Below are 115,343 nucleotides of genomic sequence, written 5' to 3'. Positions count from 1 at the left end.
GTTGACATTTGTCTTTCTTGGAAATGCCTCATGCTTTTCAATCTTTGGACCTAAATTGTAAATGTCGACCTTTTCAACATCGTCAACAAATAAGATTGTGTGCGGAACACCCATCAAAAGTGATGTAATTTGATACTCTTTACCATCAACAAAAATAGAGGTATTTATTGCTGTATCATCAGGCTCACCAATCATCGGAATATCCTTTCTTTTAAAGCTTGGCTTCCCCATGTTGACCTTTACTTTTTCAACAAGTCCATACTCATTTAAAATGAGCTCTGGCTCTATTATCCCTGCTAATGTTTCAACCTTGAACTTGTCTTTTTTGACAATTCCTCTTTCAAATACATATTTTGAAAAACATCTGATACCATTTCCACACATCTCAGCCTCAGATCCATCAGAGTTGATAATCCTCATTCTGATGTCAGCAATATCAGAATCTAAAACAAGCAATATCCCGTCTGCACCAACTCCAATGTGTCTGTGGCACATCCTCTTTGCAAGAGAGTTGTAATCTATATCCTCTTTGCCTCTTGCATCTATCACAATAAAGTCATTTCCAAGCCCGTGCATCTTTGAAAAAAGCATTATTTTGCAACCTCCTGATTACTTAAATTTTAATTTCTCAGAGAAATGATCGGTGGTGGTACCCTTCCACCTCTGTGAATGAGCTTATGTGGTGAAAACTTATTTATCTTCATAACCTTAGCTCTTCCCAATAGCCCGCCAAAATTGACCTCATCGCCTTCTTTCTTGCCATACGCAGGAATAATTCTTACAGCTGTTGTCTTGTTGTTATATACACCAATTGCTATCTCATCAGCAATAAGACCTGAGATGACCTCCGGCTCTGTGTCGCCCGGCACAACAATCATGTCAAGCCCGACAGAACACACACTCGTCATCGCCTCAAGTTTTTCTAAAGAGAGTGCCCCTTCTTCAACTCCCTTTACCATTCCAGAGTCCTCAGAAACAGGGATGAAAGCACCTGAGAGCCCTCCTGTGAAACTTGCTGCCATGGCACCTCCTTTTTTGACCGCATCGTTCAAAATTGCCAAGGCAAATGTGGTACCATATCCGCCAACTTTTTCGACACCTATTTCTTCAAGTATCTCTGCAATGCTATCTCCAACCTTTGGAGTTGGGGCTAAAGACAAATCAACAATGCCCATTGGGATATTTAGCCTTTCTGACGCATATTTTAAAACAAGCTGGCCTGCCCTCGTAATCTTAAAAGCCATTCTTTTGATTGTTTCATAAATCTCCTCTATTGAAGCATCTTGTTTTTCTTCTACCGCTCTTTTTATAACGCCGGGACCTGAAATTCCAACATTTATTGCACTATCGCCCTCACCTACTCCATGAAAAGCTCCTGCCATAAAAGGGTTGTCATCTGTTGCGTTCGCAAACACAACAAACCTTGCACATCCAAAGCTATCTTTGTCTTTTGTCTTGTAAGCAATTTCTTTTATTACATAACCTAAATGACCTATAACATCAAGGTTGATACCAGATTTAGTTGTTCCTACATCAACCGAGGAACAAAGCCTCTCAGTTTCTGCTAATGCCTCAGGAATTGAAGAAATAAACCTTTTCGTCTTTTCGTCATATGACTTATGAACTAAAGCAGAATATCCACCAATCAGGTCAACGCCTATCTCCTTTGCAATATCATCTATTGCAATCGCTACTTTTATTAGGTCATTACACTCAAACCCGTATGTCAAAAGTGAAATTGGTGTGAGCGCAACTCTTCTGTTTACAATTGGAAGTCCAAACATGTCCTCAATCTCATTTGCAACTTCTTTTAAGCTACCAGCATACTCTACAATCTTCTTTTTCATCCTATCAATGAAAACTTGAGGATTTTCTGATACACAGTCAAAAAGGCTAATACCAACTGTGATTGTTCTTATGTCAAGGTTGTTTTGCTTTACCATATTTATTGTCTCAATTATCTCCTGCGATGTAAACACCTTTTTTCATCTCCTTGTTATATCCTATTTATGCTATTGAACAAATCTTCATGCTGCATGTTAATATCAACACCAATCTCCTGAGCTCTCTTTTTTAGAAGCTCTTTCAGCTCAGAAAATTTCACTTTTGCACCTTGCAAATCAACAAGCATTATCATTGTGAAAAACCCTTGCATAATTGTTTGGCTGATATCAAGGATGTTTACATTGTTTTCCGCCAAAAGGGAAGAAATTGCAGCAATTATCCCGACTTTGTCTTTCCCAACAACAGTTATTATAGCTCTCATTTTTGACTTCCTCCAGTACCTTTATTTTCAAACAAAATTAAAAAACCAGAAGCTAACTTATAGTCTTGCTAAAACCTCACTATATTCAGGAATTGCTGGTATCGCTCCTTTTTTAGTTGCGCAAAGTGCCCCTGCTATGTTTGCCTTTTTTACTATGTTGTATAAAAGAGATTTGTCTATGTTCTCAAACGGCAAGTACTTAGAAATCTCAAAAAGAGTCATACCAACAAAGCAGTCTCCACATCCTGTTGTATCAACAACATCAACTTCAATTGTCTCAACCACTGCAGACTCTCCTTTGTAGAAAAATATACTTCCCTTTTCTCCAAGAGTCACAAGAAAAAGTTTTATTTTGTCCTTTACCATCTGGTAAAACTCATCAATGCTCTTTGCAAACAACAAAACCTCTTCTTCTGACATCTTGAGAATATCTACATAACCTTTTTCAATTGGCAAAAAGATTGCAGAAATAGCTTCTTGCCTGCTTTTCCAAAGAGGTTCTCTGTAGTTTGGGTCATATGAGATTACTGCCCCGCTTTTTCTCGCAACTTCTAAAAGGTAAAAGGTTAGCTCTTTGTTTTCTGGATGTGTCATTGAAAGTGAACCAAAGTGAAATATCTTTGCACTCTTTACTCTATCCAAGTCAATATTTTCTTTTTTGAGGTAAACATCTGCACCGTGCTTTCTTGCAAATGAAAATGACCTTTCACCTTTTTGGTCAAGCTTTACAAATGCAAGTGTTGTAAAATATTCATCTGTGACATTCACACATGAGATATCAACATTGCAATTCGAAAGAGTCTGCAGAATCATCCTTCCGAACATATCATTTCCAACTTGGGATATTAAAAAAGATTTTCCTCCAAATTTAGAAATAGCTGCTGCAACATTTGCTGGGGCACCGCCAGGGTTTGCCTCAAAAAGGTTGTCTTTAACATTCAAAAAATCTATCAGTACCTCTCCAAAACAGACAATGCTCAAAAAGCAAACCCCCTTTTCAGAGAAGTTTTTAGTTACTCTGAGTAATAGTTACACCATAATTATAGAATATTTTTGAGACTAAAGGAAACACTCAGATAGAAAATCAGAGCTGTAAGTTTTGTGGAAAAAATAAAAAAGAGGTGCACAAGGCTATTTTTCCTTGTGCACCAAAAATATTTTTAAGTAAAGGGGGTCTTCTACTGAATATTTTTCCCACCAAGTAATCTTTTATACAAAAAGATTACTAAAAATTCCTCTTTGCTCTTTCCCAAAAGACCTTTCCACATCCCTTCAAAACTTTAAACCCTGTAAATCTATCCTCAACAAAAAGGAGGTATTATTACAGGTTTGCTACCTTGACAGGTTGCTCGAACAAACCTCTTTTTATCTCTGTAGTTGTCATGTGGCTCGCCTTTAACATCTCTGTGATATAATTGCAAGCCTGCCATGGATCTACTCTTTCTCCACATGTGAAAACATCCACAGCTGCATATCCAAGCTCTGGCCATGTATGAATTGTCAAATGTGACTCTGAAATTACCACAACGCCACTCACGCCTTGGGGCGAAAACTTGTGGAACGCTACTTCTCTTACCTCTGCTCCTGCTTTGAGCGCTGACTCTACCATTATCTTTTCAATGAGCTCGCGGTTGTTGAGCACTTCCTTGTCACAACCGTACAGCTCTGCAATAATGTGCCTGCCCAACGCGTGCATCTTCTCTACCTCCTTCTTGGAATTTACTTTCTTCAAATGACAGAATCTATTTTAGCAGATTTATCTTAAAAGTCAATATATTTTTTTAAAAAATATCATTTTTCTTTAAATTTTAAAATTAGCCCTCGCTTTCTTATTAACTTATAAGATTTTCTTTTCTTTATGCTATTGTATGTGTGAAATTTTTAAAACTTAACATTGAATACTTTTTCAATAGCATGTGCAAAGCCACCTTCATCACAGCTCAAAGTTACAAAGTCTGCAACCTGTTTTAGCTTTTCCGTAGCATTCTCAACCGCAACCCCAATACCTGCATATTCAATCATTGAAATGTCATTGTCACCGTCACCAATAGCCATAATCTCCTCTTTTTTTATGTTATAATACTCGGCTAAAAACTTCAAAGCATTTCCTTTAGAGACATTTATATCAGTAAACTCCAAGAAAAAAGGCTTTGAAAACATAATGTTAAATTTCTTTAAAAACTCTGATGGAAGGTTGTCTCTCAATTTCTTCAACCTCTCGTGTTCATCAAAGAATAAAACTTTTGTAACAGGCCTGTCTACAAACTCTAAAAAATTGTCTACCCTCACAGGTTCAAGTCCTGTTAGGTTCCTGTAATACTCCACCTTTTCATTGAACCCCTCAATATACCAAATATTGTCAATGTAGATATGGACATGGATATTTTCTTCCTTTGCGAGCCTTATAAGATCTTTTGCATCATCAGGTTGTATTTCACATCCATATAGTTTTTGGTCAGTTTTGGGGTCATATACCAAAGCACCTTGGTAAGTAATTATAGGATAAAAATTGTCAAGGTCATACGCAATCTTTTTCACAGAAGGATAAGGCCTGCCTGATGCCAATATCAAAATTACATTATTTTGCTTTAAAAACTCAATAGCTTTAAGGTTTTTCTCTGGAATTTTCAAGTCTTTTGAAAGAAGACTATCGTCAAGGTCTGTGGCAACAAGTTTAATCATCTTGCAAATATTTCCCCTTTCTTTTTTAATCATAAGAGTTAATAAAAAACGGTTTGGATATTCACACCTTACCAGGTATTAATATCCAAACCTTAAAACATATGTATTCCCTTTGAAATATTGTAATTATCACTTACTTACTTTTGATGTACAAATATTACATTTCCAGTCATAAGCTTTGGATAAAAGTAGGTAGATTTTTGAGGCATCTTTTCGCCACTTAACGACACTTCTTTTAACTCTTCAACAAGTGTAGGATTTAATATAAATCCGTATTTTCCTCCACTGTCAACTATATCAATTAACTCTTTATCTGACTTTGTGTACTTCAGATTTCTTTGGTGTAATATATCCTCATCAGTGATATTTAATACATCATTTAATACAAGTTTTTGCAAAACAACAACGTCAAGGTTTTTATACGCTTTGCTTCCCTCAACATTTTTCAAGGCTCTTTCAGGATCTTTTAGCTTTATTAAGTAGTAGTTTCTATTGTAAGTATACACTAAGAACGCATACTTTCTATATGCTGCAAGCTTTTTCTTTAAAGGCTCATACTTACCTTCCTCTATATCAAAGTTTTCCTTTAACCTTTCAATAAAAATATTCTCTTCAACATCTGTTGAAAGAACAATTCTGTGGGTTGGAAGGATTACTATACCTTCATCCTCTAACGCTGTCAATGTTATCATAATATAGTTATAATCCGCATCCTTGCTATAATCTTCTTTTTGCATCATCTCTTTTTTATACTCCAAAGCAGTCTCATACCTGTGATGACCATCTGCTATGAAGATTTTCTTGTCAGAAAATAGCTTCTTGAGCTTATCTATTATATCATCATCTGATACAATCCACATTCTTTCAAATGTACCAATTCCATTGTAATTTATATCTTCCTTTTTTGCCTTGATACTGTCAAGTACTTGTTTTACATTGAACTCCTTGTCTTCATAAAGTCCAAAAATGCTGCTTATATTTGCGCGTGTGTGTTTAAGAAGATTAAGTCTTTCTTGCTTTGGTTTGGAGAGTGTAAACTCATGAGGAATTACAATCCCTTCTTCAAAGTCAACAAGTTCAAGTAAAACTATTAAACCTGTCCTTTTGTATCGCCTGCCTTCTACTTCAAATTCCTGCTCAATTACATATACACTCTCTTTTTCATCAAATTTCAAAATTCCCTTTTGAATCCACTCATCTAAATACTTTTTTGCACGTGTGAACTTGTTGTTTTGTTCATTGTCACCTTCAAATTCTTTCCCAAATTCAACCCTTATAATGTTGTATTCACTCTTTTTATAAAGTTCCTCACGCTCGCTTTCTGAGATTATATCATAAGGCGGACAAATACAGTCATCTAACTTGACTTCAGGTGAATATCTCAAACCCCTAAAAGCTCTGATATTTGCCATCTTTTGCAAAACCCTTTCTTTCTCAGTTTTTTCTTTTCGATAGCAACTTTTTATAGTTTTGCCATTGTGACTCTCAAGATACCATCTGTATTTTTGAGCTTTTCAACCGCTTCATCTGGCAAAGCCCCATCAATCTCACATACCATAACAGCTTTTTCACCTTTTTTGTTGCGCGAAACCTGCATTGTAGCAATGTTAATTCCGTACTCCCCAACAATTGTACCAATTTTACCTATCATACCAGGCTTGTCAATATTTTGAATAAGGAGCATGTACTTTTCTGGCTTGAAGTCAACTTTGTATCCAAAGAAATCTATAATTCTCCCTTCATTGTTGTAAACTGTACCAGCAAGTTCTAAAACCTTTTCATCTGTTGTAAACCTTGCAGTTATCATATTCTTGAACTTTCCGCCTTCGTGTGTTTTGCTCTCAATTACCTCAATGCCTTGTTCTTGTGCTAAAACTTGAGAATTCACATAATTTACAGTGTCCTGAACAGAAAACTCAAGATAGCCTTTCAAAAGTGCACGTGTGAGCCATGTTGTCATCTTTTCATCTATCTGTCCGCTATAGATAATCTCTATTTTCTTCGCAAAGACTCTTTCTGCTTGGATGAAAATCTTGCCCATTGCTTCAGCAAGTTCTAAGTATGGCAAAATCTCATCAAGTTTTTCTTTCTCAAATGCAGGAAGATTGACAGCATTTTTTGCAATGCCGCCTTTTAGCACTGCTGCAACCTCTTTTGCAACAGATACAGCAACATTCACCTGCGCTTCTTGAGTTGACGCTCCTAAATGAGGTGTAATTACAACATTGTCAAGCTCCAAAAGTGGGTTGTAATATTCCTGTTTCTCAAGCTCAAAGTTTGGCTCTTTCTCCAAAACATCAAGCGCTGCTGCTGCAACAATACCTTCTTTTATCGCATTGTAAAGGTCTTTTTCATTGATAACTCCACCGCGTGCACAGTTTACTATCCTAACACCTTTTTTCATTTTTTTGAATTCTTTCTCGGAAATTAAATTATAAGTCTCCGGTGTCTTGGGTGTGTGAATTGTTATAAGATCAGATTCTTTCAAGAGAGTTTCAAAATCTACCTTTTCTACGCCATATTTTTTGAACTTCTCATCAGAGACATATGGGTCATACGCAATAACTCTCATTCCGCACGCTTTTAGTCTTTCAGCCACCAACGCTCCAATCTTGCCAAATCCGATAATTCCAGCTGTCTTTTCGTATAGTTCAACGCCCTTGAACTTACTTCTTCTAAAATCCCCCTGTTTGCAAGACATATATGCCTGTGGAATGTACCTGAATATGCTGAATATAAGTCCGATTGTGAGCTCTGCAGCCGCCATAATATTGCCATCTGGAGCATTGACCACAATTATACCTTGTTTTGTTGCAGCTTCTACATCCACATTATCAATTCCAACGCCTGCCCTTGCAATCACTTTTAAGTTCTTCCCACACTTAATCATCTCTTCATTTACTTTTGTAGCACTTCTGACAATTAAAGCATCGTAGCCGCCTATAATGTTGCAAATCTCTTCGTGCGAAAGCCCTATTTTTTCGTCAACTTCAATTCCTTCATTTTTTAAAATCTCTATACCTTCTTTTGCAATCCTTTCTGTAACCAATACTTTCATTTACTTATCTTACCTCCTTGGCAATTTCTTGAAGCACTGCTTTAGTTGCTTCTCCAACTTCAAAATTTTTATAACCGCACTCCAAAAGTGCAAGCTCAAAACACTCAATTGTCTTTAAAAGATCAAACTCGTCAACGTATCCCATGTGTCCAATTCTTATAATCTTCCCTTTAAGTGATGCTTGTCCTCCTGTTACCATTATGTCATATTTTTGATTCATTATCTTTCTTACCTTCTCTATATCAACACCTTCTGGAGACTTGATTGCAGTGATAACAGCAGAAGAGTATTCCTTTTTGGGTAGAAGTTCTAAATTCAGCTTTTCAGCAGCAAGTTGGGTAAGATGTGCAAGTCTTGCATGTCTTTTGAAGTTGTTTTCAAGTCCATAGTCAAGAATAAGCTTCAGTCCCACATCAACAGCTCTAATTAATGTCACTGCAGGAGTGAATGGTGTGTCTTGGGTTTCTTTTAAAAGGTTGTCCTGGTACTTCTTAAAGTCCCAGTAGAATTTTCTCAATTTTGAAGTCTTATAAAATTCCCATGCCTTATCTGATACAGAAACAAAAGCAAGTCCAGGCGGGGACATCAAAGCTTTTTGAGAACCTGTAACAACAACGTCAACTCCCCACTCATCAGTCTTTAAATCAATTGCACCAAGCGAACTTACAGCATCAACAATTAAAATCTTGTCTGTATTTTTTAGATACCTTGCAAGCTTTTCTATGGGGTTTGTAACACCTGTTGATGTTTCGTTGTGAGTTATAAACACACCTTTTATATCTCTGTTGCTTTCAATTATTTCAATTACTTCATCTATATTTGCAACATCCCCATAGTTATATTTCTTCTCAATAACATTCAAACCAAATGTTTTGCATATATTTATAAACCTATCACCAAAAACCCCCACTGATACAACTAAAACGGTATCGCCTTCAGAAAAGAAATTGACAGCACTTGCTTCCATTGCACCAGTACCCGATGCTGCAAAGGTGAGTACGTTGTTCTTTGTTTGAAAAACCTTTTTTAGGTTTTCGTTAACTCTTGAAAAAATTTCACCAAATTCTTTTGTTCGATGATGAATAATCTGCTGTGACATGGCAGCAATTACCTCTGGTGGAAGTGGAGTTGGACCAGGCGTCATTAAAAGCTTTGGTTTTCTCATGGTTATCATTCTACCCCTTTCAGCAAAACTAAATAATTATTTAAGTTTGATTATATCTAAACTACTTGGCAATGTCAATAATTTGACAATCTTATTATTATACATTTTATACACAATCAAATGAAAACTTTTTGTTAATCTACAACAATTACCTCATACCTATCAAAGGACATCAATAAACAAAAAGCCGGCACATTAAGTCACCGGCTTTTTTAAACTCTAAATTCTATCATTCTCTTGTCTTCCTTCTTTATCTTTTTCTTCATCTTCATCTTCATCTTCATAATCTTCGTCATATTCTTCCTCATCATAATCTTCAACCAGCTCGTCAAGGTAGATAACTTCGTTGCAGTTTGGACATTCAATTTCGTCCTCGTTTAAGTACTCATCTTCTTCTAAGTAGAATGTCACTTTGCAATTTGGGCACGTAACTTCAACTAAATCTTCGTCCTCATCTTCTTCGTCATAGTAATCATCATAGTCTTCATCATCATAATCATAAACTTCATCTTCTAACTTTTCTAAATCCTCATCGATATTCTCAACCACATCTTCAAGGTCAGCGTATTTCACATCTAATTCATTTATAGCATCTGCAAACTCGTCCAGCACATCAATGATGCTTCTTATTAATTTTCCTTCTTTTGACTCTTCGCTCACCCCAAGCCCGTCTGCTAAACCTCTTAAATATGCTACCTTTTCATATAAGTTTTCCATAAAATTAGCCTCCTAAAAATAAGATAACCTCTTTCTATACTTAATATTTACCCATCAAAAATTGTTTATACACACTTATATAAAACTTGTAAAATCCATTAAATTAAACTCTTGACAAATACTCTTCTGTCGAGGTGTCAATCTTTATTTTATCACCAACATTGATGAACAGTGGTACTTGAATAACAGCGCCTGTCTCTACCTTTGCAGGTTTTGTAGCACTTGTTTGAGTATCACCTTTGAAGCCCGGTTCTGTGTCAATGACCTCAAGCTCAACAAATCTTGGAGGTTCTACACCAAACACAACACCGTTGTGAGAAAGTATTGTAACTGTCATATTTTCTTTTACAAACTTTAATGCATCGCCAACCATCTCTTGGTTTAGTGCTATCTGCTCATAGGTTTGAGTGTCCATAAAATAATAAAGCTCTCCATCGTTGTAAAGATACTGCATCTCTCTTCTTTCAATATGTGCAAGTGGCATTCTCTCATCAGGTCTGAATGTCTTTTCAATTATTGCGCCAGTTTTTATATTTTTTAATTTTGTTCTCACAAAGGCAGCACCTTTACCAGGTTTTACATGCAAAAACTCAATTACTTGAAAGATTTGACCATCGTACTCTATTGTCAATCCTCTTCGAAAATCGCCCGCTTCAACCATTTGCTTCCCTCCACCATAAAATTTTGCTCTTCTATTTTATCAAAAAATTTATACTTTTTTCAACCAAATTAGAATTCCTTCACATCCTCTTTATTCTCTTCGCATACCTCTAAAATCTTGCCTTTTGACTGGGTACCATAAACTTTTTCGACTTTTGCATAGACGTATTTACCAACAAGGTCAGAAGCATTATCAAACTCTATTCTGTTCTGGTTGACATATCCAATAGCATTCTGGCAATTGAACTTGTCTTCTTCCTCAACGAATGCTAAAACCTCGTCACCCTCAGAAAGTGCACCACACAACGCCATGTAATGGTCAGCATCTTTTACAGGACATATTGTGAACTTATTGATATGGATGTTAGAAGAAGCCTTTAGGTATATCCTCTTCTTGTACTTTTCTTGAAGTTCTTTTATTCTATCAACTTCACCCTTTCTCAAAACCTCGCACACCTTTGTGTTTATCTCAACAAAAAACTTTTCCTCAACTCTGTTTTTAAAGTACCATTCAATCTCTTTTAATACCTGTGACGCAACCGTCTCAGGCGACAGGATTTTACCGGTTCCTTGACAGTACGGACAGCAAGTTTGCAAAACACAGCTGAGCCTCTGTCTTACTTTCTTTCTTGTCATCTCAACAAGCCCAAGTGGTGTTATTCCAACAACAACAGTTTTTGTCTTGTCACGCTTTAAAGCATCTTTCAAAGTCTCCAGCACAAGCTTTTGATGTTCTGGATTTTTCATATCTATAAAGTCAATAACTATAATTCCCCCAATATCACGAAGCCTCAGCTGCCTTGCAATTTCAACTGCTGCCTCAAGATTTGTTTTGAGGATTGTTTCTGAAACGTCATTTTTACCAACAAACTTTCCTGTGTTGACATCTATCACAGTCAATGCTTCTGTTTCGTCTATTACTATATACCCACCACTTTTTAACCATACACGTTTTGACAATGCTTTTTGCAGTTTTTGTTCTATCTGAAAATACTCAAATATGTTGGTGGCAAGATTAAAATATTCAACCTTACTTTTAAGACTTGGAGCATATGTTGACAAAAATTCTATTATCTTGTTATACTTTTTTCTGTCATTTATCACAAACCTATCAACCTGATTTGTGAACATATCCCTTACCGCTTTAAAGACAAGGTCATAGTCCTTATATAAAAGAACAGGTGCACTTTCTTTGCTCTTTTGTCTTATCTTCTGCCAAAGGTTTTTCAAAAATTCAAGTTCATTTTTTAATACCTCTTCGCTCTTTCCCTCTGCTGCTGTTCTGACAATAATTCCCATACCCTCTGGCTTCAGTCTGCAAGCAATCTCTTTTAACCTCGCTCTCTCTTCCTCAAGCTCTATCCTCTTTGAGATTCCAATATACTCTGTGTTCGGTAAAAGAACCAAATACCTACCTGGTAGTGTTATATTGGTTGTTACTCTTGGTCCTTTTTGGTCATATGCCTCTTTTATTACTTGCACAACTATTTCTTGACCACATCGCAAAGCGAGCGGATTTGTCTTTATCTCGTAGTACTCCTCTGTATCGCCAAACTCAAGTCTGTTTACATCACCTAAGTATAGAAAAGCATTCTTGTCCTGACCAATATTTACAAAGGCGGCGTCCATGCCGGGCAAAATATTCTCAACAACGCCCTTGTATATATTTCCAACTATACTCTGTTGATCTTGCCTTTCAACATAAATCTCAACAAGTTCTTTATCTTCTAAAACTGCAACTCGTGTCTCACCAAAACTGACATCAACTATAATTTCACATTGCATTATATCACCCTTTGATAATTTACTTTTTCCCTTTCTACTCTTATAATCTTATATTCAATATTATATTCTTCTGAAAATGCTTTAAGTATATCCTCTGGTTTGATATAACTTCCATTTACAACCTTGATATGAAATATAAGCTCTATATTATCCTCTTTTTTTTGGCACTCATAACCTATAAGATAGTCCCAAACACTTCGAAATGTTACTTTTCCATCTTTTTCACGCTTTATCTTTGGGCTTTTTTCCATAAACTCTTCAAAATGTTTACAAAAATCTTCCTCAGCTTCTATAAAACATTTATAATACATATCGCTTACTTGTATTTTATCAATTGCTTCTTCAATTTTCAATACTTTAAGTCCTTTTGGCAAAATTAAGTTAAGTCTCTCCACTACCTTCTCATCCAAATCTTCTTCAACATCAACTTCAAACATCTCTTCAGGTGAGCAAAGCCCAACTGCCATTGGCAAAATAAATGTGATTTTGGGATGGGGATTAAAGCCTTCTGTAAATTTGAGTTTGATATTTAGCCTTCTAAAACTTCTCTCAAAAAGCCTCACCATATCAAGATGTGAAATAAAGCAAGAAGGCAGATCCCGTGAAAAGTAAAATCTATACCTTTTTGCCAACACAGATTCCTCCTTTAAAAGTAGCTACCCCACACCCAATACAACTTTCAAAACACGAAGGTGTTGGTTTTGCTTCATATGCAAGCTTGCACTCTTTTATCAAAAACTCTTTTGACACACCAGTATCTATCATCTCCCACGGCAAAATCTCATCAAAATCCCTTCTTCTGTCTGAATAGAACTTGTAGTCAACGTTTGCTTTTTCAAAAGCTAACTGCCATTTTGAAAAGTCGAAAAACTCTCCCCACTCATCAAATTGGCAGCCAAGTTCAAGAGCATTTTTCAAAACGGCTGACAGTCTCCTATCACCTCGTGAGAGTACTGCCTCAAGTTTGCTCAAATAAAAATCATGCCAGTTGTACTCAACATCTTTTATTTTTGACAACTTTTCTTTTAACATTTTCATCTTTCTTTTCATCTCATCAATGCTGTCCTGTGGCTCCCACTGAAACGGTGTATGTGGTTTTGGTACAAAAAATGATGTTGAAACTGTAATTCTGACCCTCTTTTTCAATCCCAGGTCCGAATAAATCTGTCTTATATTTCTTGCAATCTCATATATCCCTATAATATCCTCGTTTGTCTCTGTTGGAAGACCTAACATGAAATAAAGTTTTACATTTTGGAATCCTCTTTCAAAAGCAAGTTTGACTGTAGAGTATATGTCTTCTTCTTGAATGTTCTTGTTTATAACATCTCTAAGTTTCTGCGTGCCTGCTTCTGGTGCAAATGTCAATGTAGGTTTTCTAACTTTTTCTATTTGTTTTAAAAGCTCTAAGGATGTTGAGTCAAGCCTGAGAGAAGGAAGAGAAATATTTACCTTTTTGTCCTCTGTAAATTGTAAGATATTCTTTGCTAAAGTTTCTATGTTGGGATAGTCACTTGTGCTCAGGGAAATAAGCGAAAGCTCGTTACACCCTGTACTTTCAATAAGCTCTTTTGAATACTCTATCACCTTTCCCATACTTCTGAACCTTACTGGCCTGTAAATTACACCAGCTTGGCAAAACCTACATCCACGTCCACATCCTCTGAAAACCTCAACAACTGCCCTGTCATGAACAACTTCAATCAAAGGTGTAATCATCTTTGTTGGAAAGTATACACTGTCCATGTCTTTTATAATTCTCTTTTTTACCTTTCCAGGCACTTGACTTGTTGTTGGAAAAATAGCCTTGATAGTACCATCTTGATTGTACTTTACTTCATAAAACGACGGGACATAACATCCTTCGATGTTTGCACACCTTAGCAAAAATTCCTCTTTTGACATTTCAGAAAATTTATACTCTTTAAAAAGGTCAACAAATTCTAAAATAACCTCTTCGCCCTCACCAATTACAAACACATCTATAAACTCCCATAGCGGTTCAGGATTATACGTACAAGGCCCTCCTGCAATGACAATTGGCATACCTTTGGGCCTGTTTTTACTCTCAAGAGGAATTCCAGATAACTTTATCATCTTTAAAACATTTGTGTAGCTCATTTCATATGAAAGCGAAAAACCTATTATGTCGAATTCATCTAAGGTAGTAAAAGTCTCGAGTGTAAACAGTTTTATACCTTCCTTTTGCATCTTTTCTTGCATATCAATCCATGGCATAAAAGCACGCTCACAATAGACATCTTCTCTTTTGTTCAAAAGATGGTATAAAATCTTTAGTCCCAAGTGTGACATACCAATCTCGTAAATATCCGGAAAGCAAAACGCAAACCTTATATCAACCTTGTTTGGGTCTTTTTCCACCATGTTTATTTCATTTCCAATATATCTTCCAGGCTTTTCAACGCTGTATAGAAGCTTAAATAACTTGTCTTTAACAACCACTTTCTTCCCACACCCTTTCTTTAAAAGTAGATAAATAATAAGCTACAGGCTACCCTGTAGCTAACAAATTCATTGAGTACTTTTACTTTTTATATTATTCCTCAAAGAATATAAAAGCAACCGTGCCCGGTCCAACATATGTGCCAATAACACTTCCTATCTGCGTCACAATAAGCTCTCCCGGAGAAAGTTCACTTTTTATTAGACCTTCATATTCTTTTGCCTCATCTAAGCTTCCCGCATATGAAAGACCACAAACTTGTTTTGTCAAATCAAGTCCTTTATTTTTTACCTCTTCAATTATTCTTGGAAGCGCTCTTTTCATTCCCCGTACCTTGTCAAACGGTTCAACAATACCATCTACAATTTGTAAGATCGGTTTTATATTTAAAATATTACCAATTGTTGCTTTTGCAGGGGAAATTCTTCCACCCTTTTTAAGATACTCCAAGGTTTCAACAGCAAAAAGATGTCGAATAGTCTTTATCTTTTGTTCAATAATCTCTGCAATCTCCTCTGCACTTTTGCCTTCATCTGCTAACCTTTTTGCAATTATTGCTAAAATTCCTGTACCAATGGATGCAGTCTTTCCATCTATGACAAAGATTTTGCTACTATCTAACATATCTCTTGCAATGCAGGCAGAGTTGTACGTGCCAGAAAGCTTTGCTGAAAGATGTATTGACACAACTTCATTTCCTTTTTCAAGCTCACCTTTAAAAACCTCTAAAAATTGATCAGGGCTTGGCTGTGATGTTCTGGGAAGATCAGTAGCATTCTTGAGTTTTTGGTAAAAGCTAACGGGGTCTATTTCCAACCAATCTTTATAAGCTTCTTCTCCAAAGTAGACAGTAAGTGGCACCATTTTGATTCCAAATTTCTCATACATCTGGGGACTTAAATCAGCTGTCGAGTCTGTCACAATTGTAACACCCATCAAAATCCCCCTTATCTACTTTTTATTCCCATTTCACTTTGTCACACCAAGTTAGGAAACCCCAGCTGTCTTAGGGCTTCATAAAGGACAATTGCCACCGCATTAGAAAGGTTTAACGACCTCACATCACTTATCATCGGTATTCTATAAGTCTTGTGTATGTTCTGTTCAATCAGCCACTGAGGAAGACCTGCTGTCTCTTTACCAAACATCAAATAGCAATTGTCTGTGTATGGCGCCTGAGTATAGTACTGTTTCCCTTTTGTCGAAAAGTAAAAGACATTTGCATCGCGATTTTTCTCAAAAAAGTCATTCAAATCTTTGTATATCTTTACATCCAAATACTGCCAATAGTCAAGACCTGCTCTTTTTAAATATTTGTCTTCTAAAGAGAATCCAAGCGGCTCTATTAAATGAAGCTTAGCACCTGTACAAGCACATGTCCTTGCAATATTTCCTGTATTATATGGAATCTCTGGCTCATGAAGCACAATATTGATCGGCATATTCTTAAAACTCAACAGCCTCCTTTCACAGGTTAGTATTCAACAAATGCAACGTCCATATCAATTTTATCACCATTGTCAAGAAGAAGCGGTACACATATATTTATCATCTTTGATGTACTCAAAATCATGTTCTCACCCATAAGTATTGAAGGCGGTGTTATCTCAACTTTGAGCCCTTTTTGTGAAAAAAGCATTGAAGTGTTGCCCATTATCATATTCGCCAACTCGCCAATTGCACTTTTTGCAAGGTCATCAAACTCAGTAACAGGATACCCACCCATCATCTTAGATGCAATATTCTTAGCAGCATCAAGCGACATACAGAAATTAACCTGTCCTTTTATATTTCCTGTCATTCCAATTATGACAACCACTTGTTCTACTTTGTAAGTAGGATCTTTGAGGTATACTTTCCCCAATTTAAAATCAATGTTTGCAACCTGTTTTAGAACTTGTTGACTTGCCTGAATAAATGGATTGATATACTCTACATTTATATTCATCGTATATTGTCTTGCCCCTGTCACAAAAGATTTTGAGACAGCAAGCAAGACTTACCTCCTTTCTCTCACTTTAGTATTTTTTCAAATAAAAATGAACGCTTTATTGTAATAGCTTTTGCAGGACAAAGCTCATGACAGCAATAACACCTAATACACTTTTTCAAATCAATATATGCTTTTCTGCTTCTCAGCTCAATTGCCTGAGCAGGGCAGGCATTAAAACACTCTGCACAACCTATACAAATATTTCTATCAAAAACCGGCCTTGGAGTAAGAATGTCACTTATTATTTTGGCTATAAAATTGGGAAATCTTCCTCTTACAAATGAAATCTCAGGTCTAAGTGGTACTTTAAAATTGTTCACTGCTACCTCTTCCAGTGTTTCGCCTACAATCTCAATCTCATCGGGATTTAAAAGGCCTTTACTTTTAGCTACATTCAAAAGAGGGACATCTTTTATTTCAAGCCCAATAATTTTGCATGCAACAAAATCCAATGCAATTGCATCTTGAGAAATCAAAAGAAGTCCTAAGCTGCGTGGTTTTCCTGCCGACGGTCCTTCTCCTTCCATCCCAACAATTGCATCCATGATATTTAAAATGGGCTTTGCAGTAGAATAAATGTCAAGCAACATCTCCATAAACTTGTCAACTTCTTGCAATCTAAAATGTAATTCTGCCTTTTGCCCACCTGGAACAAGACCAAATAGATTTTTTACAGCACCTGTATACACTGCCATTCTGTGAGTTTTAAGCTTTGGAAGATTAATTAGGCTATCGACTTCAAAATAGGGTGATATAAACGATATCTTTTTCAGAATACTTCTGTCTAACTGGATTTCCTTAGATGACGTATCATAGTTTAAAGTGACCTTTTTATACTTTTCAAGTTCTTTAAGTCCTGCTGCTTGATACACTGCCTCCAATCTTCGTTTTGTGTAAGGTCCACCTGGACTGTCTGCAATTATAATTTCATTCGTTTTTTCTTGGATGATCTTTACAACTGCCTCAACTACAGCTGGATGAGTTGTGACAGCCTCCTCAGGCCTTTTTTTCATAAGTAGATTTGGCTTCAATAACACTTTATTTAATCTTGTAAATTCAAACCCTAATAGGTCTATACCTTTTTCAAGTGCCTTTTTTATATCATCCACATTATATGTATTACATCTCACAATTGCAACCCTATGCATTTACAAATTCCTCCAAAACAAACTTTTCGATAGCCTTTGCAACCCCGTCATTTTCATACGAATCTGTTATGTAGTCGGCAATTTCTTTAAGACTGTCAATAGCATTTTCCATCGCAACCCCCAAACCTGCAAACTCAATCATCTGAAGGTCATTTTCATTGTCTCCTATTGCCATCACCTCTTTTTTGTCTATATTAAGATAAGAGCAGACAAACTCAAGCGCTTTTCTCTTGTTAACCCCTTTCTTCATTACTTCTAAAATATTGACATCCGATTTTGTGGTTTCAATATTTCCAACCTTTTCTTCTATTTGCCTTCTCACATGATCTACCTTTTCTATATCTTTATCAATAATCACAAATTTGGTTATAAGATTTCCACAATCTTTTATTGTCTCTAAGGAATCGTCAATAACAATCTCTATTTTTTCATCATCAGGAAGTTCTTTGTTTTTTTCATAATAAAACCTTGATGAATAGTCAAGCCTTTGTGCTATCATGGTATCTTTGTAGTAATAATGATAATAGATGTTATTAGCCTTGCATATTTTGGCAATCTCTAAACTACTGTCATTGTCAAGCCCTATATAATAGATATCCCTATTTGATTTCAAGTCTCTTATTATTGCACCATTGCAAGCTATGAGAATTTCATCTGAAAGCCCTAAAACTTTTGCAAAGTGCAAAACACCTTTTAGAATCCTTCCTGAGCAGAGTACAACGTGTATTCCTTTTCGTTTTGCAAGTGTAATTGCCGTTTTATTTCTTTGGGAGATTTTCTTTTCGCGGTCTAAAAGTGTCATATCAAGGTCAATTGCAAGTAGTCTGTACATTTTTGCTTTTCACCTTTTTTAAAAAAGACTTTTTGCATGATTGTTACAAATATTATATCAAAAAAAAATAAAGGCTGCTATGAGTAGCAGCCTTTATTTCAAAAATCACTTTAATTAATACATATCAGGCGATGGTGTTGGTGGGTTCTTCTCCTTTTCTGGCTTTTCAGCAACAACAGCTTCTGTTGTGAGCAGCATTGCAGCAGCTGATGCAGCATTCTGGATAGCTGTTCTTGTAACCTTTGTTGGGTCTACAATACCTGCCTCGAACATGTCAACAAATCTTTCATTGAGTGCGTCAAATCCAACACCAGCTGGGCTTTCTTTTACTTTGTTTACAATTACTGAACCATCCAAACCAGCGTTTTCTGCAATTTGTCTTAATGGCTCTTCTAAAGCTTTCTTAACAATCATAGCGCCTGTCTTTTCATCGCCAGAAAGTGTCTCAATTAGCTTATCAAGTGCTGGAATTGCATTGATTAGTGCTGTACCACCACCAGGAACAATACCTTCTTCAACAGCAGCTTTTGTTGCAGCCAAAGCATCTTCAATTCTTAATTTCTTCTCTTTCATCTCTGTCTCTGTTGCAGCACCAACATGGATTACTGCAACGCCACCAGCAAGTTTTGCAAGTCTTTCTTGTAATTTTTCTCTGTCAAAATCAGATGTTGTTTCTTCAATCTGTCTCTTAATTGACTGGATTCGTGCTTTGATTTCACTTGGGTCACCCGCACCGCCAACAATTATTGTATTTTCTTTCTGAACTTTAACTTGTCTTGCTCGACCAAGCTGGCTCAGTTTAACTTCTCTTATATCAAGACCAAGCTCTTCTGAGATTACCTGACCACCTGTGAGTATTGCAATGTCCTGCAGCATTGCTTTTCTTCTGTCACCAAAGCCAGGTGCTTTTACTGCAACGCACTGGAGTGTTCCTCTCAGTTTGTTTACAACAAGTGTTGCCAATGCTTCGCCTTCAACATCTTCTGCAATTATCAAGAGTTTCTTACCCTGCTGAACTATCTGCTCAAGAAGTGGCAAGATGTCTTGAATTGTTGAAATTTTCTTATCTGTAATCAAGATGTATGGGTCGTCAAGTACTGCTTCCATCTTTTCTGTGTCTGTTACCATGTAAGCAGAGATATAACCTCTGTCAAACTGCATACCTTCAACTATTTCAAGAGTTGTCTCTGTTGTCTTTGACTCTTCAACTGTGATAACACCATCATTTGTTACCTTTTCCATTGCATCTGCAACAAGCCTACCAATCTCTTCATCGCCTGCTGAGATTGATGCAACATACGCAATATCTTCTTTACCTCTTACCTTCTTGCTCATCTTTCTAATTTCTTCAACTACTACATCAACTGCTTTTTGGATACCCTTTCTCAAAATCATTGGGTTTGCGCCAGCTGCAACGTTCTTAAGACCTTCTCTAATCATTGCCTGTGCAAGTACTGTTGCAGTTGTTGTACCGTCACCAGCAATGTCGTTTGTCTTTGATGCAACCTCTCTTACAATCTGTGCACCCATGTTCTCAAATGGATCTTCAAGTTCAATCTCTTTAGCAATTGTAACACCATCGTTTACAATCTGAGGTGAACCAAACTTCTTCTCAAGAACAACGTTTCTTCCCTTTGGTCCTAATGTCACTTTAACAGTGTCTGCTAATTTATTTACACCACGCTCAAGCGCTCTTCTTGCTTCCTCATCGAACACTATCATTTTTGCTGCCATGATCAATCTACCTCCTTTTTTGTTTTGTTTAGTCTTCAATGATTGCTAAGACATCGTCCTGTCTGATTATTGTATACTCTTCACCATCAATCTTAATTTCTGTTCCCGCATACTTGCTAACAATTATCTTGTCACCTTTTTTAACAACCATTTCTACCTTTTCACCATCAACAATTCCACCAGGACCAACTTCGATAACTTCTGCAATTTGTGGCTTCTCTTTAACAGTATCTGGCAGGACTATTCCACTCTTTGTTACTTCTTCTCTTTCCTTATACTTGATTAAGATCCTGTCACCAATTGGTTTTATTCTCATCCCTTTTCTAACCTCCTTTTTCATTTTTGTTAGCACTCATTAATAGTGAGTGCTAATCACATTAATTACTATAGTATATTATTCCTTTCCTAATCAAGTTTGATTTTACCCAAAATATGCGCAAGATATTCAATTTTTAATGAAAATCTTGAAAAAAGAGAAGTTTTTCTTCAAAAAACTTCTTCTTACGCAAGATTGCCTATGGTGTTATTTCGCTCCTATTTAGAACTTTGCAATGTAAGTTTTCTAAAGTGGGTAGGAGAAAAACCTGTGTACTTTTTAAAAATGTCATTGAACCTCTGTAAAGAAGAGAAACCACACATAATAGCTATCTCACTTATTTTCAAATTGGACATAGAAAGGTATTCCTTTGCCTTTTCTATCCTTTTTGAAAGTAGATATTCTTTGGGTAAAATCCCGAATTGATTTTTGAAAAGACGTGAGATGCTACTTTCTGACATAAAAAGTTTTTTGGCAATATCCCCTATTTTGATGTCTTCCATGTAGTTTTGGTCTATATAGTCTTTGATAAACTTAGCAATCTTAGAATAATCAAAACTTCTTTTTATTTCCAAATTAACCATTTCACGAGTAATATATATAAAAAGTTCTAGCGACTTTATATAGAGGAGAAGACTTTCTCTATTCTCTTTTGTCTCTTGCAATATAGATTCTAAACAAAAAAAGATACTACTTCTCTTCCTGACGTGAAGATAATAAAACGGCGAAGAAAGTGCTTCCATATGTTTCAGAAAACCGTAGATTTCCTTTAATTCCTCTATCTTAGATTTACTCTGAGGCTTTAAATAAAAGCCCATCACAATAAATTCTGCTTTAAAACTCCCCACAACTTCAAACTTATGCCTTGTGTGCGGTTTTATTATAAGAAGGTCACCTGCTTTTAGTTCTATTTTTTCTTCTTCTATCCAAAAATCAATACTGCCTTTTTTAACAAATATTAGTTCATAACTGTCATGTATGTTATAATCCATCTTCCAGGAACTATCATGCACACGCTCCAGAGTCTTTACAATCACCGGCATTATGGTGTTAAGCGTCTCTATCATTTTTCAACCCCACAGCTTTGAAATTTTGTTTCAAAATAGGTAAAACATTTTTCATTCTCTTTTGTAAACAACATTAAAAATTTCTTCATAAGTCATAGCTTTTCTAAAAGAAACCTTTTTACCAGTTGTAAAATATCGCTTGTCTAATTTTTTTAGTTTTAAAAATTCTTCAAACGATTTCTTGTCTTGTATCACACCATTTTGATAAAGTACCTCACTTAGGTTCTCTACACTATCTATATAGATATCCACTTTATCATTCAAATCCGAAGCATTTCCGCCATAGTTTGCACTAAATAGAAAGTACATTGTCAAAACTCCCAAAATCCACCCAATACCAATACCCAAAAGCATAAACTTATACCATCTCAGACTTTTTCCCTCCTACAATCTTTATTGCAAGCTTTGCCTCACCCTTACCTATTCCCAGCCTTGATGCAACCTCTTCTATACTAAGACCTTGTCTATACAGCTCAACAGCCTTGTGATAGATTTCTTCTTTTGATTTTTTGGGAGAAAGATTAGCACTTTGTTCATTGTTGGTGATTTTTCTTTCAATTTCTCCTGAATTTTTATTTTCATCCATTTCTTTTGTAGTTGCTTTATCTTTTATTTTATCCATTTCCTCTTTTGCCCATTTTACCCTGTTTTCAATCCTTTCAATTATATACTCCCCAAAACTATCTAATTCTTCAATTGTCTCAGTTGCTTCACTCAAAAGTTGTGAAAGTTTCAAAGATACTTTCTCAGAGTCAATTAAAATTTTTTCTCCTTTTTCTATGTCTTTTTTTATTGACCTAAGTGAAGCAAAAATCATTATAAGTCCTAAAAATACAAATAGAGCAACGTATGCATCCATCTCTTTTCTCCCTCTTGTCAAACTCTTATATCAAAACCTTTATTAGTTTTTTTCTGTTTTTTCGCCTGTTGCTTCTCACTTTCTTGTTTTTGCGTAAGTCTGATTTCCGAAACATTGTCCTTACTTTTTACTTGTCTTAAATCTTCCTCTACCTTTGCCTGATTCTTCTGTGCATTTATATGCTTTAGCATATTTTCTTTTTGCTGCTCACCAAATACAATCTGGGAAACCTCTGTAGATTTAGGATACAAAATTTTTACATCGATTGGCCGAATGTTCATAAAGAACCAACTCCTTTTATACCTTGTTTTAACTATAAGGAGCTATTTTTATATCGGCATCTTCTCTGTAAATCTTGCAGTATTTTATAGGTTCTTTTATGATCTTACACACATTCCCTATTGTAATCTTAACACCCGGATAAATAACGTCCTGTACCTTCACAACCCCTTCGTTTCTCTCTTCTAATCTTTTCTCTATCTCTTCCAGCTCAAGCTGAAGAGATTTTAATCTCTCAGAAGACACAATTTTGGAACGTGTAAACTTCTGAAGCATCTCTCTTTTGTCGTCGATGAGTTTGCCTGCTGCTTCAATTTTTCTAAGTACCTCAATCCCTTGGTCGCATTTTTTGATGTTTTCTTTTAATTCATTGATCTCCTTTTTAATTTCTCTGTACCTCTCTATCATAAGTGGGTCCACACCAACTTCAATCTCAGTAGTTGTTGAAAGATAAGACCCTATAACCTTTGCCTCAACTTCTTTTCCCACTTTGCAACTTCCACCTACAATAGATGCCTTTTTACCAATCAAAACAAGCTTTCCACCACACTTGATATCACTGTGGACAATAGCTTCTGCTTGAATATCTTCAGCTGCCACCACAGTTGCGTTTTCAATAAATTTTGCAATAACATTTTTTTGAGAAATTATTTTGCCCTTACCCATTCCTGTTATACCCTTGTGCAAGATTACAGAACCTTTTGCTTCAATCTCAGCAGCCTCAACAATTCCATCAACCTCGACATTCCCCTCAGCAACAACCTTAAACCCCGATAAAACACTTCCCTTTATATGCACATTTCCAACAAAGTCTATATTTCCTGTTGAATTATCAACATCTGAGTTAATCTCAAGTGTATTTAAAACCACAACCTTTCCTTCTATAACAGAGACTTGCCCATCACAAGCAGCTCTCAGTGTATGTCCATCAGCATCAATGTATGTATTTTTCCCCCTCGGTAGATTTACTCTTTTTCCTTTTTGTCCTTTTATCACTCCTCCAAAAACATCAACACCATTTTCACCATCGACAGGGTCAACCATTGTTACAAGAATATCGTCTTTCCTGACGTTTTGTACAATCCCCAAATCCTTGTAATCAACTCTGCCATCAGGAAGTTCTTTTGGTTTTATCTCACGTTTTATATCAAAATGGTATATGAGTTTGCCATCAATGGGCTTGCCGGGAGATTTACCTTGAGCAACTACAACTGGTGACCCAAATACAGGATTTTCAACAAGTTTCCTTATCGCCTCTTCATCTATACCATAAGTCACTTTGTTTGCCCTCAAAGCATTCATAACATTTTCAAAAGTTAAATTTACTCCACTTTGGTTTTGTATTAAAATCACACTTGCCTTCAATCTATCAGTTGTTACCAAGACCTTAATGTCTACTTTAATGGTTTCTTCAGACATAAAAATACTCCCCTTTCCCCGCTAAAAAAATAAATTTCCTATTATTTACTTTATATACTTTTCTAACCGTGATCTCAACTTTAAAAGCGCACGTGTGTGAAGCTGACTCACCCTTGATTCAGAAACACCTAAAATCTGAGCTATTTCTTTTATGCTCAGATCTTCAAAATAATAAAGTATTATCACCATCCTCTCATTTTCTGAAAGATTGTCTATCTCTTGCCTAAGCACCTCCTTTAGCTCCTCATTCTCAACAAATACCTCAGGGCGCGAAACAAAGTCCTCAAGCCCACCTATTCTTGTCTCATAGTTCTGATCAAGAAATCCTTCTAATGAAAGAATCATTCCGCTACTTATCTTCTCTTGCAATTTCTGAAGTTCCAATAGTGATAGCCCCACTCTTTTTGCAACTTCCTCATCTGTAGGGATTTTCCCTTCTTTTTCTATGTCGATATAAGCTTTTTCTATTTCTTTTGCTTTTTGCCTAATACTTCGTGGTACCCAGTCTTGGCTCCTGACACAGTCAATGATAGCACCTTTTATTCGTGTATATGCATACGTCTCAAACTTGACACCTTTTCGACTGTCATATTTCTCGATTGCATCTAAAAGACCAATAGAACCATAACTTACCAAGTCCTCATACTCAACATTTCCGCCAAAATACATTGCCATTCTGCCTGCTATTAGTTTTACAAGAGGCATATATCTTAAGATAAGCTGTTCTTTTATTTTCGGGTCTTTTGTTTTTGAGTACTTTTCCCACAAAACTGCCTCATCCATTTTACAAAATCCCCTCGAATGCCAAATTAACTGTCTTTTTCAATGAATCCTTTTATAAAATGTCCACAAATATATCCTATCAATGATACAACAAACGTAGAAAAAAAAGTATATTCTCCTGACTTTTTCATAATAAGGCAAGATAAAAATACAATTCCTCCTCCTATTAATGCCAAAACTTCAGGTAAAATCTGTTCCCATTTCAAAGCTCAGTCTTCTCCTTTAGATAGTTTTTGTTCCCTTCCCGATTGTCTTTATTTCAAGCCTTCCATCCTCAGAGTAGAATATTATTGTTCTACCATAATTCCCACCTGTATCTTCAGCAATAATTGGAATATTTAAATCAGCTAAAATCTTTTTGGCAGCTTCTACATTGCGTTTTCCTATGTTCATGAACTCGCTTCTTGTTACTTCAAACATCTGAGCACCGCCTGCAAGCTTTGCTATCATGTCTTTCTTATTAGAGCCAATACTTTCCATCTTCTCTACCAAAAGTGGGATTCCTGTGTCAGCAAACTTTGCAGGGTTACTGTTGTTCTTCACACCCCAGCTGTAAGGAAGCATTATATGTATCATGCCAATAATCTTATTCTTGGTATCATAAATACAAACTCCAACACACGAGCCAAGACCAAGTGTAGTAAGTGCATTTGGATATTTGGTCACGTTTAAATCTGCCATTCCTACCTTAATTGTTTCAATCATCTTTCACGCTACTCCCAGTGCTTTCAACATTTTTTTATATGATTCTATGGTCGGTATTAAAAAGAAATCAGCAATAATCCTGCTGCTTTGTTCAAAAATCTCTGTTTCAATATAAAGAGCAGTATCGCTCGTTTCCCCAAACTGAATTGCAGGGAAGCTCAATATCGCTCCTGCCATATCTTGTGCAAGCTGTGGTACAGACTGAATCATCTTAAAACCTGTAAGTGTGGAAAGTGCTGTTAAATATGCCCCTGCCAAAATATTTCCTATCTCCATTAGTGCAGACTTTTCTATGTCAGTAAATTCACTGTACCCATTTAGCGATGTGCCAAGGAGCATATTTACCAAAATGTGCGCCGATGCTTGTGACATCACAAGCATGATAAATCCATCTATGTCACCCTCGACATTTAAAAGTATCCCTACAACCGGTATCTCTGCACCACCTAAAATCTCAGGCACTTCCTTCAAATCTACAATTTTTACAACAGGCACCTTCATGTCAATGCGCCTTCCAATCATCATGGCAAGGGCAGAGATTGCATTTCCGGTCCCAATGTTCCCAAGCTCTCTCAGGACATCTAAATACATCTCATTTATTTCGCTATTTGAAAAGTTCATAAAAATTAGCCCTCCTCAGCTTTTTTAAACAAAACATCTTCCAAGTTTATTATGTTTATTAACATATTGTTGTACTTTGCGATTGTAAAACTAAATTCATTCCTATCTTTCGTTGCAGAATCAACGTCCTCTTTGCTAAGATATACAACATCTAAAACCTCATCAATTATCAACCCTACTTTAAACTCGTTTTTCCAGTTGACAATTAAAATCCTTGTCTCATCGCCAAACTCTTCTTTGGGAACTCCTATCTTCTCTCGCAGGTCAATTACAGGTACAATCTCACCGCGCAGGTTTATAACACCTTTTATATACTCTTTAGTATTTGGCACTCGCGTGATCGGCATCATTTTCTCAATATTCTCTATAAAGCTTACCAAAAGTCCATAGTATTCATCCGCTAACCTGAAAATAAGATACTGTTCCATATTTCATCTCACCTCTATCTTCCTTTTATACTGCCGCCAACACGTTGGGGTCAAGTATCATAGCAACAGACCCATCTCCCAATATTGTTGCACCAGACACAAGCTTAATTCCTTCTAAATATTTCCCAAGTGATTTTATAACAATATCTTGCTGACCTAAAAGCTTGTCTACTATAATTCCCGTCAGTTTTTCACCACGCTTTACTATCACAACTGTGTATTTTTTCTTGTCAAGGTCAATATCCCGCCCAACAATCTTATGTAGGTATTTTATAGGAATGACCTGATTTCTGAGCATAATTATCTCTCTGCCTTTTTGCACAGTCTTGATATCCTCTTTTGCAATATCTATTATCTCCTTTATTGAAGCAATAGGAATTGCATAAATCTCATCAGCTACAGTTACCAGCAATGCTTGAATTATAGCCAGTGTTAAAGGAAGTCTTATTACAAACCTTGTACCCTTGCCTTTTTCTGTGTTTACCTCGATCATCCCACCAAGCTGCTCAATCTTGGTCTTGACAACATCAAGCCCCACACCTCTTCCTGAGAGGTTTGTAACTTTGTCCTTTGTTGAAAAACTTGGTAAAAACAGAAAATCTATAACCTCTTGGTCAGACAAGTCCAACTGGTCTTCTTTCAAAAGTCCTTTTTCAATAGCCTTTTTCTTTACCTTTTCTATATCAATGCCCTTGCCGTCATCTTCAACCTCGATCACAACATTGTTACCATCATGGTAAGCAGAAAGTTTTATAAGCCCACTTCTTGGCTTGCCGTTTCTCACTCTCTCTTCTGGGTCTTCTATCCCATGATCTGCTGCATTTCTCAAAAGGTGAATTAGAGGGTCGCCAAGCTCATCAACAATAGTTCTGTCAATTTCTGTATCCTCACCAGACATAACAAGCTCAAATTCTTTTCCAAGTTCTCTTGCCAAATCTCTCATCATTCTTGGGAATCTTGAAAATACCCTTTCAACAGGCACCATTCTCACTTTCATTACAGCGTCGTGAAGGCTTGTTGTAATCCTCTCTAAGTACTCTATGGATTCTTCGAATTGTCTACCATTATACCTTTTGGCTAACCCCTCAATCCTGCTTTTTATAATTATAAGCTCGCTAACCAGGTTCATCAAAACATCTAATCTTTCTATGTCAACCCTCACTGTCTGACTTGTCTTTTTAGTTACTGCTTGCTTTTGTTCACGCACAACCTTAACAGTCTCTGTACTTTGAGCCTCCTGTCCCTTTGTTACTTCCTGCTGAGACTCCGTTGCTGTCACATCTTTAGTCTCTTTAATCTCCGTGCCTTTTACTTCTCTTATCTCTGAAATAGACAGTATTCTCTCTCTTATTTTTTCAAGGGGCTCCTTGCTAACAATTGTAATACTAAATTCAAAGTCAAACTTCTCGTCTTCAATATCCTGAACAGGTGGTTTTGAATGGATTATCTCGCCTAATTCTTCAACCGCCTTGAAGACAAGATAAGCCCTTGCAGACTTTAAAAGACAGTTTGGATCCAATTCAACATCTAATTTATAAACATTAAATCCCTGAGAATGAGCTCTTTCAATCGCTCTCATAACAAACTCATCGTATTCTAATGAAATACTTACTTTTTTACCCTCCACACCTGTTTGTTCTTGAGGTTTGCCTAAAATACTATTTAAACTGTTCACAAGCCCAATATTTTGTTCTGTTCCTTCACTTCCTGTCGCGACAATTACATCTAAATATTCTTCTAATGCATCAACAGTTTTAAAAAGTACATCCATTATATTACTGTTAATCTTAAGTTTTCCGTCTCGTGCTGCAGCCAAAACATTTTCCATTGCATGGGTAAGTTTTTGCATATTTACAAATCCCATTGTACCAGCCATACCTTTTAAAGTATGAGCAGACCTGAAAATCTCATTGATAAGTTGCAAATTATCTGGGTTTTCCTCTAATTTCAACATATTGTCGTTTAAACTCTGAATGTGATCTCTTGCCTCTTCGATAAACATTCCTAAATACTGAGACATATCCATAACCTTCATCACTCCTTCTTTTGGCTATAAAATTCTTTATAAAAGTCCTTTTCGCCTCATCCTTTGTTGCTCTTTGAATATAAATCTTACAATCTTGTCTATCTCATTTTGTTTTGCCTCTATAAATTTGGAGCCATACATGAATCTATAAATGTGATGTTCTATTCTCTCTTTCCTTAAGATTTGAGCTTTTAATACAAGCTCTTCATTCTCAATAGGAATTTTTGTCAATATAATGTCATGTATATTAAATTCTTCTTGAGTTAAAAAACAAACCCCTCCACCACTGATATCCTTTGTCAGTGCCTTTACTATTTTTCCCTCTGAAAAGCCGTTTTGGAGACCTCCATTTACTTCACCTTCTTGAGAATCTAACAATTTTACAAATATATCTAAGTTTATAGGCAGTCTGAAAAACATTCGTCTTTGAATCTTCCAAATGTCAGATATTTGTCTGACTTTTATCATGTATTCTGGCTCTCTGAATCTATCTTCAATTACGCCATCAAACATCCATACACCATCTGGCATTACCTTGTATATCCTTACAATTTCGTCAATGTAAAATGTCGCGTATATGCCTTCTCTTATAGGTGTGAATATATAAAAATATTCATCTTTTATATCGGCAATTTTGGAGACATACTGCACATCCTTTTCTTCCCAGGTACGCCTGTCTATTTTGACAATTTGAATCTTATCTCCCTCTTTAAAAATTCTTTGCATAAAAAGCCCCCTCTTTTTATTATTGCTCCTTAAACTTTTTGATGATGTTTTCTATGAATCTTGCAAAACCCCTTTGAGAATCTTTCTCTAAGGTATCTGTGTCATAGACAAGCTTTTTTGCAATGCTTTCGACCTGCTTTGAGACACTACTCTTTTCATACGATATCATAAATGGTACCTGCTTGATAACAGATTTTGATACAATGACATTTTCCTCTATATATCCTATATATTGTACTTCCCTTTGCAAAAATCTTTTTATAACCCCACTTAACCTGTAAAAAATCTCTTCAGCTTCTTTAGAATTTTGTACTCTATTTACCAAAATATATATTTTGTGGTCAAAATCTCTCACAATTATAGCTTTTATTATGGCATATGCATCAGTTATTGAAGTTGGCTCAGGCGTTGTGATTACAATTACCTCATCAGACATCATCACAAATTCCATTACATTTTTAGAAATGCCAGCACCAGTATCAACCAGTACAATATCAAAGTACTTATTGATGGTTTCTGCACACTCAATTAGCCTCAAAAGCCTTTCCTCGTCCAAATTAGCAAGATCAACAATTCCTGAACCACCAGAGATAAATTTAATTCCATTTGGTCCTTCTTCAACTATTGACATTATCTCTCTTTTTCCTTCTAACACATCTTTAACAGTATATTTTGGCGATGTTCCAAGAAGTACTTCAACATTTGAAAGCCCTAAATCTGCATCTATTATCAATACATTAATACCTAGTTTTTTCAAAGCAATAGCTAAATTTACAGTCAGATTAGTCTTGCCAACTCCACCCTTCCCACTTGTAATTGTAACCACTCTTGAGCTATTATTTAAATCTTGGATCTGCTTTTCAAAAGTATTTGCTTTCTTGACAAGATTCCTCAAGCCTTGTGCCTGGTCTCTCATAAAACCTTACTCCCTATTATGAGTTTTGCAAAATGCTCTGGGTTGAATTGCTGTATATCATCTGGAACATTCTGTCCTGTTGTAACATAGGCAATAGGTTTTTTTGTGTAATGTCTGATATTTAGTATATTTCCATAATTTGATACCTCATCAACCTTTGTTATTATGACTTTATAATCTTCTATAAACGAATATGAGTTTACAATCTCTTTAAAAATGGTCGGCTGAGTTGTAGCACTCAAAAGCAAAAATACCTCGTCAGGGCTGGCTTTTTTTACAAAAGCTTTTAGCTCATCCATATGCTCTTGATTTTTATGACTTCTTCCTGCTGTGTCAACAAGTATAATATCAGAGTCGTCAAAACTCTTTATGATCTGGTCATATTCGTCTACCTCGTACCACACCTTTGTTTTTATGTTCATAATCTCAGCGTAAGTCTTTAGCTGCTCAACAGCAGCTATTCTATACGTGTCAGCTGTGATAAATCCTACCTTTTTGCCCTCTTCAAACATGAGCTTTGCTGCAATTTTGGCAATTGTTGTTGTTTTTCCAACACCGGTCGGTCCTACAAAAAACACAACCTGAGGTTGTTTTGAAGCAAGGTTTAAACTCCAAGGCATTCCTAACATGTTTTTTATTTCTTTGTACATATTGTTTACTATATTATTTATAGAATCGTCCCTGCTGACTTTCGACAAAAGCTCGTCTAAGATTTCATCTTCTACACCATTTCTTTTCAAATTCTCTCGCATCACATCCAAAAAATTCTTTTTAGAAGATTCTTTTGTCTCAGGTAGTACAGTTGTTTCTTTTATAGCCTCCTTTATAGTCTTTTCTAAAGACTCTATCTTCTTTTCAAGCTCTTTTATTTGACTGATCTGAAAACTAAGTGCTAAATTTTCTGTTTTTTTGTTTTCTTCCTCTTTTTTTATAAACTTTTCATCCTCGCAGGCTGCAGTCACTTCTATAAGCGGTTTTTTAAAAAAACCAAATAATCCCTTTTGTCTCACCTTCTTTGTAAAAAGAATCACCGCATCCTTGCCTAAATCTGCTTTTATTCTAATCAGAGCTTCCTGCATATCATGCGCCAAATACCTTTTTATCTTCATTTTCAGACTTCCACCATCCCAATAGTTTTTATCTGAACATTTGGTAAAATCTCATTATACGAGAGAACAACAACATCTGGAAAGATATTTTCAATAAGTCTCCTAAAATAAATTCTAACAATTGGTGAACAGATTACAATAGGCTGTGAAGATGTACTTAAAAGCTTTTCGAGAATATTGCTAAGATTGTTAATGAGTTTTTGGACGTAATCTGGAGGAAGATTTATGAAACTGCCTTGTTCAGTTTTTTGAATCGAATTCATAATGGTCTCTTCTACCTCAGGTGAAAGTGTTACAGCTTCCAATGTATTGCCCGAGACATATTTCTTTGTAATATACCTTGCCATTGCTTGTCTGACATACTCAGTCAGGATGTCTACATCCTTTGTGGTTGGAGCCCAGTCAGCAAGTGTCTCTAAGATTGTCACCATGTCTCTTATGCTAATTCGCTCTTTCAAAAGATTTGCTAAAACTTTCTGTATCTCACCTACAGTCATCAACTTTGGAATAAGCTCATCTACCAGGACAGGGTTTGTTTCTTTCACATTGTCAATTAACTTTTGCACATCCTGCCTTGTCAAAAGCTCATGCGCATGGCGCCTTATTATCTCGGTAAGATGGGTTGCTATAACAGAGGGAAGGTCGACAACTGTATAACCTGCCATCTCAGCTTTTTCTTTCATTGAAGAAGGTATCCAAATGGCATCTAAGCCAAAGGCAGGCTCTTTTGTAGGAATGCCCTGTATTTCCTCTGTCACAAACCCCGGATTTATAGCAAGAAGACTGTCGCTCATAAGCTCTGCCCTTGCAACTTCTACACCTTTTATATTTATTTTGTATTCATATGGTTTTAGAGAAATATTGTCTCGAAGTCTAATGGTTGGGACAATTATCCCAAGCTCAAGTGCAAGCTGTCTTCTTATCATGACAACACGCTCAAGAAGGTCTCCACCTTGGTCTTTGTCTGCAAGAGGAATTATACCGTATCCAAATTCAACCTCAATAGGGTCAACATATAAAAGATTCATTACATTTTCAGGTTTTCTTAGCTCTTCAATTTCCTTTTCCTCTGTTTTTTCAACCTCCATTGTTTCAAGCTTTTTCAAGCTTGAATTCATTCTTAATCCCATTGATATCATGGTACCAGATAAAATAAACAAAGATAATTTTGGCATAGTAGGAATTAGCGCTAATATCGCTAAAATTCCCCCTACAGTATAGAGCACTTTTGGATGATACTCAAAAAGCTGCCGGATTAAGTTATCAGAAAGCTTGCTCTCATCGGCTGCTTTCGTTACCACAATACCTGTTGCAGTTGATATCAAAAGAGCTGGAATTTGTGCAGCAATCCCATCACCAACAGAAAGCAAAAGATACTTCTGTATAGCCTCTGTGACATCTTCTCCTCTCATCGCAACACCAATTATAAGTCCACCGAGTGCATTTATAAATGTAATTAAAATAGCAGCAATTGCATCACCCTTGACAAACTTGCTCGCACCATCCATTGCACCGTAAAAGTCAGCCTCTTTTTGTATTTTATTTCTTCGAATTTTCGCCTCTTCTTCGGTTATAATCCCAGCATTCAAATCAGCATCGACTGCCATTTGCTTTCCTGGCATAGCATCAAGTGTAAACCTTGCTGCAACCTCTGAAACTCTTTCTGCACCTCTTGTTATTACAATGAACTGGATGATGATAATTATGAAAAATATTATAACACCAACTACAATGTTACCACCAATGACAAAGTTCCCAAATGTATATACAATTCTTACACTCTCTCCTTGTCCGGTCAATATCTGCCGTGTTGTTGAAATATTTAGAGAGAGCCTGAACAGTGTCGTAAACAAAAGAAGCGATGGAAATACAGAAAAGTCCAAAGCTTCTTTTATATTTATACTGTTTAGAAAAATAACAAGTGCAAGTGCAAGGTTTACAGCTATCAAAATGTCAAGCAAGCTTGGCGGAATAGGAAGTATCATAGCCAAGATTATCACTATTGCAAATATAGAAATTGTAGCACCTCCAAAATTCATCTTATATTCACCTTCTGATAGTTGTTCTTCAGACTGTAAACATATGCCAAAACTTCTGCCACTGCCTGATAAAGCTCAGGCGGAATAAAATCACCAACCTCGCACATATTGTAAAGGCTTCTGGCTAAGTCCTCGTTCTCCACAATCTCAATTCCATACTTTTTTGCTTCCTGTTTAATCTTTTGAGCTATGTAATCTTTCCCTTTTGCAATCACCCTTGGCGCATCAAACTTTTCTGGTTCATACAAAAGGGCAACAGCATAGTGTGTAGGGTTTGTTATCACAACATCTGCTTTCGGAAGCTGTTGAAACATCCTCTGAAGAGAAATTTTTCTCTGCCTTTCTCTTATCCTTGACTTTATCTGTGGATTTCCCTCTGTCTGCTTAAACTCTTCCTTGAGCTCTTCCTTGGTCATCATGAGATTCTTTTCATATTGAAATTTTTGGAAAACATAATCTATTGCTGCCAACCCAAAGAACATTACTGACATCCATAAAATGAGGTTTATTGCTGAGTCAAAGGAGAACTTGATTACCGAAATCAAACTCATATCATACATTTCAAGTAGTTTGTTTGCAAACGTCTTTGTGTATAGATAACCTGTATATCCAATTATTAGTATTTTTAGAATTGACTTTATAAGTTCAACTATAGAGTTAACAGAGAATATCCTTTTAAATCCTTCAATAGGATTTATCTTTTGAAAGCTTATTTTTAATGACTCACTTGTAACTAAAAAACCACTCTGCATCCATTCAACTAAAATCCCTATACTCATCACAGCAAGACAGAAAGGAAGAACCAGCTTCAATGTAATGGTTATTATGCTTGCAAAAAGTTTACTTGCATCAGCTACATCTTGGATATTATAATTCAAATTGCTAAAAAAGTACTTGCTATAGTCTCTTAGCGGATAGACAAAAAGAGAATAACCAAATTTCAAAATAAGAACGCTTATAAGTAAAACAAAAGCAGAGGTAACCTCTCTGCTTTTTGCTACCATTCCGCGTTTTCTTGCCTCTTGTCTTTTACGAGGGGTCGCTTTTTCTGTCTTGGTAGCAGTGTCCGCAAACAGTTGAATATCAAAAACTAATCTCACTTAAAGCCCCCTCTCAAGGCTTCATATGTATAGATGCTGAGCTTGTCAAGCAAGACAAAAATCATCTTGTTCATAATAGGAAGAACTATCACAAGCACCAAAAATCCGATTGCAATCTTGATTGGCAACCCTACCATAAACACATTCATTTGTGGCACTGCTCTTGACAATATTCCAAGTATTATGTCAACTACAAGCATACTCATCAAGATAGGTAAGCTAATCTCTATTCCAATTACAAAGAGCTCTATAAAAAATGTTATGAACTTTTGCGAAATTTGAGGTAAAATGCTGGAATAACCCAATGGTACTATTTTATAACTATATACAACTGCCCTTATCAAAATGTGGTGATTATCTGTTGCAAAGAATACAACAAGCATGTATAAATATAAAAAGTTCCCCAACAATGGCACTTGAATCTCACTTAAGGGATCAATCACGTTTGCCATTCCAAAACCAATTGCATTGTCAATAATTTGCCCTGCAAGAAGAATAGCAGAAAATATCATATATGATATGAACCCTATTACAAGTCCAACAACAAATTCCTTAGCAACCTCTAAGACAAATTCTATGAGATTTTGAGGAATGGTATAGCTAAAATTATAGGATAGCATAACAATAATGCTTAAGAAAAATGCAAAACCTATTTTGAAATATGCAGGGATGTTTCTCCTTCCAAATATGGGCGATGCAATAAAAATTCCACTCATGCGCGCCAATATGAGAAAAAATACATATGAACTATTCAAAAGATAGCCAAAAACCTCTTCCATTTTTTATTCCTTTACTTTACAAATTGATTTATATTTGTTAAAAGATACCTTGTAAACTCTACAGCCTTTGTGATCATCCACTGTCCAAATATCAAAAGAGAAAGTGCAATTGCAATAAGTTTTGGCACAAACGTAAGAGTTTGTTCATTAATCTGTGTTGTTGCTTGCAAAATTGAGATAACTATTCCAACAATCATAGATACAATCAAAATTGGCCCTGCGATATAGAATGCTGTTAAAATAGCCTGCCTTGCAATCTCTAAAACAACCGATGTGTCCATTTTAAGTTTCCCACACCTTTTTTTTATTTGAAACTTCTAACAAGAGATTCAACAACAAGCCCCCAACCATCAACAAGTATAAAAAGCAAAATCTTAAATGGTAGAGAAATCATAACAGGTGGAATCATAAGCATTCCCATAGACATCAATATACTTGCAACAACCATATCAATTATCAAAAACGGCACATAAATTATAAATCCCATCTCAAACGCACTTTTAAGCTCGCTTATAATAAAGGCTGGAATTACAACTCTTAAAGGCAATTTCCTAACATCTGTGTTTGGATTTACATTGCTTAGTTTCACAAAAAGGTCTAAATCTTTTTTGCGAGTATTTTTAAGCATAAACTCTCTAAGTGGTACTTCAGCTCTTTTAAGTGCTTCTTGGGATGTAATCTCACCTTTTATGTACGGCTGATAACTCTGTGTATAAATCTTCTGGCCCACAGGTGCCATTATAAAGAATGTCAAAAACAGTGCAAGACCAATTAAAATCTGGTTTGGTGGCATTTGTTGTGTACCTAAGGCATTTCTCACAAACCCCAGCACAATCAATATTCTTGTAAAGGATGTCATCATAATAAGAATTGACGGTGCTAAAGTAAGGAGAGTGAAAAATATTATAAGCTGTATGGCTGACGATACATCCTTGGGATTGTTCATATCACCCAAATTCAGGCTAAAACTTGCTGTTGCAAATGCTGTTTCAATTTTGCAAAAAGCTATTATCAAAATAATCAAACCTGTCGATAAAATATAAAGAAACCTCTTTTTCATCTTTTATCTTCATCGTCCTTATCTTTTATCATATTGTAAAGGCTTAAAACCTTGTCTTTAAGACCAAATGAAGAACTTAGACTGTTATCAAAAATCTTCTTAAAACTTTTTTCATCAGAAATTTCATTTACTTCAGAAAATTCCGATAATTCAAATTCTTTCAAAAAAGTAATGCTTTTTTGTGTCTTACCCAGAAGTATATATTTTTGTCCTGCCTTTATCAATACCAACATACTGTCTGAAGAAAGGGGAAGTACATCAACTATTTTCATAAATTCCCCTTTCCTTAAAATTGCCTTTTTGCTGTAGACTTTTAAAACAAAGTAGGTAAGATATATCAATACACCTATCAGAAGCAGCGAACCCACTATTCTTAAAATGAGTTCCATCACTAATTTTTCTCCTTGACTTTAAAGTAAGAAAACCGCACATTCTTTAACCAAGTACTTTTTTGATAGCCTCAACAATTCTTTCTGCTTGGAAAGGTTTTACAATAAAATCTCGGGCACCTGCCTGAATTGACTCTATAACCATCGCTTGTTGACCCATAGCAGAACACATTATAATCTTTGCTTGAGGGTCAATCTTTTTTATCTCCCTTACCGCTTGTATACCGTCCATCTCTGGCATAGTAATATCCATCATCACAAGATCAGGCTTAAGTTCTTTGTACAATTCAACAGCCCTACGTCCGTTTTCAGCTTCACCTGCTACTTCATATCCATTTTTTGTTATAATGTCTTTCAACATCATTCTCATAAACGCTGCATCATCCACTATCAAAATCCTTTTTGACATAAATCTCTCTCCTTTTCTAAAGTTCTTTGATGTAAAATTTGTCTTTCAAAAAAAAATGCTTATTTATATTTTATAACCTATTTGACGGGTTGACAATATCAGTTATGCGAACACCAAAATTTTCATCAATAACTACAACTTCACCTTTGGCAATCACTTTGCCATTTACAAGAATATCAACAGGCTCACCCGCCAGTTTATCAAGTTCTATAATAGAACCTGTTGAAAATTCTAAAATTTCTCTAACAAGCTTTTGTGTCCTTCCAAGTTCAACAGTAATCTCAAGCGGCACATCCAAAATGAGCTCAATATTCTCTGGATACCTTCTCTCTTCTTCCTCGTCAAAGCTCTCAAATTGGACTGGTGAAACATTGTACACTCTCTCGCTTTTTTCCTCTTTCTTCTGCTGAAAACTGTGTGAAGAAGCAACTGTTTGCCTCTTTGAAGATTCCTCCATTGACGGCTTTTCAGAAGTTCTAATGGTTTCTTGTACAGACGATTTTGCTTCAGTTCTTTCTTCAGCCGGAAATGCTCCCAGCGTATTGCTTAACATTGCATTGACAAGCTGTTTTGCAAAATCAACAGGAATAAGCTGCATTATTTGACTGTCAATCAAATCTCCAACTGTCATCCTAAACGCAACTTTTACTATCTCATCTGCACTTTTTAGCTCAGGAATCATCTCCTCAGCGTTCTGGGCAAAGTCTATTACAAACGCCTCTGGCGGGCTGATGTCAATCCTTAGATTCAACATGGAGGAAAGCGATGTTGAAGCAGAACCTATCATCTGGTTCATTGCTTCTTGGATAGCAGAAATTTGAAGTTCAGAAAGTTCCTCTGAAAACTCAATATTTCCAGTTCCACCCATCATAAGGTCGGCTATTATCTCAACGTCTTCTTTCTTTAAAATAAGCAAGTTAACTCCTTCCAGCCCTTCTTTGTACACAACTTTAATAGCTACATAGGGTACTGGAAATTCTTTGGGAAGCTCATCCCACCTCAGAACGCTTACAACTGGGGTTGTAATATTCACTTTCTGATTTAAAAGAATACTTAAAGTAGTCGCCGCTGTGCCCATTGAGATATTTCCTATCTCGCCGAGCACGTCTTTGTCTTGGTCAGTAATTGTAGTCTCTTGTGAAGAAGATTCACTCATACCCCGCAAAAGAGCATCTATTTCATCTTGAGAAAGCAAATCGCTCATTTGATCTCATCCCCCTCTTCCAGCCTTGTTACTTTTATTGCCAATCTCTTTTCTTTTCGTCCAGGAACACCATAAAATTTTAATCTATCTCCAACAAATACTTCTATCTCTTCATTCTTCCTTCTATCAAGTTTAATAACATCACCTACCTGGAGCTCTAAAAACTCTTTTACTGTAATTTTGGTCCTACCTAAGATTGCTCTCACTGTGACTTTTGTCTTTTCTATTTTTCTTTGCAAATACTCTTTTGTTTCTTCAGATGTCTCCTTTGCAGAGATCGAAAACCAGTATTTAGTACTGAGCCTTGGCATGATAGGTTCTATAACCATATGTGGTAAACATATGTTTGCCATACCTTCTACCTCGCCGACATTCATATCAATTGTTACAAGTGCAATAGTTTCATTTGGCGATACTATTTGTGTAAACTGTGGATTTGTTTCTATTTTTTCAAGTCTTGGCCTTAAATCAATAATGTTTTCCCATGCTTCTCTGAAATAGTTTACAAACTGTTGTAAAAGTCTTTCAATTAAAACAAGCTCAATCTCTGTAAATGTTCTTATCTTGTCAACACCTTTTCCAAAACCACCAAGAACTCTGTCAATCATTGCAAATGCTATCTCTGGTGACATCTCAAACACAATACTACCTTTTAAAGGTGCAAAGTTGATAATTCCCATTACAACCGGGTTTGAAAGCGAATTGCTAAACTCGTAATAAGTTAGTTGTTCGACAGAAATCACATCCATCTGCACAACTGTTCTCAAATACCCAGACAAAAAGGTGGTGACTATTCGCGAATAATTTTCAAAAATTATCTGAAGTGTTCGAAGGTGATCTTTTGCAAACTTGCTCGGCCTTTTAAAATCGTAGACTCTAATACTCTTTTCTTGCTTTGGTTTTTGAATCTCTTCAAGTGAAAGCTCACCTGATGTCAGCAACCGCAAAAGTTCATCTATTTCACTCTGTGAAAGTATATCACCCATTTTAGGTAGTTTCACCACCTTTTTATTGAATAATAAACTCGCCAAAGTTAACATTGTACACCTTATTATCAAATATCTCATTTAACCTGTCCTTTATCTCTTTTCTGACCTTTTCTTTCCCTTCTGGCTTCAAAAGTTCGTCAGCTGTTTTGCTACGAAGCACACTATCGATTATATCAGCAATCACTATGTTCTTCTCTTTCATAGTTTCAGGTAACTTTTTATCTGTCACTTCAAGTTGTACTGTTACTCTGATAACTCTACCTACATTTGTCTGAGTGTCTTGAAGATTGCTCATGAGTGGTTTGCCATCATTGACATCGTATATATATAGCTTTTCTGGCTTTTCTATTTCAGTAGCAGACTTAGAACCTGAGGCAGAAGGTGATAGGTTTTTAATCACAGTCAAAAAACCTATTCCCATGCCCACCATCATCAAAAGCAACAAAACAAGCAAGATAAGAATGATTGAATTCAGCTTTTCACCTTTCATTGATCATACTCCTTTTTCATAGGTTGTATATTGAAGATAACTCCCTCAAAAATCTTCTTCTTATACTCAATAACTTTTTCAATGACTTCATCCACAGACTCCTTTACAACAAGTTTTACACCGTTTGTAAGTGTAATAACAGTATCAGGTGTTGCCTCAACAAACTCAATAAAATCAGCATTTACAACAAATTCTTTGTTGTTTATTCTTCTTAATTTTATCATGCAAAACCATCCTTTGAACGTAAAGTATTATCACAATTCCTTCAGCTTTTTCGAAGGGGAGGAGCTAAAATACTCCTCCCCTTTATTTAATACCCATTATTTTTACCTCTTAATATTTACCAAATCCTGCAAAAGCTCATCAGAAGCAGTGATCACCCTTGCATTTGCCTGATAACCTCTCTGGGTGACAATCATATCTGTAAACTCTTTGGCTAAATCAACATTTGACATCTCCAAGGTGCCCTGTGAGATTGTGCCGCGCGAGCCTGACCCAGGCGTTCCTATCTCAGGGTCACCTGAGTTTACAGTGTTTATATAAAGATTATCACCAATTCTCTGAAGCCCTGCAGGGTTTGCAAACGTTGCAATTGCAATCTGGCCAATTAGCTGATTTAAACCGTTTGAATAAATTCCTGTTATCTTGCCTGTTGCATCAATATTAAAACCTTGCAAGCTCCCTGCTGAATATCCTGTCATCTGAGCAACCCTGATTGAACTGTCCATATTACCAAACTGAGTTATCTTCTTAAGGAAAAAGGCAATATTTGTTGGGTCATTGATATCAAATTGAGAACCATTTACTTTAAAAGTGATAGGATTGACAACACTATTTTTGAAATTAATCGTAAATGTTCCGTTTTGTGTATTGACATACCGACCACCTGTAATTGTAATGCCTTCTACATCTGGTGTGTTCTCGTCATCAAGCACCTTTCCCGCTTGGCCAAAAGTTATAGTTCCTCTGGCAATGAAATTATCATAGTCATTGTTTGCTTCTATCATATCATCTACATATACATATGCTTCCTGTGGATTTTGAGCAGTACCAATATTTTTTTTGAGTCGTGGTGCATCAACAAACCATTCCCATTGATTGTTATCCTTTTTGACAAATATTAACTGAAGAGTGTGTTCTTTACCCTGGGAATCATAAACCTTAAAACTCATGGAATACTTGCTATCAGCAGGAACATTGAGCAAATCTTCATACTTAGTAATTTGCCCTGTATACGCAACCGCATCAGCACTGAGATTACCATCAAAACTAATCTTATCAGTTGCCTTAGGAGGCAAAGTTGGAAATGCAAGGATGTTTATCTTCGAAGGACTTTTTGTAGTATCAATCTGATTATTAACAGGGTCATACATCCACCCAAGCACATTAAGCCCATTTGCTGTAACTAAATTCCCCATTTTATCTAAACTAAAGTTTCCTGCTCTTGTAAAACGTGGTGCCTTGCCATCACCACCTACTACAAAAAATCCATCTCCTTCGATTGCCAAATCGGTTGGATTGTCAGTACGCTGGAGGCTTCCTCTTGTCATATTCATATCAACAGAGGCCACCGAAACACCAAGCCCTATCTGCATAGGGTTTGAACCGCCTCTACCAGATGTTGTATCGGGGGCAGAGGCTGCTTTTATGACAGATGCAAAAACAGATGCAAATGTCACTCTGCTTGATTTAAACCCCACTGTATTGACATTGGCAATATTATCACCTATCACATCCATTCTGGTCTGATGAGCCCGAAGTGCTGAAATTGACGAAAACATTGACCTCATCATCTTGACAAAAATCCCCCTCTTTCATGGTTATTTGACCTTTTTTTGACCTTCCCTCTGTCAGTCAGGAAGGTCTTTCTTGTAGGGGGGACCTCCCATCTTGCGGGTCCATCCCCCTTGCATCTTTGTTATATCATCAAAACCCCATCTATGTTTGTAAAGATATTGTCTTTTAGGCTATTTACATCTTTTACAGTTACAACTACCTTGTTTTTAACATTCACAATGTATGCAACATCACCATTTAGAACTAATACATCATTTTTGAGCCCTTTTTGCTCAGCCTTCTTAATAGCTTCCTCAAGCTTTGCTAAAGTACTTGAATCAATATTGATATTCTGCGTTTGAAGTCTCTCGTTTGCATGTTTGGAGATTTTAAGACTTTGAGAAAGCAAGCTACTGAAACCTTCAGCAGTTTCTTTTCTTTCAATTTTTGTACTGTTTAATCTATTAGAATTTACATTACCAATTCTATTTATTGTCATTTTGAGTCTTCTCCTTTTTGTAAGGAGCTTAAGATGCTCAGAAGATCATCTTTTGTTGGTACCTTCTCTTTTATATCTGACAAAACCTCTTCAACATAAGTGTGATAAATTTGCTTGATATTCTCTGGGGTTACCTCCACTCCATTTACTTTTAAATATATCTTACTTCCTCCTATTCTGATACTGTCAATCCTTCCTTCTATTGTTTTTGAAGAATCAGATGGGTTTGTTGCAACAACATACCTTCCAATCATACTCTGAGCTTTTATAAGTTCAAACGACTCATTTAGATTTTGCATCTGTTCAAGTGCAGAAAACTGGGCAAGCTGAGCAACAAACTCTTTATCTTCCATAGGCTTTAATGGGTCTTGGTATCTTAGCTGTGTCACCAAAAGATTTAAAAACTCTTGCTTGCCAAGTGTATTCTTTGATGAAGACTGTGAAGAAGATACATTTGAGCTTTGTGACAAAACCCCTGTTAAATTATTAATACTTGTACCTGCCATTCTTTTCACCTCAAGCTCTCAAGTTTAACACATTTTCACTAATCTCATATATCAAACCTTCTATCGTATCCATAGTGTCTTCTGTTTGGGCAAAGGAGTACTGCTTTTGTGAAAACCTCTGCTGACTTTGAAACTGCTGACTACTGTGGCTATTGCCAAGACTTACATTTAGTTGTGATATATTTATCCCTTGGTCTTTTAAGATTGTCAAGAGATTTGAAAGGGAGCTTTCAACAATTTCTTTCACCTGGGGATTGCTCACAATAATGTTACCTGTAATATTACCGTTCAGGTCTCTATTTAGCTCAATAACAACATTTCCAAGCCACTCAGGTTTTATGGATACCGTCAAGGTTGTAAGATTTTGCTTGTGGATAAGTGAAATCTTCTCAGCTATTTGTTCAATTACTGAAGCTCTTAATGCCTTAAATACATTCTCATCGGCTCTTATTTCCACCTTGGAAAGTGTATTAGCATCAAACTTTGAGGAAATCTTACCTAAAAACTCATTTCTATCATCACTTGGGTCTTTATTCTCAAGCTTCTCCACTGTGTGCAGCCAAGTCTCTTCATTAGTTTGGGCAGATATATCTTCCTTTAAATCACCCAAATATAGTTGAAGATTGTCGGTACTTTTAACATCTCTGGCTTCAAAATCATAAGTCACATTCTCATATAGATTATTTAACATATTTGAATGATGATTTACCATATGGTCAGAATTCTCAGAAAGAACTTGAACCAATTTTTTTAAAAATGCAACTTCTTTGTTAATTAGTCTCCACTCAGGGGGAAGAATATCATTTTTCTCATTCTTTAAGAGAATGTTTTCTAACATACTGAAAGAGTTATCTTTGAGGCCAATTTTATTGTCAATACTATTGCTTCTTTCAGTGGACAAACCCAGCACCTCAGCACTTTCGAACACAAGCTTCGCAAGATGCCAGTCTCCATTCCCAGCCTCTTCAGATACATTTTTTGACACTTGTCCTACAATATTAAAAATCTCAACTAAATTTTTTTCCTGCCCAGCTACATCTGCATCAAAAGTTTTTATAGCATTTAAAGTATTTATCATCTCTTTGACAATCGTATGTTCAAATGCATTTTCTTCTTTAATCAAAATCTGCTTAAAAAATTCACCTGCCTGACCCTTTGTATTCTGCAGCAAACTCAATATCAAATTCAGAACAAAATCAGAAATCTTTTCCTCTTCTTTTAAAGCTGGTTGGGTGGCTTCCTGTAAAACTTCAGTAGCAGTCTGTCCCTGACCTTTTTTCACACTTTTGTTATCCTGAGTTATTACCTGTCTTATCTTAGGATTTAATACCACTGCAAACCTTCCACTATCTTCGTTTTTATCAGTTTTAGGTGCAGTGATGTTTTCAGTAGTCCTTTTTGACGCCCTATCAAAAATTTTCTTAAAAGATGACTGAGTACCTTGCCGAGGCTTTTGCAAACTCTCTTCTACTTTATTGCTTGATGCTGCAAAAAGCAAATTATTTACCCTCACCAAACTTGCCTCCAATCTTACTTTTCACCCCTTTCGTTTTAAAGTACTCAAAAGTTTGAGGTTTTAATTTATCTCAATGCTGAAAGGTCAGAAGTGACCTTTGCAGCATTTTCTGGCTTCATATTGCTAATTATCTGTGAAGACGTTTTTGTGTCAAGGCGTTTTAGAATACTTAATGCAAGCTGATATTTTGTCTTATCATCCATCATACTTTCAAAAATTGAAGCTGCTACTTTTGAATCAATATTTTTATAAATATCAACAAGGCTTGAAATACTTTGAGCCTGTAAAATTCCCGATTGATTTGAAATTCCTAATAATTTTATCGTCTTATCAGAGGGAATATTTGATAGTATTTCAGATGCAATTTCGGTCGGGATATTTTGCAAAACAATTGATGCCATCTCAACATTTGTGTCTATGAGACTTTCCAATATCTTTGCAGCCTTTTTTGAATCCATATTTTGTAGATAACTTGAAAAATTCTTCGCCTTGTTTGAAGTATCTGTCTGTTCTGCCACAATATCGTTTAGCCTTGTTGTAAGGTCCTGTACTTGTTTTTGTAAATTTGAATTTTCTACTTGAAGCTGTTTTAGCTTGCTCTGTAAATCCTTGTTTTGCTTCTCAAGCTCAGCTATCTGCTGCTTGTAAACTTTTTCTAAGTCTACTTTTTGTGTTGACTGCACAGTTTTTTTAGCAAAGGGTGTTTTTTGAAGCAAATTGTCAATAGCCGTCTTTGCTCCAAAAAGATTAAAGTATACAGCTGCAAAAGAACCTCCACCCAAAAGTAGAAAAACTAATAAAACAACTAAAAAATTCTTACCTCTTTTCTTTTTTTTATTTTCTTGCTTTTTTTCAAGCTTTACTTGGTCAACATTTCTACTTTCTGCCACTATCATCACCCATGCTCTTGTAGATTTTGTAAGAAATAATTCTATCAAGCTCCTTATTTTCTATACGTTTTAGCTCATTCATAAAATTTACAAGATGCTTTTCTTTTAATTTCTCATACTTTTTCTTTTCTATCGTGCTTACTATAAGCTCTTTTCTTTTCTCCTCTACTTTCATCTGCTGATAGTATATAAGTTGATTTTGAATATCTATCCTTTTCTTCAAACTTCCCATAAACTGAGAGTAGTACTTTATCTCATTTGGGAAAAATACGCCACTGTAAAGGCTTTTCACCTGACTTTTTGTTTCATTTAACATCTTCTCAAGCTCAAGTTTTTTTTCCATATATCCGTTTAAAATTTCATTCTGCCTTGCAAGTTCACTTTTTTTAATCTCTTCCAGTTGTTGCTTAATCCGCAAAATTTGATCAAACCTAAACCTTTTCATTTTTTCTCTTCAATCCTTTTTAAAATTTCTTCAAGAGATTATACTTTTCAGCATCTCAAGCTCCTCTTCAAACTCAAACCTCTCATCAATATCTTGTCTTAAAAACTCATTTATCCGCGGCATCAATTCAATTGCCCTGTCTATCTCGCTATTTGTCCCTTTTGAGTATGCACCAATTGTAATCAAATCCTCAGCTTCTTTATAAGTTGCCAAAATTCGCTTTATTTCATTCGCCAACTCTTTGTGCTCAGGACTTACTATGTCATTCATTACCCTGCTGATACTTGCAAGTACATCTATGGCAGGATAGTGGTTTTTGTTGGCAATCGACCTTGACAAAACTATATGCCCGTCCAAAATACCCCTTGCTGTATCAGTAATTGGCTCATTAAAATCATCACCATCAACAAGTACTGTGTAAAGAGCTGTAATAGACCCTTTTTGGTTTTTGCCTGCCCGTTCTAAAAGTTTTGGCATTATGCTAAAAACAGAAGGAGTATATCCTCGTGAAACAGGTGGCTCACCAATTGCAAGACCAATCTCCCTTTGTGCCATCGCAAATCGTGTAAGTGAGTCCATCATGAAAAGAACATCCATTCCCTGGTCACGAAAGTATTCTGCAATTGCCATTGCAACATAAGCAGCTTTGACCCTTTTTAGCGCTGACTCATCAGAGGTTGCAACAACCACAACAGACCTCTTCAGACCCTCTTCTTTTAAATCCTTTTCCAAAAACTCTTTTAGCTCTCTTCCTCTCTCACCAATCAGCGCCAAAACATTCACATCAGCCTTTGCATTTCTTGCTATCATACCAAGAAGTGTGCTCTTCCCAACACCGCTTCCTGCAAATATTCCTACCCTTTGCCCTTTTCCAATTGTGAGCAGAGTGTCAATTGCTTTTATCCCCAGCGGCATTATTGAATCTATCCTTGGCCTTTCAAGAGGGTTCGGAGCCTTGTTTTCTACAGGATATTTTGTTTTAGATCTTATCTCACCTTTGCCGTCAATTGGCTGTCCAAGCCCATCTAAAACCCTGCCTAAAAGTTCTTCTCCCACTTTGACCTCAAAAATGCTATCTTGTGCAATCACCTTGCAGCCAGGGAAAATGCCTATAAGGTCTGAGTATGGCATCAAAAGCACCTTGTTCTCTTTAAACCCTACAACCTCTGCCAGTGTCTCTGACTTTGCTGTCTTTATTTTGCAAAGTGTCCCAATACTGACAGCAGGACCTATAGACTCGATTGTCAGCCCTATAACTTGGTTCACAAAACCAGTAAACTGGTAAAAATTTGTGCTCTCTATCTTTGTTTTCAACCTTTCAAACATCTCAATCACCAATTATTGAAAAGACTATCTCTTGAAGCTTTTCAAGCCTTGTTTTTATCCCTGTCTCTACAAATCCATAAGGTGTCTCAATCACAATGTCGCCAAACGATAATGCTTTGTCAACTTTTACTTCTACTTTGTCAATACCTTCAATTCCTCTTAAAATTTCATCTAAGTTTTGGTTCACATACTCAAAATCTTTTTCACTTGTTCTTATAACTAAACTATTTTTTATTGAAAGCTGAGAAATGGCGTTTTTAATAAAATTTTGCAAAAATTCCTTATTCTGTACTTCTTTTTCTACAACCTTTTCCACAATTTTGGGTACAAGAATCATTAATTCATTTTGAGCATCTTTGAGTATTCTTTCACGCTCGGCCAAAACCTGTATTTTTAGTATTTCTATCTCTTGCAGTCTTTTTTGATATTCTGCCTCAGCTGCTGCCAATCCCTGACTCAAACCTTCATTAAACCCTCTTTCAAAGGCCTCCTTTTTAATTTGTTCTGCCTGAGCTTCTGCTTCTTTTACAATCCTCTTTGCTTCTTCTTTTGCCTTTTCTAAGACTTCTTCTGCTTCTTTTCTAAACGCTTCATTCTGCTCCTGCTGCCGTTTGAATTCCTCTTCTTGTTCCTTTAATTTTCGCTCATAGTGTTCAATCTCTGCTTTCGCCTTTATTAGTTTTTCCAAAATGACCTTGTAGTTTGTTTCCACAGGACTTTGAATCAGTACTTGATTATTTCTGATTACATTAGACAATTATCTCATCTCCCCCACCACGAGATATTACGATCTCGCCAGCATCCTCAAGCTTTCGTATTATATTGACAATCTTTTGCTGTGCTTCTTCAACATCGCGGATTCTAACAGGTCCCATGTATTCCATATCCTCTTGAATCATCTCAGCCATACGTTTTGACATATTGCTAAAAATGACTCGTCTGACCTCTTCTGTGGTACCTTTGAGTGCAATTGCAAGTGTATTGTTCTCAACCTCACGCAGAATTCTTTGGATGGACCTGTTGTCAAGCTTGACAATGTCTTCAAATACAAACATACGCTTTCTAATCTCTTCAACAAGCTCAACATCTTCAAGCTCTAAAGCCTCTAATATCCTCTTTTCTGTACCCCTGTCAACTGCATTTAGAATATCAACAATTGCCTGAATACCACCAACAACTGTGTAGTCTTGCATCACAACAGATGACAGCTTTTTCTCAAGCACCTTTTCAACTTCGCGAATGATATCCGGTGAAGTTCTATCCATAAGGGCAATTCGCCTTGCAACTTCAGCTTGCTTTTCCTGGGGTAGTGATGCCAAAACTTGTGCTGCCTGCTGAGGTTTGAGATAAGCAAGAACCAAAGCGATTGTCTGTGGATGCTCATTTTGGATAAAGTTGAGTATCTGTGATGCATCAGCTTTGCGAATAAAGTCAAAAGGTCGAACCTGCAACGAAACTGTTAACCTTTCAATAACTTCTTTTGCCTTTTCAGGACCAAGTGCTTTTTCTAAAACCTCTTTCGCATAATCAATTCCACCCTCTGCAATGTACTCCTGAGCAAGGCAGAGGTTATAAAATTCTTCTAATATAGCCCGTTTTTGCTCAGGCGAAACAGTTCTTATATTTGCTATCTCTAAGGTAAGCTCTTCTATCTCATCCTCTTTTAAATGTTTAAAAATTTTAGCAGAACGCTCGGGTCCCAATGCTATCAAAAGCATGGCAGCTTTTTGCTTGCCAGAAATTTCACCTGTCCTTGGCATCTTCTATATCACTCCCAATCTTCATTGAGCCAGTTTCTAAGAAGCTGTGCAACAACCTCCGGTTTTTCACGAAGAAGCTTATCTATCTGCTTTTCATACTGGCTCACACCAAATTCTTCCACATTTATTTCCTCAACAGGCTGTTCTTCCTTCTTCTCTTGTGCCGGTTGTAAAATCTCTTCCACTACTTTCTCTTCAGAGGGGATGCTTACCTCCCCAACCCCTGCAAGTTCAAGTTGTTCTGCAGGCTTCATTCTGAGAGATTTTATCAGTAAACTTAGAGCAAACACCATCAAAAGTAAAAATGCAAACGCAACATAGATATAATCAAGCGGAATCTGTCTTTGTGGTTTGTCGACAAATGTAGGAATCTCATACCCTTCCACTGTGACATTTTGAATTCCTGTGGCGCTTTTTATAAGATTTACAATATTCTCAACCTCTTTTTGGTCTGTCAAAAACGACCTTTTGTTGTTCTGGTTTTGAAGCTTAAATTCATCCCAGCTCATTGTCTTTGCTTGATCAGACTTTTCATAGTCTTCCTGCCTGTATGTAACATACCTATAAAGCACAACTGCAATTGATGACTTATCATAGTTTATTGTACCAGGTGCTTTGATTGTCTCAATCTTTTTTTCATTGTTCTGATAATTTACTGTCTCATCAGTCTTTGAATAGGAAGACTGCCCACCCTGACTGGTAAGCGGGTATTGGGGATTATTCTGAGTGGGGTTTGTATCGGTACCAGGAACACCACTTGTAGAAGAATTGGTACTCTGGGCCTCTTCTTTCGTAGTCTTTTTAGAAACAATTATTCCACTGTCCTCTAAAACAGGTGAGTACCTTGTCTCACTTACCTTTTGCATATCAAAATTCATATCCAAATTTACAGAAACCTTTACATCCTCAGGTGAGCTAACATAATTCCCAAGAAGCTCTTTGACCTTTCTCTCTATCTCATTTTTTGTTGCAATCTTTATCTGGAGCTGTTTACTCGAAAGACCTTCAGTAACATCAGATGAATTGATAGACAGATAATTTCCTTTATTGTCTATTATTACCACATTTTCTGGCAAAAGTCCCTCTACTGATGCAGCCACAAACCTTTGGATACCTTCTATCTGATCGCTGGACAAACTCTTTTTGAGTGTGAGTTTTACACTTGCTGTTGGTTTTGTAGTTTCATCCTTTAAAGCAAACGTGTAGTCTTCAGGCACACTTAGGTTTACAACTGCATCCTCTATGTAATCGGTCATTTCTTTCAAGGCTTTTTGAATTTCGCTTTCTTTTAGCTTTATAAAAGTCCTTCTCTTATCAGCTTCTGTTGCTGTCATTGAGCTTGAAAGCTTGAGAGCATCTTCAAATGTAATTTCACTATTTTTTGGATAACCAGAAAGTGCTGCTGCCATTTTAGCTTTGTCGATGTCAGTATCTTTTACTAAAATAGTTGTTCCACCATTTGCCACTTTTGAATCAATCTTCTGTTCTTCCAATGTTTTCTGTATCTCTGCCACATCTTTTTGATCAAGATCTGAAAAAAGAACAACATAGTGAGGTCGGGTAGTAATATAAAGAGCAATAATTACCGATAATATAACTATAGAAGAAGAAAGTAATAACATTATTTTCTGGAATTTAGAGAGCTTGTCTAATCTTTCTTTTATATTCTTCAAAAAATTACTCAAAAATTGAGGCAACTATAATACCTCCCCGCAAAGATATAAAAACAGCTACACCTGCATACGCATAATCTCATTATATGCATCTAGAATCTTGTTCCTAATCTGGAGTGTAAGTTGCAAAGCTAAGGATGCCTTTTCTGATGCCACAATCGCATCTTGCGGATTTGAAGTAAGTCCAAGTGTAAAAAGTTTGTTTTGGTATTCAGCCTCTTTTTGAAGACTATCCACACCTTCTAACACCTTGTACAACAAGTCTACAAACGAAGTGGAAGAGCTTGATTCTCTACTTTTGCCTTCATCTGAAAATTGCTTTTCAAAGAGTTTTGACACACTATCAAAATTAATACTCCCCAGCATTTAAAAAAAAACCTCCTCGTTTTTCACCTGATAAAAACCTTTTATTTTCCTATCTCAAACGTCCTTGTTATCATAGACTTTGTGATATTTATAGCAGTAATGTTTGCCTCATATGCACGAGAGGCCTCAATCATATTAACCATCTCAGTTACAATGTCAACATTTGGGTAGTTTACATAACCATTCTGGTCGCTATCTGGATGAGCTGGGTCATAGACCTTTTTAAACGGACTTGGATCTTCAATTATAGCCTTCACTCTTACACCACCGTATGTATTACTACCCGCATTTAACTTCTCATTTAATATATCACCAAAACTCTGTTTTCTCTCTTCAAACACAACAATCTTTCTTCTGTAAGGTGTTCCATTTTCTGTACGGGTTGTGTTGGCATTTGCAATGTTTTGGGCAATTACATCCATTCTCACTCTCTGGGCATGTAAAGCTGAGGCTGAGATATTTATAGCATCAAACATACCCATTTTTTAATCTCACCTGCCCTCTTTTATAACTGTTTTCCATTTGTTTATCTCTCTGGAAAGCTGAAGGCTTACCCCATCAAAGTATAAGGAGTTCTGCAAAAGTTTCCCCATCTCTTGCTCAATGTCCACTGTATTTCCATCAAGTCTCATCTGAAAACTGCTGTCTAAAACCTCAAGCGTACTAACTTCGGCACCGCTATCAGAACTTTGGTCTGCTTTTATATGCCTTTTGTCTGTAGTTATAAGATCCAAGTCCTCTTGACCATTTAAATATGCTTGCAAAAATACTTTGAAATTTAAATCCTTAGCTTTGTAGCCGGGGGTGTCTGCATTTGCAATATTGTTTGAGATAAGTTCATTTCTCTTCCATGCGTAATCTAAAGCTTTTTTATAAAAGTCTATCTTCTCAAACATATTAATCATTTTTTTCTTTCTCCTTTTACTTTTCAACAATCTTTTATTCTATTTTACAAAATTTTTGATAAAAATACCATACAAAAATTTTTTAGGCAATGTTAAAACAAGGTTTAAAACAAGGTTAAATAAAAAGACAAGAGGACAGTAGGCTCCCCTCCCTACTATCCTCTTTAACCCCTCTCCTTATACTTCAACACTTTTTATCAATGCAAAATCACTTTACCTTTAGCTTTTCTTTATACTTTTCAATCTCACTTCTCACCATGTCATTTAATACCTTTATATACGTGCCTTTTAGCCCTAAAGACCTTGTTTCAATAAGTCCTGCACTTTCAAACTTTCTTAGCGCATTTACAATCACAGACCTTGTTATTCCTACCTTATCTGCAATTTTACTTGCAACTAATAATCCCTCATTTGTCTTCAGCTCTTCAAATATATGAATTAAAGCTTCAAGCTCTGAGATTGAAAGTGTATCAATCGCAGACTTTATCATCTCTCTTTTTTTCTTTTCTTCCTCATCCTCTTCTTTTGTAAGGTTCAAAAGGTCAAGTCCAATAATTGTTGCAACATACTCTAAAAGAATTACATCATCCTCTGTAAAATTAGTATAGCTCTTTAAAGAAAGTACTGTTCCAAACCGTCTTGTGCCACCTATAATGGGTATTATTGTACAAACTATATCTTTTATATCAACTTTTTCACTTTCAATTTCTGCAATCTTTGCTATCTCAGAAAGCTTTAAATTTATCCTTGTATCAACAAAAGACCAAAGGAGTTTCTGGACATCTTCTTTCAAAATTCCATCCTGGTCAATTTTTATCTCTGCATTGACAAACGGCATTATATATTTGCAAAATACTTTACCGTTCGCATCAATGAAAAACACAGTTGAGTCTGTAACATCACCTACAATGCAGCACAGCTTGTTAAAATCCAAAATATCCTTTTCTTTGCTTTGAACAATCCTGTTTATTTTCCTGACCTTTTCGAGAAGACTTTGCTGCATGCATATTTTGCTCCTTTCACAAAGTTGCTAAAACTAAAAAGTTATATGATAAACCTATTCAGGTCCTTATCTTTTATCATGTCTGATACTTTGGAATATACATAGTCTTTGTCAATCACAATATCAATTGGCTTTTCGACATTTGCATATTCAAAAGAAATGTCTTCCATTATTTTTTCAACAACAGTATGAAGTCTTCGCGCACCAATGTTTTCGCTCTGCTCATTAATTTTCACAGCAACCTTTGCAATAGCCTCAATTGCATCATCAGTAAACGTAATATTCACACCCTCTGTCTTCATAAGCTCAACATACTGTTTTGTAATAGCATTTTTTGGCTGTGTTAAAATCTTTTTGAAGTCCTCTTCTGTCAACGGATGTAGTTCTACAACAACAGGGAACCTTCCCTGAAGCTCTGGTATCAAATCAGAAACTTTTGCAACGTGAAAAGCTCCTGCTGCAATAAACAAAATATGGTCTGTCTTGACAGGTCCGTACTTTGTCATGACAGTACAGCCTTCAACAATAGGTAAGATATCTCTTTGCACACCTTCTCTTGACACATCCGGACCTACTCCTGAACCTCTGCCTGCTATTTTGTCTATCTCATCAATAAATATTATCCCATGCTGCTCAGCACGATGGATTGCTTCTTTTATAACCTCATCCATATCAATCAGCTTATTGTACTCTTCCTGCTCTAATACTTCGCGCGCTTCTCTTATTGTCATCTTCTTCTTTTTCTTCTTCTTAGGAAACAGCGAACCAAACACATCCTGAAACGATATTCCCATCTCATCCGAAATTGTGCCCATTATCATTTCAAACGGCGGCTTTACAGTGTCCTCTACCTCAACCTCAATTACTTTGTCCTCAAGCTCACCAGACCTTAATTTCTCTCTTAAAATCTCCCTTTGTGTCTTGATGTAGTCATCTGTTGTCTGGTAAGACTGTTCGGGTTCCTGTGTCTGCGCACCAAAAAGAACCTCAAAAGGATTTTTAAACCCCGCCTTCTTTGACTGAGGTCCAGGGACTAATATTTCCAAAATTCTGTCCTCAACGAGTGCCTTTGCCCTTTCTTTCATTCTCTCCATGTATTCGCTCTTAACAAGAGAAATTGCATTTTCCACAAGGTCTCGAACCATTGAATCAACATCTCTTCCAACATATCCAACTTCGGTGAATTTAGTTGCCTCAACCTTTACAAAGGGAGCATTTACAAGCTTTGCAAGCCGTCTTGCAATCTCTGTCTTGCCAACACCTGTTGGCCCGACCATTAAGATATTTTTAGGAGTAATCTCGTCCTGCAGTTCTTTTGGAAGTTTTGCACGCCTGTACCTATTCCTCAGGGCAATGGCAACACATTTTTTTGCCCTCTCTTGTCCAACTATATATTTGTCAAGCTCTTTTACTATTTCTTGAGGTGTCAATTCATTCATCCTATTATCACCTACAATTCTAAAACTGTAATGTTATTATTCGTGTACACACAAATAGACGCTGCAATTTCTAAAGCTTTCTTAGCAATCTCAGCAGGCTCAAGGTCAGTGTTTTGAACAAGCGCTCTTGCTGCAGCCAGTGCATACGGCCCGCCAGAGCCAATCGCTGCAATGTTGTCATCAGGCTCCACAACCTCACCACTTCCGGAGACTACAAACAAATGCTCAGAATTCGCAACAATCATAAGCGCCTCAAGCCTTCTTAGAATTTTATCCTGTCTCCACTCTTTTGCAAGCTCAACAACACTCTTTTGCAGATTACCACTATTTTGCTCAAGCTTTTCTTCAAACTTTTCACAAAGGGTTATTGCATCTGCAACAGAACCTGCAAAACCAACCAACACCTTGCCATTGTAAACTTTTCGCACCTTTTTGGCATTCTGTTTCATTATCACGTTTTGTGAAAATGTAACCTGCCCATCACCAGCTATGGCTACCTTTTCACCTTTTTTCACAGCCACAATTGTTGTTGCATGAAACATAGCAAACCTCCATAAATTTTAAATTATTCAAAAATCTGATTAGCTATCTCCCTACATATACTTAAAGACTTTTCAGCAATCAAAAGTTTTTTCTTTTCCTTGTCTTTCACTTTTGCAATCTCATTATCAATTGATATTATACCATAGTTTGCATTCATGGGCTGAAAATCTTTTTTGGGTGTTGTTATATACTCAATTAAAGCACCAATACAGGTACTCGGAGGAAAAGTAATTTGGGCTCTGCCAAGAACATATCTTGCAGCATTTATCCCTGCCACAATGCCGGTTGCAGCAGACTCTAAATACCCTTCAACACCTGTTATCTGGCCTGCAAAGAAGATATTTGGGTATTTTTTGAGTGAAAGAAACTTTGTTAGGACCTGCGGTGAGTTTATATAAGAGTTTTTGTGCATAACACCATACCTTACAAATTCTGCATTTTCCAAGCCTGGAATGAGCCTGAAAACCCTTTTTTGCTCACCCCATTTGAGCCTTGTCTGAAACCCGACCATGTTATAAAGCCTTCCATCTTGAGTGTCTTTTCTAAGCTGCACAACTGCATACGGCATCTTACCGGTTTTCGGATCAATTATCCCAACAGGTTTTAGTGGTCCAAATCTCATTGTGTCAATTCCTCTTCTTGCCATCTCCTCAATAGGTATGCATCCCTCAAACAGCAAATCTCTTTCAAAGTCCTTTACCTCAATAACTTCAGCATTTACAAGTTCATAGTAAAACCTTTCGTACTCTTCTTTTGTCATAGGACAGTTAATATAGTCATCTGTACCTTTATTATAGCGCGATGCAAAAAAAGCCTTTGAAAAATCAATAGAATCTTTTAATACAATTGGCGCTGCTGCATCAAAAAAATAGAGATTTTTGCTATTGCAAAGCTTTGATATATCCTCAAGAAGACTTTCTGTGGTCAAAGGACCCGTGCTAACAACCACAACCTCGTCTCTTGGAACCTCTGTCACTTCTTCGTGTATAACTTCAATTAGAGGATTTTGTTTTATCTTCTTTGTTATATACTCAGAAAACAAGTACCTGTCAACTGCTAAAGCCTGACCTGCCTCAACTTGAGTATTGTAAGCTGCTTCCATCACAATTGAACCAAAGAGTTTCATCTCTTCTTTCAAAAGCCCTGATGCGTTTGTCAAAAGCTTTGATTTTAAAGAATTGCTACATACAAGCTCTGCAAACCCCTCTTGCTTGTGTGCAGGTGAAAATTTCTTAGGTTTCATTTCATATAGTCTTACTTTGATGCCAAACTTAGTGATGGCATTTGCAGCTTCGACACCTGCAAGTCCAGCTCCGATTACTGTTATTCTCATTCTATCTTCACTCACCTTTTTTATTCATCTTCTCTTCATACCCACAAGAGTCATTTGAACACACAAGTTTTTTGCTTCCCTTTTTGCCTTTTTCAAACATCAGCTTATTGCATTTTGGACAGTTTTTAGCTGGCCTTTCCCATGCTATAAAGTCACATTCAGGATAGTTTTCGCAGGTATAATACTTTTTACCTTTCTTTGACTTCTTTTTGACAAGTTTTTTACCACATTTGGGACACAAAACATCTAAATATTCAAAATAGGGTTTTGTATTCTTGCATTCCGGATAGCCTGGACATGCTAAGAACTTTCCATATCGTCCTTTTTTTACGACCATTTTTCTTCCACAGTTGTCACAGACAACATCTGTCTCCTTGTCGTCAACCTTAATCTGCTGCACGTTATTTCGTGCAATCTCAAGTTCTTTTTCAAGTGGCTGATAAAATTTCTTTACAATCTCCACCCAATCAGCTTTACCCTCTTCTATTTTGTCAAGATTCTCTTCAAGCTCTGCTGTAAACTCAATGTCGACTATGTCTTTGAAGTATTCTTTTAAAATATTTGTTACAATCCTTCCAAGCTCTGTTGGTTTTAAGAATCTATCTTCTTTGACTACATAACCTCGCTCCAAAATTGTCTGGATGGTTGGAGCATAGGTGCTTGGCCTTCCTATTCCCTTCTCTTCCAATGCCTTTATAAGCGTTGCCTCTGTGTAGCGCGAAGGTGGTTGTGTAAAATGTTGTTTTGCATCAATTTTAATTGGCTTTAAAATCTCACCCTCAACAATCTCTGGAAGTTGGTTTTCTTCCTCTTCTTCATCATCTGTGTCTTTTCCTTCAATATATACTTCCATAAATCCTGGAAACTTTAACTTTGAGCCTGTGAGTTTAAAAACATAACCTTCAACTTCCAGCTCTGCAGACAAAGAATCATATATGCTACTTTCCATCTGTGATGCTAAAAATCTGTCATAGATTAGCTTGTAGAGCTTATACTGGTCAGGCGTCAAAGAGTCTTTTATACTCTCTGGATCTTTTTCGATATATGTCGGGCGGATGGCTTCATGTGCATCCTGAGCATTACCCTTTGTCTTGTATACTCTTGGCTTTTCAGGAACATACTCCTTGCCAAATTTTTTTAAAATTATTTCCCTTGCAGCTTCTTGTGCTTCTTCAGAAACTCTCGTTGAGTCTGTTCTCATATAGGTAATGAGTCCCACACTTCCCTCGCCTTTTATCTCAACACCTTCGTAGAGCATCTGGGCAATCATCATGGTTTTAGCGGGCGTAAACCTAAGCTTTCTTGATGCCTCCTGCTGCAAAGTGCTTGTTATAAAAGGTGGTGGCGGGTTTTTCTTCTTCTCGGTAATTTTCAACTTTGTTACTTTGAATTCTTTGTCCTTAATTTGATTTACAATTTCATCTACCTGGTTTTGATTTTTAAGTTCAATCTTGCCTTTTTTGCTACCATGAAACTTTGCTTTAAATACATGGTTATCTTTTCTAAATATTGCCTCTAAAGTCCAATACTCTTCTGGTTTGAAGTTTTCTATCTCCTCTTCGCGTTCAACAACAAGCCGTGTTGCAACAGACTGGACGCGCCCTGCAGAAAGTCCCCCTTTTACCTTTTCCCACAAAAAAGGGCTGAGCTTGTAGCCGACAAGCCTGTCAAGTACCCTTCTTGCCTGCTGGGCATTTACAAGGTTTTGGTTAATTGGCCTTGCATTTTTCAAGGACTCTTGCACAGCTTTTTTTGTTATCTCATTAAAAGTAATTCTCACATTGTCGTTCATATCAAGCCCTAAAATAGTTGCTAAATGCCATGATATTGCTTCGCCCTCTCTGTCAGGGTCGGTGGCTAAGTATACTTTTTCGGCCTCTTGTGCAGATTTTTTGAGCCTGTTTATCACATCTGCTTTTCCACGAATGTTTATATATTTTGGTGCAAAGTTGTTTTCTATATCAACACCCAAATCACTCTTTGGAAGGTCTCTTACGTGCCCCATTGACGCTTCTACTTTAAATTCTTTGCCAAGGTACTTCGCAATTGTCTTTGCTTTGGCTGGTGATTCAACTATGACAAGCTTTTTCAATGAGTATTTACCTCCTATGTTGTGAAATTTTATATCTTGACAATTATATTTCCTCTTTCTCGAACAACCTTGCCTTTTATCTCAAGCGACGTTATAACACTTGCAACTTTTGCTGCTGACCAGTTCGTCATCAAAATCAAATTCTCAATATGAGTTTCTTCCACACTATCTAAGAGTTTTAAAATGGTATCCTCTTCTTCAGAGAGTTCTTCTTCAAAATCAAACAAACTTATCTGTTTTGGGAAAAGATTATAAATTTCTTTTAAATCTTCCAAAAAATCTTGATACGAACACACGATTCTCGCGCCTTCTTTTATGAGCCGGTTTGTACCACTGCTCTTCTGCGAAAAGATATTACCCGGCACAGCAAAAACCTCTTTGCCCATCTCAAGAGCAAAGTCAACAGTTGAAAATGTACCACTCTTTTCTGCTGCTTCAATCACAACCAAGCAAGGTGAAAGCATCGCAACAATCCTGTTTCTCTGTGGAAAATTCATCCTATCTGGCAGCGTCTTTGGCAAGAATTCAGAAATCACACACCCTTTTTCTACAATCTGGTTGTACAGCTTGTAATTTTCCTTTGGATAGACAACATCAACACCACAGCCCAAAACAGCAATTGTGGTGCCATTTTCTAAAGCTCCCATGTGACAGAATGTATCAATTCCGCGTGCCATGCCACTTACAACAACTATATTCTGCTGTGCAACCAAGCTTGCAAGTTCTCTTGCAACTCTTTTCCCATAATATGTGGGCTCTCTTGTTCCAACCATTGATATCTTGTTTTGAGTTTTGAGAACATTCAAATTGCCTTTCGCAAAGAGTATTACAGGTGAGTGATCAAAGTCTTTAAACTCTGCTGGGTAAAATTCATCATCTTCAAGAATTATATTTATACTATTTTTTATACAAAATTCAAGGACCTTTTCTGCCTCATTCAAATCTGAACTTCTTATAGCCTCTTTTATATTTTGGGGAAAACCTTCTAAATTAAACTCCCTTCTGTTCGAATAAGCATTCTCTATAGTACCAAATTCTTGTTTTATTTGTCGGAACTTTTTAGGACCTATTCCTTTTATAGTATAAAGCCAAAGCCAGTAAAGCTTTCTCTCATCACTCATCTTTAAAAATCTCATCCCTTTTGTTTTTATTTAATCTTTCCCTTTGATAACACCAAGCGGTGTCATCCTAGCAACAGGCACAGCAAGCCTCGAGGTTATAACTGAGTTTATAACAGTATCTATGTCTTTATAACTTTGCGGACTTTCATCCAAAAAGTCTTTGAGATTCTTTGTATTTATAAGTATTTCATTTTCCTGGCCCTGTCTTAAAGCCTTTGAAAACTCTTCAACCGAAATTGTTTTTTTTGCCTTGTTTCGAGAAAGTACTCTTCCTGCTCCATGGTTGACCGTATGATAGCTAATGATATTGTCCTCAATTCCTCTCATAAGATATGAGCTTGAACCCATGCTTCCCGGCAAAATCACAGGATGCCCTGTTTTTAAAAACTTTGGATTTGGAATTAAATAGTGATTCTGTGGCAAAGCCCTTGTTGCACCTTTTCTTATCACAAGTTTTTCTCTGTTTGCAAATCTTTCCATATACGCTATATTATGTGCAACATCATAAAGTACCCAACCTTCTATCCCGTGTTTGTCCAAAACGGATATTATGAAATTGCTCATATAATGGCGATTGACTTTTGCATATATTGCTGCTGACTGCATAGCTTTAATATAGTCCTTTGCAACTTTGCTGTCAATTGGCAAAAAGGTAAGCTGTGGGTCTGGAGTTGTGATACCTTTTGATTTCATCACATCTTTAAATTTTCTTTGATAGTAATCGCCAATAACTGCGCCAAACCTTCTTGAGCCTGAGTGAATCATCACAACAAGCTGACCTTCAAAAAGCCCCCACTCTTTTGCAACCACCTCATCTATTACGTGAAGCTTTTGAAACTCAATAAAATGATTACCGCCACCAAGTGTTGCAAACTGCTCTTTGCCAATTTCATACGCTTCATCTGGAATTGTATCAATGTCAAACTCATGAATTAAAACCATCTTATCTGATATGTCTTTGTCAATCTCTGTGTTTTGCAAATACTCTTCGTACTTTGAGTAAGATAGAGAAATCTTTTTATTCTTTTTCCCAACACCTGTTGGAATCAAATCTTCTATCTCACTCATCATTTTCTTTAGAAGATTTTTGTCTATATCATCTGCATAGGACTTTGTCAGAATAAGTCTCATACCGCAGCCTATGTCAACACCCACAATTGTGGGTGATATCCAAGCCTTTGACATATCCCACACAATTATTGTCCCAATTGATGTGCCTTTGCCAATATGCGCATCAGGTGTATAGCCCAAAAACTCTACGTTTGGAATCTGGGATGCGTTTTTTGCCTGCTGCAGAACTCCTTCATCAAGGTCTTTTAGTATCTCTTCTGTCATGAAGAAAATTGCATAGTCATTTGTGTATACACCATCTCTTATCTTTTTCATAAGCCCAATCACCACTTTCTGAGAATTTTTCTTCTTTAAGTTTGAATTATTCAATAAAATGAGTTAAAATTTGTATAAACAATTCGTCAAGAGATTATAAATAATGATTATTGTGTTTTCTTTTATCTCATTTTTGATTGGAAGTATCCCCTTTTCGTATATTATCACAAAGAAGTTTTTCAATAAAGATATAACAAATGCTCCTGATAAAAATCCTGGCGCAACTAATGCATTTAGAATAGCTGGAGTGAAAGCAGGTGTACCTTTACTTATCTTTGACATTTCAAAAGGATATTTTGTAGCTTACATAGGAAAACATATACTTTTATTAAAATCACCTGACATTTACATTGTTGTTTTTATGGTAATATTAGGTCATGCATATTCTGTTTTCCTTCATCTCAAGGGTGGAAAGTCCATCGCTGCAACAACAGGTATATTGTTTGCCCTCTATGGCATATTTCCTGTTGTGTTTTTTGCACTTTTTACATTTTGGGGTCTTTTGATGTACAAGAAAGACAACCTTGGAACAGTCATTGGTATATGGTCAATTATGATTTGGGTAAGATGTGTGTATTTGCCAATTGATGATTTGATATTTTTGCTTCTGCTGGGCGCATTTCTAACTTATAGGCAGCTGAGAACCAAACCTATTGAGATGGACTTAATCAAAATAGCTAAAAGTATTTTTAAAGCATAATTTAAAAAAGGGCAAGCTTGAAGGAATATATTTAAGCTTGCCCCTTCTTGTTTATATCTTTAGTTCTGTATCTTTTAGCTCTTTACCTCTTCTAACACTGACAAGTCAACCTTGTTCTGAGGAATACCTTGTTTTCTCTGCTCCCACAGTTTATCCGCAACCTTGCCCCATTTTTCTGAGTATTCAAGTAGTTTGTTTGCAAGCTCTTCAGCAGTTTCTGTTTCACCGCCAATTTGGGTTGGACGTGCTCCAGATTCTTCAACTATTTGCTTTAGCTTTAGCGGATTGTCAATCATCGGGCAAGGTCTCAAATGATTTTCATTAAATGGAATATTCTTTCTGTATGCCATAAACAGTGGTGATTTTAGTGCATCGAGCAGTGAACATTCTTTTATATTCACATTTGAGAAATGTATAAATGCGCAAGGCTCTACATCACCATTTGCGTTTATATGAAGGTATCTTCTTCCACCTGCAATGCACCCACCAGCAGGTTCTCCATCGTTCCAGAAATCAAGAACAAATATCGGTTTTGACCACCTGATCTCTTCAATCCTCTTGTACATGTAAGCTCTCTGCTCTGGTGTTGCCATGTATGATACATCCGCATCCTTGCCAACTGGAACATATGTGAAGTACCAGCCAAATTTTGCACCTTTTTCTATCAAAAAGTCTATATACTCATCAGATGAAACTTCTTCTACATTGTACCTGTGATATGTTGTTGAGAATCCAAACACAACACCTGCCTCTTTTAGTTTTTCCATTGCTGTGACAACCTTTTTGAATACACCTGGGCCGCGTCTTTCGTCTGTGGACTTTTCAAATCCATCTATGCTGATTGCAAATGCCAAATTACCAACCTTTGCAACTTTTTCGATAAACTCATCATCAATTAAAGTAGCATTTGTAAATGATAGGAAAACCGTATCTTCGTACTTTTCACAAAGCTTAAGAATATCATCTTTCCTCAGAAGTGGCTCTCCACCTGAGAAGATTATAAAATAAATGCCAAGTTCTTGCGCTTCTTTAACAACTCTATCAAGTACTTCATACTCAAGCCTTGCAGCCTTGTGATACTCTCCTGCCCAGCAACCTTTGCAGTGCAAATTGCAAGCAGCTGTCGGGTCAATCAAAATTGCATATGGAATATTTATGTCATATTTCTTGATGAGTTCAAGTTGTTTTGGAACACCAATAAAGCCTGCATTTAGGAAGAAGTTGATGAGAATTCTCTCCCTTACCTTTGGATTTGTCTCCTTTATAATCCTCATCGCATAGTGATGCCAAGAGCTGTTGGGGTCAAGCAAATATTTTTTTGCGTTTTGAATATACCACTTGTCCCTCTCACGCCTTACTATCTTTTCTGTAAGGTCTAAAATCTTGCCCATATTCTCTTCAGGGTTATTTGCAAGATACCTAATCACCTGTTTTAAAACTGCTTCTCCTATCACTCTTTTTGGAAGTTCCATTTTTTCCCACTCCCTCTTTTTTATTTGCTCTTATTATAACTCTTTTTCGTAAGATGTGTCAATATTTATATATGCATATGTGTATATAAGTATGTTTATTTTTGTTCAAAAACGTGCTATAATTTAATTGTCATAGTCTTTTGTACGAAGGGGAGAGAAAATGACAAGGCTAAATGAAATACTTTACGCATTATCAGACACAACAAGGCTTAGGATATTAAACATATTAGCCCATAGTGAACAAAATGTGAGTAGTTTAGTAAAGCTAATTCAAGAAAGTCAGCCAAAAGTTTCGCGCCACCTTGCTTATCTTAAGAATGTAGGACTTGTTGAAGCAAGAAATCAGGCGCAGAGGAAGATTTATTCAATTAGAAATGATGTTTTTGATAAATATCCTTTTTTAAAGGCATTGATACAAGACATCTCAAAATTAGAACTTTTTGCTAATGACTTGAAATTGTTATCCTCACTTACTTAAAAGTTTGAAACTATCATAATCTGGAAAAGCTCAGAGTCAAATAAGACCTCCTTTGGAAATTGCCAAAACAAAAAAGGGGGTCTTATTTATTTTTTCTAAGTCTTGATTTTTTTATACTGCCAATCTATAATATCTTACATGAGTTGTTGCAAATTATTTGCAAGTAGGTGAGAGTAAGATGTCAGAAAACAACATTAAAACCTTATTAAATTCTCATAACTTAAAAGCAACATGGCAAAGAGTTGAAATATTCAAGGTTCTACAAAATTCAAATGAATGCCTAAGTGCTGACCAAATCTATCAAAAACTTTCTTCAAACAACATAAACATTGACCTTGCGACAGTGTACAGAGTGCTTGACCTCTTTGCTGAAAAAGGAATTGCTCAAAAGTCCATTATAAACAGGAAGTGTTTTTTTGAACTAAAAAAAATTGACCATTGCCACTATTTTGTTTGTATAAAATGCCATCAAAAGAGCAATATTGTTGACTGTAAGATAAATCTAATAGAAGAAGAATTAAGCAAGAAAAACTTTAAGGTTTTATCTCACAACTTAGAGGTCTACGGAATCTGTAATAAATGCTATGGAGGGGATAAAAGATGAGAAAATTAAAATACTTTTTAGTGTTGATTTTACTGTCCTTACTTGTTTTGTTGGGCGCTTGCAAGTTCCAAAATAAGGCTTCGAATACAATTTACACTACCATCTACCCTGTCTATTCACTTACAAAGCTCATTGCAGGAGACAAGCTTGTTGTTGAGAAGATAGTAAAAGACGGTGCTGAAATTCACTCATTTGAACCGTCATCGAAAGACATTGCAAAATTGACATCCTCAAAAGCTGTGATTTATTTGGGACTTGTGGATGAATGGGTAATAAAACCTCTTGATGGCACAAACGTTAAAGTATTTAAAGCTTCAGATGGTATAGAATTTGTGCACAGCGACCCACATATCTGGACATCACCAAGGCTTTTGAAAAAGATGGCCAAAAATATTGAGGAGGCATTAACTAAGATAGATCCAAAAAACAGACAATATTACAAAAAGAACTACTCTTCTGTTGTTTTAAAGTTAGATGAGCTTGACAGACAGTTTCAAACTGTTGTAAGTAAAGCAAAGAGAAAAGAATTTTTGATAAGCCACCCATCATTTGGGTATTTGGCAAAAAACTATGGACTTTTGCAATACTCAATCACAGGGGTAAATGAGGAAGAAGAACCTTCTGCTGCAAAGATGAAAGAGATTGTAGATTTAATCAAAAAGAAAAACATAAAATACATCCTTGTTGATCCAAACGAAAATTTGTCTGCTGTCAAATCATTAGCGAAAGATACGGGTATAAAAATAGTATATGCATATGGTATGGGAATTGTCAGCAAAGAGCAATCTCAGAAAGAGACAATCTTAACTTTCATGGAAAAAAATCTCAAGGCATTTGAAGTTGTTTTGAACAAATAAAAAAGTTTTTTTGGGAGAGCAATTTTAAAAATGATTGAGCTAATTGATGTCAACTTTTTTATAGACCAAAAGCATATATTAAAAGATATTAATCTTAAAATTCAAAAAGGCGAGTTTGCTACAATAGTTGGACCTAATGGTTCTGGAAAAACTACCCTTTTGAATATAATAGCAGGAATACTAAAGCCAACAAGTGGTAAGGTCTTGATATTTGGTAAAAGTGAACTTTCAGCTGAAGATAGAAGAAAGATTTCCTATGTTCCACAAAAAGTAACAAGCTTTAATCAAAGCTTTCCTATGAGTGTTTTGGAAGCAGTGCTTTTAGGGCTTTCTCCTAAAAAGAGATTTTTTGAGAGCTTTTCAGAGCAGGATTTAAAAAAGGCTGTGGAGATTTTGAAGAGGCTTGAGATAGAAAATCTAAAAGATAGGTTAATAGGCCATCTTTCAGGTGGGCAGCAGCAAAGAGTGTTTTTGGCACGTGCTCTAATTTCAAGCCCAGAAATCTTGATCTTAGATGAGCCAACAGTTGGAATAGATAGCAAATCTGAAGAACTTTTATTTGATATTTTAGGACAAAAAAAGAAAGAAGGCACAACCATTTTGATGGTAACGCATGATGTTTATGCTGTCACACACCATGCAGACACAATAATTTGCATGGGTGATGGTATGATTTACACAGCTTGCAGTGCCAAGGACTTTTCGCCTTCTAAGTTTGAAAGTGTGTACAAATACAGGATAAAGAAGATTGAACATAAACATTTTTATATACCTAAAAAAGATTTAACTTAGAGTAAAAATATTCAACGCTGGGATGTGAAAAGATGCTTCAGTATGAATTTATGCAAAGAGCTTTAATTGTCGGAATTTTAGTCTCTACTATGACATCTCTTATTGGAAATTTCTTAGTACTAAAGAGATTTTCACAGATTGGAGATTCTCTTTCTCACACTGCAATTGTTGGCGTTGCAGCAGCTCTCCTTTTGAATTTTAGCCCAACAATTGGTGCTGTTTTAGCAACAGTTGTATTTTCATTGCTTTTGGAATATTTTAAAACAAGATTTAAAAGATTTGAAGAAGTTTCTCTCGCGCTTGTTTCAATCACTGCACTTGGCATCGCTGCTGTTTTGTTTGGAGTTTTGAAAAGTAGTGCAAATCTTATGAGCTACCTTTTTGGAAGCATTGTGACAATTGGCAATGAAGATGTTTGGATAATATTAGCAATATCAATTGTAACAGTAGTATTCTTAACTGGGTTTAAAAATCAGCTTTTGTACACAACATTTGATGAGATGAGCGCAAAGGTCTCAGGAATAAACACAAGGCTTTTAGATTTTATATTGAACATACTCTCTGCTACAATAATTGCTGTCTCACTCAAGATTGTAGGTGGACTTTTGATATCAAGCTTGATTGTCTTCCCTACTGCAATAGCCATGAGGTTTTCAAAAAACTTCAAAATGCTTCAGATAAGCTCTTTGCTGATATCTTTGATTTCTATAACATCAGGCTTGAGCCTATCTTATTATGTAGATGTCCCACCCGGTGGTGCAACAGTTTTAGTTTTTGTTGTAATTTTCTTACTCTATGAAACTATTTCCAAGGTCTCAAGAAAACCCAAAGTGAATCCTAAATAAGCCTTCTTTCTAAAAGCCTGTAAGATATTGCCTCGTGAAGATGCTCAATTTTAATTTCTTCGCTTTCTTCTAAGTCTGCAATTGTCCTTGCAACCTTCAAAATCTTAGAATACCCTCGTAAAGACAAATTCAAAGTGTTATAAGCCTTCTCAAGCAAGGCTTTTTCTTTTTGAGAAAGTTTGCAAAACTTGTTTATATGGTTTCCTTTCATCTGGGAATTATAGTAAATCCCAAGTCCTTTAAACCTTTCAAGCTGAATTTGCCGTGCTTTTTCAATTGCCTTTCTCATACTACTTGAGTCTTTACAAGAAGAAGAATTTAAATTTTCAAGCTTTACAGCCTTCACCTCAACCTGGACATCAATTCTGTCTAAAATGGGTCCGGAAATTTTGCTAAGGTATTGTCTGATTTGAGTAGGGGTACATGTGCACTCCCGATCTTCAGAAAGAAAATATCCACATTTACATGGATTCATTGCACAGACAAGCATAAATTTGGCAGGATACTCAATTGATGCATTTACCCTTGAAATTGTTATGTACCCATCTTCAAGAGGCTGGCGAAGAACCTCAATTGTCTTTTTATCAAACTCTGGAAATTCGTCTAAAAACAATACTCCATTGTGTGCAAGAGAAACCTCACCCGGTTTTGGAATCTTACCTCCACCAATTATAGCAATTGAGGAAGCGGTGTGATGTGGGCTTCTAAAAGGTCTTCTTAGTATGAGTGCTTCGCCTTCTTTCAAAAGCCCTGCACAGCTGTAAATCTTTGTAACTTCTAAACTTTCCTCAAAGGTCATAGGTGGCAAAATTGTCGGTATTCTCTGTGCAATCATTGTCTTACCAGCCCCTGGTGGTCCAATTAATAAAAGATTGTGCATACCAGCAACAGCAATCTCAACTGCTCTTTTCACATACTCCTGCCCTTTTATGTCACTAAAATCAATGTCATATGTAAAATGATCTGCATTTAGATTATCTAAGTCAATTTTATACGGTTTAATATCTTCACTTCCATTTAAAACTTCTATTGCCTCTTTCAATGTCCTAACAGGGTAAACATCTATTCCTTTTACAACTGCGCACTCAGCCCTGTTTTCGTATGGCACAATTATTTTTTTTACGTTATTTTCAAGTGCAGCAATTGTCATCAAAAGTGCCCCATTCACTTTTTTTACGCTGCCATCTAAGGAAAGCTCACCAATAATGGCAATGTCGTCTGGATTTAGCTTTGGACTAATCTGCTCAGATGATTTTAGAATTGAAATAGCAATTGGAAGGTCAAATGATGAGCCTTCTTTTTTAGTGCTGGCAGGAGCAAGATTTACAATTATTCTTCTGTTTGGAAAATCAAATCCACTGTTTTTTATAGCAACCTTTATTCTCTCTTTTGACTCTTTTATAGTAACATCTGGAAGTCCCACAATATCAAAATTTGGAAGTCCATTTGTCATATCAGTCTCAACAGTAACAACAAAGCCTTTTATCCCTATATATGAAGATGTCAAAATTTTTGCAAGCACCTTTTTTCTTTTCCTTTCTTTTTTTAATAAAACTTTATCACACAAGCTTCTTCTTTTCAATATATAACAAAAAAAGCCCTCTTTTTTAAGGGCTTTTATATTTAACATGGTGAGCCATCCGCGACTCGAACGCGGGACACCCAGCTTAAAAGGCTGGTGCTCTGCCTACTGAGCTAATGGCCCATATATAAGGTGCACTGTTATTATAGCTGATGTCTGCTGACTCTACAATACCAAACTTTTGTTCGAAATATACGAACAATTAACTTAAAATGATTATACTGTAAAGTTTACAATAAATATTAATTATTTTGGATATACTTTTTTATACAACAAATATATTCTTCAAAATCTTGCATATTTTCTTTTATAAACCTATAAACCAAACTATCATCAATTTCCCAATAAAGATGTACCAGTTTGTTTCTAAACCTTGCCATTTGAGAAAGCCTTGTGCTAAATTCGTCATTAATAATACCTAATTGAGACAATGCCAAAAATATATCTGCATATGTTTCAGGCGTTTTTATATTTTTACCTTTTGTTTGTTCTATTGAAATTATCCTATTTCCAATGTTGATACATACATGTTTCAATTGCAATTTGCAAATACCTTTGCACTGCACCTTTTAAGATTTCATTTGCCATATATTCTTCAAAATCAACTTTTGATATGTCTTTCAACAACTCTGTATATTTTTTTAAGAGCTTTAAATGAAATAATATTTTTTCGTCCATATCTTAAAAACAAACTCCTTTCAATAAATCTTTACAAAGATTTCAAAAATTCCCTATAAAATTCTTCCCTATAAGGCTTTATATCAAGATACTTTGAAATGACCTCTGTTTGAAAGTCAATCGTTTTTTCAATATTGCTGCAGTACACCATCTTTGCAGTTTTTAATACACCGTATCTCACAGACAAAGGTGCACTGTTGAGTGTAATAAGGTCAATTTCGTCAGTCTTAAAGATTTTCATGAGTCCATCAAGAATCTCATTTTCAAGTTCTTCAACCGCTTCTTTAGAAAGTTCTTCTCTAAGCAGAACCGCTATGTCTATGTCAGAAAGGGGAGTATATGTTTCAGCTGCAAATGAGCCAAAAAGATAAGCAACAACAACCTTGTCACCAAACCTGCTGAAAAATGCACCCAAATCTTCAATAGCTTTTTTAGCATGATCAATATCAATTTTATTTATCCTTATCATTTTTTAGCCCCTTCTATTACAAATAGTCATTCAAAGTTCTTTTGAATTATTTTATCAAAAATTCCTAAATCGCGCAATAAAAGAGGATGTCTTTCATAAGAACATCCTCTTTTTGTTATTTCCAACTCACTTTCAAATAAATCATTAGCTCTCAAGTCTTGAAGATAACAGTTTGATTTAACTTTCTTTGACAGCGATATACTCATAGCAAAAACAGCGGCTACAATGAGTAAAAATATAGCTATATAGCTATTAAATGAATTGACCAAAAGAAAAAATTTTAAAATACGTCATTGGGATATAATAAAACCACCTCACGCATTCTTCCTGCGTTCGGTGGATATAGTATCACTATTGTAAGTCTTGTTTTCTTTTTAAAATCCTGTTATTTCAAAGTACTGCCGGATTTGATGTATTTTCTGTCGCTTAACATTTTTAAACAATCCTCTGTAACCCTTAAAACTCTCCATAAAACAAAAATGGCTGGGGTGGGTGGATTCGAACCACCGGAATGCAGGAGTCAAAGTCCTGTGCCTTACCGCTTGGCGACACCCCAACTTATTTTATATATGGGGTGGATAATGGGACTCGAACCCATGACCTCCAGGGCCACAACCTGGCGCTCTAACCAACTGAGCTATATCCACCGCCTCTTCCTTAATAAGCAGCTTATATTATAAAAGCAATCAGGTTGTCAGTCAATAGCGATTATGTGTTCGCAATGTATATTGTTAAACTTTTAAAAAGCATTGTGGCAAATGAGCCGGCTGGAAGATGAAATTTCAATTTTAGTTTAAAATATCCGCTATAAAAGTCATCTTCTTCAAAGTTTGAAACCTCAAGATTTTCTGGAAAGACTATTGCAGGTCTTAAAAATGATTTATAAAACGACTTTCTTATCTTTTTGAGGTCAAAGTCTGAAGGTTTAAGCCCTCGTTCATTTAAAATCTCCAAAATGGTATTGTTAACAAGACTATTTACGTAAGGTATTCTTGATGATACAGTCGGAATTTTAAGATTTTTTAATTCATTCAAAGCTTTGTCAGAAAGTGTTTTATAAATAAGATATTCCATAATCTTCCCCTTAACAGGTTTTAGCAAATCAGTATAATATGGTAAAACTGTGCTTAAAGTCCTGTTCCAGATATAGCTCTGGTAAGCAGAGAAAAACATTGACATCTCTTCTTTTGGTATGAGGTTTACAGCTTCGATTAAATAGTGTCTGCTTTTGCCTTTCATTAAAGTCTTTATTATCTCTTTCTCAACCTTTGTTTTGCAAAGAGGAAGTACTTTTTCGAAGTCCCCCCAAAGCTCAAATATCTTTTTCTTTCTTTCCTTTTCTTCTCTTTTATCCTCAGGATGAATGGTTGTAAAATAGAGTTTTAGTGCTCCGTTGTAATGTTTTTTTACTATCTTCTCACCGATAAATTCCTCTTCGTTTTCGACACTTCCGAAACGCTGGTCATCAAAATAATTTGGAAAACCAAATTTCTTTATCTCATCAAGTCTCTGAAAAATTCTTTCATCCTTATTCTTTATCTTCCTTATTACTACTTCAAAATAATTGCCTTTGAGTATCATAGGTGAAACAAAATCATCTGAATACCCTATAAATTCAAGCTTAACATTTTCTCTATTGAAACTTATGTCATATTCTCTTGGTACAGAAATATACTGAAAAGTAAGAGCATGTCTGTCTTTTCTTCCTGCGCAGCCTATTTTCTCAAATGGAATCTTGTTCTCTTTTGATATAAATCTTAACGCATCAATTGTGTTCCAGTGCTTCTTTTTCAAAAGATAAATCTTGTACTTTCCGCTTGGTTTTATCTCAATGTCAAGTTTTTCTTTGACTATAAAATCTTCTGGAAGAACCTTAATTTTCAAGCTTTTCTCACCCTTTGTACGTCTCTTTTTGCAGTGTCATTATTGACACCTTTTTTTATTATGATATTATTATATATTGTTGTCAACAAACTCTTAAAAACTGCATCTAAATCTTTGAGGAGGTGGTAGATGTGGATGAACTAAGGAGCGCAGTGGAATTTGTAAAGACCAAGACAAAGGTAAATGTAAACGAAAGAGATATCGAAAAGGTAATGGCAGCATTGAACTCCACAAATCACTTTTGGGAAGCAATATTTCTTTCACAAAAGCCGTTTGCTGTTGTGAGGGAAACAATTAACTATCTTATTTCAATAGATTTTGTAAAATCAAATGAAAATGGTAATTTAATGCTTACACAGAAAGGAAAAGAATTTATTGAGCAAAAAGGCATTCCCGTTGTGAAGAATTACACATGCCAATGCTGCGAAGGCCGCGGTATTGTATTTACTGAAATAAAAGACGCTTATGAAAAGTTTAAAGAGATAGTAAAAACAAGACCTGATGCAATAGTTGAGTACGACCAAGGTTATGTTACCGAAGAAACAGCTTTTTCAAGAATTGCTCTTATGATTAAAAAAGGCGACCTTGTAGGAAAGAGACTCATTGTATTTGGCGATGATGATCTGGTATCAATTGCAGCAGCTTTGACAAAACTTCCAACAGAAGTATTGGTATTAGAGATTGACAAAAGACTTGTAGATTTTATAAACAAAGCTGCAAAAGAATATAATCTCAATTTGAAAGCAATTGAGTATGACTTCAGAAACAAGCTTCCTGATGAACTTGTAAAAAGCTTTGACACATTTACAATCGACCCACCAGAGACAATTGAAGCTTTGGACTTGTGCTTTACAAGAACGACCTCAAGCTTAAAAGGTGCAGGTTGTGCAGGATACTTCGGTCTTACAAATATTGAAGCATCACTTTCAAAATGGCATGAATTTCAAAAACTTCTTTTGAATAAATTCAATGCAGTCATCACAGATATTATTGAAAACTTCAATCATTATGTTAACTGGAACTATTTGCTTCCTTCTTTAGAGAGTAATCTCAACTTTGTAAATGTACAGCCGAAACTCAACTGGTACACATCCAGTATGTATAGAATTGAACTTGTGAAGGATGTTGAAATTGTAAACGAAGATATTAATTGCGAACTTTATATAGACAATGAAGCAATCCTGTACAAAGGATAAAAAAACTTGCCTTTTCCCTTTTTTTTATGTTAAAATAGTTTGTGGCTTTTTGTTCGCTTTTATAAATTCAAGGAGGGAAAATAAAAATGGCTATGTGTGAAATTTGCAATAAAAAAGTATCGTTCGGGAATAAAGTAAGTCACTCAAATAAAAAGTCAAGAAGAACTTGGAAACCAAATGTAAAGAAGATTAGAGTAATAATAAATGGTACAAGAAAGAGAATTTATGTGTGCACAAGCTGTATTAAGGCTGGTAAAGTTGTCCGAGCTTAAAATAAAAAGTTCAAGATAAGCATACAAGGTTTATCTTGAACTTTTTCTTTATCCTTTTTCATTATTCATTGATTTTAAATAATCTTTTAATAAATTTGCTTAAAAACGTTGGCATCTTTAATACCATTATTTTCATTTTATTTCATCTCCCATCTTTAAAAAAGATATAGATTCCGCTACCAATCAAACCAAGAGCTATAATAAAGACCAAAAGCCATGGTGGCATTATGATTGAAATCAAAATTCCAATGCCAAGCAGTAAAAGAACAAGACCTATTTGTTTTTTATTTTTGTGATGTAACAAATGCTTGCTCATAACTTAATATATTCTCTCTGCAGATAGTTTTATTCTATTATATTCATTAAAAACTCAACATGTGAAAAAGGGCTGGGGGATAGTTTTTAAAGCTTTAAGCAACTTCCATCCCCAGCCCTTTTGGGCTTTTCTTCTTATTCCCTCAAAAACTCAACTGTCTTGTCTAACACAATCCTTTCCCACTCATATTTGTTAAATGTGTGATCAGCACCTTCTATCTCAACAAGCAGCGCTCTATCACCTAAAATCTCTTTGTATTTTCTCCCAACTTCAACCGGAACTGCTGTGTCGTTTGTGCCGTGCAAAATTAAAACTTTATTTGGATACTTCTTTATTGCTTCGAAGAAATCATACTTTTGCAAATCATAATAAAAATCCTGCGATAAAAGAAGACCACCCAAATCAATATATCCTTTCTCTTTAATAAGTGGGTTACTCTCAACTACATTTCTTGCAATTTCTTTCATATTTCCGGCAGGCGCCCACAGTACAACCTTGTGAAGTTTTTCTCTGTACTCACCAGCAAGATATGAAGCAATTGCACCACCGAGAGACAGCCCTACAATTGACACCTTTTGCTTGTCAACAAAGTCCAGTGAAAATAGATAGTCAAGTATACACCTTGCATCGTCAATCTCGCGAGTTACCGTCATGTCGTAAAATTCACCGTCTGATTCACCAGAGCCTGCAAAGTCAAACCTAACACTTGCAATACCATAGTTTTCAAGCAAACGAGACAACTTCACAAATATGAAATGCGGTTCCATTTTGTTGCCTGTAAAACCGTGAAAGATTGCAACTGCAGGCACTCTTCCTTCAAACTCATTTGGCACATGTAAATATCCGCGCAGAACCTGACCAATCTTATTTTTTATTTCAACATGCTTTTGCAAAAAATTTCCCCCCTGTTTTCTAATAACATCATTTTAAATAGCTCTACAAGTCTCTCCTTCTACAATTGAATGCTGCACTATAAGTCTTTTGTAAGTTTTATACGGTTCTTCTAACTCTTTCATAAGCATTTCAGCAGCATAATAGCCAAGGTAAAATATGTTAGTGTCAACTGTAGTAAGCCTTGGTGAAGACAGCTTAGAAAAGATGGACTCATTAAATCCAATTATAGACACATCATACCCTACTTTCAAATCAAGTTCTCTGCATGCTTTTACTGCTGCATATGCCACAACCTCGTCAATACAGACAATAGCAGTTGGCCTATTTTTTAAAGTCAACAACTGCTTTGCCTTTTCATATGAACTTTGCTCATCAAACTCTGTGAACATAATATATTGGTTTTCAACTGGAATTTTATATTTGCTCAAAGCACTCTTATAGCCAGAGAGTCTATCCTGAGTTAAAACAAGATTTTCCATACCACCTAAAAAACCTATTTGAGTGTGTCCAAGCTTGATTAAATACTCTGTTGCGTCAAACCCTGCTCTTTTGTTGTCATTGTCAACCCAGTTCACATAATCCTTGTCTTTATCAGGTGAACCTATTAAAACAAAAGGAAACTTGATAGAACGAAGATATCTGATAGCATAGTCATTTATACGGGAGGTGAGGAGGATAAATCCATCCACTTTCCTGCTTTTTATTAGTCTTTCTAAGCTTTCCTTTTCCTTTTCTGGCGGTACAATAGTCAGCACAATCTCATATTCTGTGTTGTTAATATAACTGCAAATCCCAGATACCACCTGGTCAAAAAAGGTGCTTGTAAGTGTCTGCTCAAGTCTTCGTGGCATGAAAATCCCTATAGAGTATGCCTTTTTCATCACAAGGCTTTTTGCACTCGCATTGGGAATATATCCAAGCCGCTTAATTGCGTCCATCACTCTTTTTGTTGTCTCAGGTGAAATCTTTGCTTTGCCAGAAAGTACTCGTGATACTGTTGAAGGTGACACCCCTGCTTCTCTTGCTATATCCTTTATGGTTACCATCCCATTATCATCCTATTCTTTTTTATCTTGATCTTAAGCTTAGTATCAATAATACTAAATTTTTTGAGATATTTCAAACCTTGTCTTATACAAAATCACCTCAAACTCACCTTATCGAAGACTCAACTATTGGAACTGAAATCTCAATTACAAGGTGATTTTCCCCTGATGAATAATTAACAGCATATGTACCCTCCGGATAGTAAAGATAAAAACGTTGTTTCAACCTATTTAGCAATTCCTCAATCTTATTTAAATCTTGAACAGTGTTGTTGTAATAAAGACGTAAACTTAAATGTCCTGATAAGTTTATTACTGAAAGCTGGAGGATATTCTTAATCGGAAACTGTCTCCCTCCACAGTAAATAAAAAGCTTTGCAAGTGATGTCAAAATCCCATGCACAACAAGTGATTGTTTTAAACCTTCTTCCTGAACATTCACTACTATCTCAAAGTTATTTTTTATTGAGTACACACATCCTGACAGAACTGTTTGAAAACATATAATTTCATACCACAGAGGAACAAATATGTGCTTAGAATATATACTGGCCTCAACAATGTTTAAAAGAGACCTTGCAAGTCCTTCTATCTCTTTTTCATTTTTGTTTTTAGCCATATCATAGATAAGCTTTACATTTCGGATTATTATCTCTTTATATTGTTCAAAAAATTCATCTGCTTTTTGACTCTCACCTTGTAAAAACTTCAACTGGCTTTTAATAATATTTAAAGAATTTTCAAATTCAACATCACTTTTTACCCCAAGATTAAAGTCTTCATTAATTTCCTTTAATATCTCTTGCATCTTTTCAACACGGCTACATATTTCTCTAATATAAGGCAGGATTCCAAAAACATATCCTGTTATAGTTATCAGAATTGAGCTCAAACAAATCAGAACCCAAGCTATAAAACTATATGTATTAGTCTGAAACTGTATATATACAACCAGCGCACAAAATAGTAAAAACTCTGTAAATAACACTATGCCAAATACCCTACTAAATCTTTCTTTCATTCATCTCACCAACTACTTAATTCCTTTCATGTTTTCTTCTAAATATATACCCATTTTCTTGATAAATATACACAATAAGTTTTTGTAAAGATACATGTAAAATTCTCTACTTCATGTTAATTCAATTTTAATATCTTTTTAATGTATTCATCAATACCCTCTTATCTATACAAAAATCACAAAAATTTAAACACAACTTTTATACTCTTCTCACTTCCCTTTGAAGACGCTACCTCTATTGCTCTTTGATATTCATTTATGTCAAAATAATGAGTGATCAACTTATCATACGGAATTCCAAATTGTTGTATAAGATTTAATGCAAGCTGGTAGGTAGAGATTCTACAGTCGTTTATGTTCTCTGTACTATAGCAATAAGCTCCCCTTACATTGAGCTCCTTGAACCAAATGGGAGTCAAATCCAAATCCTTCACAACTGAAGCAAGCCCAACCAAAATATAGCTTCCGCGTTGTTTTGTTAGCCACATACCATCTCGAATAGTTTTCTTTGAACCAACGCAGTCAAACACCTTGTCAAACCCGCCAAGCAAGACTTTCTCCCCAATCATTGGCTTGAAAATCTTTGCATCGCACACCTTCGCAAGCTCTTCTAAATAATCTTCTGACGACCTTACAACCCTGTTTGCGCCAAACTCCATTGCCAAGTCTGCCTGAAAGTCGTACTTTGCAACTGCTGTGATGTCCGCTTTGCATCCAAGTTTCCTCAGGCTCCAGATGACCAAAAGCCCTATTATTCCAGCACCATACACCAAAACCTTGTCAGAGTCTCCTGGAAAGTTTCTCATAACAGGATGAAGAGCAGATGCTAAAGGGTCTACTAAAATTGCCTCCTCATCTTTAACAGAATCAGGCACCTTTATAACCTGTGACTTGTGAGCAATAAAATACTCTCCCCATGAACCACCTGTTGAACTGCAGGTACCCATGATGGTACCGGGTTTGAGCTTTCCTTCAGTAATATTTAAACAGGTTGAAAACTCTTCTTCTTGGCACGAAGGACATCTTGGAAGTTCTCTTGCGTCACAGTCCAAAACTGGGTCTACAATCACCCTTTCACCTATCTCAAATTCTGATACGTTCTTACCCTTTTCAATTATTACTCCAAGGTTTTCATGGCCAATTACAAATGGGAATGAAGCAAATGGTGAGGTTGAAGGTGAGTCATGCAAAAAAATTAGGTTTAGGTCAGAACCGCAAATTCCTGCGTATGTTGTTTTTATCTTTACGTAGTTTTCAGATGGAAGCCCTGGTTCGGGAATATCTTTGAGCTGGATACATGATAGCCGATTGTAGAAAAATCTTTTTGAAATCTTGCCTAAGACCAAAGTTCTTATGTATTTTCCCACACTTGCATCAAAGACGATTGCTTTCATCTTTTTATTTTTTCCCCTTTCTCAATATAATCATAAATTTTAAGAGGCTGCAAGATTAAATTTTGCAGCCTCCCTATTTAAAGCCTGCTTTTATATTATACCGTATTTCTTACCCAAGTGTTCAAGAACATCCAATGTCCTGTCAAGATGCTCTTTTGTATGTCCTGCTGTAAGTGAAATTCTAATACGTGACAGTCTTCTTGGAACAGCCGGGTAGAATACAGGGTTCACATAGATACCTGCCTCGTGAAGTTCTCGGCACATTTCTTTCACTTTATAATCATCACCTATTATAATCGGGAATATTGCTGTTTGCTGATTGCCAATGTTAAAACCAAGCTTTAATAGGTTTTCTCTGAAGTATCTTATATTATCCCAAAGCCTCTGTCTTAGCTCTGGCTCTTCTTCAATGACATTCAAAGCCTCAATCAGTGAAGCAGTTGCTTGTGGAGTTGGTGCTGTTGAGAACATGTATGCTCTTGAGTAAAAGTGCAGATAATTTACAAGCTCTTTGTTTGTTGCAATAAATCCGCCAACTGCACCCAAAGCTTTTGAAAGTGTACCTGCAACAATGTCGACCTTTCCTTCAACATTGCAGTGCTCAGGTGTACCACGGCCGTTTTTGCCAATCACACCTGTTGCATGCGCCTCATCTACCATAACAAAAGCACCGTAAGCGTGAGCTATCTCAACAATCTGGTCAAGCGGTGCAATGTCACCATCCATTGAGTAAACACCATCAACTATTACAAGCTTTGTATTGTATTTGTCTTTTACCTTTTTGAGCACCCTCTCAAGAGAATCCATGTTGTTGTGTTTAAAAAACTCTACGTTTGTATTTCTGCAACCGTCAATTATACTTGCGTGAACATACATGTCTAATATTGCAACATCCTTTTCGTGCAAAATTGCAGAGATTGTTCCCAAATTTGACCCATATCCGCTTGTGTAAATAAGTGCATCCTCACATCCTTTGAACTTTGCTATTTTTTTCTCAAGCTCAACGTGTATATCAAGTGTTCCACCTAAAAGTGGCACAGACCCTGCCCCTGTTCCATATTTTTTGAGAGCTTCTATTCCTGCCTTAATTGTTCTGGGATGCTTTGTAAGATTTAAATAGTCATTTGACGCAAGATTAATCATCTCTCTGATTTCACCTGTATAATGGTCAATTATCTTCATAGTTGGACCAGAACCTGTAATAGAAACTCGTCTGTATTGATAATGTCTTCTTCTGACAAAGTCTACTTTGTACTCCCAAAACTCCTTTGCAAGCTCCATAATGTTCTTGTCTTCGCTTTTTACAAAATCAGCAAGTGAAAATTTTGTTGTGTCAATCATCTTAATTTCTACCTCCCCTGAACACAGTTTTGTGCACATACCTAGTTTAAAAAGATTGAGATTCACACCCACACCACATTTCCATCTTTATCAATGTCAAGATGAAGTGCAGCGTAGTCTTTTGAAAGTCCTGGCATTGTCATAATGTCACCACAGATTGCTACAATAAATTGCGCACCATTGTTAATTCTTATCTCATTAACATTCAAAACAAAATCTTTTGGCCTTCCCAAAAGCTTTGGATTGTCTGACAACGAATACTGGGTCTTCGCCACACAAATCGGAAAATGTTCAATATTGAGCTTTTTTATTAAATCCAACATTGAAAGTGCTGGCTTTGAAAACTGCACATCTGCAGCACCATAAATTGTCTTTGCAACCTTTTTTATCTTCTCTTCGATTGGGTCTGAATCCTCGTAGACAAACTGGATCTTTCTCTTTTTGCTTGCTATTTCAATTACCTTCTCTGCCAAATCCAAAGCACCTTCTGAACCAAGATCATAAACCTCTGAAACAGCAAATTCAACACCCCAATCTTTGCAAAACGACTCTATCTCTGAAATTTCTGCAGGAGTGTCATTTGGAAATTTATTTAGCGCCACAACTATTTCAAGCCCCATCAATTTCAAATTTTCTATGTGCTTTTCTAAGTTTGAAAAACCTTTTTTTAGCGCTTCTATATTTTCATTTGTCAAATCCTCTTTTGCCCCCATGCTGCCATGATATTTGAGAGCCTTTGTTGTTACAACTACAACAGCAGCTGAGGGGTATATACCAGTTTTTCTTGACACTATATTGACAAACTTTTCTGCACCTAAGTCTGATCCAAAACCTGCCTCAACAACAACATAATCTGAAAGCTTTTGTGCCATTTTGGTTGCAATTATACTGTTTGTGCCATGGGCAATGTTGGCAAATGGTCCACCATGGATTAGTGCAGCAGTACCTTCTGATGTTTGAACAAGATTGGGTTTTATAGCATCTTTTAACAAAAGCGCCATAGCACCATGAACTTTTAAATCTTTGGCGTATATAGGCTTTTTGTCATAGGAAAAACCTACCAGGATATTTCCAAGCCTTTCTTTTAGGTCATCTAAATCACGTGATAAGCAAAGTATTGCCATTACTTCTGTGGCAACAGAAATGACAAAACCATCCTCACGCACAACACCTCTCTGCCCATCTCCAAGCCCAATGATAATATTTCGCAAGGCTCGGTCATTCATATCCATTGATCTTTTTACCATTATTGCTTTGGGATTGATATTTAGCTCATTTCCATGGTAAATGTGATTGTCAACTGTTGCACAAAGTAGATTGTTTGCGGTAGTGACTGCATGGATATCTCCTGTAAAGTGAAGATTAATGTCTGTGCTCGGCAAAACTTGAGCAGCTCCACCTCCTGTTGCCCCACCTTTAATTCCCAAATATGGTCCTAAGGAAGGCTCTCGGAGGGTTACAATTGATTTAAATCCAAGCCTGTTTATAGCCATCGAAAGGCCAATTGCTGTTGTTGTCTTGCCCTCACCATATGGCGTTGGGTTTATTGATGTGACCAAAATTACTTTACCTTCTTTTTGTCGGGGTTTTTGCTGTAGAACATCTAAATTTATCTTTGCCTTGTACTTTCCGTAAAGCTCAATGTCATCTTCGCTCAGACCTATACTTTCTGCTATCTCGGTAATATTTTTTAACTTTACCTCTCGTAGTTTTGATGTACTTTTCAAACAAAATCACCTTGCCTTTTGATATGTCTTTTGCAAAAATCTCTCTTTATTTACAATAAACCTCTCGTGAACACCCTCTCCTATTTTCTCAAACTTGTCATAAGCCTCAACTTTAAAAATGAGTCTTCTGTCTTGGATATCAATCAGTTCAGCAACAGCCTTTACTACCATTCCTTTTGGACTTGGTGCTATGTGAGAAATTTCAACTCTGCTTCCCACTGTTGTATACCCATCTTCTAAATGCTCCTGAGCACACAAAAGTGCTGCCTTTTCCATCAGCGCTATCATTGAAGGTGTTGCAAACACATCCAAAAACCCACTTTGAAAATGCGAAGCAAGCATGTCATCTGTGACTGTGGATGTTATTTCTTTCCTTAGTCCAACTACAAGTCCTGGCTTTTCAACTTTCTTGCCTCCTTAAAGTTGGGTAATAAAGTCTCTCATGTATCAGTACTTTATTATGGTGCACAATTTTGTTCACACTATTCACTTTAATAAATATATTACTTCTATTTTGTGGAATTGTCAATTGCAAAGTGAAAATCTTTGTCTTGAAAATGAGCAAAAGATAGATTATAATCGATAGTGCAAAAATAAAAGGAGGCGGAGAGATGGCCGAGTGGTCGAAGGCACGCGACTCGAAATCGCGCGTACCGCCAAAAGCGGTACCGTGGGTTCGAATCCCACTCTCTCCGCCATTTTTATTTTTATAGTTTAAAAATCAAATGTTGATTTTTTGGCTCTATAATAAATATTGGGGTGGTAAGAAAAGAAAAAATATAGCACTTATTCTGAATGCCTGCTATAATTAAAATTGTTTTTAGGTATAAAAAAAACACAAAAGAAAGGAAGCATCCAGAATAAGTGCTCAATCATAATTATATCACAGAACTTTTGAAATCAAAAGATATCATTCTCCACCAAGTAGTAGAAAGCGAAAATGAAATAGAACTCCATATAAGTCAGGCGCAAAAACCTCACAAGTGTCCTAAATGTGGCAGTATCACAAGCAAGATACATGATTATCGTGTCCAAAGAGTAAAGGACATACCGATAATGGGTAAGAGAACATATTTAGTTTTAAGGAAGCGAAGATATGTTTGCAAAGAATGTGGAAAGAAATTTTTTGAACACATAAATTTTTTGGGCAAGCGTCAAAGAATGACAAATAGATTAGCAGCATACATTATAAGTCAGCTTAAGTAGCTTGAGCAGTATGAAAGAAGTAGCAAGAAAGACAAATGTATCAGTAACAACAGTTATGAGGTTATTTGACAATGTAAATCCTACCAGGAAGATAGAGGATTTTTCTTCTGAGGCGATATGCATAGATGAATTCAAAGGAAATGCAGGTGGAGCTAAATATCAGTGTATAATTGTAGACCCTGTGAAAAAACAGATAGTAGAAATTTTAAGAGACAGAAGACAAGATGTTTTGATTGAATATTTTAAGAGATTGAAGGATAGGGATAAAGTAAAGTATTTTGTATGTGATATGTGGAGACAATTTGTGGAGACAGCAAAAATATATTTTAAAAACGCGAAAATAGTAATAGACAAATTTCATTTTACAAGATATGTTTATTGGGCATTAGAAAATGTAAGGAAAAGAGTACAAAAGGAATTAGAAGATAATTTAAGGAAGTATTTTAAGAGGAGCAGGAAATTATTGTTAAAGTCTTATGAAGAACTTACAGCAGAGCAAAGAGAAGAGTTAGAAGTGATGTTTTGGTACAGTAGAGATTTAAGGAAAGCGCATAGACTGAAGGAAGAATTCAGGGAAGTTTTAGAAAGCAGTAATTCAGCAGAAGCAAAAGTTGAATTAAAAAAGTGGATAGAGGCAGCAGAGAGAAGTGGTCTTTGTGAATTTTGCAGATGCATAAAGGTTTTTAGGAACTGGTTTTCAGAGATAGTAAATTCTTTTGATGTTCCATATACAAATAGTGTAACAGAAGGTTTTAACAATAAGATAAAAGTTTTAAAGAGAGATGCATATGGGTATAGAAATTTTGAGAGATTTAGAAAGAGGACATTATATAGTTGTGGTAGTTAGGATAAAGTAAAGAGAATAATTAAAACTTGCAAAAGTAGCGGGTAAAGGTAGGATTGAGTTTTTAAAATTGCTTACCTGTAATAGGCATATATTACAATTAATGCTTGGTTGATAAAGCTAAAAAAGGTGGGCATTCAGAATACCCACCCCAACTCTTGACAAAGAGCCGATTTTTTTATATACCCAAGAAAGGCTCAACAAGTAGAATTAATGTGAGAATTATTATAAACACTACTGTTATCCATGCAATTATATTAAATGTCCTCGAATTTACATACTCCCCCATAATCTCCTTGTCATTTGTCAGCTTTAACATATAAATTAAGATTATTGGTAGCAATATACCATTTATTTCTTGAGCAATTATCATAAGTTTTATCAAAGGAATATTTGGAAGTAAAATAACACCTGCTCCTATAACAATGAACAAAAGTATTAACCCATAAAAAACAGGGGCTTCTTTCAGCTTCTTATTCAGTCCATTTTCAAATCCAAAAGCTTCAGTTACTGCATATGCAGTGGATAAAGGCAAAATATGCGCACCTAACAGCGATGCCCCAAAAAGTCCAATTGCAAAAAGCGCTGATGCATATTTTCCTGCAAGTGGCTGAAGGGCTTTTGCTGCATCTTCTGCTGTCTCAATCACAATCCCATGTTTGTGCAAAGTTGCTGCTGTTGCAACAATGATGAAAAACGCGATAAAATCTGTCCAAAACGCTCCTAAAAATACATCCCACCTTTGGTATTTGAGGTTTTTTACATCAACACCTTTGTCAACAACAGATGATTGTAGATAAAATTGCATCCAAGGAGTAATTGTTGTTCCTATCATCGCAATAAAAATCAAAATGAAACTTGAATTGAAACTGAAAGAAGGAACAAATGTATTTTTTAATACCTCTTTCCAATCAGGCTTTGCTAAAAAACCTGAAATTATATAGCTTATATATATTACCATAAGAGCAAGAAAAAATTTTTCTGTTTTTTTATATGAACCTTTGTTTATAATATACCACACAAAAAGCGCTGTCAGAGGAACTGAGATGTACTTTGAGATTCCAAATATCTCAAGGCTTGCAGCAATCCCTGCAAATTCGCCAATCGTTGTTGTAAGATTAGCAATAAGTAGGGTAATCATCGCAAAAAATGTCATCTTGACACCAAAGTGCTCCCTGATAAGAGCAGAAAGACCTTTCCCTGTTACAATGCCCATCCGTGCAGCCATTTCTTGGATAACTGCTAAACTGATTGTTATCAAAAATAATCCCCAAAGCATCTTATAGCCAAACATTGCACCAACCGTTGCGTATGTCGCAATTCCTGAAGCGTCATTACCAGCAGTTGCAGTCACAAGCCCCGGTCCAATAATACTTAACATGAAAAGTATCCTTTTAAGACGCTGCTCTTTTGCTATCTTTGGCATCTTCTATCACCTCATTTGCCGTCAATAACTTTGGCTATACTAATTTTTTTCGTACTTTGAGTAGTTCATAAACTATGTCATTTATTATCACAACGCCAATGAGTCTTTTGTCATCATCAACCACAGGGACAGCCAATAAGCTGTATTTTGAAATAATCTCTACAAGAGAATTAACATTGTCCATATCTTTTACATACACAACATTTCTACTCATAATCTCATAAAGTGGAGTTTGTGGCTCAGAAATTACCAAGTCGCGCAAAGACACAACACCACAAAGCCTCTCTTCATTGTCAATCACATATAAATAGTAAATCTCATCTGGGTCTGGCTTTAAACGTCTTAGTTCTTGTATTGTCTGCTCAACTGTAAAGTGGGTCGTGAACGCAATAAAATCTGTTGTCATAATACTTCCAACAGTATTCTCGGGATAATCCATCAGCTCTTTTACTTTTTCTGATGCCTCTTTTTCCATCTCGTTCAAAAGCTCTTCTGCTCTTTCCTCTTTTATTTCATCCAATATATCTGCAACCTCGTCTGCTGGCATCTTTTCAAGCAAATCTGCAGCTTTTTCAACAGGAAGACTTTCGAGGACATTTCGCTGTGCCTCAACATCAAGCTCTTCCAAAACATCTGCTGCCTTTTCCTCGTCCAAAGTTGAAAATACATATGCTTGAGTCTTTTTGTCAAGCTCTTCAATGATATCTGCTAAATCCGACGGATGCAAAGTTGAGAGCTTTGAGTATGTGGTTGAAAGTTTTAAATCCGAGTGCGGTGATGCAAGAGGCTCAACGTCATCCCATAAGATGAGTCGAGATGGGATGCTCTTGCCAAGAGGCTTTAATACCTTTTTGAGAGGCTTTGCAAGGCCAAGCCTCCTCAACAACCCTTCTAATCCAATATCAACTGCAATTATATAAACGCCTGTTGACAAAATTGCAAGTCTTATATCATTTACCCTTACAACCTTTCTGCCGTTCATATCAACTATCTGCTTGTCAAGGATATGCTTTACAAGCATTATCGTATCTTCTTTTTGCACATCAATTGGCTTTAAGTTCCTGGTCTCAATTACATATTGCCCTTTTTCCTTGTAAATTATAAAGAACGAAAAATCTACTATTTGGACATTCTTTCCGCTTTTGACTTTTGCAGCGATTACTTTGGGTCTTATATTCTTTGCATCAACAATTAGATCCTGGAGTTTTCCCAGAACCTTTTTGTCTTCCGAGTATACCTTGTTGCCAATAACTCTGCTGAGGTAAAAACTTGTGACATTGGCCATCTTAGCACCCCTCCCTTTAAATTAGTTTTTCCTTTTGTGGAGGGGTGCTAAATAGGTTTTCAAAATCTATCTGTAAAAAGGGACAAAAAGCCCTCGTTACTTGCTTTCGACTATCAAGTCAACAAATTAGCACCCCTCCACTCTTTTGAAAAAGATCTTTTCACTTTTTCTTTTCCCCAATCCTGTCTACTCACAGGACCAGAATCCATCTGTCCTATCATCTCCTTTAATCATAAAGTTTTAAAGGTTAGACTAAATTCTGCATACAAACAAAAAGTGCTTTCACCCAAAGCTTAAAACGAGGTGAAAGCACACTTTACCTTTGTTTAGCTACCTCGTACAAGCTTTGGCACTACACGGCATAAAAAGCTGCATTAGGTTATGCCTTGGATTCGGCAAAACCTGTTTACCAGCTCAGATTGTCTCCAATCTTTCGCGGCAGCAGCCTATATCCCTGTAGGAGCCTCGCCTACCGAGATATTCTTGCAATATTTACTTTTTTCAACTTTTATTTTAGCACAAAAAATTCGTTTTCTCAACCCTTTTTAGCTTAAATTTTTAAATTTTTGTGCACTTTTTTTAGACTCTCTTCAACTATCTTTTATTTTCTCTAATATAAAATCAAACATTTTGTCTTTTTCAATCACATCAGGGTGCAAAACTGCTTTTGACAAAAGCCCCTTTATCCCTTCTGGGATTTCCACCTTTGTTTTTTGGTACAGAATTTCAATTGCTTCAAACGGGTCAATATTATTATATTCATCATCAAACAAGGCGTTCACAACATCCTTAGCAAATTTGTACGGATTCGCAGTCTGCAAAATTACTGTCTTTGTTATATCAGATGTTTTATCTTTATATTTTCTATACACATCAAATCCAACTGCTGAATGGGTATCAATAAGATAAGAAAACTCGTTGTAAACTGACTTTATAGCTTTCTTAGTCTCAAAATCTGTTGAAAAATCTCCCCAAAAATCTGATTGTATTGACATTAAAACATCCTTTTCAACCTTAAAATACCCATTTTCTTTTAAATCTAACATGTATTTTTTTACCATTTCAAAGTTACCTGTGACCAAGTACAAAAGCCTTTCTAAATTGCTGGCAACTAATATATCCATAGAGGGTGATATTGTTTTATAAAACTCTCTTCTTCTGTCATAAACACCAGTTTTAATAAAATCAGAAACAACAGAGTTTATGTTTGATGCAACAATAAGTTTACTTATTGGAAGGCCCATGCGCTTTGCAAAATACCCAGCCAAGATATTTCCAAAATTCCCTGTTGGCACAACAAAGTTTATCTTTTCACTTTCCTTTATAAATCCCTTTCTCAAAAGCTCTAAGTAGCTCCAGATATAGTAGACAACCTGAGGCAAAAGTCGTCCAAAGTTTATAGAGTTTGCTGATGTGAAAAAATAGCCCATTTTATTAATGGTCTCAACATATCTTGGATTTGTAAAGATCTCCTTTACACCACTTTGAGCATCGTCAAAGTTACCTATTATCCCTGCAACATAAGTGTTCTTGCCTTCCTGAGTTGTCATCTGTCTTTTTTGTACGTCAGACACACCTTCAGAAGGATAAAAGACTACTATCTTGGTCTTCTCCACATCTCTAAAACCCTCTAAAGCAGCTTTTCCTGTATCGCCAGATGTTGCAACCAATATGAGTGCTTTTTTATAGCTATCTGGCATTGACCTTATCAAAAGGTGTGGCAGCACTTGTAGCGCAACATCTTTAAAAGCATAAGTTGGCCCATGCCAAAGTTCAAGCGCAAACAAGTTACTGTTAAGCTTCTTTAGCTCAACTACATCTTTTGTATCGAATTTACCAGTTGCATACGCTTTTTCTATGCAATCATCAATTTCTTCTTTAGAAAAGTCAGTAAGATAAAGTGAAAAGATATACTTTGCAACTTTTTTATAACTATTTAGCTCTTTTAAATGCTCAAAATCAATCTTTGGTATACTAACTGGGGTAAAAAGCCCTCCATTGTTTGCTATTCCAAGGTAAATTGCTTCTTTTGAGAGCACCTTTTGGTCTCCTCGCGTACTTACATACTCCATCTTTTGCCACCTCAATAGAATTTATTTTCCACTGGCTTCTTACTTTTCAAGCAGTTTCTCATTTAACTTATACGATAGTACCATCAGACTGTCTATCAAATGGACATTCTCCACAACAACATCATCTTTTACTTCAATCTCTTTTGTAGTAAAATTCCAGATTCCCTTTATACCGCCTTCAACCATAAGGTTTGCAACCTCTTGAGCAACCTCTGACGGCACACATAAAACTCCAATGTCAACATCGTTTTTCTTTATAAAATCTTTGAGCTCATCAACATGCTGTATCTTTATATTCCTGATACTCTTCCCAACCTTTTGAGGGTCAACATCAAATAGTCCCACAAGTCTGAAACCCTTTTTATAAAAGTTGGCGTAATTTGCTAAAGCTTGTCCCAAATTGCCCACACCAACAATTACCATCTTGAAGTTTTTATCAAGCCCTAATATTTTAACAAGGTTCTCATAGAGAACCTGAGTGCTGTAACCATACCCCTGCTGACCAAACCCGCCAAAATTGTTAAAATCTTGTCTTACCTGAGAAGCTGTATACCCCATTCTTTGGCTTAGCTCTGATGAGGAAATCCTCGTAATGTCATGATTCAGTAAATCCTCTACATACCGCAAATATCTTGGCAGTCTCCTTATCACCGCAAGAGAGATGTTCTTTTTTTTGAACAATTTTTATCCTCCTCATCTTATTTGATATTTTTTTGACATACTTATTTTAAATTAAAAGCCTGTTTTGATTTTAAAACAGGCTTATCTTCTTTTGCCATCTACTCGCTTGTTGCATTCGCTAAGTTTTTGGTTGCTGTCTTTTATACCTTTTTAATCGAAAGACTTATTTTGCCATTCTCCTTGATGTCAAGCACCTTTACCCTGACAGTTTGCTGCTCTTTAAGATATTTTCTAATATCATCAACATACTCTTCTGCAACCTCTGAGATGTGAACAAGTCCAACCGCACCTGTTGGAAGCTCAACAAAAGCACCAAATTTAGCTAATACTCTTTACTCTGCCTTCAACTACCCTGCCCTTTTCAATCGACACTAAAATGCCTCCTATTCCTTTCTCTTTTTATTCTTATCAATAAACACAATTTCATTTTTTCCAACAAGTCCAAGCTTTTCTCGTGCGACCTGCTGAATATATTCTTCTGTCTGGACATATTGTGCAAGTCTTTTTAAATATTCATTTTCCTTTTTTATTTTCTCAATTTGCTGTATTACCTCTTTTTGCTGAGCTTTTACCTGCTTTAAAATCATCTGCTGTTTCACAATTGTTGTTACAGAATATATTGAAAAAAATATTACAAACGCTAACACAAAAAGTCTTTTTAGCACTTTAAAAACTTTTTTCACAGCCTGCCTTCCTCTTGGACATTCCAGAAAGTGTAGTTATATTTTATCACAAATTATCTTTTGTTAAAAGATAAAATTTTGTTACCCTCTTTAAAATCCTTCTGTACAAAAAAGAGATTGAATTTTTGTAAAAACAAAACCCACACGCAATAGCTAAAAACGTATACCATCGGATAGTATAGTAGTTGATATAATACAATCCTGAAATTACTACAATGGTTGACAAAGTTGAAGATATAAAAAATACCAGATCTTTTGTGCGCCTTTTTAAGATTTTTTTGAAAAAGAAAGTATCGTGTATTAATCCAACCACCACTCCAACAATTAAACAAGAAAAAAATTCTGAAAGCTGCTTAGAAACACTGTGCATTTTTCCTGCCTCTCTCACTTAAAGAGTCTCCCAATCAGTCCTTTTTTGGGCACCTCACCATACTCAAGTGAATAAATCTGCCCTTCTATAAATACCTCTCTCCCGTTTCTGTGTTGATTTTGTTTATCTTCAAATCAAATCCCTTGATGATGAGAAGTTCCTCGTCAACCACCAAGATGATATTATTCTCATCAAAACTTTCAACATCATCAACACCATTTATTGAAATCTTCTCTTTATTCTCTATAAGAACATTGTGAACCTTTGACTTTACATTTTTTTATCATCCGCTATCATTTCTACAGTCCTTTTTAGAAATTTATTAAGTTACATAATAAACTATATTCTCTTCACTGTCAAAATATAAGTGCTCTTCTTGAGCCTATTCAATTATCTCATACATATTACTTGCAAGATTTTTTTGTACCTTCTCATCAACGCTTGTAACTTTGCATTTGAAAATCTTATCACCAAAGTGCACCTCAATGATATCACCAACTTTTACCTCTGTTGAAGGCTTTGCTATTTTTCCATTTACAAACACTCTGCCACTGTTACATGCCTCTTGGGCAAGCGTTCTCCTTTTGATAATTCTCGACACTTTTAGATATTTGTCTATGCGCATCTCACAAAACCCTCGCCTTTCTTCTAAAACAAAAATTTAGGGCTGCAGCTTCAAAGCTTTTTCTTTTTGCTGCAGCCTTTAACAACCAACAGATTTATAGCCCCTCTCTTTTATATTTTTACTTACCAGTTTATTTTGCCACAGCCTCTTTTAACATCTTGCCTGCCTTGAATACAGGAACTTTTGTTGCTGGAATCTTAATTTCTTCTTGTGTTTGTGGATTTCTTCCAACTCTCTCTGCTCTTTCTCTTACCTCAAATGAACCAAAACCAACAAGCTGAACCTTTTCCCCCTTAGAGAGTGCCTCTGTAACAGCATCTACAAACGCATTGAGTGCCTTTTCTGCATCCTTCTTGGTAAGTCCGCTCTTTTCTGCCATTGCTGAAATTAAATCTGTCTTGTTCATCACTTCTTACCTCCTCGCGTATTTTGTGATGTTCTAAATATTTCTATTCTATATTTATATCAAAAATCCTTCTTTTTTCAAGCCTTTTTTAAATTTTTTTTGCCTCTTCCCAAAATTTGTCCATATCTTTTAAGCTCATCTCATTCAATTTCTTACCTTGTTTTTCTGCTTGTTCCTCTATATACGAAAATCTGGTTATAAATTTTTTAACTGTTTTAGAAAGTGCCTCTTCAGGGTCAATACTAAAGAACCTCGCAACATTTACAACTGCAAAAAGAACATCTCCAAGTTCTTCTTCCAGCTTCTCCTGACTGTCATTTTTCGACAAACTCTCTTCAAATTCGCCAAGCTCTTCATACACCTTCTTCAATGCATCTTTGTAATTATCCCAGTCAAAACCTACCTTTGCCGCCTTTTCTTGGACCTTATAGCTTCGCATAAGCGCAGGAAGATGTCTTGGTATACTTCGCATTGCCTGTGATACCGTTTCGATTTGTTTTTCCCTGCTCTTTACCTTGTCCCAATTTTGTAGAACCTCATCAGCTGTCTCAAAGCTGTCATCTCCAAACACATGAGTGTGTCTTTTCCTCATCTTTTGGCATATATCATAGATTACTTCATAGATATCAAAAGCTCCTCTTTCCTGAGCTATTTTTGCATGAAACACAACCTGCAAAAGCAAATCACCAAGTTCTTCTTTGAGCTTAACGTCGTCATTTTCATCTATAGCCTCAAGAACCTCATATGTCTCTTCAATTAGGTATTTTTTAAGACTCTCATGTGTCTGCTGCCTGTCCCATGGACACTTCTCACGCAAGATATCCATTATCCTGACAAGTTCTTCAAAGCTTGCTTTCATTTTTTTTCTCTCCTTTTTTAAAAGGTGCTTTAGTATGCTTATAAGTTATATTATACCACTATTTTTCAAAGAAGCCTTCTCTTTTTTCGCAAAATATTTCTTCTTAGTCGCCTCACCACCACGAATATGTCTTTCTTGCTTATTCCTATCTAAGATAGTTCTTACCTCTTTGTAAAGTCTTTTGTTTATCTTATAAAGGCGCCAGGTGAGGTCATTGCGCACTGTTGACTTTGAAATCCCTAAGATTTTAGCCACTTTTCTTACAGTTGCATTATACTTTATCAAAAGTTCAGCTGCAAGTATTGCTCTTTTCTCTATATCCTCTTTCAAAACATTGTCCTCCAAAATACCTCTCTACTTAGGATTATATGCGCAAGATTTTTTAAGCTTTACCCAAAGTTTTTGTCTTGTTATGTTTGTGTCAAACTTTATGTTTGAATTTTCAAAGCTTTTTGGTACTATATATTAAAACTTTATTTTACTTGTTGGGTGATTGATATGAACGAAATTTTAATTAAAAAGAACTTGGCACCAAACGTGTGGCTGATGGGCATATTTTCACCACAGGTTGCAAAAAAAGCAAAGCCAGGCCAGTTTGTTATTTTAAGGGTTGTAGAAAACGGTGAGAGAATTCCACTTACAATAGCTGACTTTGACAAGGAAAAAGGAATTGTCTATATAATCTTTCAGGTTGTCGGAAAAACAACAGCTATTTTGGCAAGTCTCAACGAAAATGACTCTATACTTGACTTTGTTGGCCCTTTGGGTATGCCATATGAACATGACCCAAATGATAAAGCTTATCTTTTTGTGGCAGGTGGACTTGGAATACCTGCTATATTTTTAAAGGTTAAAATGCTTTATAGCGAAGGCAAAAAGATAGACATAATTGTTGGTGGACGGTCAAAGGAGAATATCTTTTTTGAAGATGAACTTAAAAAATACTGTGAAAATTTATATATTTCAACAAACGATGGTTCGTACGGAAAAAAAGGTTTTGTAACTGACGTTTTAAAAGAACTTTTGGAAAGTGGAAAAAGATATGATGAGGTGTTTGCAGTCGGTCCAATACTGATGATGAAAGCAGTTGTTGATATAACAAGACAGTATAACATCAAAACTCTTGTGAGTCTCAATCCTATTATGATTGATGGTACAGGCATGTGTGGTGGTTGCAGAGTATTAGTTGGAAATGAAGTGAAGTTTGCATGTGTTGATGGTCCTATTTTTAATGGATTTGATGTTGACTTTGATAATCTCTTGAAAAGAAATTTATATTATCAAGACCTTGAGAAAAACGCCTTTGAAGAACACAAATGCAAAATTGGATTGGGGGATTAGAAAAATTGGACACATTAGAAAGAGTGCCCAATAAAAGAACAAGAGCCAAATGAGAGGATTAAAAACTTTGATGAGGTTTGCCTTGGATACTCTGAGGATGAGGCCATTTCAGAAGCACAGAGGTGTCTTCAGTGCAAAAATGTACCGTGCGTAAAAGGCTGCCCTGTTGAAGTCAAAATTCCAGAGTTTATCTCGCTTATAAAAGAGAAGAAATTCAAAGAAGGGTATTTAAAAATCTTAGAGACAAATCTTCTTCCTGCAATCTGTGGTCGTGTTTTCCCACAAGAAACACAGTGTGAGCAAAACTGCGTAAGAGGAATAAAAGGCGAGCCAATTGCAATAGGAAAACTTGAAAGATTTGTTGCTGACTGGTTCAGGCAAAACTGTGAGTTTGAGTTTGAGAAGCCTAAGCCCAATAACAAAAAAGTGGCAATCATAGGCTCTGGACCTGCTGGACTTTCATGTGCTTCAAGCTTGGCAAAGCTTGGTTATAAAGTGACTATCTTTGAAGTGTTTCACAAGCTTGGCGGCGTTTTGTATTACGGAATTCCTGAGTTCAGGCTTCCAAAGGAGGTTGTTGAGTGGGAGATAGAAAACTTAAAGAAAATGGGTGTGGAGTTCAGAACAAATATGGTTTTTGGCAAGACATTTGACCTAAATGACTTAAAAGAAGAAGGTTTTGAAGCAGTGTTTATAAGCTCTGGTGCTGGGCTTCCCAATTTTTTGAACATTGAAGGAGAACTTCTAAATGGAATATATTCAGCAAATGAATTCTTGACAAGAATAAATTTGATGAAGGCATACAAATTCCCAGAATATGACACACCTATTAAGCTTGGCAAAAAGGTAGGAGTAATTGGCGGCGGAAATGTTGCAATGGACGCAGCACGCGTTGCAAGAAGATTGGGAGCTGATGTTTATATACTCTACAGAAGAACAGAGGCTGAGATGCCAGCACGAAAGGAAGAAATCATGCATGCAAAGGAAGAGGGAATAAAAATAATTGAGCTTGTAAGCCCAGTTAGATTCATTGGTGATGAAAATGGATATGTGAAAGCGATAGAGCTTGTAAAAATGCAGCTAACAGATCCTGATAAGTCAGGCAGACGTGGTGTAAAACCTATTGAAGGGTCAAATTTCTTATTTGAAGCAGATAATTTCATTGTTGCAATTGGTCAAAACCCCAATCCGCTTGTCAAAAAAGCAATACCAGAGCTTGAGCTAAATCCAAATGGGTCTATCAAAGTAGATGAAAATCTCATAACAAATATTGAAGGCATCTTCGCAGGCGGAGATATTGTAACAGGTGCCGCAACAGTAATACTTGCAATGGCAATGGAAAAAAAGCAGCACAAAGTATTGACAACTACTTAAAAAGCAAAGAAAGGAAATAAAAACCGGGTGGCAGATTAAATTGCCACCCGTCTTTGTTTGTGTGATTAATATTTTGTGAGGTATGCATCAATCTCCCATTGATGTACCTTCGTTCTGTAGTCATTCCATTCAAGTTTCTTTGCTTCCAAGTACTTTTCAAATATATGGTCACCAAGAGTCTCGCGCATAAGCTGGCTATTTTCAAACTCTTTAATTGCCTCCTCTAAACTTCCTGGCAAGCTTCCAATTCCACGCTTTGCTCTCTCTTCTTCGCTCATTTCAAAAATATTATCTTCAACTGGTTCTGGTGGCTCAATCTTATTCTTTATCCCATCAAGTCCTGCTGCTAAAACTGCTGCAAACGCAAGGTATGGATTTGCTGATGGATCTGGACATCTGAGCTCAACTCTTGTTGCCTGACCTCTTTTAGCAGGAACTCTTATAAGCGGGCTTCTGTTTCTTGGTGACCATGCGATGTAAACTGGTGCCTCATATCCTGGTACAAGTCTCTTGTATGAGTTAACAAGCGGATTTGTAATAAGTGCAAACTCTCTTGCATGCTTCATAAGCCCACCAATGAAGTAGTATGCCTCTTTTGAAAGTTGAAGCTTGTCATTTGGGTCCAAGAAAGCATTCTTGCCATCAGAAACCCTTGCAAGGGACATATTTGTGTGCATACCAGAACCGTTAATACCAAATATTGGCTTTGGCATAAATGTTGCGTGAAGTCCGTGTCTTTGTGCAATTGTCTTTACAACAAGTTTAAATGTCACAACATTGTCAGCTGTGTAGAGCGCATCATCATATTTGAAGTCAATCTCATGTTGACCAGGTGCAACCTCATGGTGAGATGCCTCTATTTCAAATCCCATTTCCTCTAACGTCAAAACCATGTCTCTTCTTGCATCCTCGCCCAAATCAACTGGTGCTAAATCAAAGTATCCACCTTGGTCATGTGTCTGCAACGTTGGATTGCCATTTTCGTCTGTCAAGAACAAGAAAAACTCAATCTCCGGGCCAACATAGAACTTATAGCCCATTTCCTCTGCTTTTTTGAGCACTTTCTTTAAAACTCCACGTGGACAGCCAGGGAATGGTGTACCATCTGGTAGATACACATCACAAATAAGCCTTGCGACTCTGTTTGGTGATGGTCTCCATGGGAAGATTGTAAATGTGTTGAGGTCTGGTCGTAAATACATGTCTGATTCTTGAATTCTCACAAAACCTTCAATTGATGACCCGTCAAACATAATCTCGTTGTTAAGTACAGCCTCAAGCTGCTCAACGGGGACAGCAACATTCTTTAAAATACCAAAAATGTCTACAAACTGGAGCCTGATAAATTTGACATCCTGCTCTTTGCAGATACGAATAATGTCTTCCTTGGTGTAATTTTTCATCAAACCTTCCCCTCCATTATTAGATTTTTTCTGATTTAATAAACAAAAAAGGACAAAGGCACCCTTCCTTTATTCAGGACGCCTTTGTCCTTGCATTTTTATTATACTTCATTCAGTGTAAAATTGCAATACCTATTTTCAAATTTCATACTCACTCTATCCACTTCAAAATACCTTTAAACCTTATACAATTACGCAGGCTGTGGCTGTGCATCTTCGAATACAAGCTTTCTGAACTCTTCGCCTGTTAGTTTTTCCTTTTCTAAAAGGGCATTTGCCACCTTGTGAAGCTTGTCAATGTTTTGTTTGAGGATCTCTTCAGCTTTTTTATAAGCCTCTTCAATTATGCTCTTGATTTCTCTGTCTATTTCAGCTGCAACCTCTTCAGAGTAGTTCCTTGCAAGTGCTAAGTCTCTTCCTAAAAACACCTCTTCATGCTCTGTTCCAAATGTCATAGGTCCAAGTTTATCAGACATACCATACTTCGTAACCATATCCCTTGCAATTTTTGTAGCACGTTTAATATCTGACGCTGCGCCGGTTGATACATCTTCCAAAACGAGCTTTTCTGCAACCCTCCCACCAAGAAGAGTTATAATCTCTCTCATCATATCAGACTTTGAGGCATAGAATTTATCTTCTTTTGGCAAATACATCGTATACCCACCAGCATATCCTCGGGGTATAATTGATACTTCATGAACAGGCTCTGCGTCAGGTATCATGGTCCTGACAATTGCATGGCCTGCTTCATGGTATGCTGTTAGCTTCTTTTCCTTTTCTGTGTACACTCTGCTTCTCTTCTCTGGCCCCATCAAAACCTTTGCAACAGCTTCTTGTACCTCTTCCATATTGATTTGTTTTTTGCCCTTTCGCGCAGCCAAAAGTGCCGCCTCATTCAAAAGGTTCTCAAGGTCAGCACCTGTAAAACCTGCCGTTATCTTTGCTATTTGAGCAAGGTCAACATCAGGCCCGAGTGGTTTGTTTCTCGCATGAACTTTTAAAATCTCCTCTCTTGCCTTTGCATCTGGGATGTTTACAACAATTTGCCTGTCAAACCTGCCAGGTCGCAAAAGTGCAGGGTCTAAGATGTCGGGTCTGTTTGTTGCTGCCATGACAATTATCCCTTCATTCGTTCCAAAACCGTCCATTTCAACAAGAAGCTGGTTTAGGGTTTGCTCTCTTTCGTCATGGCCACCGCCAAGGCCTGCTCCCCTGTGTCGACCAACTGCATCTATTTCATCTATAAATACAACACAAGGTGCATTCCTCTTTGCCTGTTCAAACAAATCTCTTACTCTTGCAGCACCTACACCGACAAACATCTCAACAAAGTCAGAACCTGAGATGCTGAAAAATGGAACACCTGCTTCACCTGCAACAGCCTTTGCTAAAAGTGTTTTACCTGTACCTGGCGGTCCCACAAGCAATATACCTTTCGGAATTCTTGCACCAAGCTCAATATATTTTCTCGGGTTTTTGAGAAAGTCTATAACCTCTTTTAGCTCTTCTTTTTCTTCATCAGCTCCTGCAACATCAGCGAACGTAACCTTCTTTTTCAAGTCCTGAATAGTCTTTGCTCTTGACTTTGTAAAAGACATTATTTTACTGCCGCCACCTTGTGTCTGCTGGAGCATAAATATCCACACAAAAATAATAAGTCCAGCAAAAATCAACATTGGCAAAAACGAAGACAACCACCATGGAACCTGAGGCGGCTCTTTTGTCACAATCTCAATCCTTTTGGACTCAATTGCCGGCTGTATCTGGTCTAAAAATTTCTCAGGTGATGGTACAAATACATTGTCAAACTTTGTCCCATCCTTATATTGGCCAGACACATTGTTGTAACTTAGTATTATTCTTGAAACTTTTCCTTCATTGATGTCACTTATCAGCTCTGAGTAGATGACATTTCTTTTTTCACTCATATTAAAAAGCTGGTTGTAACTCAGCCCACCAGTTAAAATATCAACTAACAATAAAATCACAAGGGCAATCAAAATATAAATAGTTGCTGTTTTAAATAAGTTTCTCAATTGTAGATAGGCACTCCTTTCAATTTATAAATAAATTTTAAAGCTTTCTTATTCCAAAACACCAATATAAGGTAAATTTCTATAAAGCCCAGCATAATCTAAACCATATCCAACAACAAACTTGTCAGGTATCTCAAACCCTTTATAATGTATCTCCACATCAACCTTTCTTCTGCTCGGCTTGTCAAGCATTGTACAAATTTTAAGGCTCCTTGGCCTTCTTCCTTTTAAATATTCTGTAATGTATTTAAGAGTAAGTCCTGTGTCAACAATATCTTCAACAAGTAAAACATCTTTCCCTTCAATGCTTGTATCAAGGTCTTTGAGTATTCTGACAATCCCCGAGGATGAAGTTGAATTGCCGTAGCTTGAAACTGCCATAAACTCTATCTTCACAGGAATTGTTATTTGCCTTAGCAAATCTGCCATGAATACAACTCCGCCTTTTAATATGCACACCATCAAAAAGTCATCACTGTCTTTATAATCCTCTGAGATTCTTTGACCAAGCTCTTTTACCTTTTGACGAATCTGGTCTTCAGTTATCAAAATCTCTTTTACTTTCATTGTTATGTCTCTCACCGATATCAAGCTCCTTCCAGTATTGTAATTTTTATTTCTAAAAATTGTTTGGTTTGTGGTGTAACTTTGTAGCTCTGATTTATGGTAACTTTGTTATTGTATACATCAAATATAACTATCACTTCGCTCTCCTTTGCAAGAAGTGGTATGCTGCTTCTGTATCGTTTAGGAATCTTTTTATCAATAAACCATTCTTTCAGTTTCTTCTTACCCACTTTTAGCTGGATAAAATCACCATCTCTGCGTGTCCTAAAAAATATTTTCCCGTCAAATAATTTTTCGCTATCTACGTAAATGCAATTTTCGTGTTCCATACTCTGTGTGATTTTAAATTTGAATTCAAAATTCCTATACTTTATATCATACTCCTCTTTTAATGGAATTTCAAAACAAAAGTCGCTCTTTTCTACCTTTTTGTAAAACACAACAGCATCATTTTGCCTCTCAACAATCAAATCACCAAATATCTTCATCTTACCAGAAGGAAGTGAAAAAAGATTTAACACATCTTCTACTTTATCAAGCGAAACTTGCATTTCAAATTCCTTGAACACTTTTTTTACAAGCCTTTTCTGTAAAAAATGCGGCAGAGTGCTTGCCTCATTTATGTCAAGGACATAGTAAATATCTTCTTTCTTGACGCACCTTTTGAAAATATCATCAACAAGTTCATTTATCTGTAGATTTTCATCTCTTATTAGATTTATTGTCCTGAAAATGGTGTCAATTACCCCATCTCCAAATTTAGCTTTTACAAGCGGCAAAATCTCATTTCTTATAACATTTCTCTTATACTTTGAAGAAAAGTTTGTCTTGTCTATTACATATCTTATACCATTTTTATCTGCATATTTTTCAATCTCCTGCCTTGACATATATATAAGCGGTCTTGCAACAATATCACGCACAGGAGGAATAGATGCAAGACCATCAAGCCCACTTCCTCTAAAGAGGTTTAAAAAAAATGTCTCAACAACATCATCTTTATTATGGCCCAATAAAATTCTGTTGAGCCCTAAATCTTTCACAAGCTCATAAAAAAAATTATACCTTGCAAGTCTTCCTGCTTCTTCTTCAGAAAGCTTTTGTTCTTCTTTAAGCTTTCTAACATCCACTGATCTTGTTACGCATTTAATATTATACCTCCTACAAGTATCAATTACAAACAGTTCATCCTCTTTTGCCTCTTGTCTTAGCATATGGTTAAGGTGCGCAACTGTAATATCAAGTTCATACTCATCCTTTAATCTGTAAATACAATCTAAAAGCACCATTGAATCAATTCCGCCAGAACAGCCAATCAAAACCTTATCGCCTTTTTTTAACATATTGTGTTTGTCAATTGTCCGCCTTACCTTTTCTAAAAAATCCACTTCTAAAGCACCTCAGACACAAGCTTCAAAAAAGATTTTTATATAGAAACGCTCTTTAGGACATTCTCGAATTTCTTTATCTTGGCTTCCTTTTTCCACTTTTCAAGCAAGTTCTTGTAATATTCTTGCTTCTTTTCACTCTCTATCGTTGACTTTATCTCATCCTTTACATCGTTCAAAGTCAGCTGTTTTTTGTCTGTCACTTTTATAATGTGAAATCCATAGCTTGTTTTGACAACCGGACTTATCTCACCAATGCTAAGAGAAAATGTTGCGTCTTCAAACTCCTTATCTAATCCTGACTCACCTTTTCTAAAATACCCAAGATCTCCTCCTTTTTGTTTTGTAGTCTCATCTTCAGAATACTTTTGTGCAAGTTTTTCAAAACTCTGCCCGTTTTTAATCATCTGCAAAACTTCTTCTGCTTTTTTCTTCTTCGCAGCCTCTTCTTTTGGGTCAGACACTTTAAAGAGAATATGACTTGCTTTTACCTGAATATAGTCAGATTTATGTGAATTATAATAGCCTTCTATCTCAGAATTTGATGCTGTCTGGTTCTTTGTCACTTCATTATAAAGTTTTGAGACTATCTGCAATTTTATAAGCTGATCTTTGTAGTCATCTTCTGTTGCACCAATGGTTTGAAGATATTGTTTAAACTGCAGTCTGTTTTGTGAGTCATTTTTGTACTGGTTAATTTGCTCATCTATTGCCTTTTTCTCCTGAGCAGTCAATGTGATATTTCTTTTCTTGGCTTGCTGAAGTTCTATTTGCCTTATGATAAGACCTTCAAGTACATTCTCCTTTATCTGCTCCTCATAAGTTTTCCCATCAACCCTTTGTGACAAAAACGCCTTGTCAAGCCCATAATAATAGTCAATTTGAGACCTGTAGTTGATAGAAAATTCCTTTTTAGTAATCTTCTCTCCATTTACAATGGCAACAGCTCTGTTCTCGTCAACATATTTTATTATCTCCGGAGTTACGGCAATGAGGATTACCAGCAGCACAACCGCTGCAGATGCTAAAATAGCAATTTTTGCCTTCTTTGTCATATATTCCTTCTCCTTTGTCTAAAGTTTTTTTACAGAATAATAATATTATAAAACAACGAAAGATTATTTTAAAGCACCTATATTTCTACAGCCTTCTTCCAAGCACTCTAAAAGATTTATCAAGAGGTCCAAAGAATCTTTTGTCAAAAAGACCTCTACTGTTCCATCTTTTCCTTGCGCATATGATACTCCTCTTTGGCTGAATAACTCCTTAGCAAGTGAAACTGTTTCATGTGAGAAGAATTGCAACTTAACTTTCTCACTGCCGTTTTGCATGACATTTAGTATTCCTAATTTTTTACAAAGAAGCTTTATATAAGCAATCTTAATGAGGTTGTCAACCTCTTTTGGAACATCGCCAAATCGGTCAATCAGCTCATCATAGATTTCCTGAACATCTTCTTTTGACTCAATGGAAGAAATTTTTTTATACATATTAATTCGTTCTTTTTCATCTTCTATATAATCAGCGCTTATAAACGCATCAACCTTTATATCTATCTGAGGCTCAATTTCCATCTGAATATTTTCGCCCTTTAGCCTTCTTATTTCCTCAGACAAAAGCCTTATATACATATCATATCCAACAGCATTAATGTGTCCGTGCTGAAGCTTTCCAACAATTGAGCCTGCACCTCTTATCTCAAGGTCTCTCATTGCAATCTTAAAACCTGAGCCAAGCTCTGTAAATTCCTTTATAGCAGCAAGTCTCTTTGACGCCTCTTCAGATAGTACCTTGTCTTTTCTAAATGTAAAATATGCATATGCAAGCTTGTTTGAGCGCCCAACTCTTCCGCGGAGTTGGTAAAGCTGTGCAAGACCAAGCCTGTCTGCATCCTCTACAATGAGTGTATTTACATTTGGCATATCAACACCTGATTCAATTATTGTTGTTGTGACAAGTACATCATATTTGCCGTTTATAAAGTCAATCAGCACCTCTTCTAACTGTTTTTCATCCATCTGACCGTGCGCATACGCAATCTTGACATCTTCACCTAAAAGTGCCTGAAGCCTATTTACCACCTCTTCTATATCTTTTACCCTGTTGTAGAGATAAAATACCTGTCCCCCTCGTGAAATCTCTTTTAAGATTGCTTCTTTTATAACCTTTTCATTATATTCCATGACAAATGTCTGCACAGGAAACCTGTCTTCTGGTGGGTCTTCAATAATGCTCAAATCTCTTATACCCAAAAGTGCCATGTTGAGTGTCCTTGGAATCGGTGTTGCTGTAAGAGTCAAAACGTCCACATTTTCTTTTAATTTTTTTATCTTTTCCTTGTGTTCAACTCCAAATTTGTGCTCCTCGTCAATAATCAAAAGCCCCAAATCTTTGAACTTTACATCATTTGATAAAAGTCTATGAGTTCCAATAATTATATCAATTGTACCGTCTTTTAACCTTTTTAATATCTTCTTTTGCTGGCTCTCAGTTTTTAAACGCGAAAGCACTTCAATTGTTATTGGAAAATCTTTCATTCGTTGTACAAATGTCATATAATGCTGCTGAGCCAAGATTGTAGTTGGAACAAGCACCGCTACCTGCTTTGAGTCCATCACAGCTTTAAATGCTGCGCGCATAGCAACTTCTGTCTTGCCATACCCAACATCACCACAAAGAATCCTGTCCATTGGCTTTTCGCTTTCCATATCTTTTTTAATCTCCTCGATTGCCTGAAGCTGGCCTTCTGTTTCGGTGTACGGAAACTTTTCTTCAAACTCCTTTTGCCAGATGGTGTCAGGCGAGAACTTAAAACCTTTTTTGAGCTGCCTTTTTGCATACAGCTCAACTATGTCTTTTGCCACAACCTCAAGTGACTTTCTGACTTTTTGCTTTTGTTTTTGCCACTCTAAAGTTCCAAGCTTTGATAGTTTCGGTTCTGAATCATCAGTGCCTATATATTTCTCAATTACATCTAAGTTGGTGGTCGGTACATACAAGTAAGAGTTATTAGCATATTCGAGTTTTAAATATTCTTTTGTCACACCCTCAACAGTTATCTTTTCAAATCCCAAAAATCTTCCAATACCATATGTCCTGTGGACAACATAGCTTCCGTACTTTAAGTCTTCAATTGTGTAAAAAGCTTCTTTCTTTGATTTCGGTCTTTTTTTGATATCATTTCCCTTTTTCTTCTCAAAGTTGAAAAAGCTAAGGCATACCCATTTTAAGTCCTGAAACTCAACTCCTTTTTCGATTGACTGTGGAAGAAGATAAACTCCTCGTCCCTCTGCTAAAACCTCATCTGTCTCACTAAACTCTAATCCACTCTTTTCAAGATCAGATCTTAAATCTTCAAGCGATGTCCTGCTCCCTGCAAAGACATTTATGGTGTAGCCTTTTGAAAGGTAATACTTTATATCATCTATCAAAAGGTTTTTCTGCCCATTGTAAGATGGAATTTCTCTGAGATTGCTAAAGGAAAAGATATCTTTTACTTGTACCTCCTTTATATTTTGTGTAAATGTTTGAAGAATGATTGAATTGGAAAGGTTATCTAAAATCTCATGGAATTTGAAATAGCATTCTGCCATTTTCGGCAGTACATATCCTTTTTCTAAAAGGTCTTTATAAAGTTCCTCAGTCTGATCTTCAAAAGTTTTCAAGCTGCTGTGAACCTGATTATACTCGTCAATTACAACAAGGCAATCATTAAAAATATCAAAAATGGATCTGAAATTTTGGTAATAGTAGGGATATAGTCTGTCAATTTTTAAATCAAGCCCATCCACTACATCCTTGAAACTCTCTTCCAAGCTTCTTCTTGCATCGCCTTTGAGCTTGCTCTGAAGTTTTTTAAAATCAGCTACTACCTTTTTGATACCATCTGAAAAGTCAATACTTAAATCCCACTCACAAGCTTTATAAATCTTTACATAAGAGACCCTTTCAAACGACTTTTGAGTCTCAACGTCAAAGTACCTTATGGTATCAATTGTATCACCAAAGAATTCTATTCTGACGGGGTACTTGCTGAAAATGGGATATATATCTATTATCCCACCTTTCTGGGAAAATTGACCTTTCTTCTCAACAACCTTAACTCTTTCATAACCATATCTTGAAAGCGCATTTAAAAATTCATCAAAATTCATCTCTTTGTTCTCTTCAAGGGTGATAGACTCAAACTTAAAATCTGCGTACTTTTCAAGCAAATTTTGCGGGCTTAAAACAAGCACATCAAATCCTTCTTCAAAAATCCTGACAAACTCTTCCATTCTTTGAATATCTGAGTCCTTGCTCTTTGCAAATGAGTTTATAAGAGGATTCTCCCTTTCTTGCAAAAAAACCACTTTGTCAAAAAGACTTTTGAACCTTCTCTCCCACTCACTTTTGCCCTTTTGATGCGTGACAAAGAGAACCTTTTTGTTAAATTTTTGACACAGTGCTTTGACCAACAATGCCTTTCCCATCTCGCCAAGGTTTGTGACAAGTATGGGAAGGCTTTTTTGTAAAACTGACCTTTCAATATTTAAAAACTCATCAAGCTTTTCAAAAACTCTCAGCAAATCTACACCACCACATCCCCATTTATATAGTTCATTGCCCTGTCAATACCACTCTCAAGCAAAATTTTAATACCTTGTGCTGCTTTTTCAATTGCTCTAAAAACCTTTTGCTTCTCATCATCTTCAAATTCTGACAATACATATTTTATCATATCCTCTTTTGGAATACCAATGCCAATTCTAATCCTCGGAAACTCTTCTGTACCAAGCCGCTGAATTATAGACTTCATGCCGTTGTGTCCACCATCTGACCCTTTCTTTCTCATCTTAACAACTCCAACGTCAAATGCTATGTCATCATAGATGACAATTAGTTTTTCAGGTTTTATTTTGTAGAAATTTACAGCCTCAATAATACTGTCACCGCTCGCGTTCATGTATGTCATTGGCTTTAAAAGAAGTACTTTCTTGCCAGCATACTCAAAACTCCCAACAAGACCTTTGAAATTTATTCTGTCCACCTTTGTATTAAAAGTCTGTGCCAGGTAATCGATTGCCAAAAACCCTGCATTGTGACGTGTAAATGTATACCTTTCGCCTGGATTACCAAGCCCAGCAATGATGTAGTCCAAGTTCAAATTCACTCCTTTTTTACAAAAATAGGCTGCCTTTTAAACCTAAATCAAAAGACAGCCTTTATGTTCAATTTTAAAAACAACTTTTATAGCTTAATTCACCTATTTGGCTTTGTGCTAATGTACTCATCAAATAAAGGAGAGATTGCAACATCTTCATATATTCTGTTTATTGCCTCAGCAAAAAGATCAGCAACAGAGAGCACTTTAATTTTGTCGATTCTCTTTTCAGGAGGCAGAGGAATAGTATTTAATACTATCAGTTCTTTAATTGGGGAGTTTTTAATTCTCTCAACAGCAGGACCAGACAACACTGGGTGTGTACAGCAAGCATAGATTTCTTTTGCTCCATAGTCCATGAGAGCCTGTGCTGCTGCAACAATTGTCCCTGCTGTGTCTATCATATCATCAACCATTATGGCAGTCTTGTCTTTGACATCACCAATGATGTTCATTATCTCAGCAACATTTGCTTTTGGACGTCTCTTGTCCACAATAGCAAGTGGCAGGTCAAGTTTTGTTGCAAAACTGCGTGCTCTTGTAACACTTCCTAAATCGGGCGATACAACAACAGCATTTTCAAGATTGACATTTTCAAGGAAGTACTTTGCTAATATTGGAACACCAATTAAATGGTCAAGAGGGATGTCAAAAAATCCTTGAATCTGCGGCGCATGAAGGTCCATTGTGAGTACCCTGTCAGCACCAGCAGAGGTAATCAAGTTTGCAACAAGCTTTGCAGTAATTGGGTCACGAGCTCGGGCTTTTCTATCTTGTCTTGCATATCCATAGTAAGGAATTACAGCTGTTATTCTTCCGGCTGAGGCTCTTTTAAAAGCGTCAATCATAATTAAAAGTTCCATGAGATTCTCATTGACAGGGTGGCATGTTGACTGAACAACAAACACATCCGCACCACGTACAGTTTCATTAATCTTAACTGAAATCTCACCGTCTGAAAACCTGCCTATCTCTGCATCGCCAAGTTTTTTGTTGAGCTTTTTGGCTATTTCTTCTGCTAACTCTCTGTTAGAATTTCCAGCAAATATCTTTATCTCTTTGCCATGTGTTATCACTTTTTTTTACCCCCAGCACAAAAGTGAGTTTAAAAAATCTTTCATGCACAATCTATATTATAACACAAAAATATAGCTTATCTTTAATATTTTTAAACACTTTCTCACTGTTAAAAAATTATTTGTTCTCATACTTCTGTTTTCTCTTCAGTACCCAGCCCTCTTTGTTTGTTTGCCTCTCTCTCGCAATTGCAAGCGCACCAGCTGGTACATCCTCTGTTATAGTAGAACCTGCTGCAATGTAGGCATTTTCTCCAATTTTAACTGGCGCAATGAGATTAGAATTGCAGCCTATAAATGCATTGTTCTCAACAACTGTTCTGTGCTTTTTATACCCATCATAGTTTACAAAGATTGTTCCACAGCCTAAATTCACATTCTCGCCAATATCAGCATCCCCAATGTATGTAAGATGGGCTGACTTTGTGTTCTTCCCAAGCTTAGAGTTTTTGACTTCAACAAAATTTCCAATCTTTACTCCTTCTTCTAAAAGGTTGTTTGGTCTCAGGTGCGCATATGGTCCTATCTTGACATTATCCTTTATTTCAGAACTTTCTATCACAGAAAACTGGATATGACAGTTATTTCCTATTTTTGAGTCTACAATGTAAGACTGTGGACCAATTACACAGTCCTCCCCAATTGAAGTTTTGCCAAGTATAAATGTACCCGGATAAATTACTGTATCCTTTCCAATTTGGGCATCTGGATGAATATAGGTACTGTATATGTCTATTATTTGCACACCTCTTGAGAGATGTTCTTTATTTATCCTAAGTTTCAACTCCTGCTCAGCAACAAAAAGCTCATACCTTGAGTTAATTCCCATAACCTCAAAATTGTCTTCTACAGTTACTTTTACAACCTTTTTGCCACTTCTGTTTAGTATCTCAATAGCATCTGTTAGATAATACTCGTTCTGGCTATTTTTGTTGTCAATCTTGCTCAAAACATTTACAAGCTCTTGTTTTTCAAAACAATAAAAGCCTGGGTTTATCTCTTTTATTTTTCTTTGTTCTTCAGTTGCATCCCTCTCCTCAACAATCTTTATTACATTGCCGTTTTCATCTGCAATTATCCTACCATAACCGTATGGATTTTCAAAAATAGCTGTCAGAAGACAAAGCGCTGCAGCTTCTTCTTTTCTCTTTTGAGAAAGCTTTTTTAAAGTATCAGCCTTTATAAAAGGTACATCACCGTACAGTACAAAAATATCCTCTGAATCATCTGAAACTTTGCTCATTGCACACATAACAGCATGTGCTGTGCCAAGCTGTTTTTCTTGATATGCAAATCTTACATTCCTTCCTTCTAAAACTTTATAGACATCCTCTCTTTTGTTTCCTACAACAACCACAATCCTACCATCTTCAAAGTTTTTCTCAATCTCGTCTATTATATAAAGTATCATAGGCTTTCCCATAATCTTTTGGACAACCTTGGAATATTTAGATTTCATCCTCTTTCCTTCGCCAGCAGCTAAAATTATAAACGTACTTTTCTTGCTCATTTTCCATCACCTTTTTTCATTTTCCTCAAATTTTACAACTTCTATACCAGCTTCTTCAAATATCTTTTGGCTCATCTCATCTGGATATGAGCCTTTGTAAATCACCTTTTTGATACCAGCATTCACTATCATTTTAGCACAAATCACACATGGATAGGTTGTTGTGTAAATAACGCTGCCGTCGATATTTACGCCCATTTTAGCTGCTTGGATTATCACATTTTGTTCAGCATGAAGTCCTCTGCAAAGCTCATGTCTTTGCCCTGATGGGACATTAAGCTTTTCTCTTAAGCAACCTACTTCTTCACAGTGAGGCAGATTACTTGGTGCACCGTTGTAGCCTGTTGCTAAAATCCTCTTGTCCTTAACAATTAGTGCTCCCACTTTTCGCCTCAAACACGTTGACCTTTCCTTTACAATGTCAACAATCTGCATAAAGTACTCATCCCAAGTAGGTCTCATTGGACTTCCTCCAAATTTTTTCTCTTTATTTTGTACCAAAGAGCCTATCCCCTGCATCTCCAAGCCCTGGTACAATATATCCATGGTCGTTTAGTTTCTCATCAACTGCTGCACAGTACACTTCAACATCAGGATGGTCAGTTGTCAACCTTTCAATCCCCTCTGGTGCTGCAATCAGGCACATAAGTTTCAGGCTCTGTGGATTGTATTTTTTAATGTAGTCAAATGCAGCAGATGCTGAACCGCCTGTTGCAAGCATTGGGTCAAGTACAATTATATCTCTTTCATGCACATCTTGAGGAAGCTTGCAATAGTACTCCACAGGCTTTAGAGTCTGTGGGTCTCTGTAAAGCCCAATATGACCCACTTTTGCTGCAGGAATGAGTCTCAAAAGCCCGTCAACCATGCCAAGCCCAGCTCTCAAAATTGGGACAATTGCAAGCTTTCTTCCTGAGATTACTTTGCATTTAGCAATTCCAACAGGTGTCTCAATCTCAACCTCTTTTAGTGGAAGGTTCCTCGTCACTTCATATGCCATTAGCATCGCTATCTCTTCAACAAGCTCTCTGAACTCCTTGCTACCTGTGTTTTTGTCACGAATCAGTGTAAGTTTGTGCTGAATCAATGGATGGTCAAACACATATACATTTTTCTTGTACTCAATCATTAACCCCTTCTCCTTTCTATAAATTCTACACAATATTGTTATTTAATCCTGCATATCTTCAATCTCATGTATCTTGTCCACTCTTCTTTGGTGCCTTCCACCTTCAAATTGGGCTGACAAAAAACTATCTACGATTTCGCATGCAAGTCCTTCTCCAATAACCCTTGCACCCATTGCAAGGATGTTTGCATTGTTATGCGCGCGGGCTGCCTTTGCTGAAAATGTATCATGACAAAGGGCAGCTCTGATGCCTTTTATTTTATTTGCAGCAATAGAAATACCTATTCCTGTGCCACAGATTAAAATCCCAAAGTCAAACTCACCGTTTTTCACTGCAACCGCCACATCCCTCGCAATGTCTGGATAGTCACAGGACTCTTCTGAATATGTGCCAAAATCTTTGTACTCAATTCCTCTTTTGTCAAGATGCTTCTTTACAGCCTCTTTTAATCTAAAACCTGCATGGTCAGCACCTATTGCTAATTTCAACTTCATCTCTCCTCCTATTTAAAGACTTTACTGGTACATTTTCTATAATACAGAGCACAAAGATGGTTGATATCTTTGTGCTACATCTAAGCTAAAATCAAAACTTTCAAACACACCCTTTTCTTTTAAAATGGATTTTACAGTCATCAGAGCAACATCAGGGTGATTGTTCTCCTCACTCAGGTGCCCCAAGTAAATCCTCTTTGTCCTCTCAAGATTTAGTTTTAAAATCATCTGTGCTGCCTGCTCATTTGACAAATGTCCAATATCGCTTTTTATCCTTTGCTTTAAGTAATAAGGGTAAGGACCAGTCAATAGCATCTCAATATCGTGGTTTGCCTCAAGCAGGATAATATCAGAAAAATCAATCTTTTGAGCAACCTTTTCGTTTACATGCCCCAAATCGGTTGAGATTGAAATTTTTTTGTTGCCAACATAAAAACAAAAGCCCATCGGGTCTTTTGCATCGTGTGGAATTGAAAATGTGTCAATGCCAATGTTCCCAATTGAAAAACTTGTACCTGTCTCAATCAAATGTACATTTCTTTCGTCAACCTTGCCAATGGAATTTTTTATAGCTTCCCAGGTTCTGTAGTTTGTTATAATTGGTACATTCAGTTTTCTAAAATACACTCCTGCACATTTAACATGGTCAGAATGGTCGTGGGATAATAAAATGGCATCAATTTTCTTGTTAAAGCCAATTTTATTCAAAGCGCATGTTAGCTTTCTAAAACTCACACCCGCATCCACCAAGATTGTGGTATCTTTGTATGAAATTAAGATTACATTGCCACTGCTACCACTATAAAGCGGACAAAAGATTATTTCATAAGACATTATGGTCTTTCCCCTTTTGTTTTAAACTCTCGAAACTTTTGCACCCAAAAGTTTTAATTTATAATCTATACTCTCATAGCCCCTGTCAATATTTTTTGTATTGTATATTATTGTCTTTCCTTTTGCAGCAAGCCCCGCAACAATCAAAGCAGCACCAGCTCGAAGGTCAACTGCTGAAACCTCTGCTCCCTGTAAACTCTCAACACCTTCAACTATCGCCACTCTTCCTTCCACTTTGATATTTGCCCCCATCTTTTTCAGCTCATCTACATACTGATACCTGTTTTCCCACACACCTTCTGTGACAACGCTTGTTCCACTGCAAAGGCTCAAAAGCACTGTCATCTGGGGCTGAAGGTCAGTCGGAAACCCAGGGTATGGCATCGTCTTTATACTTGAGGCTCTCAGCCTTTCTTTGCATCTCACCTCAATACTGTCTTCATATACATTTACCTCAGCACCCATCTCAAGCAGCTTTGCAGTCAGGGATTCTAAATGTTTTGGGATTATGTTTTTTACTCTAATGTGTCCCTTTGTTGCGCACGCAGCTATCATATATGTACCAGCTTCTATCTGATCAGGAATGATTGCGTACCTTGCAGGATGAAGCTCTCTTACACCTTCAATCCTGATAACGTCAGTTCCTGCTCCTTTAATCTTTGCACCCATGGCATTCAGGAAATTAGCAACATCAACAACATGAGGCTCTTTTGCTGCGTTTTCTATTATTGTGGTACCCTTTGCCTTCACAGCTGCAAGCATGAGATTAATTGTGGCACCAACAGACACAACGTCTAAATAGATTTTAGTGCCGACAAGTTCTTCCGCATATGCCTTTATCATACCATTTTCAATTTTAACATCAGCACCAAGCGCTCTAAAACCTTTTATATGCTGATCAATTGGACGGGCACCAAAATTGCACCCGCCCGGCATTGCAACCTCTGCCTTGCCAAAACGGGTAAGAAGCGCTCCAATCAAGTAGTACGAAGCTCTTATTTTACGAACACTTTCATATGGTGCTACAAAGCTATGCAAATTGCTTGCATCTATCTTCAATGAATGATTGTCATACTCAATCTTTGCTCCAAGTCTAAGTAAGATGTCATCCATAGCAAACACATCTTCAATCAGCGGGAGATTTTCAATTATACTCTCTCCCCCTGCCATCAGGGCAGCAGGAATCACAGCAACTGCCGCATTTTTTGCACCATTTATTTGAACCTCTCCAAAAAGGGGATTTCCACCTTCAATGATTAGTTTTTCATGATCTGGTTTCAAGTTCTTGCACCCTCTCTCTAAAAAGGCTTTTCACTATTCCCATTCTTTTATATTATATCTATTGTAGCGAAATATGAAAAGAAGAATATTCTTTTTTGAGCAACTTGGCAGTTGTTTAAAATGGACAATAGATTCTTCTGTTGAAAAAATGATATCATAAAGTCAAAATAGAAATTGGTGGCTGGTCTTTTAAAAAATATTAAGGAGATGATAGAACTTGAAAATTGGAGTTGTTCAGATGAAAATTTGTGATTTATTGGAAAGAAACTTCTATAAAATACTTTATTTTTTGGACAAAGCAAAAAGTGAACAAGTGGATTTGGTGTGTTTTCCTGAGATGGCGCTGACAGGTTATAACATTGAACTTTTGCAATCTCAAAATTTGAATCATATAATTTCGGATTTTTTAGAACAAATATCAAAAAAGTGCAAAGAATATTCTATCTGCAGTATAATAGGTCATCCTTTTAGGCAAGAAGAAAGGCTTTTAAACAGAGCAACAGTAATCTTCCCAACAGGTGAAAGTTTAAAATATGATAAGATTCATCCAACTGAGCTTGAAAAGAAGATATTTTCGCAAGGCGAAGAAACTCTTTCGTTTGAATATAAACAGAAAAGATTTGGCATTGCAATCTGTAGAGACCAAAACTTCTATGAGATATTCAAAAAATACAAAGAAGGTGGTTGCTGTGGTGTGTTCATTTTAGCTGCACATTTTTACAACCCAAAAGAGGCAAGGTGGAAGATTGACAAAAACAGAAGCATTCCTATAACAAGAGCTGTAGAAAATGGTTACTTTGTGTTTTTAGCAAATGCAGTAGGACCTCATTTAAATATGATAAGCCTTGGACACAGCTTAATTGTAGACAGCGATGGCTGCGTGGTGTGCGAAGCAGATGAAGCAGGTGAGTATCTATTGACAGTTGAGATTTGAGACAATTGAACTCATTAATTAAAATAACAGGGCTGCTACTTTTTACCACAGGCAGCCCTTTTTTATATCTCAACCAGAATCACATCTTCACCAATCTTTTTTATATCCCATGGAATTACATAGTCTTTTTCCTTTGAAAAGATACTTCCTACAGAAAAAGGTGCAGGGACAACAATAGCGTCAACTTTGCCTGTTTTAACATCCACATCTAAATCACAAACCTTTCCAAGCTTTTTACCGTCTGATATATTTATCACATCTTTTTCTCTCAGATCAGACGACTTGAACATCTCTATCACTTTTTTAAAAAACCTTGTCTTTTATCATTATATGCAAAAGCAGCTTGCATAGTTAAATCTCGGTTATTATAGGAATTATCATGGGATTTCTGCGTGTCCTTTCAAACAAGAAATTCTTTAGATTATCTTTTAATATAACCTTTATAGCATTTGGCTCTGTAATATCATTTTTTCTACAGAAATACAAAACATCCTTTATCACCTTTTTTGCCTCTTCAATTAGTGGCTCAGCTTCTTTTATATAGATAAACCCTCTTGAGATTATCTCTGGCCCAGCAATTACATCTCTTGTTGATGAATCAATTGTGAGAACCACAATAAAAAGTCCATCTTGAGCAAGATGACGTCTGTCACGTAGTACAACATTTCCAACATCACCAACACCAAGCCCATCAACAAGCACATTGCCTGCTTGAACGCTGCCAACAACCTTTGCAGAGTCTTTTGTTATCTCAAGCACTTTGCCATTTTCCAGAATAAATACATTCTTTTCACCAAGTTCCATTGCAAGTTTAGCATGGTGGATTAAGTGTTTAAACTCCCCATGCACAGGCACACTGTATTTTGGCCGTGTGAGATTGTGTATAAGCTTTATCTCCTCTTGACATGCATGACCTGACACGTGGATATCATCAATGTCTTCGTAAATCACCTGTGCCCCCTGTCTAAAAAGGTCGTTTATTACCCTGTTGACAAACTTTTCATTTCCAGGAATTGGCGCAGCTGAGATTATCACAACGTCACCTGGTATAATACCTACTTTTTTATACTCTGCAGAAGCCATGCGCGAAAGAGCCGACATTGGCTCGCCCTGGCTTCCTGTTGTAATAAGCACTATTTTATTTGGGGGATAGTTTTCAAGTTCATCAACATCAATCAGCATTCCATCTGGCATCTTCAAATATCCAAGCTCAAGCGCCTTGTTAACAACATTTACCATGCTTCTTCCCAGAACACAAATCTTTCTACCTTGTTTTTCTGCAGAGTTTATCACCTGCTGGACTCTGTGAATGTGTGATGAAAATGTTGCAACAATAACTCTTCCCTGAGCTTGAGAAAATATCCTGTCGAAGGTTGCACCAACAGTTTTTTCAGACAAAGTAAATCCAGGGCGCTCAGCGTTTGTTGAGTCGCACAAAAGTGCTAAAACACCTTGCTTGCCAAGCTCTGCAAATCTAATCAGGTCAATCGGCTCACCTTCAATTGGTGTAAAGTCGACTTTAAAATCGCCTGTGTGAACAATAGCCCCCAGTGGCGTGTGTATAGCAATTGCAACAGAGTCTGCAATAGAGTGTGTTGTTCGGATAAACTCCACTCGCATATTATTAAAGCTAATTACATCGCCCGCTTTGACAGTAAAGAGCTTGACAGAGTTTAGGTCTATCCCAAACTCCATAAGCTTTATCTCAACAAGCCCAAGTGTAAGTTTTGTACCATAAATAGGAATGTTTAAATCTCTCAAAACATACGGAATTGCACCAATATGGTCTTCATGCCCATGTGTAAGTATCAATGCTCTTACCTTTTCCTTATTCTTTACTAAATACGACACATCAGGTATGACAAGGTCAATACCCAGCATTTCATCTTCTGGAAAGGCAAGACCACAGTCAATTACAACAATCTCATCATCTACTTCAACTACTGTCATGTTTTTGCCAATTTCGTTCAAGCCTCCAAGGGGGATAATTCTTATTATGTGTTCTGGTCTTTTTCTCATATAAAGATTCCTCCAAAAGGTAAAAATAAAAGGCATTTTAAAAAAGCCCTTACGAAAGAGACTTTCGCAAGAGCTTTTTTAAAACTATGAAAAAACCTCATCCAAAATTTTTAAACTCTCTTCGGTTTTGTCTGAAGTTTCTTCCTTGTGCTGCTTTCCCAATCAAACCACAGCGCAGTTGCTATAAATATTGAGGAATAGGTACCAGAAGTAACACCTATCAACAGTGGCAGAGCAAACTCTTTTATTGATTGAACACCCATCAGGTACAGGACAAACAATACAATTACAACAGTTGCAGCAGTTGAAAGTGACCTTCCTATTGTCTGGTTCATGCTAAGATTTACAAGGTCTTTGAGGTCCATCTTGCTCTGAATTCTTCTATTTTCTCTTATTCTGTCAAACACAACAATTGTATCGTTTATTGAATAACCAAGGACTGTGAGCATTGCTGCAATGAATGTAGAGTTTAGAGGTATTTTAAACAATGTGTAGACAGTTAGCATTATCAAAAGGTCATGCAAAAGTGCTATAACTGCAGTTGTGCCAAATTTAAATTCAAACCTTATCGCAATATAGATTAACATCAGGATTGATGCTATTATAACAGCCCAAACAGCTTGTGATTTTAGCTCAGATGATACCACAGCTCCAACATTTTGGTATGAAATTAAGTCTTCCTTTTTAAGATTATACTTTTTTGCAATTGCGTTGAAAAGCTTGTCGCGTGTTTCTTTTGAAAGTTCTGTTCTCTTTTTTCCGTGCACCTCATGTGCATTTATCATAATCTTTCTGCCATCTTCAATTTTTCTAACAATAGGTGTCTGAGTCCCTGTAATTTGCTTTGTCAACCTTTCTAACTCAGCAATCTCAGAAGCACTTGGTACTTTGTGAAGGTTTATTTCCAATACAGTTCCACCTGTAAAATCTATGTCGTAGTTGAATCCTTGAATTATATATGAAACAAGGCCTATTACCATCACCAAGATTGACAGAATATAGAAATACTTCCTCTTGCCCATAAAATCAATGTTTGTCATTATGCCTGCACCTCCCTGGTTTTTTTACCGCCATACCATCTTATATCTTTGAAAAGCCCTGTGTTTATAATAGACACAAGCAAGAACCGTGTAACAGTAATTGCAGTAAAGAATGAAACCACAATACCTATTGTAAGTGTCCAAGCAAAACCTTTGATTGGCCCTGTCCCTAAGAACAAAAGAACAATTCCTGCTATTATTGTTGTCACGTTTGCGTCAATGACAGCATTAAGTGCACGTCTGAAACCTGCATCCATTGCAGCCTTTAGTGTTTTGCCAGCTCTGAGTTCTTCTTTCATTCTTGCAAATATCAAGATGTTAGCATCAACCGCCATACCAGCAGAAAGGATTATACCTGCAATACCAGGGAGGGTAAGTGTTATCTTTGCATACCCTACTATTGCAACAAGGATGACAATATATGCTACCAAAGCTATATCTGCAATAAACCCTGGCAGTCTATAGAAGATTATCATAAACAAAAATACCAGGACTATACCAATTATACCTGCTTTTATAGTTGTCTTTAGTGCTTCATTGCCCAAAGATGGACCAATAGCCCTGCTCTCAATAACATTTAAAGCAAATGGCAGTGCACCTGCTTTAATTTGCTGTGCAAGTGTTTTTGCCTCTTCCAAGTCTTTCATACCTTCAATTATAGCTTCGCCATTGTCTATTTCTGCTCTTACAACCGGATTTGAAATAAGCTTCCCGTCAAGATAAATTCCAATATTTTGACCTAAATACTTTCTTGTACCTTCTGCAAACTTCTTTGTACCTTCCTTGTCAAATTTTAGTGCAACAACATAACCAGACGGTGTTTGCTGAGCATATGCATCAACTACATTCCTTCCCGAAACTATCAAATCCCCTGACGGTCCTTTAAATTCTATTAAGGCTGTTCTTCCAATATACTGAATGGCCTCATCGGGATCTTTTACACCCGGAA

121 protein-coding genes, 4 tRNA genes, 2 pseudogenes and 1 riboswitch (2 of these 128 only partly in view) are annotated in these 115,343 nt (G+C 36.3%); of the genes and pseudogenes, 14 read left to right on the top strand and 113 right to left on the bottom strand.

Translation table 11 applies throughout. From position 1 onward, the window contains the following. The 66 genes from dapF to OTJ99_RS02965 form a co-directional block, all read right to left on the bottom strand. Positions 1 to 591: the 5' portion of a diaminopimelate epimerase gene (gene dapF, locus OTJ99_RS03290; RefSeq protein WP_045165247.1), read on the bottom strand. The gene continues 246 nt to the left of window position 1, outside the view; 591 of the gene's 837 nt are visible here — the first part of the coding sequence; it begins with the start codon at positions 589 to 591; its stop codon lies beyond the left edge, outside the window. A gap of 29 nt (positions 592 to 620) precedes the next feature. Then, positions 621 to 1,979, bottom strand: coding sequence for a PFL family protein (locus OTJ99_RS03285; protein WP_045165248.1), 1,359 nt, complete (start codon positions 1,977 to 1,979; stop codon positions 621 to 623). Positions 1,980 to 1,996: 17 nt separating this feature from the next. Next, positions 1,997 to 2,266 (bottom strand): ACT domain-containing protein, encoded by a 270-nt coding sequence (locus OTJ99_RS03280; RefSeq protein WP_045165249.1) that lies wholly within the window; start codon positions 2,264 to 2,266, stop codon positions 1,997 to 1,999. 57 nt (positions 2,267 to 2,323) lie between these two features. Beyond that, positions 2,324 to 3,247, bottom strand: coding sequence for a carbohydrate kinase family protein (locus OTJ99_RS03275; protein WP_045165250.1), 924 nt, complete (start codon positions 3,245 to 3,247; stop codon positions 2,324 to 2,326). A gap of 340 nt (positions 3,248 to 3,587) precedes the next feature. Then, entirely contained in the window at positions 3,588 to 3,962 is a 375-nt protein-coding gene (gene speD / locus OTJ99_RS03270) for an adenosylmethionine decarboxylase (protein ID WP_045165251.1), read from the bottom strand. A 185-nt stretch (positions 3,963 to 4,147) separates the two neighbouring features. Then, positions 4,148 to 4,948 carry a Cof-type HAD-IIB family hydrolase gene (locus tag OTJ99_RS03265; protein WP_045165575.1) on the bottom strand — a complete coding sequence of 267 codons (801 nt, stop codon included), beginning with the start codon at positions 4,946 to 4,948 and terminating at the stop codon, positions 4,148 to 4,150. A 137-nt stretch (positions 4,949 to 5,085) separates the two neighbouring features. Then, complete coding sequence (locus OTJ99_RS03260) at positions 5,086 to 6,360, bottom strand: DUF1015 domain-containing protein (protein WP_045165252.1); 1,275 nt, start codon at positions 6,358 to 6,360, stop codon at positions 5,086 to 5,088. Positions 6,361 to 6,410: 50 nt separating this feature from the next. After that, positions 6,411 to 8,006: a phosphoglycerate dehydrogenase gene (gene serA / locus OTJ99_RS03255; RefSeq protein ID WP_045165253.1), complete on the bottom strand. Its 1,596-nt coding sequence runs from the start codon at positions 8,004 to 8,006 to the stop codon at positions 6,411 to 6,413. A gap of 4 nt (positions 8,007 to 8,010) precedes the next feature. Next, positions 8,011 to 9,171: a pyridoxal-phosphate-dependent aminotransferase family protein gene (locus OTJ99_RS03250; protein WP_045165254.1), complete on the bottom strand. Its 1,161-nt coding sequence runs from the start codon at positions 9,169 to 9,171 to the stop codon at positions 8,011 to 8,013. A gap of 219 nt (positions 9,172 to 9,390) precedes the next feature. After that, positions 9,391 to 9,888 carry a CD1247 N-terminal domain-containing protein gene (locus OTJ99_RS03245; protein ID WP_045165255.1) on the bottom strand — a complete coding sequence of 166 codons (498 nt, stop codon included), beginning with the start codon at positions 9,886 to 9,888 and terminating at the stop codon, positions 9,391 to 9,393. Between the two features lie 103 nt (positions 9,889 to 9,991). Next, positions 9,992 to 10,549, bottom strand: a complete 558-nt coding sequence (efp, locus tag OTJ99_RS03240; RefSeq protein WP_045165256.1) for an elongation factor P — start codon at positions 10,547 to 10,549, stop codon at positions 9,992 to 9,994. A 68-nt stretch (positions 10,550 to 10,617) separates the two neighbouring features. Further along, the gene (locus OTJ99_RS03235) at positions 10,618 to 12,333 is read right to left on the bottom strand and encodes an Rne/Rng family ribonuclease (RefSeq protein ID WP_045165257.1); all 1,716 of its coding nucleotides are present in this window, start codon (positions 12,331 to 12,333) and stop codon (positions 10,618 to 10,620) included. After that, entirely contained in the window at positions 12,333 to 12,968 is a 636-nt protein-coding gene (locus tag OTJ99_RS03230) for a TIGR03936 family radical SAM-associated protein (protein WP_045165258.1), read from the bottom strand. The genes OTJ99_RS03235 and OTJ99_RS03230 overlap by 1 nt, the downstream gene beginning before the upstream one ends. After that, positions 12,949 to 14,796: a TIGR03960 family B12-binding radical SAM protein gene (locus OTJ99_RS03225; protein WP_045165259.1), complete on the bottom strand. Its 1,848-nt coding sequence runs from the start codon at positions 14,794 to 14,796 to the stop codon at positions 12,949 to 12,951. The genes OTJ99_RS03230 and OTJ99_RS03225 overlap by 20 nt, the downstream gene beginning before the upstream one ends. A 94-nt stretch (positions 14,797 to 14,890) precedes the next feature. Further along, entirely contained in the window at positions 14,891 to 15,733 is an 843-nt protein-coding gene (locus OTJ99_RS03220; RefSeq protein WP_045165260.1) for a DegV family protein, read from the bottom strand. A 41-nt stretch (positions 15,734 to 15,774) separates the two neighbouring features. Beyond that, positions 15,775 to 16,239, bottom strand: coding sequence for a tRNA (uridine(34)/cytosine(34)/5-carboxymethylaminomethyluridine(34)-2'-O)-methyltransferase TrmL (gene trmL, locus OTJ99_RS03215; protein ID WP_045165261.1), 465 nt, complete (start codon positions 16,237 to 16,239; stop codon positions 15,775 to 15,777). A 32-nt stretch (positions 16,240 to 16,271) separates the two neighbouring features. Beyond that, entirely contained in the window at positions 16,272 to 16,745 is a 474-nt protein-coding gene (locus tag OTJ99_RS03210; RefSeq protein ID WP_083943538.1) for a chemotaxis protein CheX, read from the bottom strand. A 65-nt stretch (positions 16,746 to 16,810) separates the two neighbouring features. Further along, on the bottom strand, positions 16,811 to 17,938 hold the full coding sequence (locus OTJ99_RS03205; protein ID WP_045165262.1) for a DUF362 domain-containing protein: 1,128 nt from the start codon (positions 17,936 to 17,938) through the stop codon (positions 16,811 to 16,813). After that, positions 17,931 to 18,770, bottom strand: coding sequence for a Cof-type HAD-IIB family hydrolase (locus OTJ99_RS03200; protein ID WP_045165263.1), 840 nt, complete (start codon positions 18,768 to 18,770; stop codon positions 17,931 to 17,933). Before OTJ99_RS03200 ends, OTJ99_RS03205 begins: the two co-directional genes overlap by 8 nt. A 114-nt stretch (positions 18,771 to 18,884) precedes the next feature. Continuing rightward, complete coding sequence (gene groL / locus OTJ99_RS03195) at positions 18,885 to 20,504, bottom strand: chaperonin GroEL (RefSeq protein WP_045165264.1); 1,620 nt, start codon at positions 20,502 to 20,504, stop codon at positions 18,885 to 18,887. A 28-nt stretch (positions 20,505 to 20,532) separates the two neighbouring features. Continuing rightward, entirely contained in the window at positions 20,533 to 20,820 is a 288-nt protein-coding gene (locus tag OTJ99_RS03190) for a co-chaperone GroES (protein WP_045165265.1), read from the bottom strand. Between the two features lie 218 nt (positions 20,821 to 21,038). Further along, positions 21,039 to 21,887 carry an AraC family transcriptional regulator gene (locus OTJ99_RS03185; RefSeq protein WP_045165266.1) on the bottom strand — a complete coding sequence of 283 codons (849 nt, stop codon included), beginning with the start codon at positions 21,885 to 21,887 and terminating at the stop codon, positions 21,039 to 21,041. A 51-nt stretch (positions 21,888 to 21,938) separates the two neighbouring features. Further along, entirely contained in the window at positions 21,939 to 22,241 is a 303-nt protein-coding gene (locus OTJ99_RS03180; RefSeq protein ID WP_235374649.1) for a hypothetical protein, read from the bottom strand. Positions 22,242 to 22,245: 4 nt separating this feature from the next. After that, positions 22,246 to 22,746 carry a DUF2802 domain-containing protein gene (locus OTJ99_RS03175; protein ID WP_045165267.1) on the bottom strand — a complete coding sequence of 167 codons (501 nt, stop codon included), beginning with the start codon at positions 22,744 to 22,746 and terminating at the stop codon, positions 22,246 to 22,248. Between the two features lie 17 nt (positions 22,747 to 22,763). After that, complete coding sequence (locus OTJ99_RS03170; protein WP_045165268.1) at positions 22,764 to 23,027, bottom strand: hypothetical protein; 264 nt, start codon at positions 23,025 to 23,027, stop codon at positions 22,764 to 22,766. A gap of 28 nt (positions 23,028 to 23,055) precedes the next feature. Then, positions 23,056 to 24,444: a DUF342 domain-containing protein gene (locus OTJ99_RS03165; protein ID WP_045165269.1), complete on the bottom strand. Its 1,389-nt coding sequence runs from the start codon at positions 24,442 to 24,444 to the stop codon at positions 23,056 to 23,058. 45 nt (positions 24,445 to 24,489) lie between these two features. Beyond that, positions 24,490 to 25,227, bottom strand: coding sequence for a FliA/WhiG family RNA polymerase sigma factor (locus OTJ99_RS03160; RefSeq protein WP_045165270.1), 738 nt, complete (start codon positions 25,225 to 25,227; stop codon positions 24,490 to 24,492). Positions 25,228 to 25,253: 26 nt separating this feature from the next. After that, entirely contained in the window at positions 25,254 to 25,433 is a 180-nt protein-coding gene (locus OTJ99_RS03155) for a hypothetical protein (protein WP_045165271.1), read from the bottom strand. A 16-nt stretch (positions 25,434 to 25,449) separates the two neighbouring features. Continuing rightward, positions 25,450 to 25,932, bottom strand: a complete 483-nt coding sequence (locus OTJ99_RS03150; protein WP_045165272.1) for a chemotaxis protein CheD — start codon at positions 25,930 to 25,932, stop codon at positions 25,450 to 25,452. A gap of 3 nt (positions 25,933 to 25,935) precedes the next feature. Continuing rightward, positions 25,936 to 26,553: a chemotaxis protein CheC gene (locus tag OTJ99_RS03145; protein ID WP_045165273.1), complete on the bottom strand. Its 618-nt coding sequence runs from the start codon at positions 26,551 to 26,553 to the stop codon at positions 25,936 to 25,938. 5 nt (positions 26,554 to 26,558) lie between these two features. Continuing rightward, a complete protein-coding gene (locus OTJ99_RS03140; RefSeq protein WP_045165274.1) occupies positions 26,559 to 26,981 on the bottom strand; it encodes a chemotaxis protein CheW in 423 nt (140 codons plus the stop codon). Positions 26,982 to 27,006: 25 nt separating this feature from the next. Further along, on the bottom strand, positions 27,007 to 29,007 hold the full coding sequence (locus OTJ99_RS03135) for a chemotaxis protein CheA (protein ID WP_045165275.1): 2,001 nt from the start codon (positions 29,005 to 29,007) through the stop codon (positions 27,007 to 27,009). Between the two features lie 36 nt (positions 29,008 to 29,043). Continuing rightward, positions 29,044 to 29,733, bottom strand: coding sequence for a flagellar brake protein (locus OTJ99_RS03130; protein ID WP_045165276.1), 690 nt, complete (start codon positions 29,731 to 29,733; stop codon positions 29,044 to 29,046). Positions 29,734 to 29,752: 19 nt separating this feature from the next. Beyond that, positions 29,753 to 30,649: a MinD/ParA family protein gene (locus OTJ99_RS03125; RefSeq protein ID WP_045165277.1), complete on the bottom strand. Its 897-nt coding sequence runs from the start codon at positions 30,647 to 30,649 to the stop codon at positions 29,753 to 29,755. Then, the gene (flhF, locus tag OTJ99_RS03120; protein WP_045165278.1) at positions 30,646 to 31,758 is read right to left on the bottom strand and encodes a flagellar biosynthesis protein FlhF; all 1,113 of its coding nucleotides are present in this window, start codon (positions 31,756 to 31,758) and stop codon (positions 30,646 to 30,648) included. The genes OTJ99_RS03125 and flhF overlap by 4 nt, the downstream gene beginning before the upstream one ends. A gap of 2 nt (positions 31,759 to 31,760) precedes the next feature. Further along, a complete protein-coding gene (gene flhA / locus OTJ99_RS03115) occupies positions 31,761 to 33,797 on the bottom strand; it encodes a flagellar biosynthesis protein FlhA (protein ID WP_045165279.1) in 2,037 nt (678 codons plus the stop codon). Then, positions 33,794 to 34,897 carry a flagellar biosynthesis protein FlhB gene (flhB, locus tag OTJ99_RS03110; protein ID WP_045165280.1) on the bottom strand — a complete coding sequence of 368 codons (1,104 nt, stop codon included), beginning with the start codon at positions 34,895 to 34,897 and terminating at the stop codon, positions 33,794 to 33,796. The genes flhA and flhB overlap by 4 nt, the downstream gene beginning before the upstream one ends. Beyond that, positions 34,894 to 35,676 carry a flagellar biosynthetic protein FliR gene (gene fliR / locus OTJ99_RS03105; protein WP_045165281.1) on the bottom strand — a complete coding sequence of 261 codons (783 nt, stop codon included), beginning with the start codon at positions 35,674 to 35,676 and terminating at the stop codon, positions 34,894 to 34,896. The genes flhB and fliR overlap by 4 nt, the downstream gene beginning before the upstream one ends. 11 nt (positions 35,677 to 35,687) lie before the next feature. Next, positions 35,688 to 35,957, bottom strand: coding sequence for a flagellar biosynthesis protein FliQ (gene fliQ, locus OTJ99_RS03100; RefSeq protein ID WP_045165282.1), 270 nt, complete (start codon positions 35,955 to 35,957; stop codon positions 35,688 to 35,690). Positions 35,958 to 35,980: 23 nt separating this feature from the next. Beyond that, positions 35,981 to 36,736: a flagellar type III secretion system pore protein FliP gene (gene fliP / locus OTJ99_RS03095; RefSeq protein WP_083943518.1), complete on the bottom strand. Its 756-nt coding sequence runs from the start codon at positions 36,734 to 36,736 to the stop codon at positions 35,981 to 35,983. Next, positions 36,733 to 37,125 carry a FliO/MopB family protein gene (locus tag OTJ99_RS03090; RefSeq protein ID WP_045165283.1) on the bottom strand — a complete coding sequence of 131 codons (393 nt, stop codon included), beginning with the start codon at positions 37,123 to 37,125 and terminating at the stop codon, positions 36,733 to 36,735. Before OTJ99_RS03090 ends, fliP begins: the two co-directional genes overlap by 4 nt. A 46-nt stretch (positions 37,126 to 37,171) precedes the next feature. Further along, the gene (cheY, locus tag OTJ99_RS03085) at positions 37,172 to 37,534 is read right to left on the bottom strand and encodes a chemotaxis protein CheY (protein ID WP_045165284.1); all 363 of its coding nucleotides are present in this window, start codon (positions 37,532 to 37,534) and stop codon (positions 37,172 to 37,174) included. 70 nt (positions 37,535 to 37,604) lie between these two features. Next, positions 37,605 to 38,738 carry a flagellar motor switch phosphatase FliY gene (fliY, locus tag OTJ99_RS03080; RefSeq protein ID WP_045165285.1) on the bottom strand — a complete coding sequence of 378 codons (1,134 nt, stop codon included), beginning with the start codon at positions 38,736 to 38,738 and terminating at the stop codon, positions 37,605 to 37,607. Beyond that, the gene (gene fliM, locus OTJ99_RS03075) at positions 38,735 to 39,724 is read right to left on the bottom strand and encodes a flagellar motor switch protein FliM (protein ID WP_045165286.1); all 990 of its coding nucleotides are present in this window, start codon (positions 39,722 to 39,724) and stop codon (positions 38,735 to 38,737) included. Before fliM ends, fliY begins: the two co-directional genes overlap by 4 nt. Before the next feature lie 22 nt (positions 39,725 to 39,746). Then, a complete protein-coding gene (locus tag OTJ99_RS03070) occupies positions 39,747 to 40,217 on the bottom strand; it encodes a flagellar basal body-associated FliL family protein (RefSeq protein WP_045165287.1) in 471 nt (156 codons plus the stop codon). Beyond that, a complete protein-coding gene (locus OTJ99_RS03065) occupies positions 40,214 to 40,441 on the bottom strand; it encodes a flagellar FlbD family protein (RefSeq protein WP_045165288.1) in 228 nt (75 codons plus the stop codon). The genes OTJ99_RS03070 and OTJ99_RS03065 overlap by 4 nt, the downstream gene beginning before the upstream one ends. Before the next feature lie 102 nt (positions 40,442 to 40,543). Beyond that, positions 40,544 to 42,010, bottom strand: coding sequence for a flagellar hook protein FlgE (locus OTJ99_RS03060; RefSeq protein ID WP_045165289.1), 1,467 nt, complete (start codon positions 42,008 to 42,010; stop codon positions 40,544 to 40,546). 125 nt (positions 42,011 to 42,135) lie between these two features. Further along, positions 42,136 to 42,492, bottom strand: a complete 357-nt coding sequence (locus OTJ99_RS03055) for a TIGR02530 family flagellar biosynthesis protein (RefSeq protein WP_045165290.1) — start codon at positions 42,490 to 42,492, stop codon at positions 42,136 to 42,138. Continuing rightward, on the bottom strand, positions 42,489 to 42,998 hold the full coding sequence (locus OTJ99_RS03050) for a flagellar hook capping FlgD N-terminal domain-containing protein (protein ID WP_045165291.1): 510 nt from the start codon (positions 42,996 to 42,998) through the stop codon (positions 42,489 to 42,491). The genes OTJ99_RS03055 and OTJ99_RS03050 overlap by 4 nt, the downstream gene beginning before the upstream one ends. A 10-nt stretch (positions 42,999 to 43,008) precedes the next feature. Continuing rightward, a complete protein-coding gene (locus tag OTJ99_RS03045) occupies positions 43,009 to 44,526 on the bottom strand; it encodes a flagellar hook-length control protein FliK (protein WP_052671478.1) in 1,518 nt (505 codons plus the stop codon). A 53-nt stretch (positions 44,527 to 44,579) separates the two neighbouring features. After that, the gene (locus OTJ99_RS03040; RefSeq protein ID WP_269015420.1) at positions 44,580 to 45,452 is read right to left on the bottom strand and encodes a MotE family protein; all 873 of its coding nucleotides are present in this window, start codon (positions 45,450 to 45,452) and stop codon (positions 44,580 to 44,582) included. Then, on the bottom strand, positions 45,391 to 45,849 hold the full coding sequence (gene fliJ, locus OTJ99_RS03035) for a flagellar export protein FliJ (protein ID WP_045165293.1): 459 nt from the start codon (positions 45,847 to 45,849) through the stop codon (positions 45,391 to 45,393). Before fliJ ends, OTJ99_RS03040 begins: the two co-directional genes overlap by 62 nt. A 30-nt stretch (positions 45,850 to 45,879) precedes the next feature. Next, positions 45,880 to 47,175: a flagellar protein export ATPase FliI gene (gene fliI / locus OTJ99_RS03030; RefSeq protein WP_045165294.1), complete on the bottom strand. Its 1,296-nt coding sequence runs from the start codon at positions 47,173 to 47,175 to the stop codon at positions 45,880 to 45,882. Between the two features lies 1 nt (position 47,176). Continuing rightward, entirely contained in the window at positions 47,177 to 47,932 is a 756-nt protein-coding gene (locus OTJ99_RS03025) for a FliH/SctL family protein (RefSeq protein ID WP_045165295.1), read from the bottom strand. Next, on the bottom strand, positions 47,925 to 48,935 hold the full coding sequence (fliG, locus tag OTJ99_RS03020) for a flagellar motor switch protein FliG (protein WP_045165296.1): 1,011 nt from the start codon (positions 48,933 to 48,935) through the stop codon (positions 47,925 to 47,927). Before fliG ends, OTJ99_RS03025 begins: the two co-directional genes overlap by 8 nt. Positions 48,936 to 48,943: 8 nt before the next feature. Beyond that, positions 48,944 to 50,632, bottom strand: a complete 1,689-nt coding sequence (gene fliF / locus OTJ99_RS03015; protein ID WP_045165297.1) for a flagellar basal-body MS-ring/collar protein FliF — start codon at positions 50,630 to 50,632, stop codon at positions 48,944 to 48,946. Between the two features lie 33 nt (positions 50,633 to 50,665). Continuing rightward, a complete protein-coding gene (gene fliE, locus OTJ99_RS03010) occupies positions 50,666 to 50,974 on the bottom strand; it encodes a flagellar hook-basal body complex protein FliE (RefSeq protein ID WP_045165298.1) in 309 nt (102 codons plus the stop codon). A gap of 41 nt (positions 50,975 to 51,015) precedes the next feature. Beyond that, positions 51,016 to 51,456 (bottom strand): flagellar basal body rod protein FlgC, encoded by a 441-nt coding sequence (gene flgC / locus OTJ99_RS03005; protein WP_045165299.1) that lies wholly within the window; start codon positions 51,454 to 51,456, stop codon positions 51,016 to 51,018. 9 nt (positions 51,457 to 51,465) lie between these two features. After that, positions 51,466 to 51,879: a flagellar basal body rod protein FlgB gene (gene flgB, locus OTJ99_RS03000; protein WP_045165300.1), complete on the bottom strand. Its 414-nt coding sequence runs from the start codon at positions 51,877 to 51,879 to the stop codon at positions 51,466 to 51,468. Between the two features lie 208 nt (positions 51,880 to 52,087). Continuing rightward, complete coding sequence (gene codY, locus OTJ99_RS02995; RefSeq protein ID WP_045165301.1) at positions 52,088 to 52,882, bottom strand: GTP-sensing pleiotropic transcriptional regulator CodY; 795 nt, start codon at positions 52,880 to 52,882, stop codon at positions 52,088 to 52,090. 41 nt (positions 52,883 to 52,923) lie between these two features. Then, complete coding sequence (gene hslU, locus OTJ99_RS02990; RefSeq protein ID WP_045165302.1) at positions 52,924 to 54,321, bottom strand: ATP-dependent protease ATPase subunit HslU; 1,398 nt, start codon at positions 54,319 to 54,321, stop codon at positions 52,924 to 52,926. Between the two features lie 11 nt (positions 54,322 to 54,332). Next, complete coding sequence (gene hslV / locus OTJ99_RS02985; protein ID WP_045165303.1) at positions 54,333 to 54,863, bottom strand: ATP-dependent protease subunit HslV; 531 nt, start codon at positions 54,861 to 54,863, stop codon at positions 54,333 to 54,335. A 23-nt stretch (positions 54,864 to 54,886) separates the two neighbouring features. Continuing rightward, complete coding sequence (trmFO, locus tag OTJ99_RS02980; protein ID WP_045165304.1) at positions 54,887 to 56,197, bottom strand: methylenetetrahydrofolate--tRNA-(uracil(54)-C(5))-methyltransferase (FADH(2)-oxidizing) TrmFO; 1,311 nt, start codon at positions 56,195 to 56,197, stop codon at positions 54,887 to 54,889. 7 nt (positions 56,198 to 56,204) lie between these two features. Next, positions 56,205 to 58,289 carry a type I DNA topoisomerase gene (topA, locus tag OTJ99_RS02975; protein WP_045165305.1) on the bottom strand — a complete coding sequence of 695 codons (2,085 nt, stop codon included), beginning with the start codon at positions 58,287 to 58,289 and terminating at the stop codon, positions 56,205 to 56,207. 29 nt (positions 58,290 to 58,318) lie between these two features. Then, complete coding sequence (gene dprA / locus OTJ99_RS02970; RefSeq protein ID WP_045165306.1) at positions 58,319 to 59,410, bottom strand: DNA-processing protein DprA; 1,092 nt, start codon at positions 59,408 to 59,410, stop codon at positions 58,319 to 58,321. A 30-nt stretch (positions 59,411 to 59,440) separates the two neighbouring features. After that, complete coding sequence (locus OTJ99_RS02965) at positions 59,441 to 60,796, bottom strand: RtcB family protein (protein ID WP_045165580.1); 1,356 nt, start codon at positions 60,794 to 60,796, stop codon at positions 59,441 to 59,443. Positions 60,797 to 60,899: 103 nt separating this feature from the next. On the opposite strand from OTJ99_RS02965, the gene OTJ99_RS02960 reads away from it, so the two are divergent. Further along, positions 60,900 to 61,496, top strand: a complete 597-nt coding sequence (locus OTJ99_RS02960; RefSeq protein WP_045165307.1) for a glycerol-3-phosphate acyltransferase — start codon at positions 60,900 to 60,902, stop codon at positions 61,494 to 61,496. 74 nt (positions 61,497 to 61,570) lie between these two features. On the opposite strand, the gene OTJ99_RS02955 is transcribed toward OTJ99_RS02960, so the two are convergent. Then, positions 61,571 to 62,968: a radical SAM protein gene (locus tag OTJ99_RS02955; protein ID WP_045165308.1), complete on the bottom strand. Its 1,398-nt coding sequence runs from the start codon at positions 62,966 to 62,968 to the stop codon at positions 61,571 to 61,573. A gap of 160 nt (positions 62,969 to 63,128) precedes the next feature. Here OTJ99_RS02955 and OTJ99_RS02950 point away from each other — a divergent pair, with 160 nt between their 5' ends. The 5 genes from OTJ99_RS02950 to OTJ99_RS02930 all read left to right on the top strand — a co-directional run bounded on the left by OTJ99_RS02950 (position 63,129) and on the right by OTJ99_RS02930 (position 66,544). Next, positions 63,129 to 63,446: an ArsR/SmtB family transcription factor gene (locus OTJ99_RS02950; protein ID WP_045165309.1), complete on the top strand. Its 318-nt coding sequence runs from the start codon at positions 63,129 to 63,131 to the stop codon at positions 63,444 to 63,446. Between the two features lie 178 nt (positions 63,447 to 63,624). Beyond that, positions 63,625 to 64,050, top strand: coding sequence for a Fur family transcriptional regulator (locus tag OTJ99_RS02945; RefSeq protein WP_045165310.1), 426 nt, complete (start codon positions 63,625 to 63,627; stop codon positions 64,048 to 64,050). Further along, complete coding sequence (locus tag OTJ99_RS02940) at positions 64,047 to 64,907, top strand: metal ABC transporter substrate-binding protein (protein WP_045165311.1); 861 nt, start codon at positions 64,047 to 64,049, stop codon at positions 64,905 to 64,907. Before OTJ99_RS02945 ends, OTJ99_RS02940 begins: the two co-directional genes overlap by 4 nt. Before the next feature lie 30 nt (positions 64,908 to 64,937). Beyond that, the gene (locus OTJ99_RS02935; protein WP_045165312.1) at positions 64,938 to 65,699 is read left to right on the top strand and encodes a metal ABC transporter ATP-binding protein; all 762 of its coding nucleotides are present in this window, start codon (positions 64,938 to 64,940) and stop codon (positions 65,697 to 65,699) included. A 32-nt stretch (positions 65,700 to 65,731) separates the two neighbouring features. Continuing rightward, positions 65,732 to 66,544, top strand: a complete 813-nt coding sequence (locus OTJ99_RS02930) for a metal ABC transporter permease (protein WP_045165313.1) — start codon at positions 65,732 to 65,734, stop codon at positions 66,542 to 66,544. Here the strand turns inward: OTJ99_RS02930 and OTJ99_RS02925 are convergent. The 8 genes from OTJ99_RS02925 to truD form a co-directional block, all read right to left on the bottom strand. After that, positions 66,537 to 68,066 carry a YifB family Mg chelatase-like AAA ATPase gene (locus OTJ99_RS02925; protein WP_045165581.1) on the bottom strand — a complete coding sequence of 510 codons (1,530 nt, stop codon included), beginning with the start codon at positions 68,064 to 68,066 and terminating at the stop codon, positions 66,537 to 66,539. The genes OTJ99_RS02930 and OTJ99_RS02925 overlap by 8 nt on opposite strands. A gap of 107 nt (positions 68,067 to 68,173) precedes the next feature. Beyond that, positions 68,174 to 68,249, bottom strand: a tRNA-Lys gene (locus OTJ99_RS02920). Between the two features lie 119 nt (positions 68,250 to 68,368). Continuing rightward, positions 68,369 to 68,668: a type VII toxin-antitoxin system HepT family RNase toxin gene (gene hepT / locus OTJ99_RS02915; protein WP_235374651.1), complete on the bottom strand. Its 300-nt coding sequence runs from the start codon at positions 68,666 to 68,668 to the stop codon at positions 68,369 to 68,371. Continuing rightward, the gene (locus OTJ99_RS02910; protein ID WP_235374652.1) at positions 68,631 to 68,804 is read right to left on the bottom strand and encodes a HepT-like ribonuclease domain-containing protein; all 174 of its coding nucleotides are present in this window, start codon (positions 68,802 to 68,804) and stop codon (positions 68,631 to 68,633) included. Before OTJ99_RS02910 ends, hepT begins: the two co-directional genes overlap by 38 nt. Before the next feature lie 31 nt (positions 68,805 to 68,835). After that, positions 68,836 to 69,273 (bottom strand): type VII toxin-antitoxin system MntA family adenylyltransferase antitoxin, encoded by a 438-nt coding sequence (mntA, locus tag OTJ99_RS02905; protein WP_045165314.1) that lies wholly within the window; start codon positions 69,271 to 69,273, stop codon positions 68,836 to 68,838. Between the two features lie 480 nt (positions 69,274 to 69,753). Next, positions 69,754 to 69,829, bottom strand: a tRNA-Gln gene (locus OTJ99_RS02900). 14 nt (positions 69,830 to 69,843) lie between these two features. After that, positions 69,844 to 69,920: transfer RNA gene (locus OTJ99_RS02895), tRNA-His, on the bottom strand. Between the two features lie 61 nt (positions 69,921 to 69,981). After that, positions 69,982 to 71,157: a tRNA pseudouridine(13) synthase TruD gene (truD, locus tag OTJ99_RS02890; protein ID WP_045165316.1), complete on the bottom strand. Its 1,176-nt coding sequence runs from the start codon at positions 71,155 to 71,157 to the stop codon at positions 69,982 to 69,984. Between the two features lie 131 nt (positions 71,158 to 71,288). Between truD and OTJ99_RS02885 the strand changes: the two genes are divergently transcribed. Both OTJ99_RS02885 and rpmB read left to right on the top strand, forming a co-directional pair. Continuing rightward, positions 71,289 to 72,353: a bis-aminopropyl spermidine synthase family protein gene (locus OTJ99_RS02885; RefSeq protein ID WP_045165317.1), complete on the top strand. Its 1,065-nt coding sequence runs from the start codon at positions 71,289 to 71,291 to the stop codon at positions 72,351 to 72,353. 86 nt (positions 72,354 to 72,439) lie between these two features. Beyond that, a complete protein-coding gene (gene rpmB / locus OTJ99_RS02880; protein WP_045165318.1) occupies positions 72,440 to 72,625 on the top strand; it encodes a 50S ribosomal protein L28 in 186 nt (61 codons plus the stop codon). Positions 72,626 to 72,767: 142 nt separating this feature from the next. Here rpmB and OTJ99_RS02875 read toward each other — a convergent pair whose 3' ends face one another. From OTJ99_RS02875 to OTJ99_RS02840, 8 genes are all read right to left on the bottom strand, one after another. Beyond that, a complete protein-coding gene (locus OTJ99_RS02875; protein ID WP_200889467.1) occupies positions 72,768 to 72,941 on the bottom strand; it encodes a hypothetical protein in 174 nt (57 codons plus the stop codon). Positions 72,942 to 73,075: 134 nt separating this feature from the next. Continuing rightward, a complete protein-coding gene (locus tag OTJ99_RS02870; protein WP_045165319.1) occupies positions 73,076 to 73,834 on the bottom strand; it encodes an alpha/beta hydrolase in 759 nt (252 codons plus the stop codon). Positions 73,835 to 73,867: 33 nt separating this feature from the next. After that, positions 73,868 to 74,881 carry a LacI family DNA-binding transcriptional regulator gene (locus OTJ99_RS02865; RefSeq protein WP_045165320.1) on the bottom strand — a complete coding sequence of 338 codons (1,014 nt, stop codon included), beginning with the start codon at positions 74,879 to 74,881 and terminating at the stop codon, positions 73,868 to 73,870. Between the two features lie 106 nt (positions 74,882 to 74,987). Next, positions 74,988 to 75,902, bottom strand: a complete 915-nt coding sequence (locus OTJ99_RS02860; RefSeq protein ID WP_045165321.1) for a hypothetical protein — start codon at positions 75,900 to 75,902, stop codon at positions 74,988 to 74,990. Between the two features lie 176 nt (positions 75,903 to 76,078). Further along, positions 76,079 to 77,296: a zinc-dependent alcohol dehydrogenase gene (locus OTJ99_RS02855; RefSeq protein WP_045165322.1), complete on the bottom strand. Its 1,218-nt coding sequence runs from the start codon at positions 77,294 to 77,296 to the stop codon at positions 76,079 to 76,081. A gap of 90 nt (positions 77,297 to 77,386) precedes the next feature. Next, complete coding sequence (locus OTJ99_RS02850) at positions 77,387 to 78,637, bottom strand: aminotransferase class I/II-fold pyridoxal phosphate-dependent enzyme (protein WP_045165582.1); 1,251 nt, start codon at positions 78,635 to 78,637, stop codon at positions 77,387 to 77,389. Positions 78,638 to 78,699: 62 nt separating this feature from the next. Further along, the gene (locus OTJ99_RS02845) at positions 78,700 to 80,364 is read right to left on the bottom strand and encodes a formate--tetrahydrofolate ligase (RefSeq protein WP_045165323.1); all 1,665 of its coding nucleotides are present in this window, start codon (positions 80,362 to 80,364) and stop codon (positions 78,700 to 78,702) included. Positions 80,365 to 80,370: 6 nt separating this feature from the next. Then, entirely contained in the window at positions 80,371 to 80,706 is a 336-nt protein-coding gene (locus tag OTJ99_RS02840; protein ID WP_083943519.1) for a thioesterase family protein, read from the bottom strand. Positions 80,707 to 80,969: 263 nt separating this feature from the next. Between OTJ99_RS02840 and OTJ99_RS02835 the strand changes: the two genes are divergently transcribed. From OTJ99_RS02835 to OTJ99_RS02825, 3 genes are all read left to right on the top strand, one after another. Further along, positions 80,970 to 81,062, top strand: a tRNA-Ser gene (locus OTJ99_RS02835). A gap of 166 nt (positions 81,063 to 81,228) precedes the next feature. Beyond that, positions 81,229 to 81,570, top strand: coding sequence for a transposase family protein (locus tag OTJ99_RS12695; RefSeq protein WP_235374654.1), 342 nt, complete (start codon positions 81,229 to 81,231; stop codon positions 81,568 to 81,570). Between the two features lie 10 nt (positions 81,571 to 81,580). Then, positions 81,581 to 82,417: an ISL3 family transposase gene (locus tag OTJ99_RS02825; protein ID WP_235374655.1), complete on the top strand. Its 837-nt coding sequence runs from the start codon at positions 81,581 to 81,583 to the stop codon at positions 82,415 to 82,417. Between the two features lie 175 nt (positions 82,418 to 82,592). On the opposite strand, the gene OTJ99_RS02820 is transcribed toward OTJ99_RS02825, so the two are convergent. The 12 genes and pseudogenes from OTJ99_RS02820 to OTJ99_RS02765 form a co-directional block, all read right to left on the bottom strand. Further along, positions 82,593 to 83,840 (bottom strand): Nramp family divalent metal transporter, encoded by a 1,248-nt coding sequence (locus OTJ99_RS02820; RefSeq protein ID WP_045165326.1) that lies wholly within the window; start codon positions 83,838 to 83,840, stop codon positions 82,593 to 82,595. A gap of 34 nt (positions 83,841 to 83,874) precedes the next feature. Beyond that, a complete protein-coding gene (locus OTJ99_RS02815) occupies positions 83,875 to 85,125 on the bottom strand; it encodes a magnesium transporter (protein WP_045165327.1) in 1,251 nt (416 codons plus the stop codon). A 323-nt stretch (positions 85,126 to 85,448) separates the two neighbouring features. Next, positions 85,449 to 85,609, bottom strand: a riboswitch (M-box (ykoK) riboswitch). Between the two features lie 106 nt (positions 85,610 to 85,715). Then, positions 85,716 to 87,197, bottom strand: coding sequence for a threonine synthase (thrC, locus tag OTJ99_RS02810; RefSeq protein ID WP_045165328.1), 1,482 nt, complete (start codon positions 87,195 to 87,197; stop codon positions 85,716 to 85,718). A gap of 39 nt (positions 87,198 to 87,236) precedes the next feature. Then, positions 87,237 to 87,878, bottom strand: coding sequence for a redox-sensing transcriptional repressor Rex (locus OTJ99_RS02805; RefSeq protein WP_045165329.1), 642 nt, complete (start codon positions 87,876 to 87,878; stop codon positions 87,237 to 87,239). A 146-nt stretch (positions 87,879 to 88,024) separates the two neighbouring features. Further along, a pseudogene (locus OTJ99_RS12995) lies at positions 88,025 to 88,250 on the bottom strand (S1 RNA-binding domain-containing protein); the annotation flags it as partial. An 11-nt stretch (positions 88,251 to 88,261) separates the two neighbouring features. Further along, the gene (locus tag OTJ99_RS02795) at positions 88,262 to 88,561 is read right to left on the bottom strand and encodes an FtsB family cell division protein (protein ID WP_045165330.1); all 300 of its coding nucleotides are present in this window, start codon (positions 88,559 to 88,561) and stop codon (positions 88,262 to 88,264) included. A gap of 46 nt (positions 88,562 to 88,607) precedes the next feature. Further along, complete coding sequence (yabQ, locus tag OTJ99_RS02790) at positions 88,608 to 88,931, bottom strand: spore cortex biosynthesis protein YabQ (RefSeq protein WP_235374721.1); 324 nt, start codon at positions 88,929 to 88,931, stop codon at positions 88,608 to 88,610. Between the two features lie 85 nt (positions 88,932 to 89,016). Beyond that, a complete protein-coding gene (locus OTJ99_RS12685) occupies positions 89,017 to 89,154 on the bottom strand; it encodes a YabP/YqfC family sporulation protein (protein WP_235374723.1) in 138 nt (45 codons plus the stop codon). Positions 89,155 to 89,313: 159 nt separating this feature from the next. Further along, on the bottom strand, positions 89,314 to 89,556 hold the full coding sequence (locus OTJ99_RS02780) for an RNA-binding S4 domain-containing protein (RefSeq protein WP_045165331.1): 243 nt from the start codon (positions 89,554 to 89,556) through the stop codon (positions 89,314 to 89,316). Positions 89,557 to 89,686: 130 nt separating this feature from the next. Beyond that, the gene (locus OTJ99_RS02775) at positions 89,687 to 89,962 is read right to left on the bottom strand and encodes an HU family DNA-binding protein (protein ID WP_045165332.1); all 276 of its coding nucleotides are present in this window, start codon (positions 89,960 to 89,962) and stop codon (positions 89,687 to 89,689) included. 88 nt (positions 89,963 to 90,050) lie between these two features. Further along, positions 90,051 to 90,821, bottom strand: coding sequence for a nucleoside triphosphate pyrophosphohydrolase (gene mazG, locus OTJ99_RS02770; protein ID WP_045165333.1), 771 nt, complete (start codon positions 90,819 to 90,821; stop codon positions 90,051 to 90,053). 45 nt (positions 90,822 to 90,866) lie between these two features. After that, on the bottom strand, positions 90,867 to 91,151 hold the full coding sequence (locus OTJ99_RS02765; RefSeq protein WP_045165583.1) for a sporulation transcriptional regulator SpoIIID: 285 nt from the start codon (positions 91,149 to 91,151) through the stop codon (positions 90,867 to 90,869). Positions 91,152 to 91,319: 168 nt separating this feature from the next. On the opposite strand from OTJ99_RS02765, the gene OTJ99_RS02760 reads away from it, so the two are divergent. Together OTJ99_RS02760 and gltA are read left to right on the top strand one after the other, a co-directional pair. After that, positions 91,320 to 92,162, top strand: coding sequence for a sulfide/dihydroorotate dehydrogenase-like FAD/NAD-binding protein (locus OTJ99_RS02760; RefSeq protein ID WP_045165334.1), 843 nt, complete (start codon positions 91,320 to 91,322; stop codon positions 92,160 to 92,162). Positions 92,163 to 92,192: 30 nt separating this feature from the next. Beyond that, a pseudogene (gene gltA, locus OTJ99_RS02755) lies at positions 92,193 to 93,556 on the top strand (NADPH-dependent glutamate synthase). Positions 93,557 to 93,601: 45 nt separating this feature from the next. Here gltA and glnA read toward each other — a convergent pair. The 14 genes from glnA to OTJ99_RS02685 all read right to left on the bottom strand — a co-directional run bounded on the left by glnA (position 93,602) and on the right by OTJ99_RS02685 (position 110,401). Next, entirely contained in the window at positions 93,602 to 94,939 is a 1,338-nt protein-coding gene (gene glnA, locus OTJ99_RS02750) for a type I glutamate--ammonia ligase (protein ID WP_045165335.1), read from the bottom strand. A gap of 191 nt (positions 94,940 to 95,130) precedes the next feature. Next, the gene (gene ftsH, locus OTJ99_RS02745) at positions 95,131 to 96,978 is read right to left on the bottom strand and encodes an ATP-dependent zinc metalloprotease FtsH (protein WP_045165336.1); all 1,848 of its coding nucleotides are present in this window, start codon (positions 96,976 to 96,978) and stop codon (positions 95,131 to 95,133) included. A gap of 48 nt (positions 96,979 to 97,026) precedes the next feature. Continuing rightward, positions 97,027 to 97,560, bottom strand: a complete 534-nt coding sequence (hpt, locus tag OTJ99_RS02740) for a hypoxanthine phosphoribosyltransferase (protein WP_083943520.1) — start codon at positions 97,558 to 97,560, stop codon at positions 97,027 to 97,029. A gap of 5 nt (positions 97,561 to 97,565) precedes the next feature. Next, positions 97,566 to 98,933 carry a tRNA lysidine(34) synthetase TilS gene (tilS, locus tag OTJ99_RS02735; protein ID WP_045165337.1) on the bottom strand — a complete coding sequence of 456 codons (1,368 nt, stop codon included), beginning with the start codon at positions 98,931 to 98,933 and terminating at the stop codon, positions 97,566 to 97,568. Between the two features lie 38 nt (positions 98,934 to 98,971). After that, positions 98,972 to 99,988 (bottom strand): peptidylprolyl isomerase, encoded by a 1,017-nt coding sequence (locus tag OTJ99_RS02730; protein ID WP_045165338.1) that lies wholly within the window; start codon positions 99,986 to 99,988, stop codon positions 98,972 to 98,974. Positions 99,989 to 100,051: 63 nt separating this feature from the next. Further along, positions 100,052 to 103,501 (bottom strand): transcription-repair coupling factor, encoded by a 3,450-nt coding sequence (mfd, locus tag OTJ99_RS02725; protein ID WP_045165339.1) that lies wholly within the window; start codon positions 103,499 to 103,501, stop codon positions 100,052 to 100,054. 2 nt (positions 103,502 to 103,503) lie between these two features. Then, entirely contained in the window at positions 103,504 to 104,073 is a 570-nt protein-coding gene (gene pth, locus OTJ99_RS02720; RefSeq protein ID WP_045165340.1) for an aminoacyl-tRNA hydrolase, read from the bottom strand. 101 nt (positions 104,074 to 104,174) lie between these two features. Further along, positions 104,175 to 105,152, bottom strand: coding sequence for a ribose-phosphate diphosphokinase (locus OTJ99_RS02715; RefSeq protein ID WP_045165341.1), 978 nt, complete (start codon positions 105,150 to 105,152; stop codon positions 104,175 to 104,177). Positions 105,153 to 105,270: 118 nt separating this feature from the next. Then, positions 105,271 to 106,662 carry a bifunctional UDP-N-acetylglucosamine diphosphorylase/glucosamine-1-phosphate N-acetyltransferase GlmU gene (gene glmU, locus OTJ99_RS02710; protein ID WP_045165342.1) on the bottom strand — a complete coding sequence of 464 codons (1,392 nt, stop codon included), beginning with the start codon at positions 106,660 to 106,662 and terminating at the stop codon, positions 105,271 to 105,273. A 6-nt stretch (positions 106,663 to 106,668) separates the two neighbouring features. Continuing rightward, positions 106,669 to 107,124 carry a deoxycytidylate deaminase gene (locus OTJ99_RS02705; protein WP_045165585.1) on the bottom strand — a complete coding sequence of 152 codons (456 nt, stop codon included), beginning with the start codon at positions 107,122 to 107,124 and terminating at the stop codon, positions 106,669 to 106,671. A gap of 25 nt (positions 107,125 to 107,149) precedes the next feature. Next, positions 107,150 to 107,791, bottom strand: coding sequence for a uracil phosphoribosyltransferase (upp, locus tag OTJ99_RS02700; protein ID WP_045165343.1), 642 nt, complete (start codon positions 107,789 to 107,791; stop codon positions 107,150 to 107,152). A gap of 42 nt (positions 107,792 to 107,833) precedes the next feature. Next, positions 107,834 to 108,280 carry a ribose 5-phosphate isomerase B gene (gene rpiB, locus OTJ99_RS02695; RefSeq protein ID WP_045165344.1) on the bottom strand — a complete coding sequence of 149 codons (447 nt, stop codon included), beginning with the start codon at positions 108,278 to 108,280 and terminating at the stop codon, positions 107,834 to 107,836. Positions 108,281 to 108,322: 42 nt separating this feature from the next. Further along, complete coding sequence (locus OTJ99_RS02690; RefSeq protein WP_045165345.1) at positions 108,323 to 109,120, bottom strand: MBL fold metallo-hydrolase; 798 nt, start codon at positions 109,118 to 109,120, stop codon at positions 108,323 to 108,325. A 21-nt stretch (positions 109,121 to 109,141) separates the two neighbouring features. Next, on the bottom strand, positions 109,142 to 110,401 hold the full coding sequence (locus OTJ99_RS02685; protein ID WP_045165346.1) for a UDP-N-acetylglucosamine 1-carboxyvinyltransferase: 1,260 nt from the start codon (positions 110,399 to 110,401) through the stop codon (positions 109,142 to 109,144). A gap of 217 nt (positions 110,402 to 110,618) precedes the next feature. Here OTJ99_RS02685 and OTJ99_RS02680 point away from each other — a divergent pair, with 217 nt between their 5' ends. Beyond that, complete coding sequence (locus tag OTJ99_RS02680) at positions 110,619 to 111,335, top strand: carbon-nitrogen hydrolase family protein (protein WP_083943521.1); 717 nt, start codon at positions 110,619 to 110,621, stop codon at positions 111,333 to 111,335. Between the two features lie 62 nt (positions 111,336 to 111,397). Here OTJ99_RS02680 and OTJ99_RS02675 read toward each other — a convergent pair whose 3' ends face one another. The 4 genes from OTJ99_RS02675 to secD form a co-directional block, all read right to left on the bottom strand. After that, entirely contained in the window at positions 111,398 to 111,625 is a 228-nt protein-coding gene (locus OTJ99_RS02675; RefSeq protein ID WP_045165587.1) for a YlmC/YmxH family sporulation protein, read from the bottom strand. A gap of 61 nt (positions 111,626 to 111,686) precedes the next feature. Continuing rightward, positions 111,687 to 113,354 carry a ribonuclease J gene (locus OTJ99_RS02670; RefSeq protein WP_045165347.1) on the bottom strand — a complete coding sequence of 556 codons (1,668 nt, stop codon included), beginning with the start codon at positions 113,352 to 113,354 and terminating at the stop codon, positions 111,687 to 111,689. A gap of 110 nt (positions 113,355 to 113,464) precedes the next feature. Next, positions 113,465 to 114,394: a protein translocase subunit SecF gene (secF, locus tag OTJ99_RS02665; protein ID WP_045165348.1), complete on the bottom strand. Its 930-nt coding sequence runs from the start codon at positions 114,392 to 114,394 to the stop codon at positions 113,465 to 113,467. Beyond that, positions 114,394 to 115,343, bottom strand: the 3' portion of a protein-coding gene (secD, locus tag OTJ99_RS02660; protein ID WP_045165349.1) for a protein translocase subunit SecD. It continues 298 nt past the right edge of the window; the window shows 950 of its 1,248 coding nt (coding positions 299-1,248); its start codon lies off the right edge, out of view; its stop codon occupies positions 114,394 to 114,396. The genes secF and secD overlap by 1 nt, the downstream gene beginning before the upstream one ends.

Origin of the sequence: Caldicellulosiruptor naganoensis (assembly GCF_026914285.1) — a bacterium.
GTDB lineage: Bacteria > Bacillota > Thermoanaerobacteria > Caldicellulosiruptorales > Caldicellulosiruptoraceae > Caldicellulosiruptor > Caldicellulosiruptor naganoensis.
Note: the sequence above shows the minus strand (reverse complement) of the source record. Positions and strands in the feature narration are given on the sequence as shown.

Bases quoted from the DNA above. Each gene is read 5' to 3' on its own strand.
- OTJ99_RS03280 (WP_045165249.1), bottom strand. From the start codon at position 2,266: ATGAGAGCTATAATAACTGTTGTTGGGAAAGACAAAGTCGGGATAATT.
- speD (WP_045165251.1), bottom strand. From the start codon at position 3,962: ATGCACGCGTTGGGCAGGCACATTATTGCAGAGCTGTACGGTTGTGAC.
- OTJ99_RS03265 (WP_045165575.1), bottom strand. From the start codon at position 4,948: ATGATTAAACTTGTTGCCACAGACCTTGACGATAGTCTTCTTTCAAAA.
- OTJ99_RS03260 (WP_045165252.1), bottom strand. From the start codon at position 6,360: ATGGCAAATATCAGAGCTTTTAGGGGTTTGAGATATTCACCTGAAGTC.
- serA (WP_045165253.1), bottom strand. From the start codon at position 8,006: ATGAAAGTATTGGTTACAGAAAGGATTGCAAAAGAAGGTATAGAGATT.
- OTJ99_RS03250 (WP_045165254.1), bottom strand. From the start codon at position 9,171: ATGAGAAAACCAAAGCTTTTAATGACGCCTGGTCCAACTCCACTTCCA.
- OTJ99_RS03245 (WP_045165255.1), bottom strand. From the start codon at position 9,888: ATGGAAAACTTATATGAAAAGGTAGCATATTTAAGAGGTTTAGCAGAC.
- efp (WP_045165256.1), bottom strand. From the start codon at position 10,549: ATGGTTGAAGCGGGCGATTTTCGAAGAGGATTGACAATAGAGTACGAT.
- OTJ99_RS03235 (WP_045165257.1), bottom strand. From the start codon at position 12,333: ATGCAATGTGAAATTATAGTTGATGTCAGTTTTGGTGAGACACGAGTT.
- OTJ99_RS03220 (WP_045165260.1), bottom strand. From the start codon at position 15,733: ATGGGTGTTACAATTGTGACAGACTCGACAGCTGATTTAAGTCCCCAG.
- trmL (WP_045165261.1), bottom strand. From the start codon at position 16,239: ATGCCGATCAATATTGTGCTTCATGAGCCAGAGATTCCATATAATACA.
- OTJ99_RS03210 (WP_083943538.1), bottom strand. From the start codon at position 16,745: ATGAATATAAATGTAGAGTATATCAATCCATTTATTCAGGCAAGTCAA.
- OTJ99_RS03205 (WP_045165262.1), bottom strand. From the start codon at position 17,938: ATGCATAGGGTTGCAATTGTGAGATGTAATACATATAATGTGGATGAT.
- OTJ99_RS03200 (WP_045165263.1), bottom strand. From the start codon at position 18,770: ATGTACAGACTACTTGCAATTGACCTTGATATGACACTTTTAGACCGC.
- groL (WP_045165264.1), bottom strand. From the start codon at position 20,504: ATGGCAGCAAAAATGATAGTGTTCGATGAGGAAGCAAGAAGAGCGCTT.
- OTJ99_RS03190 (WP_045165265.1), bottom strand. From the start codon at position 20,820: ATGAGAATAAAACCAATTGGTGACAGGATCTTAATCAAGTATAAGGAA.
- OTJ99_RS03185 (WP_045165266.1), bottom strand. From the start codon at position 21,887: ATGATAGAGACGCTTAACACCATAATGCCGGTGATTGTAAAGACTCTG.
- OTJ99_RS03180 (WP_235374649.1), bottom strand. From the start codon at position 22,241: ATGCTTTTGGGTATTGGTATTGGGTGGATTTTGGGAGTTTTGACAATG.
- OTJ99_RS03175 (WP_045165267.1), bottom strand. From the start codon at position 22,746: ATGGATGCATACGTTGCTCTATTTGTATTTTTAGGACTTATAATGATT.
- OTJ99_RS03170 (WP_045165268.1), bottom strand. From the start codon at position 23,027: ATGAACATTCGGCCAATCGATGTAAAAATTTTGTATCCTAAATCTACA.
- OTJ99_RS03165 (WP_045165269.1), bottom strand. From the start codon at position 24,444: ATGTCTGAAGAAACCATTAAAGTAGACATTAAGGTCTTGGTAACAACT.
- OTJ99_RS03160 (WP_045165270.1), bottom strand. From the start codon at position 25,227: ATGGATGAGGCAGTTTTGTGGGAAAAGTACTCAAAAACAAAAGACCCG.
- OTJ99_RS03150 (WP_045165272.1), bottom strand. From the start codon at position 25,932: ATGATTGAAACAATTAAGGTAGGAATGGCAGATTTAAACGTGACCAAA.
- OTJ99_RS03145 (WP_045165273.1), bottom strand. From the start codon at position 26,553: ATGAACTTTTCAAATAGCGAAATAAATGAGATGTATTTAGATGTCCTG.
- OTJ99_RS03140 (WP_045165274.1), bottom strand. From the start codon at position 26,981: ATGGAACAGTATCTTATTTTCAGGTTAGCGGATGAATACTATGGACTT.
- OTJ99_RS03135 (WP_045165275.1), bottom strand. From the start codon at position 29,007: ATGGATATGTCTCAGTATTTAGGAATGTTTATCGAAGAGGCAAGAGAT.
- OTJ99_RS03130 (WP_045165276.1), bottom strand. From the start codon at position 29,733: ATGCAAAGAATTTTTAAAGAGGGAGATAAGATTCAAATTGTCAAAATA.
- OTJ99_RS03125 (WP_045165277.1), bottom strand. From the start codon at position 30,649: ATGAGAGACCAGGCACAAGGCTTGAGGAATCTTGTCAAGAAAGCAAAT.
- flhF (WP_045165278.1), bottom strand. From the start codon at position 31,758: ATGAAGATAAAAAGGTATTTGGCGCATGATATGCAGGAAGCTCTGATT.
- flhA (WP_045165279.1), bottom strand. From the start codon at position 33,797: ATGAATTTTGGAGGTGCTACAATTTCTATATTTGCAATAGTGATAATC.
- fliR (WP_045165281.1), bottom strand. From the start codon at position 35,676: ATGGAAGAGGTTTTTGGCTATCTTTTGAATAGTTCATATGTATTTTTT.
- fliQ (WP_045165282.1), bottom strand. From the start codon at position 35,957: ATGGACACATCGGTTGTTTTAGAGATTGCAAGGCAGGCTATTTTAACA.
- fliP (WP_083943518.1), bottom strand. From the start codon at position 36,736: ATGAAAAAGAGGTTTCTTTATATTTTATCGACAGGTTTGATTATTTTG.
- OTJ99_RS03090 (WP_045165283.1), bottom strand. From the start codon at position 37,125: ATGGAACTCATTTTAAGAATAGTGGGTTCGCTGCTTCTGATAGGTGTA.
- cheY (WP_045165284.1), bottom strand. From the start codon at position 37,534: ATGTCAAAAAGGATTTTGATAGTGGATGATGCAGCGTTTATGAGAATG.
- fliY (WP_045165285.1), bottom strand. From the start codon at position 38,738: ATGAGCGATTTGCTTTCTCAAGATGAAATAGATGCTCTTTTGCGGGGT.
- fliM (WP_045165286.1), bottom strand. From the start codon at position 39,724: ATGGGTGATATACTTTCACAGAGTGAAATAGATGAACTTTTGCGGTTG.
- OTJ99_RS03070 (WP_045165287.1), bottom strand. From the start codon at position 40,217: ATGAAAGGTGAAAAGCTGAATTCAATCATTCTTATCTTGCTTGTTTTG.
- OTJ99_RS03065 (WP_045165288.1), bottom strand. From the start codon at position 40,441: ATGATAAAATTAAGAAGAATAAACAACAAAGAATTTGTTGTAAATGCT.
- OTJ99_RS03060 (WP_045165289.1), bottom strand. From the start codon at position 42,010: ATGATGAGGTCAATGTTTTCGTCAATTTCAGCACTTCGGGCTCATCAG.
- OTJ99_RS03055 (WP_045165290.1), bottom strand. From the start codon at position 42,492: ATGACAATAAATAGAATTGGTAATGTAAATTCTAATAGATTAAACAGT.
- OTJ99_RS03050 (WP_045165291.1), bottom strand. From the start codon at position 42,998: ATGGCAGGTACAAGTATTAATAATTTAACAGGGGTTTTGTCACAAAGC.
- fliJ (WP_045165293.1), bottom strand. From the start codon at position 45,849: ATGAAAAGGTTTAGGTTTGATCAAATTTTGCGGATTAAGCAACAACTG.
- fliI (WP_045165294.1), bottom strand. From the start codon at position 47,175: ATGTTTGAAAGGTTGAAAACAAAGATAGAGAGCACAAATTTTTACCAG.
- fliG (WP_045165296.1), bottom strand. From the start codon at position 48,935: ATGCCAAGGACAGGTGAAATTTCTGGCAAGCAAAAAGCTGCCATGCTT.
- fliE (WP_045165298.1), bottom strand. From the start codon at position 50,974: ATGCTGGGGAGTATTAATTTTGATAGTGTGTCAAAACTCTTTGAAAAG.
- flgC (WP_045165299.1), bottom strand. From the start codon at position 51,456: ATGGGTATGTTTGATGCTATAAATATCTCAGCCTCAGCTTTACATGCC.
- flgB (WP_045165300.1), bottom strand. From the start codon at position 51,879: ATGATTAATATGTTTGAGAAGATAGACTTTTATAAAAAAGCTTTAGAT.
- codY (WP_045165301.1), bottom strand. From the start codon at position 52,882: ATGCAGCAAAGTCTTCTCGAAAAGGTCAGGAAAATAAACAGGATTGTT.
- hslU (WP_045165302.1), bottom strand. From the start codon at position 54,321: ATGAATGAATTGACACCTCAAGAAATAGTAAAAGAGCTTGACAAATAT.
- hslV (WP_045165303.1), bottom strand. From the start codon at position 54,863: ATGTTTCATGCAACAACAATTGTGGCTGTGAAAAAAGGTGAAAAGGTA.
- trmFO (WP_045165304.1), bottom strand. From the start codon at position 56,197: ATGAGAATAACAGTAATCGGAGCTGGACTTGCAGGTGTCGAAGCTGCA.
- dprA (WP_045165306.1), bottom strand. From the start codon at position 59,410: ATGAGTGATGAGAGAAAGCTTTACTGGCTTTGGCTTTATACTATAAAA.
- OTJ99_RS02965 (WP_045165580.1), bottom strand. From the start codon at position 60,796: ATGAAAAAGATAAGAGATGGTGTATACACAAATGACTATGCAATTTTC.
- OTJ99_RS02960 (WP_045165307.1), top strand. From the start codon at position 60,900: ATGATTATTGTGTTTTCTTTTATCTCATTTTTGATTGGAAGTATCCCC.
- OTJ99_RS02955 (WP_045165308.1), bottom strand. From the start codon at position 62,968: ATGGAACTTCCAAAAAGAGTGATAGGAGAAGCAGTTTTAAAACAGGTG.
- OTJ99_RS02950 (WP_045165309.1), top strand. From the start codon at position 63,129: ATGACAAGGCTAAATGAAATACTTTACGCATTATCAGACACAACAAGG.
- OTJ99_RS02945 (WP_045165310.1), top strand. From the start codon at position 63,625: ATGTCAGAAAACAACATTAAAACCTTATTAAATTCTCATAACTTAAAA.
- OTJ99_RS02940 (WP_045165311.1), top strand. From the start codon at position 64,047: ATGAGAAAATTAAAATACTTTTTAGTGTTGATTTTACTGTCCTTACTT.
- OTJ99_RS02935 (WP_045165312.1), top strand. From the start codon at position 64,938: ATGATTGAGCTAATTGATGTCAACTTTTTTATAGACCAAAAGCATATA.
- OTJ99_RS02930 (WP_045165313.1), top strand. From the start codon at position 65,732: ATGCTTCAGTATGAATTTATGCAAAGAGCTTTAATTGTCGGAATTTTA.
- OTJ99_RS02910 (WP_235374652.1), bottom strand. From the start codon at position 68,804: ATGGACGAAAAAATATTATTTCATTTAAAGCTCTTAAAAAAATATACA.
- mntA (WP_045165314.1), bottom strand. From the start codon at position 69,273: ATGATAAGGATAAATAAAATTGATATTGATCATGCTAAAAAAGCTATT.
- rpmB (WP_045165318.1), top strand. From the start codon at position 72,440: ATGGCTATGTGTGAAATTTGCAATAAAAAAGTATCGTTCGGGAATAAA.
- OTJ99_RS02875 (WP_200889467.1), bottom strand. From the start codon at position 72,941: ATGAGCAAGCATTTGTTACATCACAAAAATAAAAAACAAATAGGTCTT.
- OTJ99_RS02865 (WP_045165320.1), bottom strand. From the start codon at position 74,881: ATGGTAACCATAAAGGATATAGCAAGAGAAGCAGGGGTGTCACCTTCA.
- OTJ99_RS02860 (WP_045165321.1), bottom strand. From the start codon at position 75,902: ATGAAAGAAAGATTTAGTAGGGTATTTGGCATAGTGTTATTTACAGAG.
- OTJ99_RS02855 (WP_045165322.1), bottom strand. From the start codon at position 77,296: ATGAAAGCAATCGTCTTTGATGCAAGTGTGGGAAAATACATAAGAACT.
- OTJ99_RS02850 (WP_045165582.1), bottom strand. From the start codon at position 78,637: ATGATTGACACAACAAAATTTTCACTTGCTGATTTTGTAAAAAGCGAA.
- OTJ99_RS02840 (WP_083943519.1), bottom strand. From the start codon at position 80,706: ATGCTTGCTTCGCATTTTCAAAGTGGGTTTTTGGATGTGTTTGCAACA.
- OTJ99_RS02825 (WP_235374655.1), top strand. From the start codon at position 81,581: ATGAAAGAAGTAGCAAGAAAGACAAATGTATCAGTAACAACAGTTATG.
- OTJ99_RS02820 (WP_045165326.1), bottom strand. From the start codon at position 83,840: ATGCCAAAGATAGCAAAAGAGCAGCGTCTTAAAAGGATACTTTTCATG.
- OTJ99_RS02815 (WP_045165327.1), bottom strand. From the start codon at position 85,125: ATGGCCAATGTCACAAGTTTTTACCTCAGCAGAGTTATTGGCAACAAG.
- thrC (WP_045165328.1), bottom strand. From the start codon at position 87,197: ATGGAGTATGTAAGTACGCGAGGAGACCAAAAGGTGCTCTCAAAAGAA.
- yabQ (WP_235374721.1), bottom strand. From the start codon at position 88,931: ATGCACAGTGTTTCTAAGCAGCTTTCAGAATTTTTTTCTTGTTTAATT.
- OTJ99_RS02780 (WP_045165331.1), bottom strand. From the start codon at position 89,556: ATGCGCATAGACAAATATCTAAAAGTGTCGAGAATTATCAAAAGGAGA.
- OTJ99_RS02775 (WP_045165332.1), bottom strand. From the start codon at position 89,962: ATGAACAAGACAGATTTAATTTCAGCAATGGCAGAAAAGAGCGGACTT.
- mazG (WP_045165333.1), bottom strand. From the start codon at position 90,821: ATGAAAGCAAGCTTTGAAGAACTTGTCAGGATAATGGATATCTTGCGT.
- OTJ99_RS02760 (WP_045165334.1), top strand. From the start codon at position 91,320: ATGAACGAAATTTTAATTAAAAAGAACTTGGCACCAAACGTGTGGCTG.
- glnA (WP_045165335.1), bottom strand. From the start codon at position 94,939: ATGAAAAATTACACCAAGGAAGACATTATTCGTATCTGCAAAGAGCAG.
- OTJ99_RS02730 (WP_045165338.1), bottom strand. From the start codon at position 99,988: ATGACAAAGAAGGCAAAAATTGCTATTTTAGCATCTGCAGCGGTTGTG.
- glmU (WP_045165342.1), bottom strand. From the start codon at position 106,662: ATGAGCAAGAAAAGTACGTTTATAATTTTAGCTGCTGGCGAAGGAAAG.
- OTJ99_RS02705 (WP_045165585.1), bottom strand. From the start codon at position 107,124: ATGAGACCTACTTGGGATGAGTACTTTATGCAGATTGTTGACATTGTA.
- upp (WP_045165343.1), bottom strand. From the start codon at position 107,791: ATGATTGAGTACAAGAAAAATGTATATGTGTTTGACCATCCATTGATT.
- OTJ99_RS02690 (WP_045165345.1), bottom strand. From the start codon at position 109,120: ATGTCTTATGAAATAATCTTTTGTCCGCTTTATAGTGGTAGCAGTGGC.
- OTJ99_RS02675 (WP_045165587.1), bottom strand. From the start codon at position 111,625: ATGTTCAAGTCGTCTGATCTGAGAGAAAAAGATGTGATAAATATATCA.
- OTJ99_RS02670 (WP_045165347.1), bottom strand. From the start codon at position 113,354: ATGAGAAAAAGACCAGAACACATAATAAGAATTATCCCCCTTGGAGGC.
- secF (WP_045165348.1), bottom strand. From the start codon at position 114,394: ATGACAAACATTGATTTTATGGGCAAGAGGAAGTATTTCTATATTCTG.